An 80759-nucleotide genomic window follows, 5' to 3' on the forward strand; every position below is an offset into this window, starting at 1 on the left:
CGCTGCCGGCCAGCGACGACTTCAGCCGGTACGCCGAGCGACTCGGCGTGCCGTCGGTGATCTGGAACTTCGGCGTCCAGGACCCGGCACTCCACGCCGGGCCCGAGCCGGCGCCGCGCAACCACGACGCCCGGTTCGCGCCCCATCCCACCGACGCCGTGCGCGCCGGGACCGCGGGGGCGCTCGCCGTCCTGGGCGCGCGCCTGCGCCCGCCGGCGCACGCCGGCTGACCGGCCGGCGGCGACCGAGCAGTGACCCACCCGACGACCATGGAAGGCGGCCAGGCCCGCGTGACCTCCCAGCCCCAGACCACCCAGACCCTGAGCCGCGCCCCGGGCGCGGACACCGAGCACCTGGTCGACCTCCGCGACGTCTGCATCGTGCACGGTCGCGGCGACGAGGCCGTGGTCGCCGTCGAGGGCGTGGACCTCCACGTCCGCCCGCGGGAGATCGTCTCCGTGGTCGGCCACTCGGGGTGCGGCAAGTCGACACTGCTGCGCGCGATCGCCGGTCTGCAGCCCCACGCCTCGGTGCAGGGCTCTCTGGAGATCATCGGGCAGACGCCCGAGGAGGCGCGACGCTCGGGCCTGATCGGGATGGTCTTCCAGGAGTCCGTTCTCGCGCCGTGGCGGACGGTGGCCGGCAACATCCGGCTGCCGCAGCAGGTCGCCCGGGGTCGTGCCCGGAAGGAGACACGCTCCCCGTCGGAGATGCTCGAGCTGGTCGGGTTGGCCGGCTACGACAAGCGGTATCCCAAGCAGCTCTCCGGCGGACAGCGCCAGCGCGTCTCGCTGGCTCGCGCGCTGGCGATGGAGCCGCAGATCCTGCTGATGGACGAGCCGTTCGGTGCGCTGGACGAGATCACCCGCGACGAGATGCACACCGAGCTGCTGCGCATCTGGGACACCACGCACACCTCGATCGTGCTGGTGACGCACTCGATCCAGGAGGCGGTCTTCCTCTCCGACCGGATCGTCGTGATGGCCGCCAACCCCGGCCGCGTGGCCGACCTGATCACGGTCGACTTCCCGCGCCCGCGCCACAACGAGATCAAGGACTCCCCGGAGTTCGCCGCCATCGCCCACCGCATCCGCACCTCCCTGGAGGAGAACCGATGACCGCCGCTCCCGCTGCCGACCTGCGCCCCGACGCCCGGGTGCGCGCGGTGATCCCGCCGGCCCAGCACACCAGCGCGGTGTTCCGGGTGTTCCGGGTGACCCGGGCCTGGCTGCTGCTCGCGCTGGCGGTGCTGGCGTGGGAGGTCGCCGTGCGCGTGCTGGACACCCCGCGCTACATCCTCCCTGCACCGTCGGCGATGTGGGAGGAGTTCGTCGACCACGGCGAGCTGTTCCTCAACGGCGTGTGGGCCACCACCAAGATGTCGCTCTACGGGTTCTTCTTCGCCGTGGTGGTCGGCACCGCGCTCGGAGTGCTGATGGCGCGCAGCGCGCTCTTCGAGGAGCTGGCGTTCCCGTTCCTCAACATCATCCGGGTGATGCCGACGATCGCGATCGCACCGCTGCTGATCATCTGGTTCGGTCGGGGCGGCGTCCCGATCGTGATCTGCTCGTTCCTGATCGCGGTCTTCCCGATCATCGTCGACGTCACCCACGGCCTGACCTCGGTCAACGAGGATCTGGTGAACGTGCTCAAGCTGGCCAACGCCAGCGAGCTGTCCATCCTGACCAGGGTGCGCATCCCGAACGCGCTGCCGTACCTGTTCTCGTCCTTCCGGGTGGCCGCGCCGGGCGCGGTGATCGGCACCCTGCTGGGGGAGTTCATCGGCTCGCGGGAGGGGCTCGGCTACCTGATCACCGTCTACAGCGCACAGCTGAACACAGCTGCGGTCTTCGTCCTGGCGCTGCTCTCCTGCCTGGTCGGCATCCTCTTCTTCAACGCCTGCGTGCTCGCCGAGCGGCTCGTCGTTCCCTGGAAGACCGTCGTGCGCTGAGCGGAACCGCCGGGCGCACTCGGCACCCGCGACGCGCACGAGCGCGTCGCCAGCGACCCCGACCCGCCGCGCGGGTCGGTTCCCCCTACCCATCTCGGGACCACCTGTCCTCTCGGGACGCACCGCCACACCCACCACCACTGGAGGATCCATGCACCTGTCCACCCGCCGGTCCGGAGTCGCGCTCGCGGCGCTCGGCCTCGCCACGATGATGACCCTGAGCGCCTGCTCGTCGGACGACTCCGACGTCGCCGCCGACGAGGGTGGCCTGACGCCGGTCAGCCTCGCCTTCGAGTGGACGTGCGAGGGCAGCTGGGCCCCGATCTACTCCGGCATGGAGCAGGGCATCTTCGAGGACAACGGCGTCGACCTGACCTACGACCGCGGCCAGGGCGGCTCGGACACCGTGCCGCTGGTCGCCGCCGGCGAGTTCGACCTGGGCCAGCTCTCGGCCCCGCCGGTGACCATCGGTGCCGGTGAGCAGCTCCCGATCACGGTGATCGGTGCGGCCTCCACCGTCGGCCCGGTCACCGTGCTCGCCGACCCCTCGATCACCTCCCCGGAGGACCTCGAGGGCAAGTCGCTCGCGGTCCAGACGGACCAGTTCGAGGGTGCCGTATGGGAGGCCTTCGTCGACGCGACCGGCATCGACGGCGACTCCGTCGAGGTCATCCCGAGCGATGACGCCACGACGGCGGAGTTCCTCGCCGGCGACATCGACGCCTACGTGGTCTTCTACAACACTGCCTCGACCAAGGCGATCCTGGAGGAGCGTCCCGAGATCACGGTGATGCCGATGCAGGACTACGCGCCGACCTACGGTCACACCTTCGTCGCCAACAACGCCTGGCTGGCCGACAACGGTGACGCGGCCAAGGGCTTCATCACCGCGTGGGCCGAGTCGACCAAGTGGGTACTCGACAACTACGACGAGGCCTTCGCGACGCTGACCGAGAACTGCGCCGAGGTCGACGCGGACGCGCTGGAGTTCAGCCTCGACGCGTACCTGGACAACTACACGTCCGGCTACTCGGCCGAGAACGGCCTCGGCAGCTTCTCCGCCGAGGGCCTGGCGGCGACGCAGAAGATCCTGGTCGACGCGGGCCTGGCCGAGGAGGTCCCGGTCGAGGACTTCACCAGCCAGGACTACCAGCCGGACAGCCCGGTCCTTCCGTGATCCGGTCCGGGGCGGCCGTCACGAACCGCGACGGCCGCCCCGGTCCACCGCGTCGTACGACGCCGGGGCTGGTGCTGGCGATCTGCTGCACCAGCCTCTTCCTCGTCACCATGGACGGGAGCATCGTCCACGTCGCCCTGCCGAGCATCCAGCGCGACCTCGGCGGCGACCTGTCGGCCCTGCAGTGGGTCGTCGACGGCTACCTGATGGTGATGGCCTCGCTGCTCGTGCTCGCCGGCAGCCTCGCCGACCGGTTCGGCCGTCGGCGCTTCTTCGCCGTCGGCCTGAGCCTCTTCGCTGCCGCCTCCCTGCTCTGCGGGCTGGCGCCCTCGGTCGGTGTCCTCGTCGCGGCGCGGGTGCTTCAGGGCGTGGGCGCGGCGATGCTGAACCCGGTCGCGCTCGCGATCATCGTCAGCGTCTACCCCGATCGGTCCCGCCGGGCCCGCGCCCTCGGATGGTGGAGCGCGGTCTCGGGCCTCGGCGTCGCCGCGGGCCCGCCCCTCGGCGGGCTCGTGGTGACCCTCGGCGGCTGGCGCTGGGTCTTCCTGCTCACCGTGCCGGTCGCGGCGGTCGGGGTCCTGCTCACGCTGCGCCACGTGCCCGAAAGCCGCGCGCTGCTGCCGCGCCGCCCGGACCCGCGCGGGCAGCTGCTGCTCAGCGGCGCCGTCGCGGGGCTGATCGTCACGCTGATCGAGGCACCCCACCGGGGCTGGACGTGGCCGGTGCTGCTCGCACTGGCGGTCGGCGCCGGGTCGGCGCTGCTCTTCGTCCGGCACGGGCTGCGCCACCCGGTGCCGCTCGTCGACCCCCGCCTCTTCCGGTCACGCCGGCTGGTGGTGGCGGTCGGATCCGCCGTGGGCGGGTTCGCCTGCTTCGGCGGCACGCTCTTCACGGTCTCGCTGGCGCTGCAGACGGGCGCCGGCTGGGACGCCCTGGCGGCGGGGCTCATGGTGCTGCCGCTGGGCGTCGCCGCCCTCCTCACCTCGCCCTGGGTGGGCGCGCTGGTCGCCCGCCGCCGGTCCCGGCTCTGCCTGGGGCTCGCCGGAGCGCTGATGACGGCCGCGCTGCTGGGCCTGGGCGTGGTGCTCGGCGACGGCACTCCGGCGCCCGAGGCGCTGCTGCTGGCCGCCGTCCTCGCGCTGTTCGGGATCGGCCTGGGCATGCTGAACCCGCCGGTCACCGCGACAGCGCTGGCCGGGTTGCCGCCCGACCGGTCGGGCGTGGCCGGTGCGCTCGCCTCCACCGCCCGCCAGCTGGGCCTCGCGGTGGGCGTCGCGGTGGCGGGCAGCCTGATCGGGGCGGGCCCCGGCGCGCTGGTCTGGCTCGGCCTGGTGCCGGGGGCACTCCTGGTGCTGGTCCTGGCGGTCGCGGTGATGCCCGCCCGGCAGGACCAGCCCCAGGAGGCGCCGGCTACGCCCCGCGGCCGAGTGCGATCATCGACTCCCTGTCCACGACCTTGACCCGCGCGCGGCCCTCGGCCGCGCCGAGCGCCACCTCGGCGCCGTCGAGACGCTCCCACTCCTGCCACGTGGTCGGGTCGAGCCCGCGCTCGCGCAGCACCTCGACGACCTCCGACGGACCCGGCCGGGCGGCTCCCGGCTGCACCTCGGTGTCGGACAGCAGCATCGCCACCGTCTGCGCGGCGTCGGACTTGGTGTGCCCGATCAGGCCGATCGGTCCGCGCTTCACCCACCCGGTCACGTAGAGGCCGGGGATCGGGGCGGCGTCCAGTCCGAGGATCCGCCCGCCGTCGTTCGGGATCACGCCCGCCGCCTCGTCGAACGGCAGCCCCGGCAGAGCGTCCGACCGGTACCCGACGGCGCGGTAGACGGCCTGCACGGGCCAGTCGACCATCTCGCCCGTACGACGCGCGCCGCCGTCCCCGTCCAGCTCGGTGACCGCTGTGCGGAGCCCCACCACGCGGCCGTCCTCGCCGAGCACCTCCACCGGCTCGTGGCAGAAGTGCAGGTGGATGCGGTGGGGCGCGTCGTCCTCCTCCCGGGCGGCGTAGTTGGCCAGCACGTCGACGACGAGCTTGACGCTCTTCGAGGAGCGGATGAGCTCCATCGATGCCTCGTCGAAGTCGAAGCCCTCGGGGTGCACGACCACTTGGACCGAGGGGGAGTGCGCGAGCTCGCGCAGCTCCATCGGACTGAACTTCACCTGGGCCGGACCGCGGCGGGCGAAGACGTGCACGTCGGTCGTCGCGTTCGTCCGCAGCCCGGCCGCCACGTTCTCCGGGATCTCGGTCGTCGACAGGTCCGCGACCGTCTTGGCCAGGATCCGGGTCACGTCGAGCGCGACGTTGCCCGCACCCACGACGGCGACCGAGGTCGCCTCCGGCGCGAACGGCCACGAACGGTCGACGTCCGGGTGCCCGTTGAACCAGCGCACGAAGTCGGCGCCGCCGAAGGAGCCGGTCAGGTGGATCCCGGGGATGGGGAGGTCCCGGTCGCGGGTGGCGCCGGTCGCGACCACCACGGCGTCGTACAGCTCCGAGAGCTCCTCGACCTTGAGGTCGACGCCGACGTGGACGTTGCCGAGGAACGTGATCTCGGGCCGGGACATGATGCGTCCGAGCGCCTTGACGATCTCCTTGATCCGCGGGTGGTCCGGGGCGACGCCGTACCGGATCAGGCCGTAGGGCGTGGGGTCGCGCTCGAGGATGTCGACGGTGATCTCGCGACCGGCCTCGCGGCCGGCCGTGGTGAGCTGGTCGGCGGTGTAGATGCCGGCGGGACCGGCGCCGACGACGGCGACACGGAGCGGGCGGGGCATGGTGACTCACTCTCATTGCGTGGATATTGGATACAAGAGTGCCGTGCCCTGATCGGCCTGGCGAGCCCCCGAGGCCCACGACTTCGACTTGTCACACGGCGTCACGTCGCCGAAACATGCAAACCGTAAGTTGGATACAACATCCGCTACGCGGAGTCGTTCGACCGAAGGAGAGAGATGGCCAAGCGCCCACTGAGCCCGCGGGCCCTCGAGGCGGCGCGTCGCGTGCTTGCCGACGTGGACCAGTGCACCGACCCCGTGGCCACCGCCCGGCTGCTGCCCCCTGAGGTCTACACCGACGAGGACTTCTGGGAGTTCGAGAAGGAGGCGGTCTTCGGGCGCGAGTGGCTGTGCATCGGTCACGTGAACGAGATCCCGGAGCCCGGCGACCAGCTCCCGCTGACCATCCTCGACGAGCCTATCGTGATGCTCCGGGACCTCGCGGGCGACGTCCGGGTGATGTCGGCCGTGTGCCAGCACCGCGGTCAGCCGCTCTTCGGCGGCCTGGCCGGCGAGGGACGCGACCTGGCCTCGCCCTGCCTGAGTGGCCGCGTCATGAAGTGCCCGTACCACAACTGGACCTTCGACCTCGACGGCCGACTGGCGGCGGCGCCGTCGATGACCGAGACGGTTCCGGTCAAGCGCCTGCGCGAGACGATCCGGCTGCCCCAGATCCGGCACGAGATCTTCCACGGCATGGTGTTCATCAACTTCGACGACGACGCCGAGCCGCTGGCGCCGACGGTCCGCCGGATGGACGAGGAGCTCTCCACCTTCGGGATGGAGGAGTTGGTCCCGATGCCGGCCTTCGTCTTCGCCGACCAGCAGTGGAACTGGAAGATCCACCACGACAACGCGCTGGAGCCGTACCACACCAGCTACGTGCACCGTGGCGTGCACGAGGCGGCGCCCGCCAAGAACGCGCGCTTCTACCCGTTCGAGGAGGGCGACGGTCAGGTGATGCACCCGACCTACCTGCTCGACGAGAACGCGGGTCTGGCCAGTACCGACGGCAAGCGGACCACCGCGATCATCCCCGGCCTCACCGAGGAGCAGCGCAAGCGGGTGATGTTCGCCTCGATCCCGCCGATGCTCTTCTCGATCCTCCAGCCGACCTTCGTGCAGCTCGCCTTCATCTACCCCACGGGACCCGGCAGCTTCGACCTCCGCCGGGTCAACCTGTACCCGAAGTCCGCCGCCGAGGAGCCCGGGTTCGTCGAGGCGTACGAGAAGTTCATGGAGCGCAAGGCGCTCGCCATCCATCAGGACGCGGTCACCACCGCCGCGCTCCAGCAGGGCCTGCGGAGCCGGTACGCACCGCGCGGTCCGTTGTCGTGGATGGAGTCCAACATCCCGCAGCTCAACCAGTGGCTGATCGAGCGTTACCGAAAGGCTGTCACCGCCGATGTCTGAGACGACCCTGACCACCACCACCGCGGCCGGCGCGGTCGACCTGGCGCCGCTGCTGCGCCGCCTCGACGAGCTCGAGTCCCGCGAGGCGATCACCGGGCTGATGACCGCCTACATGGCGGCCACCGACGCCAAGTCCGACAAGGGCGCGAAGGTCGCCGCGCTGTTCACCGACGACGGTCAGTGGGAGAGCGTCGGCCCGCACGGCAACCCCGGTTGGGCCGCGCAGGGCCACGAGGCGCTGATCAAGAAGTTCGACCGCAACGTCGACCGGATGCCGTTCTCGGCGCACTTCGTCTCGAACGCCGCGATCCAGCTCGACGGTGACAGTGCCCGCGGCCAGTTCATGTACTTCCAGGCCTGCACGTACCGCGGCGACCAGCCGTTGTGGATCGCCGGCTCCTACGACAACGACTTCCGTCGCGTCGACGGGAAGTGGCTGCTCTCCTACATGCGGGTGCACAACTTCTTCACCACGCCCTTCGACCAGGGCTGGGTGAAGGTCCCCCACATGAAGACCCCCTGACCCACCTCGACCCATCCCGATCCACCCAGCAGAACCAGCGCCCGCGCGGTCACCGCGCGGGCCGGACAGACCCGAGTGAGGAACACCCCGATGGCGAGCAAGACCTACCGGCACCAGGTGCTGCGCAACCTCAAGTTCGGCACCCTGCCGACCTTCATGGCGGCCCAGCGGAAGAAGAACGAGCTGCTCGAGGCCAACGGCCTCACCCCCTACCAGGTGTGGGCCCCGGCGTTCGGCGGGCTGCACCACATGGTGCTCGAGGCGCACTTCGAGTCGATGGCGGCCTTCGAGGCCGAGCACCTCGCCACCAAGAAGATCCCCGGGATGGCCGATCTCAACGCCGAGCAGCTCGAGTGCACGATCCCGGGCACCGCGCTGGACCAGCTCCAGCGCCTGGGACTCGACGCGTGACGCAGGCCCCCGCGGAGCGGCTGCACCTCGCGGACCTGGTCGAGGAGGACCACGACCACGACCACGAGGAGTACGACCGGCACAGCGTTCCCGGCCGGCTGCCGGCCGGCGAGGCGTCCGGTCAGGGCTGGTACTCCTGGCACGCGCCCTACGACGACCTGGAGTCGGAGCAGAACGACCGCCTCGAGCTCGTCCAGGAGGAGCTGGTCGCGTTCTTCGACGCCGCCGCGGCGGGGCCGCTGCACGCGCTCAGCATCTGCGCCGGCCAGGCCCGGGACCTGCTGCCGATCCTGATCCACCACCCGCGGGGCGCCGACACCAGGGCCACGATGGTCGAGCTCGACCGGCTCAACGCCTCGTTCCTGCACGGCGCGCTCGGCAGCACGGCGCTGGTCGACGTGGAGGTGGTCGTCGCGGATGCCGGCCACACCGACGCCTACCGCGACCGGCCGCCGGCCGACCTGGTGCTGCTGTGCGGCGTGTTCGCCAACGTGGAGGTCGCGGACGCCGAGCGCACGGTGGGACTGCTACCCGCGCTGTGCGCGCCGGGCGCGACGGTGGTGTGGACCAGCTACGGCGACGGCCTGGCGGAGATCGACGCGGTCGTCGCCGCCTTCGAGGACGGCCCGTTCGAGCTGGTCGGGCTCACCCGCGGGCCGTCGTACGTCGTCGGCGGCCACCGGTTCACCGGCGAGCCCGCCGCCCTGCCGGCAAACACCCGGATCTTCTCGTTCCGGGCCCGCGGCGACGAGGCCGAGGGGAGCGCGTCCGATGACCAGTGAGTCGGTCGTCGACAGGCCGGAGCGGGCGGTCGGACCCGGCGCGGCCGCGCGGCGACGCCGGTTCGCGGACGTCCCGGCGGGACGGATGCACCTGTGGCTGATGGTCGCGCTGACCTTCACCACCGGGATCAACGACGCGGTCGGCTACCTCGGCCTGGACAAGGTCTTCACCGGCAACATGACCGGCAACGTCGTCATTCTCGGGATGGCTCTGGTCGGTGGCACCGACCTGCCCGTGCTCGGGCCGGCCCTGGCGCTGGTGGGCTTCATGGTCGGCGCGGTCCTCGCCGGCCGGTCACTGCGTGGCGTCACCGCCGCCTGGAGCCCGGTCACCACCGTCATCCTGGTGCTCGTCGGCACCACGATGGTCGGCCTCGGCGGTGCGCTGCTGCTCCTCGGCGACGCTCCCGGCACCGGGGCGATGGTGACGACCACGACGCTGGCGGCGACCGCCATGGGGGCGCAGGCCGCCGCGGCCCGTCACGTGGGGGTCAAGGACGTCAGCACGGTCGTGGTCACCAGCACCATCACCGGGCTCGCGGTCGACTCCCGCTGGGGGACCCGCAAGCCCGGCGGCGCGCGCCGGCTCTCCGCCGTCGTCGCCATCACGCTCGGCGCCACGGCGGGTGCGCTCGCCCTGCAGGTGCACCTCGGTGTGGGACTGCTCGCCGCCGGTGTGCTGGTCCTGGGCATCACGCTCGTCGGCGACCGGCACGCCCGCCTGACCCGCGGCTGAGGCGGCGGCCGGTCACGGGGCCTCCCGCTCGGGGCGCTGCCGGACTTCGGCCCGCCCGGGAGGCTCCACCGCGACCGCCGCCAGGGCCCCGCCCACCAGGAACAGCCCGGCGCAGATCGTCATCGCGACGCCGAATCCGTCGTCGAACCCCACCGGGTCGTCGAACACGTCGCCGGTCAGGCCGGCGGCGACCGGCACCGCCGCGATCGCGAGCAGCGCGGCGGTGCGCGCCACGGCGTTGTTGAGGCCGGATGCCAACCCGGAGTTCTCCGGGGGCGCGGCCGAGAGGGCGGTGGCGGTCAGGGGAGCGACCAGCGTGGCCAGCCCGAGGCCGAGCACGGTGACGGCGGGCAGCACGTCGGCGGCGTACGACGTCGAGCCGTCGATGCGCAGGGAGAGCAGCATCCCGCCGGCGCACAGCAGCGGGCCCACCGTCAGCTGCAGCCGCGGCCCGATCCGTTGCGCCAGCGCGCCGCAGCGCCCCGACAGCAGCAGGGTGATCGCGGTGACCGGGATCGTCGCCGTACCGGACGCCAGCGGCGACCACCCGGCAACGACCTGGAGCTGCACGACCAGCAGGAAGAAGTAGACGCCGATGGGTGCGTACACGACGAGCGTGACCGCGTTGACCGCGCTGAACTGCCGGATCCGGAAGAGCGACAGCGGGAGGAGCGGCTGGCGCGCCCGCCGCTCGACGGCGAGGAACGCGATCAGGGCGACCGCCGCGACGGCGGCGGCCGTCCAGGAGAGGTCGATCAGGGCGTAGGTGCCGGCGCCGAGAAGGACGACGGTCAGCGCCGCCCCGGCCCAGTCGAGGCGTCCGCGCGCGTCCCGGTCGAAGGACTCCGGGATGTTCCGCAGGCTGAGCGCGACCACGAGCGCCGCCAGGGGCAGGTTGACCAGGAAGACCCACCGCCAGCTCCCGAGCCCGAGCAGCCACCCGCCGATCAGTGGCGCGAGCGCGCCGGCCACCCCGCTGAAGCCGGCCCAGGTGCCGATCGCGGCCCCGCGGTCGGACTCGGTGAAGGTGCTCTCCAGGATCGACAGCGACGCCGGTGTGAGGAGCGCGCCGCCGACGCCCTGGAGGACGCGGGCCGCGACCAGCAGCCCGATGGTGGGTGCGGCCGCGCACAGGAGCGAGGCGAGCGTGAACCAGACGACGCCGATGAGGAAGACCCGTCGGCGCCCGAAGCGATCGCCCGCGGCGCCGCTGAGCAGGACCAACGACGCCAGGGTGAGGGTGTAGCCCGTGACGGTCCACTGCAGGCCGGCGAAGGAGGCGCCGAGGTCGTCGCCGATCGAGGGCAGCGCGATCGCCACCACCGTGGCGTCCACGGCCGCCAGGGCCGAGCCGAGGACGGTGGCCAGGAGCACCCAGCGGCCGGCGGCGGACCGGTACGTCAGCAGGCGCTCGGCCGCGGGCGCGGCCTCCTCGATCGTGACGTCGGTGCACGCGTAGGGGCCGACGGGCTGGTGCATCCGGCGCCGCCCGGGCTAGCCCTCGAGCAGGCTGCCGAACAGGCGGCCGTAGTCGATGAGGTGCCGGTCGCCGAGGAAGCGGTCCAGCACCCGGGCGTGCGCGCCCGCGCCGAGCAGCTCGCGGCGCTCGGGGTCGCCCAGCAGGTCGGCGGCGAGCGCGGCGAACCGGTCGAGGTCGGTCGGGTCGTCCAGCAGCACCCCGCTGACGCCGTCCTCGACCTGGTCGACGATGCCGCCGACGGCGGACGCGAGCACCGCGCGGGCCTTCCACATCGGCTCGGTGACGGTCAGCCCGAACCCCTCGACCAGGCTCTTCTGGACGACGACGCTCGCGCGCCGCTGCAGCGCGTTGACCAGGTGCGCGTTCTCGTCGACGTCGTCCATCGGGAGGCAGCAGAGGTGCACCCGCTCCCGGGCGGCGCGGGGGAGCGCTGCGCGCAGGTCGCGGCACTCGGCCAGCACCTCCGCGCCCTCCGGGTCGTCGCTCACCCCGCTCACGTCCGGGCCGACCAGCAGCAGGTGCGCCTCGGCCGGGAACCGGTCGAGGTGGTCGGCGACGCCGGACAGCACGCCGCCCATGTCCTTGAGGTGGTCCCACCGGCTGACCTGGAGGAGGACCTGCGCCCCGGCCGGCAGCGGCCGGTCCTCGTCCAGCAGCAGGCCGCTGTGCGGGCGGACCGCGCCCTGCGTCCCGTCGCGCCGCGGGTATCCGAGGTCGTCGCTGTCCCCGTTGGCGGCGATCCCGGCGAGGTCGAGCGCCGCGCGGACGCCGGCCGGCGGTATCGGTGCGTTCTTGGCGGTGAACGGGTCGAGGGAGGGGGCGATCAGGTGGACCCGCTCGCGCGGCAGCCAGGCGGGGACGTAGGCGGACCGCGAGAAGACCCAGGCGTCGGCCTGCTCGACGTACGGCCGCAGGAAGGCCCAGCCGCGGTCGGTGTGCTCGTCGGTGCGGTCGGCGCCGATGTGGCAGCGCCAGACCACGTGGGCGCCGTGGGCGCGCAGCGGGGCGGCCATCCCCGCCGTCTGGGGGTCGTGCAGCAGCACGATGTCGCCCGGCCGGACCCGGGACCGCCACCCGTCGAGGTTGCGCTCCAGCACGGCCTCGTAGTGGGTCCGGTCGTCGTCGGTGAGGTCCTTGCCGTCGCCGGCCATCCCGTGCAGGAGGTTGTGCAGCCGCTTCGTGGTGGCGAAGAAGCGCTGGTCGCCGGCGAGCACGCACCAGCGGGTGTCGACGCCGGCGCCGCGGCCGTAGGCGAGCAACGTCTGCAGGATCTCGGCGACGCCCCCTCCGTGCGCGGTCGAGTTGACGTTCCACACGATCCGGCCGGCCAGCAGGCGCCGCGCCACGGCCGCGGCCTCCTCCAGGGCGGCGACGCGGTCCGGAGGGATCACCTCGGCGAACCGACCCAGCGGCAGGGCACCGATCTCCACCTCGCGCATGCCTCATCCTGACCCGAGCGAAGCCCGCGGGCGCGAGTCGGCAGAAAGTTTCTGCCGACTCGCGCCCCAGAGTGGTCTGGACCGGGGCGCCGCCGCGTGCCCGGAAGGGGTCAGTCGCGGGGACCGCCGTGCATCAGGCCGGCCGTCCCGCCCGGCAGCGTCGCCACCAGGGCCGGGTCGAACTCGCCGTCGACGAGGACGAAGACCACCCGCGCGGTCACCTCGCCGCGGTTGGCCCAGGCGTGGTCGGTGCCCCGCTGGACCACCACGTCGCCCGGACCGAGGGTGACCTCGGAGTCGTCGAGGATCAGGGTGATCTCGCCCTCGAGCACGATCCCGTAGTCGATGGACGCGGTGCGGTGCACCGGCGACTGCAGGCCGCGCTCGTCGAGGTGGCCGGGGGCGAACTCGTTGATCCGGATCTTGGTCCCGCGCGGCGGCGGGGGCACCGCGAGCGTCCGCTCGGTGGGCTCAGTCTCCTCGACCGCGGTCACTCGCGCCGGCGCGCCCTCGGTGTTCCAGACCTCGTGGAAGGCCACGCCGTCCTCGGGCAGGTCGCGGCTGACCGGGACCGGGCCGTCGGTGAGCACCACGGATACGCCGTCGGGGGTGTGGCCGGTGACGACCCGGCGCGGCACGCGGGGCTGGAAGTCGCTCATGCGTGGCTCACGATCGGGCCGCCGTGCAGCTCCACCATCTCGGGCCACAGGTTCGGGATGCTGAGCCGGACCGGTGGCTCGTAGTCGGTCAGCTCGGCGTAGGCGCGGTGCAGGTTGCAGACGACCCGCTCGGCCTCGGGCCAGTCGCGGTACGGACCGTCCTTGTGCTTCTGGGCGGCCTCGAGCGGGGTCAGGTACACCGCGAGCAAGTGGGCGCTGCGCGGGCTGACCCGGTCGGCCTCGCTCGAGCTCGGCACGACCCGTGGGATCCGTGTCAACGCGGTGATGCCGGGCCTGGTCGACACCCCGCTGATGGAGTCGGCGCCCGCCGCCTTCTTCGACGCGGCGCTGGCCGAGATCCCGCTCGGGCGGGTCGGCACACCGGCCGACGTCGCGCCGACGGTCGTCTTCCTGCTCTCCGACGCCTCGGCGTACTACAACGGCGCCGAGCTGGTGATCGACGGCGGCATGGCGGCGCACGTCACCCACAAGCGGATCGCCGACGCCACGCGGCCCGTGCCGGAGGCGGTCGGGTGAGGCTCGCGACGCTGCGCAGCGGTCCGGCGGTGCTCTCCGAGGCCGGCGCGCACCCGCTCCCCGAGTCGGTCGGGGCGCTGGTCGCCGGCGGGCTGGACCGCGCCCTCGAGATCGGCGGCCGGGCGCTGCGCGGCCGTCCGGAGCCGTACGACGAAGCCGACCTGGTGCTGCCCTTCCGGCCCGCGGCGGTGCGCGACTTCGTCACCTTCGAGAGCCACGTCGAGGGCGTGCGCCGCAGCGTCGACGGGAGCTCCGGCGTACCGGAGGCGTGGTACGACGCCCCGACGTTCTACTTCACCAACCCGCACGCGCTCTACGGCCCGGGCGCGGCGGTCCCGCGGCCGGCCACCTGCCGGGCGCTCGACTTCGAGCTGGAGGTCGGCGTGGTGCTCGGCGCCGGCGGCTCCACGCTGACGGAGCGCGAGGCCGCCGACGCGGTCTTCGGCTACACGATCGTCAACGACTGGTCGGCCCGCGACCTGCAGTCGCGGGAGATGCAGGTCGGCCTGGGGCCGGCGAAGGGGAAGGACTTCGCCACCTCGATCGGCCCCTGGATCGTCACGGCCGACGAGCTGGCGGCCCATGCCGACGGCGACGGCTTCCTCGACCTGGACTGCCGGGTCTCGGTCAACGGCTCGCTCGTCGGCCGCGACCGGCTGGCGCACATGCGCTGGACGTTCCCGCAGATGATCGCCTACGCCTCGCGCGACTCCCGCGTGGTGGCCGGCGACCTGCTGGCGTCCGGAACGACCGGGGGCGGTGGCTGCCTCGCGGAGCTGTGGGGTCGCCGCGGCGAGCAGTCCCCGCCCCCGCTGGAGCCCGGTGACAGGGTGACCATGGAGGTCGAGGGGCTGGGCACCCTCACGGGGTCGGTGGCGTGAAGGGCACCTCGCCCCGGATGTCGCCGAGCCCCCGGGCCACCAGCAACCGGCCTCCGGTCAGCGGGTGCCAGGCGCCGTCCGCCCAGGTGCGCAGCGCGCGCGGGTCGAGCTCGACGTCGACGTCGCGGCGCTCGCCCGCATCGAGGTCCACGGTGCTCCAGCCGACCAGTCGGACGGGCTGGTCGTCGCGGTCCTCCGGCTCCGGCTGGAGGTAGACCTGGACCACCTCGCGCGAGGCACGCGAGGAGGTGTTGGTCAGGTCGACGGAGAGCACCCGGCCGTCGAGCGACACCTCGCCGTACTCCCAGGAGCCGTAGCCCAGCCCCTCGCCGAACCAGTACGCCGGCGCGGGGGCGCGGCGGGCGGCGTAGCCCCGGTAGCCCACGAAGACGCCCTCCTCGTAGGTGAGCCGGCCGTCGGTCGGCACGACGTCCCACGCCGGGGCGGCGCCGTCGGCTGCGGGGAAGGACGTCACGAGGCGTCCGGCGGGCTCGATCTCCCCGAGGAGCGCCGCGGCGACCGCGTGCCCGCCCTCCTGTCCGGGCAGTCCGGCCCAGAGCACGGCGTGCACCTCGTCGCGCCACGGCATCAGCACCGGGGTGGCAGCGTTGACGACCACCACCGTGCGAGCGGCCGCGGCGGCGACCGCGGAGACCAGCTCGTCCTGTCGGCCCGGGAGCGCCAGCGTCGACTTGTCGGCCGCCTCCGTCTCCTCCTCCTCGGTGAGTCCGACGACCACGACGGCGACGTCGGCCTCACCGGCGGCGGCCACCGCGGCCGCGATCGCCTCGTCGTCGCTGGGTGGTGTCGGCTCGGCGACGAGCCCCACGGCCACCATCGAGTCCCCGGTGAGCTCGGCGACCAGCTCGGCCGGCTCGGCCAGGACCACGTCGGTCTGCCAGGCGGGCGGCTGGAGCACGTCGGCCCCGATGTCGTTCGAGACCGACTCCAGGGTCACCTCGTGGGAGGCGTCGCCGGCCGTCACCCGCGCGTGCGCGACGCCGAGCACGCCGATCCGCGTCGCGCCGGCCGGCAGGGGGGTCGACAGCTCGACCCGCGCGACCGGTTCGCCGAGGTCCTCGCCGGGCAGGCCGACGATCGTCCTCGCCTCCTCCGAGTGACGGTCGGAGAGGAGCGCGCCGGACCCGCCGAAGAGGCGGACCCGCATGCCGGACGGGCTCGGTCGCGGGCGGCTCCGGACGGCGACGCCGTCGACGACGGTCACGCGGTCGCTCGCCTCCCGCAGGCCGTCGGCGATGCTGACCTGGTGGGGTGCGCGCACGGTGGCCGAGCCGCCGCCCATGCAGGTGGTCTCGAGTGCCGGGCGGCCGACGAGGGCGATCCGGTTCTCGCGGGCCAGCGGCAGCGCGCCGTCGTTGGCGAGCACTGTCATGCCCTGGGCGGCGAGCCGGAGGAGCTGCTCCCGGCGTACCGCGCCGGCGGGGTCGGGGACGACGCTGGGCCAGGCCCGTGGCGCGTCGAGGGCGCCGACCCGGTCGGCCAGGCGGAGGAGGCGGTGCAGGTGATCGTCGACGACCGACTCGGCGACCTCGCCGGCCTGGACGGCGGCGACCAGCGCCGGTCCCCACGGCCCGAGCGGGCCCGGCATGACCAGGTCCAGCCCGCCGTTGGCGGCCGGCCCGGCCGACTTCGTCGCGAACCAGTCCGACATGACCAGGCCGGACCAGCCCCACTCGCCCTTGAGGATCCCGTTGATCACGTGGTCCTGCTCGGTCGCCGGCACGCCGTTGACGTCGTTGTAGGCCGCCATCACCGACCACGGGTCGGCGTCCTGGACGGCGATCTCGAACGGGAGCAGGTAGACCTCGCGGAGCGTGCGCTCGTCGACCACGCTGTCCACGGTGCTGCGATCGGTCTCGGACTCGTTGGCGACCAAGTGCTTGACGCAGGCGCCGACGCCCCGGTCCTGCAGCCCGGCGACGTACGCCGCCGCGAGGTGCCCGGTGAGCAGCGGGTCCTCGGAGTACGCCTCGAAGAGCCGACCGCCGAGCGGGCTGCGGTGGAGATTCACCGTGGGCCCGAGCACCACGTGGATCCGCTGCCGCTCCGCCTCCTCGGCGAGCAACCGGCCGACCTCGGCCGCCGTCTCCCGCCGCCACGACGACGCCAGCAGCGTGGCGTTCGGGAAGAGGCAGGTCAGCGGGCCGCCGGTGAACTCCAGTCCGCGGACGCCGGTCGGGCCGTCGGAGAACGCCATCGGCGCCAGCCCGATCTCGTCCTCGCCGTGCAGCGTGAACATGCTCGCGCCGGTGAGCAGCCGGACCTTGCGGTCCAGCGGCAGCCGGGCCACGCGCTCGGCCAGACGTTCGTCGAGTACCTCGTCGTTGAGTCCACCCATGCCCCCACGCTGCCAGCCGGAGGTTGGTCGGCGGTAGTGCCGGCGTCGGGCTCAGGCGCGCGCGGCCTTCACCAGCGCGGCGTAGACGCCCGCGCTCGGCTTCGGGGTGCGCGCGAAGGTCTCCCGGTCGACCTCGTGCAGGCCGAGCCGGTGGGCGTAGCCGAAGACCCACTCGAAGTTGTCGAGCAGGGTCCAGTGGATGTAGCCGAGCACCGGTACGCCGTCGACCATCGCCGCGCGCAGCCCGGCCAGCGAGGGCTCGATGAAGCCGGCGCGCAGCGCGTCGTCGCCGGTGTCGATGCCGTGCTCGGTGACCAGGATCGGCACCCCGGCCACGGAGTGGGCGTAGCGGACCGCGCCGGCCAGCGACAGCGGCTCGACGGCGGTGCCCATGTCGTTGACGGGGACGCCGGCGGCGGGCGGCACGGGTCCGAAGGCGTCGTACGGCGTCCGCTCGTAGTTCTGCACGCCGAGGAAGTCGTCGCCGCGCGCGAGCTCGAGCCAGCGCTGGTAGACCTCGGCCCGCTTCCGGTCCCGCATGGTCGCATCGTCGCCGTCGACGACGTCGTCCATGACCGCCAGGGAGAAGCCGACCGGGAGGTCGGGACGCCGTGCCTTGATCGCGGCCCTCGCCGCTCGGTGCCCGGCCTCGAGCCCGTCCTCGATCGCGCCCAGCTCCTCCGGCAGCACGACGTTGGCGAGGCGGTAGGTCTCGACGCCCGCCTTCACGGCGCAGGCCTCGAGGGTGGCGCGCTCGACCCGGCGTACGGCGTCGGGGAGGTTCAGCCAGGAGAGCAGGTGCGGCAGGTTCGGCTCGTTCAACGTCACCGCGTAGGCGATCCGGTCGCCGAAGCGCGCCATCAGCAGGTCGCAGTAGCGAGCGAAGAGCGCCGGCGCCTCGGGGTCCAGCCACCCGCCGCGCGCGGCGAACCAGTGCGGCGCGGTGAAGTGGTTGAAGGTCACCACCGGCGCGATCCCGCGCGCCACGCACTCGTCCACGAGCTCCTCGTAGTGGGCGAGCGCCTCCTCGGAGAACCCGCCGCGGACCGGCTCGACGCGCGCCCACTCCACGGAGAAGCGGTAGGCGGTGAGCCCCATCCCGGCCACCAGGTCCACGTCCTCGCGCCAACGGTGCCAGCTGTCGCAGGCCGGGCCCGACGGCTCCTGGAAGACGCTGGGGGAGACCCGCTCGGCGAACCAGGTGTCGCTGTCGACGTTGTCGCCCTCGATCTGGTGCCCGGCGCCGGCGGCGCCCCAGAGGAAGCCGGCCGGGAATGTGAGGTCCGTCATACGGGCCACCCAACCCCGTTCGCGGGGGCGCCGGAACCTGGCTGCTGCCGATACCTCCCATCACGACGGCGCGGGTTCCCCACCGGTGTGACGCGCGGCACAGTGGCGAGCATGTTCGAGTACTTCACGGGCCCCAAGTACGTCTGGAACCTCGGCGTCAACGCCACGCTGAACAACGGCGGCGCGATCGACGAGGTGGACCGGGCCTGCCGGCCCGCCCGTGAGGCGCCGGACGTGGACTCGGGCAGCCGGATCTTCATGGAGGCGTGGAAGGCGGTCGCCGACCAGTTGGCCGACCAGGCCCGCGCCTCGGAGGCGGCCGGCCGCCTGCGCACCGCCGGCCAGCAGTGGTATCGCTCCGGCCTCTACGTCTGCCAGGCCGAGCGGATGCTCTCCAACACCGACCCCGGCCGCCGGGCGTTCTACCAGCAGGCGCTCGACGCCTTCGCCAAGGTCTTCGAGATCGCCGACCCGGCGACCTCGCGGGTCGAGGTGCCCTTCGAGGACACCACGCTGCCGGCGTACTTCTCCAACGCCAGCAAGGACGGCGAGCCGGTGCCGTGCGTGATCATGTGGAACGGCCTGGACTCCACCAAGGAGCACATGTACACCTCCGGCTGGGCGCAGGAGATGCGGGAGCGCGGCATCTCGGTGCTGATGATCGACAACCCCGGCTCGGGCGAGGCGCTCCGCTTTCAGGATCTGAAGTCGCGGATCGAGTCCGAGGACTGGGCGAAGGCACAGGTCGACTACCTCGAGGGCCGCTCCGACGTCGACAGCGACCGGATCGGCCTGGTCGGCTGGTCGCTCGGCGGCTACTACGTGCCGCGCGCCGCGGCGTTCGAGAAGCGGATCAAGTTCATCGCGGTCTGGGGCGCCAACCACAACTGGGGCGAGGTGCAGAAGAAGCGGCTGCAGCGCGAGGGCGAGAACCCGGTGCCGCACTACTGGGAGCACGTGCTCTGGGTGTGGGGCTTCGACGACGTCGAGAAGTTCATCCAGTACGCCGAGGGCGTCAACCTCAACGGCGTCGTCGACAGGATCGCGGTGCCCTTCCTGATCGCGCACGGCGAGAACGACCGGCAGATCTCGGTCGACTACGCCCACCGGTCCTACGACCAGGCCGTCAACAGCCCGAAGCGGGAGCTCCGGATCTTCACGGTCGAGGAGGGGGCCGCCGAGCACGTCGGACTCGACCACATGCCGCACATCAACGCGTTCATCGCCGACTGGGTCGAGGACACGCTCGCCGAGATCGACGCCGGCGCCTACTGAGCGTCCTTGGAGCGCGAGTCGGCAGAAACTTTCTGCCGACTCGCGGGTTCCGGGGCCGAGTCGGCAGAAAGTTTCTGCCGGCTCGCGATCAGGCGGGGCGGGCGGTCCGGCGCTCCAGCTCCCGCCGCACGCCCTGCGCGGCGACCTGGAGCGCCGCGACGAGGCGGGACCTGTCGCGGCGCAGGGACGGGACGACGAGCGCCAGGGCCGCCACCACGGTGTCGTCGGCCGCACGCACCGGCACCGCGACCGAGCAGGCACCCAGGGTCATCTCCTCGTTCGTGGTGGCGTACCCGTCCCGGACGACGCGCTCGAGCTGCTTCTCGAGCACGGCGGGCGCCACGACCGTGTACGGCGTCACCCGGGTGAGGCCGGACAGCACCCGCGCCCGCACCTCGGCCGGCGCATGCGCGAGCAGCACCTTGCCGACGCCGGTGGCGTGCATCGGGAGCCGGGAGCCGACCCGGCTGACCACCGGCACCGACGCCACGCCGGAGAGCCGGTCGAGGTAGAGCACCCGGTCGCCGTCGCGCTCGGCCAGGTGGACCGTGGCCCCGGTGGCGGCCTGCAGGTCCTGGAGGAACGGCGCGGCGACCTCCCGCAGCCCGGTCTGCACCGGCGCGAGCAGCCCGATCTCCCAGAGCCGCCGTCCGACGACGTAGGTCCCGTCCGGCAGCCGCTCGAGCGCCCCTCCGCCGACCAGGGTCCGCGCGATCCGCAGCGCCGTCGGCGGGGTCAGGCCGCTGCGCTCGGCGATGTCGGTCAGCCGCAGCCGCCGGTGTCGGTCGTCGAAGGCGCCGAGCACGGCGAGGGTGCGCTCGACCAGCGATGCGCCCGGGGTCGATCCACCTGCCATGGACGGCAGCCTATTCCACTGAGTGAAAGCATGGAGTCGACGCCGTGACCCAGGTCTCCTTACGGTTCGGCCCATGACCGCCGCCAGCAGCACCCGCACCCAGGTCGCCGTCGTCGGCGGCGGCCCCGCGGGGCTGATGCTCAGCCACCTCCTCCACCGGGCCGGGATCGAGACCGTCGTCATCGACCACCGCACGGTGCACGAGATCGAGAGCACCCACCGCGCCGGCATCCTCGAGGCCGACAGCGTCCGGCTGCTCACCGAGACCGGCGTCTACGCGACGGGCGCGGAGCGCGTGCTCACCGAGGGCGACCGCCACGGCGGGATCTACCTGCGCTTCGGCGGCGAGAGCCACCACGTCGACTTCGAGCGACTGGTCGGCGCCTCGGTGTGGCTCTACCCCCAGACCGAGGTCTTCGTCGACCTGCACGCCGCCCGGACCCGCGACGGGGGCGACCTGCGCTACGGGATCTCGGGGACGACGGTCTGCGAGGTCGAGCACACACCGCGGGTGACCTGCACCGACCCGGACGGCGCCGTCCACGAGGTCCGGGCCGACCTGGTCGTCGGCGCCGACGGCTCGCGCAGCATCTGCCGGGACATCGTCGCCCGGGGCGAGTCGGGCCACCGCCGCTACGGGCGGGAGTACCCGTTCGCCTGGTTCGGCTTCCTCTGCGAGGCTCCCAAGAGCGCGCCGGAGCTGATCTACAACCGCTCCGAGCGCGGCTTCGCGCTGGTCAGCCAGCGCACCGAGTCGATCCAGCGGATGTACTTCCAGGTCGACCCGGACACCGACCCGGCCGACTGGTCCGAGGACCGGATCTGGACCGAGATGCAGCTGCGGCTGGCCGGCCGCGACGGCTTCGAGCTCCGGACCGGGCCGATCATCGAGACCTCCGTGCTGCCGTTCCGCAGCTTCGTGCAGACCCCGATGCGCCACGGCAACCTGGTCCTGGCCGGCGACGCCGCGCACACCGTCCCGCCGACCGGCGCCAAGGGGCTCAACCTCGCGCTGGCCGACGTACGGGTCCTCGCCGAGGTGGCCGAGAACGTGCTGCTGAAGGGCGAGGAGGAGGGCGAGCAGGCGCTGGCCGGCTACACGGACCGTGCCCTGGCGCGGGTCTGGAAGGCCCAGCACTTCTCGTACTGGATGACCACGATGCTGCACCGCGCGCCCCCGGCCGCCGGCGGCGCGTACAGCGACTTCGACGAGCGCCGCCAGCTGGGCGAGCTCGCCACCCTGGTCTCGTCCGAGGCCGGGTCGACCTACCTCGCGGAGGGATACACCGGATGGCCGACGCCATGACCGACCCAGGACCGGCGCTGGAGCCCCAGCGCGTCATCGACGACGAGATCGCGACGATCGCCAAGGAGTACGAGCAGGCCGGCGGCCTGGCGGGAGAGCTGGAGACCCAGCCGCGGGTCGACTACCCGCCGTACCGCTCGAGCATCCTGCGCCACCCCACCAAGGACCTGCACCACGCCGACCCCGAGGGGATCGAGCTGTGGGCGCCCTGCTTCGGCGAGCGCGACATCGACCCGCTGGAGGCGGACCTGACGATCCAGGACGGCGGCGAGCCGATCGGGGAGCGGATGGTCGTCACCGGCCGGGTCGTCGACGGCGAGGGCCGGCCCATCCGCCGGCAGCTGGTCGAGGTCTGGCAGGCCAACGCGGGCGGACGCTACGTCCACAAGCGGGACCAGCACCCGGCACCGCTGGACCCCCACTTCACCGGCGTCGGCCGCTGCCTGACCGACGACGACGGCTGGTACCGGTTCACCACCATCAAGCCGGGCCCCTACCCGTGGCGCAACCACCACAACGCGTGGCGGCCGGCGCACATCCACTTCTCGCTGTTCGGCACCGACTTCACGCAGCGGATGGTCACCCAGATGTACTTCCCGGGCGACCCGCTCTTCGCGCTGGACCCGATCTACCAGGCGATCGTCGACCCGCGCGCCCGGCAGCGGCTGGTGGCGACGTACGACCACGACCTCACCCAGCACGAGTGGGCGACCGGCTACCGGTGGGACATCGTGCTCACGGGGTCCCACCGCACGCCGCTCGAGGGTGACACGGAGGCCGACCGATGAGCACCGCCACGGGGAGCACGAGGCTGACCGCGACGCCGGGCCAGACCGTCGGCCCGTTCTTCCACTACGCCCTGCCGTACGACGGCGACCGCGAGCTCGTCGCCCCCGGCACCCCCGGCGCGGTGCTGCTGCACGGCACCGTGCGCGACGGCGACGGCAACGGCATCCAGGACGCCCTGGTCGAGATCTGGCAGGCCGACCCGTCCGGACGGGTCCTCCAGCGGCCCGGCTCGCGACGCCGCGACGGCCACGTCTTCACCGGCTTCGGCCGGTCCTCGACCGACCGCACCGGGCGGTACGTCTTCACGACGCTCCGGCCGGGGCCCGTGGACGGCGGGCTGCCCTTCTTCGCCGTCACCGTCTTCGCCCGCGGGCTGCTCAACCGGCTCTTCACGCGGGCCTACCTGCCGCTGGAGGGTGCCGCCCCGGATGCGCTGCTGACCGCGGCCGGCGAGCGTGCGGGCACCCTGGAGTGCGTCCGCGACGAGGACGGGCTGCGGTTCGACATCACGCTGCAGGGCGCGGGGGAGACCGTCTTCCTCTCCTATCCGGGACACTCGGAGGCGTGAGCACCCTTCTCTGGCCCGGGGACCACCGCGCCGGATCGCTGATGTCGGACGCCGCGCTCGTCGAGGCGATGGTGGCGGTCGAGCAGGCGTGGCTCGACGCCCTGGTGGCCACCGGCGTCGCTCCGGAGTCCGCGAGTCGGCACAGACTCTCTGCCGACTCGCGCTCCGAGGCGTCGGTCTCTGCCGACTCGGCGCTGGACCCGGCCGAGGTCGAGGCCGGCGGCAACCCGGTGATCCCGCTGGTCCGCGCGCTGCGCGCGGCGCTGCCCGACCATGCCGCCCCCTGGGTGCACCGGGGGCTGACCAGCCAGGACGTCCTCGACACCGCGCTCGTGCTGTGCGCGCGCGACGCCGTCGAGGCGGTACGCCGCGAGCTCGGCGACCAGATCACGCTGCTCGTCGCCCTGGCCGAGGAGCACCGGGAGACCGCGATGCTCGCCCGCACGCTGACCCAGCCGGCGCTGCCCACCACGTTCGGCGCGAAGGCGGCCACCTGGCTGCACGCCGTGCTCGACGCCGACGACGCGTTGGCGGCGCTGCGCTGGCCCGTGCAGCTCGGCGGGGCGGCCGGCACGCTGGCGGCACCGGTCGAGCTGGCCGGCGTCGAGGGTGGCCGCCAACTGCGCGGCCTGATCGCCGCGGGCCTGGACCTCGACGGGGGCGCCCCGTGGCACACCCGCCGCACGACGGTCACCGCGCTCGGGGACGCCGCGGTGACCGCCACCGACGGGTGGGGCCGGATCGCCAACGACGTGCTCGCGCTGGGCCGCCCGGAGATCGGTGAGCTGCGCGACGGCTCGGCCGGCGGCTCCTCGGCGATGCCGCACAAGGCCAACCCGACGCTCGCGGTGCTGGTGCGGCGCGCAGCCCTGGCCGGGCCGCCGCTCGCCTCGACGCTGCACCTGGCCGCGGCCGCGCAGGTCGACGAGCGCGCCGACGGCGGCTGGCACGTCGAGTGGCAGACGCTGGCGCTGCTGCTGCGGCGTACCGTCGTCGCCGCCGCGCAGACCACCGGGCTGCTGCGGGGGCTGGGCGTCGACACCGACCGGATGGCGGCGCACCTGGCCGCGTTCGAGGACGACCTGCTCGCCGAGCAGCGGTCCGTCGCCGCCGTCACCGGGCGACCGCCCGCGGCGACCTACCGCGGCCTGGTGGATGACCTGATCGACGAGGCGCTCGTCCGCGCCCGCACCCGCCTGAAGGAGCATCCGTGACCGTCACCCTGACCCACCTCGGCGGCGACGAGGCCCGTCCGCTGCTGGTGCTGGGCCCGTCGCTCGGCACGTCGGTCGAGGCGCTCTGGTCGGCCGCCGCCGAGCACCTCGCGCACGACTTCCACGTCGTCGGCTGGGACCTGCCGGGCCACGGCCGCAACCGCACCGCGCCGGCCGACGGGCTGACCGTGGCGTCGGTCGCGGCGGACGTGGTGGCCGCCGTGGACGCGCTCGCCGGTCCGGGAACCACGTTCCACTACGCCGGCGACTCGGTCGGTGGCGCCGTCGGGCTGCAGCTGCTCCTCGACGCCCCGGAGCGGGTCGGCACGGCGACGCTGCTCTGCACCGGCGCCAGGATCGGTACGGCCGACGGGTGGCGCGAACGGGCCGCCGCGGTCCGGGCGTCCGGGACGTCGTCGATGGTCGCCGGGTCCGCCGCGCGCTGGTTCGCCCCCGGGTTCCTGGAGCGCGACCCGTCCCGGGGCTCGGCGCTGCTGCACGCCCTCGCCGACACCGACGACGCCGGCTACGCCGCGGTCTGCGGCGCGCTGACCACGTTCGACGTCCGCGACCGCCTGGGCGAGATCGGGGTCCCGGTGCTCGCCGTGGCCGGTGCCCTCGACGAGCCCACCCCTCCGTCCGGGCTCGCCGAGATCGCCGACCGGGTCCGCGACGGTCGCGTGGTCGTGCTGGACGACGTGGCACACCTGGCACCCGTCGAGGCGCCCGTGGAGGTGGCGGAGATGATCCGGCAGCACACGCTGCGCGCGGGCCCGGCGCCGACCGCGGAGCGGGACGGGCTGACCGTCGCCGAGGCCCGCGCCGCGGGGATGACCGTGCGCCGCGAGGTGCTCGGCGACGCCCACGTGGACCGCGCCACGGCGGCCGCCACGGACCTGACGGCCGAGTTCCAGCAGTTCATCACCGAGTACGCCTGGGGCGGGATCTGGACCCGGCCCGGCCTGGACCGACGCTCCCGCTCGCTGATCACACTCACCGCGCTGGTCGCCCGCGGCCACCACGAGGAGCTCGCGATGCACCTCCGCGCGGCGCGCACCAACGGCGTCACGGTCGAGGAGATCAAGGAGCTCCTGCTGCAGACCGCGATCTACTGCGGGGTGCCGGACGCCAACACGGCGTTCCGGATCGCGCAGCAGACGCTGGCGGAGCTGGGCGAGGCCTGAGCCCGGTCGCCGGGGCCTGTGCTACTCCGACCGGCGGGCCAGCGAGCCGGCGTACTGCACCATCGTGCGGTCGTAGTCGGCGATGAGGCGCTCGCACCGGTCCACGAGCCGGTCGAAGGCGCTGCTGTCGGCGTACACGCCGACCCGCGCGCTGTAGGCGCGCTGCTCGCGGGCGAGCGCGCGCCGCAGCGACTCCTGGGCCGCCGCCGCGGTCGTGGTCCGCGCGAAGACCCGCTCCACCCCCGCGGCTACCACGACCACGAAGCCGAGCGTCGGCGCGACCCACCCCGGCGCGCCCACCGCCTCGCTCAGGGGCACCCCGGCGCCGGCGACGATGACCACGATCCAGAGCGCCTGGATGCCGACGGTTCGCAGCAGCGCCTCCCGCTCGCCGTTGCGGATCCGGGCGCTGATGTCGTCGAGGTACATGCGTCGGTCCTCGGCGATGCGCTTGGGCGGGCGGTCGGGTGGGGGACCGAGCGTGCTCATGGGCGGTCACGCTAGTGCGCGGGCGGGACCTTCGTCCCGGTCGGGGTCGGATTGGCGTCGGCTCCCGTTGAGGTGCCGCGCCGGGAGGCCTAGTGTCGACAGCAGCGCGCGGCGCCGCGCGCGAGGCGGGCGGGCGATGCTGAGGCTGGCGGACTTCGAGAAGCCGTTCTACGGGCTCTCCCCGCGCGGCAGCGCGGGCAAGCCGCTGACCGTGACCGTGATCGTGGTGGCGATGAACCTCCGCAAGTGGCCCGAGCCCGTGCTCACGGCGACGGACCTCGAGACGGTGATCTTCGGCCCGGGCGGGTCCGTCGCCGAATGGATCGAGGAGATGTCCCAGGGGCGGCTCCTCCTCGTGCCGCACCCGACCGTCCCGGTCCTCGGGCCTCGGTGGAGCAGCTACGACTACCGGTTCTACTACCGGGAGGGGCCGTGGTCGCCCGGCGCGCTCGCCGAGGACAGTCCCCACCGCTGGGTGGACGCCGGCGGCGTCTACGGCGAGAAGGGGAGGGTCTGGTACCTCGACGACGACGGCTACGTCGGCGGCCACAGTCACAGCTGGGGCGAGATGCTGCGCGCGGTCGACGCCGACCCGCGGATCAGCCTGTCGTCGTACGACACCGACAAGGACGGCTCGCTCGCGCCGACCGAGTGCCTCTTCCTCCTGGTGAAGAACCAGGCGGCCACGCGCGGCTTCAGGCGCCCCGTCTTCGCCTCGGAGGTGCCGCTGCCGGCGAAGAAGCTCGGCTTGGACGGCGTCCACATCGCCAACATCGCGGAGCTCTACGCCGCGCCGCCGCACGGCTGGGTGGACGTCGCCGCGGCGGGCGAGGAGCTGCTGCACCTGGCCGCCGACCTGGACGACCAGTACCCGGACACGGGGCGGCCCCAGCCGCCGCCGCCGTACCGGACGGACGACGACCCCGGCCGACCCGGCCAGTACTCGATCTCGGACGCCGGCGGGCGGCCCGTCCACGTCGACCCGTACCACAAGCTCAAGTGGGGCTGGCTGAACCCGCAGCTGGCCGACGCGACCGGCACCTACACGCTCGGGCCGGCGGCGACGACGGGGGACGCGCTGATCCTCGCCAATCCCCACGTGGGGACGCGGGAGTTCTTCATCGTCGAGAACCGGTGGCGCGGCGCGAGCTACGACCAGCACCGCGACAAGGCCTGCGGTGACGGGCTGGCGGTCTGGCACTGCATCCAGGACCCGTCGCTGGCGGACAACTGGGCGCGCCGGGCCGTGCACCTGCGTCGCGCCGATCCGCGCCTCGGTGCCACCGGGCTGCCGCAGGACGAGCGCGTGCTCTTCGACGGGTCGGCGCCGGGGCGCGGCTACGACCTCCACGACGACTCGACGCCGACGAACCTGCGGTTCCGGGACGGGTCGCCGAGCCGGCTGGCGATCCGCGCCATCCCCCCGGCGGCCGAGACCATGACCATCCACGTCACCGTTCCGCCGGAGCCGGGGAGCGTCGCGGTGGCGGTCGGGCGGGTGAGCCGCCTGCGCGTCCACGAGCGCGGCACCGGCTACGGCGTCCCCGGGCGACGGCTGCCGCAGGACTGCGTCGTCTCGGTGGACTCCGAGCCGGGTGGCACCTTCGGCATCGACCTGGGTGGACCCGAGGGGCGCTGGATGTTCGACCTCGTCAGCGAGGCGTTCGCCCGGGGCGAGCCGGTCAGGCTCGAGTACCGCGCCCAGACCGCCGACGGCGGCGAGGTGCTGAGGGTGCTCCGTGCGTAGGTACCGACCCGGCCACAGCCACCACGAGAGAGCAGGAGGGACTCGACGATGAGCATCTCCACGGCGAGGGGCACGCTCAGCTATCTGCGGGTGCACGAGAGGGGCACCAAGTACGGTCCGCCCGGCGACGAGCTCGATGCCGAGGTCATCGTGAAGGTCACCGGCGGCGACGACGCCTACGGCTTCCAGTTGCGGGCCGATGCGAACCTGCCGGTCCGGGAGGCGATGCTCACCCTGCTGCGGGAGGCGTTCACCGCTCGGCGACCGGTGCTCATCGACTACGTCGACAACCCCGGGCACCACAACCTGCGGATCTATCGGGTGATCCTCCTGGCCTGACCGCGCCGGCGCGGCCCCGTGGCGTTCAGGCGGCGCCGACGGTGACGCGGCGGACCACGTCCGACACCCGGGTCACCGCTGGACCGGGGTCGGGCCGGTGCGCCAGCGCCAGCGGCGCGGAGACCGGGTCGCCGGCCAGGGGGACGTAGGCGACGCCCTCGAGGCGCAGCGCCCGCACCGAGGCGGGGACCAGTCCGACGCCGAGCCCGGCGGCGACGAACGCGACCAGCGTGCCGGTCTCGCCGACCTCGACGACGTCGGGCTCCAGGCCGACCTCGCGGAGCGCGTCGACGACCAGCGGCTGCATCGTCGACCGGTGGCCCGACGGGTGGGTGACCAGCGGCTCGCCGGCCAGGTCGGCGAGAGCGATGGCGTCGCGGCCGGCCAGGGCGTGGCCGGCGGGCAGCACGGCCACCAGTGGCTCCGTGCGCAGGTGCCGGATGACGAGGTCCTCCGCGCCGGTGCCGCCGGGCCGCAGCACCGCGAGGTCGAGCGTGCCGCCACGCACGGCGTCCAGGAGGGCGGGGCCCAGCAGCTCGCCGTGCAGCTCGAGCTCGAGGTCCGGCAGCTCCTCGCGCAGCCGTCGGGTGACGCGCGGCAGCACGTCGTAGGTCGCGGTACCGACGAAGCCGAGCCGGACCCGGCCCGCGCGACCGGCGGCCATCAGCGCGAGGTCGTCGGCGGTGCGGTCGGCGGTGCCGACGATCTCCGCGGCGCGGGAGCGGAGCAGCCGGCCCGCCTCGGTGAGGCGGACGGTCCGGGTCGAGCGCTCCACCAGGACCGCGCCGACCTCGTTCTCCAGGCGCCGCAGCTGCTGGGAGAGGGCCGGCTGGGCGATGTGCAGCCGCGCCGCCGCGCGACCGAAGTGCTGCTCGTCGGCGAGCACCAGGAAGGAGCGGAGCAGGCGGATCTCCATGCGGGCCAGTTTATGCACGCTGCTTATGAATCATGGTCGAAAGAGTATTGGACGTGATGAATCGTGCGTCCTAGCGTGGACGTGTGACCGCGAGCTTCCTCTACGCCAGCGTCCGTACCCCGTTCGGCCGGTTCGGCGGCGCCCTCGCCGGCGCCCGCCCCGACGACCTCGCCGCGACCGCCCTCGGCGGCGTGCTGGCGAAGGCGCCCGACCTCGATCCCGCCGCCATCGGCGACGTGGCCTGGGGCTGCGCGAACCAGGCCGGGGAGGACAACCGCAACGTGGGCCGGATGGCGGTGCTGCTCGCCGGCCTGCCGACCTCCGTGCCGGCCACCACCGTCAACCGGCTCTGCGGCTCGTCCCTCGACGCCGCGATCCTCGCCTCCCGGACCGTCGAGACCGGCGACGCCGACATCGTCGTCGCCGGTGGCGTGGAGTCGATGACCCGCGCCCCGTGGGTGCTCCCCAAGCCCGAGCGCGCGTTCCCCGCGGGCAACGCCACCGCCGTCTCGACCACCCTCGGCTGGCGGCTGGTCAACGAGCGGATGCCGACCGAGTGGACCGCCTCGCTGGGGGAGTGCAACGAGCAGCTCGCGGAGCGGTTCGCGATCTCCCGCGAGCGTCAGGACGCCTTCGCGGCCCGGTCCCACGCGCTGGCCGCGCGGGCCTGGGCCGAGGGCTTCTACGACGACCTGGTCGTGCCGGTCGAGGGCGTCGACCTCGCCCGCGACGAGAGCATCCGCGACGGCTCGACGCCGGAGAGGCTCGCCGGCCTCAAGCCGTCCTTCCGTACGCCGGAGGCCGGCGGCACCATCACCGCCGGCAACGCCAGCCCGCTCAACGACGGCGCCGCCGCCCTGCTGATCGGCTCGGAGTCCGCGGCCGATGCCATCGGCCGCGCGCCGCTGGCCCGGATCGCCGGCCGCGGGGTGCACGCCCTGGATCCGCAGGACTTCGGCTTCGCGCCGGTGGCGGCGGCCGAGGCGGCCCTGGCCCGCGCCGGCATCGGCTGGGACGACGTCGCGGCCGTCGAGCTCAACGAGGCGTTCGCCGTCCAGTCGCTGGCCTGCGTGGACGCCTGGAAGATCGACCCCGAGATCGTCAACACCAAGGGCGGGGCGATCGCGATCGGCCACCCGCTCGGCGCCTCCGGCGCCCGGATCCTCGGCACCCTGGCCGCGCGCCTGGCGGAGTCCGGCGGACGCTGGGGCGTGGCGGCGATCTGCATCGGCGTGGGGCAGGCCCTGGCCGTCGTACTGGAGAACGTCGGCGGCGCCACCACGACGGGTGCCGGCTCGTGACCGCCACGATCTGCGGCTCCTACGACGAGGCGCTCGCCGACACCCCCGACGGCGCCACGGTGCTGGTCGGCGGCTTCGGCATGGCGGGGATGCCCGTGGAGCTGATCGACGCGTTGATCCGGCAGGGCGCCACCGACCTGACGGTGGTCTCCAACAACGCCGGGAACGGCGACACCGGGCTCGCGGCGCTGCTCGTCGCGGGCCGGGTCCGCAAGGTCGTCTGCTCCTTCCCGCGGCAGTCGGACTCCTACGTCTTCGACGAGCTCTACCGGGCCGGCCGCATCGAGCTCGAGGTGGTGCCCCAGGGCAACCTCGCCGAGCGGATGCGCGCGGCCGGCGCCGGGATCGGCGCCTTCTTCTCGCCGACCGGCGTCGGCACCCCGCTCGCCGAGGGCAAGGAGACGCGGCGGATCGACGGGCGCGACTACGTCCTGGAGTACCCGATCAAGGGAGACCTGGCGCTCATCAAGGCCCACCTGGCCGACCGGATGGGCAACCTCGTCTACCGCAAGACGGCCCGCAACTTCGGCCCGGTGATGGCGACCGCGGCGGCCACCGTCGTCGCCCAGGTCGAGCGCGTGGTGCCGACCGGCGATCTCGACCCGGAGGCCGTGGTGACCCCCAGCATCTACGTCGACCGGGTGGTCCCGGCGGCGCACCCCGAGGAGGCGTCGGCATGACGAGCAGCACGGGAACGAGCACCGGCACGGAGCCCCGCACCAAGCACGAGATCGCCGCGGCGATCGCCCACGACATCGTCGAGGCGAACCCGGGCGGCGCCTACGTGAACCTCGGCATCGGGCAGCCGACCCTCGTCGCCGACCACCTGCCGGAGGGCTCCGGGGTGGTGCTGCACACCGAGAACGGGATGCTCAACATGGGCCCGGCCGCCCGTGGCGGCGACGTCGATCCGGACCTGACGAACGCCGGGAAGATCCCGGTGACCGAGCTCCCGGGGGCGTCGTACTTCCACCACGCCGACTCCTTCGCGATGATGCGCGGCGGCCACCTGGACGTCTGCGTGCTCGGTGCCTTCCAGGTCTCCGAGCGCGGCGACCTGGCCAACTGGCACACCGGCGCGCCGGACGCGATCCCGGCGGTCGGCGGCGCCATGGACCTGGCCATCGGCGCGAAGCGGGTCTGGGTGATGATGACGCTGCTCGACAAGGCCGGCCGCCCGAAGCTGGTGCCGGAGTGCACCTACCCGGTCACCGGGGTGGCCTGCATCGACCGCGTCTACACCGACCTGGGCACCTTCGCGATCACGCCCGACGGCGTCCGGGTGCTCGAGGCCCACGGCCGCACCGAGGAGGAGCTGGCCGAGCTGCTGGCGCCCGTGCGTCTCGTCTGAGCGCTGGACCGCGGATTCCCCGGGGGCAGCACCTTCGCCTAAGGTAAGTCTGCCCTAATAGGAATCCCACAGCGGGTTCACAGTGCACGCAGAGGAAGACACCGCAGTGAAGCGCATCTCCGCCGCCCTGTCCCTGGTCATCGCCGCCGCCCTCGGCACCGCCGCCTGCTCGGGCGACGACGGGCCGAAGGTCGTGGTCTACAACGCCCAGCACGTGCAGCTGCTGGAGGAGATCGCGCCGAAGTTCGAGGAGGCGACCGGGATCAAGGTCGAGCTGCGCAACGGCTCGGACTCCGAGATGGCCGCCCAGCTCATCCAGGAGGGCGACGCCTCGCCGGCCGACGTCTTCCTCACCGAGAACTCCCCGGCGATGGCCGCCGTCGAGCGCGCCGGCCTGCTGGCGCCGCTGGACGCCGCCGCGACCGACCCGATCCCGGCGCAGTACCGCCCCGAGAGCGGGCTGTGGACCGGCTTCGTCTCCCGGTCCACCGTCCTGGTCTACAACCCCGACCTGGTCGCCGAGGACGAGTTGCCCGCGTCGCTGATGGAGCTCGCCGAGCCGGAGTGGGCGGGCAAGGTCTCCTTCTCGCCGACGGGCGCCGACTTCCAGGCCATCGTGGCGGCGGTCCTCGACCTCGAGGGCGAGGACGCGGCCCGCGCCTGGCTGGAGGGCCTCAAGGCCAACGGCACCGTGTACGACGGCAACAACGTCGTGCTGGAGGCGGTCAACTCCGGCGAGATCGCGACCGGCATCGAGTACCACTACTACTGGTACCGCGACCAGGCCGAATCCGGCGAGAACAGCGACGACAGCACCCTGCACTTCTTCGGGAACCAGGACCCGGGCGCGTTCATCAGCGTCTCGGGCGCCGCGGTCCTCGACAGCGCCGAGAACGCCGACGGGGCCCAGGAGTTCGTCGCCTACCTGACGAGCGAGGAGGGCCAGCAGGCCCTCGCCGACAGCTACGCCCTGGAGTACCCGCTGAACCCCGCGGTCAGCCTGGCGCCGCCGGTGAAGCCCTTCGCGGACCTCGAGCCGCCGGCCGTGGCCATCAGCGACCTCGACGGCGACAAGGTGGTGGAGCTGCTCTCGGACGCGGGCTTCGTGCTGTGAGCGCCCCCGCCGGCCCCGGCCTGGACCCGGGCGACGTCGCCGCCTTCGGGCCGGCCGGCGCCGCGCCGCGCCGGGGCGGGCTGCCCCGGCCCCCGGTCGTGCTGCTGGCGCTCGGGGTCCTGGTGGTGGCCACCAGCCTGCTGCCGCTCGGCTTCGTGCTGTGGTCGACGGCGCAGATGGGCCCCGCGGAGGCCTGGGACCTGCTCACCCGCCCGCGCTTCGCGGACCTGCTCTGGAACACCACGCGGCTGCTGGTCGGTGGGGTCGCGCTGAGCGCCGTCCTCGGCGTCGGCTTCGCCTGGCTGGTCGCGCGCACGGACCTGCGGCTCTCGGGGCTGTGGCACGGCGTGCTCTGCGCTCCGCTCGCGGTGCCGGCGTTCGTGAACGGCTACGCCTGGGTCTCGACGACCCACGCTGTGCAGTCCTCCTACTGGGGCGCCGTGCTGATCGTCAGCCTCTCCTACTACCCGCTGGTCTACCTGCCCACGGTGGCGGCGCTCGGTCGGCTCGACGCCTCGGTCGAGGACGTCGCCGCCAGCCTGGGCGCCGGGCCCGGCACCTCCTTCGTCCGGGTGGTGCTGCCCGCGATCAGCCCGGCCGTGCTCGGCGGGGCGCTGCTGGTCGGCCTGCACCTGCTGGGGGAGTACGGCGCCCTGCAGCTGCTCAACTACCCGACCCTGACCACCGGGATCCTCGACCAGTACCGGGTCTCCTTCAACGGCCCCGCCGCGACCCTCCTCGCGCTGGTCCTCGTCGTCTTCTGCCTGGCCCTGCTCGGCCTGGAGGCGCTGGCGCGCGGCAATCGCCGGCGGGCACGCGTCGGCGCCGGTGTCGGACGCCCCGCCGCGCGGCACCGCCTGGGCCGCGCGGCACCCGTGTGGACGCTGGTGGTCGCCGGCTTCGCCGTCCTGACCCTCGGCATCCCGCTGAGCAGCCTGCTGCGCTGGCTGCTCCACGGCAGCTCGTCCTCGCTCTCGAGCGGGGGCCTCGGGTCCGCGGTCGGCACGACCCTCGGCCTCGCCGTCGTCGGCGGGCTGCTGACCACCCTCGCCGCGCTGCCCGTCGCGTGGCTCGCGGTCCGGTACCGGAGCACGCTCGCCACGCTGCTGGAGCGCGGCGTCTACCCGGCCAACGCGCTGCCCGGCATCGTCGTGGCGCTCGCGCTGGTGACGGTGTCGATCAACGTGGTGCCGGCGCTGTACCAGACGCTCCCGCTGCTGGTGCTCGGCTACGCCATCCTGTTCCTCCCGCGCGCCGCCGTCGGCGTCCGCTCGACGCTCGAGCTGGCCCCGCCGGTGCTCGACGACGTCGCGACGACCCTCGGCTGCACCCGCGCCGGTGCCGCGCGCCGGGTGACCCTGCCGCTGGTGCTGCCCGGCCTGGGCGCCAGCGTCGCGCTGGTCTCCCTCGCGGTCGCCACCGAGCTGACCGCGACGCTGCTCCTGGCGCCGACCGGCACCTCGACGCTGGCGACGCAGTTCTGGTCCCGCGCGTCCGCCGTCGAGTACGGCGCCGCCGCGCCGTACGCGCTGGCCCTGATCGTGCTCTCGGTGCCCGCGACCTGGTTGCTCGGTCGCGTCGCCGTCGTCCATCAGCAGAGCAACGAGCAGGGCAACGAGCAGGGCAACGAGCAGGGGAGGCCGGCATGACCGCGCTGACGGTGTCGGGACTCACCAAGTCGTTCGGGTCGGCCCGGGTGCTCGACGGGGTCGACCTCGAGGTCCCGGGCGGCCTGACCGCCGTGCTCGGCGCCTCCGGTTGCGGCAAGACCACGCTGCTGCGCATCCTCGCCGGGTTCATCGAGCCCGACGCCGGCACGGTGAGCCTGGGCGGCCGGGTCGTCGCGGGGGAGGGGCGCACCGTCCCGGCCCGCCACCGGCGGATCGGCTACGTGCCGCAGGAGGGTGCACTCTTCCCCCACCTCGACGTCGCGGCGAACGTCTCCTTCGGGCTGACCGGCCGGCGGCGTGCCTCCGGCGGACGGCGCGCCGCGCGGGAGCGCGTGGCCGAGATGCTCGACCTCGTCGAGCTGCCGCAGGCGCTCGCGGGTCGCCAGCCCCACGAGCTCTCCGGCGGTCAGCAGCAGCGGGTCGCGCTGGCCCGGGCGCTCGCGCCCCGGCCGGACGTGGTGCTGCTCGACGAGCCGTTCTCCTCCCTCGACGCCGGGCTGCGCGAGGAGACCGGCCGGGCCGTCGCCCGGGCGCTGCGCGCCAGCGCCGCGACGGCGGTGCTGGTCACCCACGACCAGGGCGAGGCGCTCTCCCTGGCCGACCAGGTCGCGGTCATGGCCGCCGGCCGGTTCGTCCAGGTCGCCCCGCCCGCGGAGGTCTACCTGGAGCCGGCGAGCCCCGCGGTCGCCGCGTTCGTCGGCGGCGCCGCCCTGATCCCGGGCGACGCCGTCGCGGGCTCGGTGGACTGCGCGCTGGGGCGGGTGACGGTCCGCGGGGCCGAGCAGGGGGCGGTGCTGATGGCCGTCCGTCCCGAGCAGGTCGCCGTGACCGCCGCGGGCGAGCCCGGCTCCCGTGCGGCGGCGGTGCGGGAGGTCTCCTTCTTCGGCCACGACGCCACGGTGCGCGTCCGGCTCGGTGGCGACGCGACCGCGGCCGGCGCGGTGGAGGTGACGGCGCGCGTCGGCGCCGACGACGTGCCCGAGCCGGGCAGCTCCGTCGGTGTCCGGCTCCTCGGCGAGGTGCTGGCCTTCCCCCGGGCGGAGTCGTGAGCACGCCGGCCCTCGCGCCCCTCGCCGAGCACTGGCTGCTCGGCGGCGCCGCCGACGACGCCGCGCTGGTGGTGGGGGACCGGACGATCACCTACGGCGGCCTCGCCGACCGGGTCGCGGCGGCGCGGGGGACCGGGCCACGCCGCCTCACGCTCCTGGAGGCCACGCCCACGCTGGAGTTCGTGGTCGCCTACCTCGCCGCGCTGGCGGACGGCGACCCCGTGCTGCTGATGGCACCGGGCGATCGCGAGCGGCACGGCCACCTGGCGGCGGCGTACCCGCCCGGTTCCACCGAGGGCCTGCACGAGGACCTCGCGCTGCTGCTGTCGACCTCGGGGTCGACCGGCTCGCCGAAGCTGGTGCGGCTCTCCCGCGACAACGTCGCGTCGAACGCCCGGAGCATCGCCGACTACCTGGCGCTGCGCCCGGGCGACGTCGGGATCACCGCGCTGCCGCTGCACTACTGCTACGGCCTCTCGGTCCTGCACAGCCACCTCGCGGCCGGCGCCACCGTCGTGCTCACCGACCTCTCGGTGGCGGACGCCTGCTTCTGGGACCTCGCCGAGCGCGCCGGTGTCACCGGGGTCGCGGGCGTGCCGCACACCTTCGCGCTCCTCGACGCCGTGGACTTCCGGGCCGGGGTGCTGCCGCGGCTGACGTCGCTGCGGTACCTCACCCAGGCCGGCGGCCGGATGGCACCCGACCGGGTCCGCTCCTACGTCGGCGACCTCGGCGCGCGCGGCGTCGACCTCTTCGTCATGTACGGGCAGACCGAGGCGACGGCGCGGATGGCGTACCTGCCGCCGCACCTGGCGCTGGAGCACCCGGACACCATCGGCGTGGCCATCCCGGGCGGGGCGCTGCGGGTCGACCCGGTCGACGGTGCACCGGACGGGTGCGGCGAGCTCGTCTACACGGGTCCCAACGTGATGATGGGGTACGCCGAGTGCCTCGCTGACCTGGCCCGCGGCAGCGAGCTGGCGGAGCTGCGCACCGGCGACCTCGCCCGCGTCACCGACGCCGGGCTGTTCCAGGTGCTCGGTCGCCGCGACCGGCACGCCAAGGTGCTCGGCCACCGGGTGGACCTGGACCGGGTCGAGTCGGCGGTCGCCGACGCCGGTCGCTCGGTCCGGCTGGTCGCGCGGCCCGAGGCGCTGTGGGTCTTCCTGGCCGGTGCGCGCGGCCGGGCGCGGGTCCGCGACCTGGTCGCCCGGTGCACCGGCCTGCGGGGGACCGCGCTGCGGGTGGTCGTCCTCGACGAGCTCCCCGTGACCACGTCCGGCAAGCCCGACGACGCGCCGCTGCGCGCCCACGTCGAGCGCGCGGAGGCGCTGGGGACGGCCGGGACGGCGTCGGCGGACGGACCGGTCACCGCCGAGGACGTCCGGGACCTCTACGCGGTCGCGCTGGGCCGCCCGGACGCGACGGTGGAGAGCACGTTCGTGGCGCTCGGTGGGGACTCGCTCTCCTACGTCGAGATCTCGACCCGGCTCGGCGAGCGGCTCGGCCCGCTGCCGTCCGGGTGGCCGTCGATGAGCGCCGCCGCGCTCGCCGCCGCCGGAGGACCGGCGGCCGGCGCCGCGACCGGCGTCGCCGGCGGTGGTCCCGAGCGGGCGCGGCGCCGCCCGCGGGGCGTGCCGGTGGACGTCTCGGTGCTGCTGCGCGCCCTCGCGATCGTGCTGGTGGTGGTCGCGCACGCCGACGTGCTGCAGGTCCAGGGCGGCGCCCACGTGCTGCTCGCCGTCGCCGGCTTCAACCTCGCTCGGTTCCAGCTCGCGGTCCCGGGTCGTGCGGAGCGGGTGCGTGCGGTGCTCGGCGGAGCCCGTGCGATCGCGCTGCCGACGGCCGTGTTCGTCGGCGTCCTCGCGCTCGTGGGCGACCAGTACCGCTGGTCGACCGCGCTGCTGCTCAACGGGTTGGTCGGCGCGGACACGTGGGACGACCAGTGGCAGCTCTGGTTCCTGGAGGCGCTGGTCTGGTCCTACGTCGCCCTCGCCCTGCTGCTCGCGGTGCCGGCGATCTCGCGGGCCCAGCGCGCCGCGCCGTTCGGCACGGCGCTGCTGGTGCTGGCGCTCGCCCTCGGGGTGCGGTTCTGGTGGACCGGTGTCGAGGCCGGGGCGACCGAGCGCTACACCCCGGGCGTCGTGGCCTGGTGCCTCGCGCTCGGCGCGTGCGCCGCGTTCGCCCGCCACGCGTGGCAGCGCTGGCTCGTGGCCCTCCTCGCGGTCGCGGCGACGATCGGGTTCTTCGGGGATCCGCGCCGGGAGGCGATCGTGGTCGCCGGTGTGCTGCTGCTGATCGCGGGCCGGCCGGTGCGGCTGCCGCGTCGCGTCGCGGCGGCGCTCGGCGCCCTCGCCGCGGCATCGCTGTGGATCTACCTGACGCACTGGCAGGTCTACCCGCCGCTGGAGGACGCGGGCCATCCCGTGTGGGCGGTCGTCGCCTCCCTCGCGGTGGGCCTCGCCGCGGCTGCGCTGGCGGCCCGCGGCGGGACGGTGCTCCGCGCGGCCCGTCGGCGTCTCCGGTTCGCGCCGCAGTAGCCTCGCGTCGGCGGCGCCGGCACGCAGGAGGCGGACCGGCCGCGGCGCGACCCGGAGGGACGGTACGACGTGGGGCCGAGGGGCAGGGATCCCGAGAGCGTGGAGCGCGGACCCGTGCGGGTCGAGGCGCCCGACGAGGCGACCCGGGCGGCGGCGACCGCCCTGGTGCAGCGCTGCGTCGGCGGCGTCAACGCGCTCGCCCGCGAGCTCACCGACCGGTGGTTCGTCGACATCCCCGCCTACGACCAGCTCCCGGCGGAGCTGAAGGAGACCGAGTTCGCCGACACGGCCCGGCACGCCACCCGTCAGCTGCTGCTCGCGGTGGGCGGCGAGCCGATCGAGATCCTGCCCCTGATGCGCGCCCGGGCGGCGCAGCGGGCCACCGAGGGGATCCCGCTGCGACTGATGGTCGACGCCTACCTGTTCGGCAGCCAGTACGTGTGGCGGGCGATCGCGCGGGAGGCCCGACCGGAGGAGCAGGCGGCGCTGCCCTGGATCGCCGAGGTGCAGATGCGCCTCGTCGGCGAGGCGGTCTCGGCCGTGGTCGACAGCTACCAGGCGCAGGTCACCGCCGGGCGCGCCGAGCAGGACGAGGGCCGCCAGGCGCTGGCCCGCGCGCTGGTCGACGGCGCCGGGGTGGCGGAGGCGGCCGCGAGCGCCGAGGCGGTCCTGGCACCGGCGTACCTGGTCGCGCAGGTGCGCCGGGTGGACGGCGACGAGGCGACCGTCGCGGCCCGGCGGGCCCGCGAGTTCCTGCGCGCGGACCTGTTCCGCCGCCTGGGCTCGGGCGTGCTGACGCTGCGGGAGTCCGAGGGGCTGGTCCTGCTGCTGCCCCAGGCCGAGGGAACCGATGTGGAGGGCGAGCTGCGGGGTGCGGTCCGCCAGGTCGGGGGACTGGCCGTCGGGACGGCCCCGGCACCCGAGCCGCACCGCGTCCCGGAGGCCGCGGAGCGGGCGCGCCTGATCTCCTCGATCGCGGTCAGCACCGACCGCGGGGCCGGGGTCTTCGGCCTGGGCGAGGTGCTGCTGGAGTACCACCTCGCCGGCGGGCCCGGCGCCGCGGACGCGCTGGTCGAGCTGGTCCGGCCGCTCGTCGAGCGGCCCGACCTGCTCGAGACCGCCTCGGCGTTCATCGATCAGCAGATGGAGCGCGGTCGGACGGCCCGCGCCCTGCACGTGCACGGCAACACCGTCGACAACCGGCTGGCCCGGATCCGGGAGCTCTCCGGGATCGACCTGCGCACGGCCGAGGGCGTGGTGCTGATGACGGCGGCGCTGCTCGCGCGCCGGCTCCGTCCGCAGGCGTAGCCGACGGCCGGGTTGTGAGATGTCACAACCCGCGACCGCGGAACGTGGGACGACGGCCGATTGTCCTGTGACAGCGGGCACAGCAGTGTGGTGCGGGACACAGTTGTCGTCGGAAGGACCCACTCGTGCTCGCATCGACGTCCGGCATCGACCGCCGGTGGGTCGTGACCTGGCTGCTCTTCGGCTTCATGGCCATCAACTTCATGGACAAGGCCGTCCTGGGCATCGCCGGCGAGCGCCTCCAGAGCGACCTCGGGCTGAGCGACACCCAGTTCGGTCTCGTGAGCAGCACGTTCTTCCTCGCGTTCACCGTCTCCGGCTTCGTCGTCGGCTGGTTCGCGGACCGCTTCGACCCGCGCCTGCTGCTGCTGAGCCTGGTGGTCGTCTGGAGCGTCGCCCAGCTGCTGGTGGCGATCCCCGGCACCGGCCTGACCACCCTGGTGCTCACCCGGATCATGCTCGGGGCTGCCGAGGGTCCCGCCTTCGCGCTGGCCAACCACACGGTGTTCACGTGGTTCCGCGACCGTGAGCGGACCCTGCCCAGCAGCATCCTGACGATGGGCGCCCCCGCGGGCATCGCGCTCGGTGCTCCGCTGCTGGCCGTGCTGGTCACCCACGCCGACTGGCGCGCCGCCTTCCTGCTCACGGGCCTGATCGGCCTGCTCTGGGTCGCGGCCTGGGCGCGCGGCGGCGGCAGCGGGCCGTTCGCCGTGCACACCGCCGCCGCCGGGACGCACGAGCGCGCCGACCGCTGGGCGGGCCTGTTCCTGCGGCCGACCGTCTGGGGCGCCGCGATCGCCGGCTTCGCGGCGTACTGGACGATGGCGGTGGCGATCACCTGGCTCCCGCTCTACCTGCAGCGGGCCCGCGACTGGGAGCTCACGCAGGCGGGTGGGATCGCCGCGCTCACCCAGCTGGTCGGCGTCGCCGTGATCTTCTCCGTCGGGCTCGCCTCGCAGCGTCTCCACGTCCGCGGCGTCTCCAGCCGGATCAGCCACGGCGCGGTCGTCGCGGGGGCCCTCGCGGTCGGCGGCGCCGCCGTGCTCGCGGTGCCCCGGGTGCCCGACGGGCCGGTGCTGCTGGTCACCCTGCTCGTCGCGTTCACCGCCAGCAGCTCCACGTTCAGCCTGATCGCCGCGACGATCGCCGAGGTCGCGCCGGGGCGCCAGCGCGCGGCGGTGCTGGGCACGGTGACCGCGCTCTCCGCCGCCGGCGGCGCGTTCGGCCCGGTGATCTTCGGCGCCCTCGTCGACGCCGCCGACTCCGACGTCGCCGGCTTCACGTCGGCGTACACCGTCGGTGGTGTGCTGCTCCTCGTGGGCGCCGTCGTCGCCTCCCTGTTCATCAACCCGGACGGTGACCGCCGCGTCCTCGACGCCGCCCAACCCGAGCACGTCGCGGCGCCCACGGCCGCACGCCCCGCATGACCGCACCGCCTGAGAGGACACCTGGATGAGTCAGACCGTGAACCTGCGTCAGCACGCCGAGGAGGCCTGGAACGCCGAGGGCGACGCCAGCATCGCGCACATCGCGCCCGCGTCGGACCGGGTGCTCGAGGTAGCCGACGGCGTGGGCCTGCTGCCCGGCTTCGGCAACGTGATCACGTTCCGCGACGACGACGAGCTGGTCCTCTTCGACACCGGCAACCCGGTGACCGCGGAGATCAGCCACGCGGCGATCCGCGCCTGGTCCGACCTGCCGCTGACGGCCGCGTTCTACTCGCACGGTCACTTCGACCACGTGATGGGGCTGGCGCCGTTCGACGCGGAGCCGGGCCCGCGGACCCAGGTGATCGCCCAGGAGCGGGTGCGCGACCGGTTCGAGCGCTACGCGCTGACCGCCGGCTACAACGCGGTCATCAACCAGCGGCAGTTCCAGATCCCGGACCTGCAGTGGGCGACCGAGTACCGCCAGCCCGACGTCACGTTCCGCGACGCGATGACGGTGACCCGTGCGGGCTTCACCTTCGACCTCTTCCACGCCGAGGGGGAGACGGACGACGCGGCCGTGGCCTACGTCCGCGAGCACAGGCTGCTGCTGCCCGGTGACATGTTCATCTGGCTGGCGCCGAACTGCGGCAACCCGCAGAAGGTGCAGCGGTTCCCGCGCGAGTGGGCGATCGCGCTGCGCCGGATGGCCTCCCTCGGCGCGGAGATCATGGCGCCGTCGCACGGCGTGCCGATCTTCGGGGCCGACCGGATCGAGCAGGTGCTGCTGGAGACCGCGGAGTGGCTGGAGAGCATCGTCGAGCAGACGCTGGAGATGATGAACGCCGGCGCCCGCCTCGACGACATCGTCGCCACCGTCCGCCCTCCTGCCCACCTGGCCTCGCGCAGCTACCTCGCGCCGAAGTACGACGAGCCCGAGTTCATCGTGCGCAACCTCTGGCGTCGCTACGGCGGCTGGTACGACGGCAACCCGGCCCGCCTCAAGCCCGCCACGGACGCCGAGCTGGCGCGGTCGGTCGCCGCGATGGCCGGCGGGGCCCGGGTGGTGGCCGACGAGGCGCTGCGCCTGCTGAAGGACGGCGACCTGCGCCTCGCCGCGCAGCTGGCCGAGATGGCGACCCAGGCCGACCCCGACGACGCCGACCTGCACGTGGCCCGGGCCGAGGTGTACGCGGCACGCGCCGAGGCGGAGGAGTCGCTGATGGCGAAGGGGGTCTACGCCTGGGCGGCGTCGGAGTCGCGCGCCCGCGCGCCGCAGGAGTCGCCCGACGCGGGCTGAGGCGCACGGGTTGACCGACCCGGTAGGAACGACGCATGAGGACTCGGACGATCGGCAACGACACCGTCGGGCGCGTCGAGGTGGGCGCGGTCGGCCTCGGCCTGATGACCTTCGACCAGACCGGCAGCCAGCCGCGCGGGCAGCTGCTCGACACGGTGGGCGCGGCACTGGACGCCGGGGTCACGCTCTTCGACACCGCGGACGCCTACGGCCCCGGCGAGGAGAAGGGGGAGGGGGCCCAGGGCGAGAACGAGCGGCTGATCGCGTCGCTCCTCGACGAGCTCGGGGTCCGCGACCGCGTCTTCCTGGCGACGAAGGGCGGCCACGTTCGGACGGAGGGCGGCGGCTGGGCCACCGACAGCTCGCGCGCCCACCTGCTCGCGGCCGTGGACGCTTCCTCGGAGCGGCTGGGGGTGGAGCGGATCGACCTGTGGCAGCACCACCGGCCCGACCCGGCGACGCCGTACGGGGAGGTGATCGCGACGCTGGCCGAGATCCGCGACAGCGGCAAGGTTCGCATGATCGGCCTGTCGAACGCGAACGAGCACCAGATCCGCGCCGCCCACGCGGTGCTCGGCGACGCGCTGGTCAGCGTCCAGAACCAGTTCTCGCCGAAGTTCCGGAGCAGCCGGCCGGAGATCGACGTGTGCGCCGAGCTGGGCCTGGCGTTCCTGCCCTGGAGCCCGCTGGGAGGTCTGGGCGACGCGAAGGAGCTGGCTGCCCACCACCCCGCGTTCGCGCAGGTGGCGGCGTCGCGGGGCGTCAGCCCGCAGCAGGTCGCCCTCGCCTGGGAGCTGGCCCAGTCGCCGGTGGTGATCCCGATCCCCGGCGCCAAGCGACCGGCCTCGGTGACCGACTCGGCGGCGGCCGCCGACCTGGACCTGACGGCCGAGGAGCTCGCGCTGCTCGATGCCTGACGCCCGGCCCACGTCGACGCGGCGCCGGCGTGGCCGCTGAGGCTCCGGTCGGTCGGGGTCGTGTGCCTGAGAACCCGGCAGTCCGATGCCTCAGGCACACGACCCGAGCCGACGCCGGCAGGGATGCCATGTAACACGCCGTCCACCGCACTGCGCGGTCGTCCACGTCGCCTTCCGCCCGCCGCAACGGGATCGAAGCGACGCCGACGGCCGAGCAGATCGGCGGACCCCGTGTTACATCGCCTCCGCCAGCGGAAGGCCAGTGCCGAGGCGGGATCGCTGGCCGTCGTCAGGCCCGCCCCAGAGTCCCCATCTCCTCACGCGAGGCGTCGCCGTGCCACGGTCACCGCTTGAGGAGGAAGACCGTGACCTTGGTCTTCTTGCGGTTGCCGGCCTTGTCGAAGCCCTTGGCAGTGAGGATCACCCGGTGACCGGAGCGCTTCTTCGTGGTCATCGAACAGGTGGCCGGTCCTGAGAGGGCGTCGCGGACGACGCAGGTCCGCTTCGGCAGCGAGCCGTGGTACGTCCGGCCTGCCTTCACGCCCTTGATCCGCACCGTCGGCTTGGTCAGGTCCAGGTTGACGGTGACCCTGGCGGTGCTGGCACCGCCGTCGTCGGCCGTCACGGTCCGGCTCACGATCTTGCCCTTGCCCTGGGTCCCCACGACGACCTGACCCGGGCAGGTGCCGATGAGGGCTCCGCTGGTCGGGGTGCAGCGGAAGCTGATGGTCACCGGCTTGCGCCACCAGCCGCGCCGCTTCGGGGCGGACGCCGAGGCGGAGACCTGCAGCGCCGGGTCCGAACGGGTGACGCTGCCCTGGGAGGGCGCGTAGTACTGGTCGCCGGCGTACGACGCGACGACCTGGTGCGAGCTGCCGGTCGGGACGGTGTAGTCGAGGGTGGCGACCGGGTCGGTGGCTCCCGCGGCCAGGTCCGCCTGGCCCACCGGGGACCCGTCGACGGTGAAGGTGACGGTGCCGGTGGGGTCGATCCCGTCGTTGGCGGGCTCCACGGTCGCGGTGATGGTGGTGGCACTCACCGCTGCGGTGGTGGCGGTGGGAATCCCGACCACCTCGACGGTCTGCTGGGCGTGACCGGCGCCGTAGGTGGTGGTGCCTGCCTGGTCGGCGTCGACCACGCACGAGCCCGGGTGGTCGAAGGACACCCCCGAGCCGTCGGGGAGGAGCGAGCAGGCGCTGCCGGTCGTCGCGCCGTTGATGGAGTAGACGATCGGGTTGCCGGAGTCGCCTCCGGTGGCGGAGAAGTCCTGCGTGGTGCCGACCGTCGCTGGACCGGTGAGCGCCTCGAAGTCGATCGGCTGGCCGATGAGATCCCAGGTCAGCACGATCAACCCGTTGCCCGCGCGGGTGCCGGTGTGGCTGGTCACGTTGGTGACCGATTCGGCCGCGTAGCCGGCCCCGCCACCGCCGCCGCTTCCCGACTGGTTGCCGGTGCTGCGGTGGCCGCCGCCGCCACCGCCGGCCCGGTAGCCCCCGCCGCCGCCACCGCCCGGGTGCCAGCCGGCGCCGCCGACGCCGCCGGTAGGCAGCGTCGTGGCGCTCACGAAGGATCCGCTCCCGGCGGTGCCGTTCTCGCTCCCAGCGGCGCCGTGCGCGCTGGTGGTGGCTCCTCCGCCGCCGGTCGTTCCGCCACCGCCGTCGACGCCGGCGGTCCCGCCGGTGGTCGCACCCCCACCGTCCCCGCCGTTGCTGTAGTTGGCGGCCCCGCCGCCACCTCCGGCCGCGAGGAGCAGTGTGCCCCCGTCGTCGACGAGGAAGCTGCCACCCCCGCCGCCCGCGGGGTAGTCGTAGTTGGCCTCGCTGGTCCCTCCGGCCCCGCCGCCGCCGTACCCAGCTGAGCCGGCGGGCCCGTCGAAGTCGTCCACGTCCGTGGCCTTGGCGCCGACGACGAGGGTGAGGGTGTCGCCGGGGGCCACGGTGATGTCGCCGGAGGTGTCCCCGCCCCAGCCGCCGTAGCCGTCGTAGAAGCCGAAGGAGTAGGTCGAACCGCCCGCTGCGCCGTGCACCACCGCGTGCAGGGACGTCACCTGGTCGGGGACGGTGAAGGTCTGGGGTCCTCCGGTGGCGGCATACGTCGCTGTGCAGGAGGTGGCGCCACACACGGGTGTCGGCTCAGCGGCCGCCGCGGGAGCGGAGAATCCCGCCACCACCGTCAACGACCCTCCTGCCACCGCAGCGGCCAAGCCCAGACACGTCGTACGCCCCATTGCACACTCCCCAAGCTCCCTCGACGGCCTTCGTCGTCGCGACAGGCTAGCGGCGAAACAACCCGGGGGTCTGCCCTAGGTCTCGTCGACAGCCCGACCCGCCCTGCGGCGCGCGGCCGGAGCGTCAGGTGACCCCTCGCCCCGCGCCCCCGGATCCTCCGCGGGCAGGCGGTGGATCGCCATGACGGCGTCGGCGAACGCGGCGTGCAGGGTGGGGCTGGGATGGAAGCCGTCGCCGGCGAACATCTCCCGACCGAGCGCCTCGGTGGTCTCGATGCGGAACATCCTCGGGCGGGCGCGGATCGCCTCGACGGCGATCGCGTCGAAGACCCGGCCGCGCCAGCCGAGGGCGTCGGCCAGCGGTCGGGGGAACGCCGGGAAGTGCTCGAGGGGCGGGATGCCGAGGAGGCAGACCCGGGCGTGCGGAGCGGCGGCGAGGACCTCGTCCAGGAGCGCCCCGAGGTCACGGCGGAAGCGGGTCGTGCTGTGGAGGTTCTTGAGGTCGTTCACGCCGATCGAGACGAACACCAGGTCGGCTCCGGCCAGGGCCTCGGGGGAGACCAGCTCCATCGCCTCCGCCGCGGTGGCGCCCGACCTGGCGCAGGCCCGCCAGTCGACCGTCGCGTCGTACCGCTCGGCGAGCCGCAGGGCCAGCTGGCCGGCGATGGAGGACCGGTGGTGATCGAGCGCGTACCCGGCAGTGACGCTGTCTCCGAGCGCGACGACGCTCATGCGGCGGCTGCCCGAGCCGACCCGGCCGATCGTGCCGTCGGCGTCGGCGAAGCGGGGGAGGTTCCGCTTGAGCCGGTATCCCTGGAGCGGCACCAGGGGCAGGCCGAGCCACCAGAGCCGCGCGAGTGGCCCGCCCTGGGACCTGCGGGCCCCGACGGGCCGGTCGCGTGGCAGGTCGAGGCTGGCCATAGACGCGATAGTAGGCCGCACCGGCGCCCGACCGCGCCGGAAGGCGCGCCAGGGAGTGATCCCGCCGCGCGACCGCAACCTGCCCCGTCCGGGAGCGACCGTCACGGCGACGCGTCGAGCCGGTGCCGCACCACCCTGCGGCGGAGGGTGGGGGATGCCTCGATCTCGTAACCGGCGTCGAGGAAGACCTGGAGCAGGCCGACCGACGCCTCGTCCCAGATCACGGTCTTGTCGGGCGGCGGCTCGGTGGGGTAGCCCTCGAGGACGCCAGCGCCGACGCTCCGGCCGTACTCCACGGTGGCGGCGGCGAGCTGGTACGTCAGCCCCTGTCGGCGGAAGCCCTTCCGCACGACGAAGCAGGTGACCGACCAGACGCCCTCGAGGTCGGGGTCCTTCCGCATCCACGACTTCTGCCGGGCCCAGATCCTCGGGTAGTTCTCCCGGGGCTCCACGGCGACCCAGCCGGCCGGCTCGCCGTCGAGGTACCCGATGAGGCCGGAGGTGGGTCCGTCGGTGCCGCAGCCCGTCTGCTCCTCGAGCGCGGCGTCGCGCTGCTCCTGGGTCGTGTCGCGCCAGATCCAGCCCGGCACCTTGAGCGCCTGGCAGCGGCACTTCCGGGCGCCGCCGGCCTCGAAGACGGCCTCGACGTCCGCGCTCGCAGCGTCGTTGGCCGGCCGCCAGGTGAACTCGGGCACACCGCGAGCCTAGAGGGGCTCGCCGTCACCGGCCGGCGAGCCGGTCGGTCGGCAGGCTGTCAGCCGGACCAGTTGGACCTGCCGTTCGCCCCCCTGACCTCGCAGTCGGAGTAGACGATGTCGCCGCCCGCTCCGCCGCCGCAGCGGTCGTGGCCGTCGCCGCCGTGCAGCACGTCTCGACCGTCCTCGCCGTACAGGCGGTCGTCCCCGCCGTCGCCGTACAGGTAGTCGTCCTCGTCACCGCCGTACATGGTGTCCGGTCCGTCCCCGCCGTACAGGTCGTCCCGACCGCCGTCGCCGCGGAGGACGTCGGGGCCTGCTTCCCCGTACAGGATGTCGCTGCCGCCGCCACCCTCGAGCACGTCGCGTCCGGCGCCGCCCTTGAGGAAGTCGAACTCCTTGCCGCCGAGCAGGCGGTCCTTCCCGCCGCCGCCGTAGAGGTAGTCGGTGTCGTTGCCGCCGAGCAGGTGGTCGTCCCCGCCGCCGCCGTAGAGGCGGTCGAACCCGCCGGAGTCGCGCAGCACGTCGTCGCCCGGGCCGCCGAACAGCTTGCCCTGCCCGGACCCGCCACGGACGACGTCGTCACCACGACCGCCGCTCGCCACGTCCTGATCGATGTACGAGCCGTCGCCGGACGTCGTTGGCGATGTGCCCGTCAGGATGTCGTCGGCGCCCGCTCCACCGCAGAGCACGTCGGCCTGGGAGCGGCCCGCGATCCGGTCGTCGCCACCCAGGCCCACGATGACGTCGCGGCCGACACCCCCGGTCAGCACGTCGTCACCGGGCGTCCCGACGATGGTCGCCAGGAGGCCGCGGCAGCGATAGACCCGATCGACCGGCCGCCAGGCGAGGTGTGTGCCCACCGAGGGTCCGCGGAGCCACCGCCGCTCTGCCGCGGCGTCGACGGTGGTGTAGACCGTGGGTCGCCCGGAGCTGCCGCGCGTCGGCTCCACGGTGGCGATCTTCGTCCCGCTCGGCGCCCAGGCGGCGTCCCGCACCGTCTCCTCCGTAAACTCCCGCACCTCGCCGGACGCGAGGTCTGCGATGTGGCCCCCCACCAGCAGCGACTCTCCGTCCGGCGACCACCGCGGCCTGTCCCCGACGTCGAAGGTGCGCACGACCGTGCCGTCCGGCTTCGCGACCACGGTGGCGTCGCCCGTCCCCGCCGTGGACCGCTGCCACGCGACCAGGTCGCCGGTGGGGGACCACGCGGGGTAGCGGTCGCCGGCGCCGCTGCCCGGCAGCCGGGCGACGTCCGATCCGTCCGCGTTCGCGAGGAAGACGCCGGGCTCGCTGTCGACGCAGTCGGGGAGGCACGCCTGCTCCGGGCGGTCCCACAGGATCCGCCTGCCGTCCGGTGACCAGGTCGCGTTCACGTTCCACTCGGCGTCGGCCACCACGGCCGCGGCGTCGCTACCGTCGGCGTCGACGACCCAGAGGTCGCCGTCCTTGCTCCACAGGACCCGCTCACCGTCGGGGGACCAGGCCGGCGTCTCGTGGCGGGCGCCGTCGCCCCCCGCGATCCACTCGACATTGCTGCCGTCGGCATCGGCGACGTAGACCCGCCGGTGGGTGGCGCCCACCCACAGCAACCTGTCGCCGTCGGGGCTCCAGTCGAGCGACCCGGCGCGGACGTGGGTGCCGACGATCCTGGTCCAGCCCCGACCGTCGTGCGCGCTGACGAAGATGCCGCCGCCAGCGCCCGCCCAGGCGATCACGCCGTCCTGCTTGGTCGCGGTCTCGGCCGCGCTCTCGGCCGCGGCGGGCGGTGACTGCCAGGCGACCGCACCCATCAGCGAGGAGGAGGCGAGGGCGAGGGCCAGGGCGGTGGCCTTGAGGTTCACGGCAAGCGACTTCCCGGGATCGACGTCAGGTGGGCTCACGGTGCGGGGGACCCCTGCGTGCTCCCGGAGCGAGTGAGCGAACCTAGCAACCGCATGCCCGTGGTTCCCCGCGCGGGGCCGCGGTCCCCGGCGCCACCGGACGTGGTAGGCGCGCGGCATCCGTGGGGCGCGACGGGCGGGAGAACTCCTGCGAGGATGACGAGCATGCTTCGCCTCGACGACGCCTGGGTCTGGGACTCCTGGTGCGTGGACGACGGCACCCGGTACCACCTCTACTACCTCCAGGCGCCTCGACTGCCGCGTGCCGACCTGCGCCACGACAAGGCGCGGATCGGGCACGCCGTCTCCGACGACCTCCGCACGTGGGAGGTGCTCGGCGAGACCTTCGGACCGGCCGCCGCGGGCGGTTTCGACGACCTCGCCATCTGGACGGGGTCCGTCGTCCGAGCCGACGACGGCTCGTACCGGTTCTTCTACACCGCGATCTCGACCGCCGGGCACGGGCTGCGCGACCAGCGCCTCGGGATGGCGACCTCGACCGACCTGCACACCTGGAGTGCGCGATCGGCCGCGCCGCTGGTCGCCCCCGACCGACGCTGGTACAAGACCCTGGCCGACTACCCCGACGTGCGAACCAGCGGCCCGGCCCTGGAGACGGTCAGCGAGACGTGGCGGGACCCCTTCGCCCTCCGGGACCCCGACGGGGACGGCTGGCACCTGCTCGTCACGGCCCGGGCCGTCGGGGCCGCCCGCAACGACGACGGCGTCGTCGGCCACCTGCACTCGCCCGACCTCGAGACGTGGACGGTCCTTCCGCCGCTCTCCTCACCGGGGACCGGCTTCGGGCAGCTCGAGGTGCTGCAACCCCGGCGGATCGACGGCCGGTGGGTGCTCGTCTTCTCGTGCCACCCCCAGGAGATGACGCCCGAGCGGATCGGGCGCACCGGCGAGTTCTGCACCTGGTCGCTGCCGTGCGACGGCCCCCTCGGGCCGTTCGACATCGACGCCGCCCGTCCCTTCACGGCCGACCCGACCCTGCACGCCGCGCCGCTCGTGCAGCGGCGGGACGGCTCGTGGGTCATCTTCGGCTTCCACAACCTCGAGGACAGCGGGGGAGAGAGCTTCGAGATCGGCGACCCCATCCCCGTCACGCTCGACGGCGACGGGTACCTCGTCGCGGCGGCGGGCTAGTGACCTGCACTTGAAATCCGCACCCTAAGTCGCACCCCGAGCACGCACCTCGCCGCGTTGGCAGAGCTTGAGATACGCCCGGTAGCCCAGCGCTCCGCCGCCTTGCGATGCACGCACTCGGAGCACGACTTGGGGCACGGATTTCGAGCGCAGGTCACTAGGTTAGGGGTGTGAGCGGCAGCGACGGCGGCTCGCCCTGGTGGCGCACCGCGGTGATGTACCAGGTCTACCCACGCAGCTTCGCCGACGGCAACGGCGACGGCGAGGGCGACCTGCCGGGGCTGCTGGCGCACCTGCCGTACCTCGCCGACCTCGGCGTCGACGGCCTCTGGATCTCGCCGTGGTTCCCCTCGCCCCTGGCGGACGGGGGGTACGACGTCAGCGACTTCTGCGACATCCACCCGATGTTCGGCACCCTGGCGGACGCGGACGCGGTGCTGCGCGAGGCGCACGCGCGCGGGCTGCGGGTGATCATCGACCTCGTCCCCAACCACACCTCCGACCAGCACCCGTGGTTCCGCGCGGCCCTCGCGGCCGGGCCGGGCTCGCCGGAGCGGCGGCGCTACTTCTTCCGGGACGGCCGCGGGCCGGACGGCGACGAGCCGCCGAACAACTGGATCAGTGCCTTCGGCGGGTCGGCGTGGGCGCGGGTCACCGAGCCCGACGGGCGCCCGGGGCAGTGGTACCTGCACCTGTTCGCCCCCGAGCAGCCCGACCTCGACTGGACCGAGCCGGCGGTGCTCTATGACTTCGATGACGTGCTGCGGTTCTGGTTCGACCGGGGCGTCGACGGCCTGCGGATCGACGCGGCGCCGGCGATGGCGAAGAAGCTCGGTCTCCCCGACGCCGACTACGGCGGGGTCGCGGAATTCCGCACCGTCGACTGGCACGACAACCCGCACTGGGACGTCGAGGAGGTGCACGACATCTTCCGGCGCTGGCGCGCGATCGCGGACACCTACGACGGGGACCGCGCCTTCGTCGCGGAGGCGGTCGTCAGCACCCCTGCGCGGCTCGTGAGGTACCTCCGGCCGGACGAGATGCACACGGCGTTCAACTTCCCCTACCTGAAGAGCCCGTGGGACGCGGCCGCTCTGCGCGAGGTCATCGACGCGACGCTGGCGTCCTTCGAGCCGATCGGCGTGCCGTCGACGTGGGTGCTGACCAGTCACGACGAGATCAGGCCGGTCACGCGGTACGGCCGGCCGACGACGAGCTCCTTCTTCATCACCGACGGCGAGGGCGAGGAGTCCGACCTGGCCCTGGGCACCCGGCGGGCGCGTGCGGCCGCGCTGCTGATGCTCGCGCTGCCGGGAGGCGCCTACATCTACCAGGGCGAGGAGCTCGGCCTGCCGCACGTCGACGACCTGCCCGACGAGGTGCTCCAGGACCCGATGTTCCTGCGCAGCGGCGGCGCGCTCCGCGGGCGCGACGGCTGCCGGGTGCCGCTGCCCTGGAGCGGGTCGTCACCCCCCTTCGGCTTCTCCCCGGACGGCGTCCTGCCGTGGCTCCCGCAACCCGCGTCCTGGGCGGACCTGACCGTCGAGGCCGAGTCGGGCGACGAGTCGTCGACGCTGTCGCTCTACCGGGCCGCGCTCCGGCTGCGCCGGGGGACGGACGGACTGCTCGGCGCACCGCTGGTGTGGCGGGAGTCCGCCGAGGAGGTCCTCGACTTCGAGCGTGCGGGCGCCCTGCGCTGCGTCGTCAACCTCGGGGACCGACCCGTCGACCTCGGCGGGAGCGACGTGCTCCTGAGCAGCCTCCCGCTGGTCGAGGGCCGGCTCCCGGTCGACGGCGCGGCGTGGGTCCGTCCGTCGGACCCCGTTCCTGCGTCCGGCGGATGACCGCCGGCGCCCGGATTCCGGGCCGGGCGCCGGCGGGGTCGGTGTGGGCGGGGCGAGCTCAGACGGTGATCAGCAGCCCGTCCTCGCCGAGCGTGATCTCGCCGTCGAACTCGTCGCCCATCCCGGAGACGAACATCCGGCGCTGCACGATGTTGTTCGGGTAGGGGATGAGGTGGGTGAGCACCAGGTGCTGCACGCCGGCCTCCTGGGCCTGCTTCGCGAGGGCGATCGTGTCGGCGTGGTACTCGCTGGTGCGCTCCGCGACCTCCGCGTCGAACTCCTCGCCCTCCTCGCGCATGATCGGGATGGCGCGGTCGACGAGGTGTGTCGCGTAGGCCTCGTGGATCACCAGGTCCGCGTCCTGCATGGCCGGCAGCGTGATCGGGTCGACCAGCGTGTCGCCGCTGACGAAGACCTTCTTGCCGGCGTAGGTCAGCACGTAGCCGTACGCCGGGTCGACCGGGTCGTGCGCGACGCGGACCGCGTCGATGGTGACCCCGCCCTCGTCGTACACGCGGGTCGAGCCGCCGTCGGGCACGCGGACCGGTACGCCGACGGCGGTGGCCGCCGCGTCCTCGGTCTCGGCCAGCCGCGGCATGTCCTCGGCTCGGTAGCCGTTGTCGACCCGGTACGCCGACGCCAGGCCGTCGACGAGGCCGCGCACGCCCGGCGGCCCGGTGACGGTCAGCTTCGTGGTCGCACCCCACGTCCATCGCTCGTTGACGAGCGTGCCGAGGCCGTTGAAGTGGTCGGAGTGGAAGTGGGTGAGGAAGACGTCGTCGATCCGCTCGATGTCGACCTCGGAGCGGAAGAGGGACTTCGTCGAGCCCTCGCCGGCGTCGAACAGGAAGGTCCGCCCGCCGGCGGCGACCAGCGTGCAGGCCTGCGTGGCCGCGCTCAGCTCCGGGCTGCCCGTGCCGCACAGCAACACCCGGATGTGGTCGTCGTCCTTCAGGAAGCTGGGGTCAGGCTGGGCGGTGACCTGCTTGCGGATGGCCGCCTCGACGATCCGGTCCTTGGCGAGGTACCCGGCCCCGCCGAGCACCAGGACGCCGGCCAGCAGGGCGAGCGCCAGGCGCCGCAGGAAGCGGCCGATCCGGCGGCGGCGCGAGCGCGGGGTGGTCGGGTCGGGAGCGGCGTCGTCGGCGCTGGAGTTCATCGCGATCCTCGGTCGGTTCGGGGTGTCGGGAAGTCGGGCACCAGGGCGGCCAGGGCGGCCGTGGACGCGCCCGCGGCCTGGACGGCCCCGTCGGGTCGGACCAGGGCGGCGCGGGCGCCGCCGGCCTCCAGCCACCCGTACAGGGCCGTGCCGGGGGCGGCGTCGAGGACGATGCCGCCCCGCGCGGCGACCAGGGTGCGGGTGTGCTGGCTGGCCGGCGCCGTGGTGACCACGGCGAACCGGCCGGCGATCGGGGAGTCGTCCCACCGGCAGTCGCTCGCCACCGCGACCGGCGCGTTGGGGCAGAGCCGCCCGGCGAGCCGGCCGCCACCGCGACCGACGGAGCCGGCGATCCGCAGCCGTGGCGAGGTGCCGTCGATGATCTGCTGCCGCAGGCCCGGCAGGTGCTGCACCCGCGGCACGATCAGCCGGCGGGCGAGGTCGCCCAGGCGCCCGCCCTGCGTCATCGAGCGTCCCATCCAGACGGCGGTCCGGATCAGGGTGCGGGCGTGCGGCTCCCGCTCGGACTCGTAGGTGGCGAGCCAGGACTCGGGCAGCGTCCCGGCGAGCACGCCGGCCACCTTCCACGTCAGGTTGAGGGCGTCGCGGAGGCCGGCGCCCATGCCCTGGCCGATGAACGGCGGCGTCAGGTGGGCGGCGTCGCCGAGCAGGAAGACCCGGCCGTCGCGCCACCGGTCGGCGACCTGCGCGCGGAAGGTGTACTCCGCGACCCGGCGCACCGTCAGTCCGCCGAGCGCGTCCGGGCCGGTGCCGGTCCACGGCGCCAGCAGGGGACCGAGCCGGTCGAGCGTTGCGTGGTCCTCGGCGCTCTCGCCGTCGAGGAGCTGGAACTCCCACCGGTAGCGGGTGGCGCCGACGCGCATGTACGTCGCCGCCCGCTCGGTGTCGCAGACCTGGTGGACGCCGTCCCAGGCGTCGAGGTCGCGCTCGGTGTCGATGTCGATCACCAGCCACCGCTGCTCGAAGCCGAGGTCGGTCATCCGGGCGCCGATGGCGTGCCGGACGGTGCTGTTGGCGCCGTCGCAGCCGAGCACGAACGGCGCCTCCACCGTGTGCTCCTCGTCGGTGTGCCGGTCGGTCCAGCGCACGCGGACCCGGTCCCAGGCGACCTGCTCCACGCCGGTGACCTCGACGTCGCCGGCGAAGGTGACCTCGGGGAGCGTGGCCAGGTGGCGGCGCAGCACGGCCTCGAGCTCGGGCTGGTCGAACATGTTCGCCTGCGGGTGCCCGTGGACGCCCACCAGCCGGTCGCGCTGGAACTCCGCGAGGACGCCGTGGTCGCGGTCCAGCAGCCGGAGGCCCCGGGCGGGCCGCGAGATCTTGGCGAACTCCGCGTCCAGCCCGAGCCGGCCGAGGATCCGGTGCACCTCGTCGTCCAGGTGGACCGCGCGCGGCTGTGGGTAGACGTCCGCCCAGCGGTCCAGCACCAGCGTGCGGACGCCGTACTGGGCCAGCAGCGAGGCGGCGGTGACGCCGGTCGGGCCGGCGCCGACGATGACGACCTGCGGAGCCTCGGGCATCCCGGTGCTCATCGGGCCTCCAGTCGCCAGGCCAGTGCGAAGCCGTCCAGGATCGTCTTCACGGCCGCCTCGTCCACGGCCTGTGCGTCGACCGCGACGGTGACCACGACGCTGCCGTCGGGGGCGGCCGCGGTGACCTCGCGGACGCCGGCCTGATCGGCGAGCGCGGCGGTGACGGCGCGGCGTGCGGCGTCGGCGCGCAGCGTCGGCTTGAACGGCTTGCCCACGGCGGTGACCGGCAGCGCGTCCACGACGTTCACGGCCTTCGGCGCGGCGGCAGCCTCGGCGACCCGCTCACGCGCCCAGGCGACCAGCTCCTCCTCCGGTACGGCGGACGCCACGGTGACGTACGCGACCGGGACCTCGCCCGAGTGGGGGTCCGGCATGCCGACCGCACTGGCGCCGGTGACCTGGGGGTGGTCGAGGAGCACGTCCTCGATCACCGCGGGGTCGATGTTGTGACCGCCACGGATGATCAGGTCCTTGGCGCGCCCGGTCAGGTGCAGGAAGCCCTCGGCGTCCACCCGGCCGAGGTCGCCGGTGTCGAGCCAGCCGTCGACGAGCTTGCCGAGGCCGTCCAGGCGCAGCGCGCCGTCGGCGTCGCGCCCCGTGACGTAGCCGGGGAAGACGGTGGGGCCTGAGATCACCAGGGTGCCGGACTCGCCCGTCGGCAGGTCGGTCCACGTGCCGTCCTCGCCGACGCGGACCGCCTTGATCCGCTGATAGGGGAAGCGCTGGCCGACCGAACCGGGGCGCGGGTGGTCGGCGAAGCTGCGGGCGCTGGCGCAGGTCGCCTCGGTGAGGCCGTAGCCCTCGACCAGCGGTACGCCGGTGTTCTGCTCGAACGAGGAGCGCACGCCCGGTGGCAGCATCGAGGCGCCCACGATGGCGAACCGCAGGCTGGAGATGTCGGCGTCGACGGGCACCCCGGCGAGGACCGCGTACACGGTCGGCACGGCGCTCATGGTGGAGATCCCGTAGCGCTCGACGAGCCGCCAGATGCATCCGTAGAGAGCGAGGTCGCGGTACCCCAGCGGACCCGCCCACACCGCGTGCTGGCCGCGGAACATCGGGGCGAGCAGGGTCACCAGGAGCGCGTTGACGTGGAACAGCGGCAGCGCCGCGAAGAGCGCCGCGTCGTCGCCGAGGGCGGTGTTGGCCGCGATCGCCCAGGCGTCGGCCACCTCGTTGCGGTGGGTGTGCGCCGCCAGCTTCGGGGCGCCCGTGGTCCCGCCGGTGTGGAACAGCGAGGCAACGTCGTCGGCGCGCGGTGCCTCGCCGACGAAGTGGTCCGCCGGGCAGCCCTCCGCGGCGGAGACCAGGTCCAGCACGCGGGCCGACCCCAGCGCCGGCAGGTCGCCGACCGGCTCGCCGGTCGGGCCGATCACCAGGACGGTCTCCAGCACGCCGTCGGCGGCCAGCACGGCGAGGTGCTCCCACAGCGTCGGGTCGAGCGCGGGGGACGCGGCCACGGCGACCCGCGCCCCGGAGAGCGTCAGGAGGTGGCGCAGGTGTGCGGCGGAGAGTGCGGTGTTGATCGGCGCCGCGATGCCGGCGACCTCGGCGGCCAGGGTCGCGGGCAGCAGCGCGTCGCAGTTGGGGGAGAGCAGCGCGACGGCGTCGTGGCGGCGCACCCCCTCGCGGTGGAGCAGGTTGGCCACCCGGTGCACGTCGTTGCGCAGGTCGACGTAGGTGCGGGTGAGCGGGGCCTCCCAACGTTCGGCGTCCGGCAGCACCACGGCAGCAGTGCGGCGGGGCCACAGGTCGGCGGCACGGAGCAGCAGGTCGTAGGTGGTCGCCGGTAGGCCGCGCTCGGCCAGCGGCACCTCCTCGACGCTGGCGAGGTCCGCCGGGGCGTCGTACGTCTCGGGGAACAACCCGGCGCTCATCGGGCGTACCGCACGGTCGTGCGCTGGGTACCGAGGTCGATCTTCCCGTCGGGGGTCTCGATCGAGACCTCCACGACGTCGCCGTCGGCCAGGTACTTCTCGTTCTTGGCCTGCGACTTGAAGAAGGCCTTCCACTTCACCGCGGGCGGCAGCAGGGCTCCGATGATCTCGATCGGGCGCGGCGGGGCCTTCAGCGCCGTGCCGCCCGGGGTGCCGGTGAGCACCAGGTCGCCGGGGTCGAGCCGCTGGAAGCCGGCGAGCGCGGCGAGCGCCTGCCACGGCGCGTAGATCATGTCGGCGCCGGTGCTGTCCTGCCGCGGCTGACCGTTGACCGAGAGCCGCAGGCGCAGCTCGCGGAAGCGCTCCAGCTCCTCGCGGTCGAGCAGCACGAGCGCGGGCCCGGTGGGGGTGAAGGTCGGGTAGGACTTGGCCTCGAAGAACTGCGTCTTGGGCAGCTGCAGGTCGCGGGCGGAGACGTCGTTGGTGACGACGAAGCCGGCGACGTGGTCGGTCCAGCTCTCCTCGGTGACCTCGTCGCCGACCGTGAGCGGGCTGCCGATGACCAGGCCCAGCTCGACCTCGTAGTCGAGGAACCGCGCGTGCGCGGGCTTGACGATGTCGTCGGCGGGGCCGCTGATCGAGCCTGACGCCTTGCGGAAGAACGTCAGCGGGATGGTGTCGGGGTCCATGCCGGACTCGGTGACGTGGCTGACGTAGTTGGTCATCTGGGCGACGACCCGGCACGGCGCGCTGACCGGGGAGACCAGCGCCAGGTCGGCGACGGGGGTGCCACCGGGCCCGGCGGCGGCCGCCTCGACGGCGGCGCGGTCGGCCAGCAGCTCGGCGGTGGTGGACGCGTCGGTGGCGACGCGGGCGGCGGTGCCGTCCGCGGTGAGGACCCACCAGGAGGCGCGCCCATCGTCGAGGGTGCGGAGGACGGAGAGGCTCACGAGGCAGCTACTTTCATCAGTCCGCGGAGGCGTTCGAGATCCCACTCGTTGTCCTCGCGCAGGGAACGGATCATGGATCGGAGCTCGGCGATCGACTCCTTGCCGGGAGCGATGCCGAGGAAGTCCTTGGTGGCGGGCGGGCCCCACTGGGCGAGGCCGGAGGCGGTCATGGGTGCCCAGCCCGGGTCGAGCGTGCAGTCGAACAGGTCGCCGTCGCTGAAGTGCTCGACCAGGAAGCCGTCGGGATCGCGCCAGTAGTCGAAGATCTGGCTGCCCTGGATGTGGCGGCCGATGCCCCACGACCGCTGGTAGCCCTCGTCCAGCAGGAACTCCCCGCCGGCGGCGAGCGCGTCGAGGTCGGCGACCTGGTAGGCCGAGTGCACGTAGCGGTTGGCCGGCCCCAGCGTCATCGCCAGCGTGTGGTGGTCGGCCGGCTCGCTGCCCCGGTCGCAGCGGATGAAGCTCATCGTGGGACCGCGGTGGCGCTGGCCCTCGAAGTAGAGGAAGTCGCTGACGATCAGGCCGAGGTGCTCCAGGTACCAGTTCAGTGCTTCCTGGTACCTCGTCGACTGCAGCACGACGTGGCCCAGGCGCTGCACCATCGCCGGTGCGCGCGGCGGTCGCTGGGTGGCGTTGGTGCGGCGCACCTCGTGGCCGGCGTTGAACGTGCGCGGCTCCTGGCCCGGCAGGGCGGGCAGCTCGTGGGTGCCGGCGACCACCCGCACCGGGAGCCCGCTGGGGTCGACCAGCTCCACGCCCGCGCCGCCGATCGACTCCGGCATCGGGCGGACCCGGGCGCCGGTGGCGTCGGCGAGGCGGACCAGGTCGGCGGCCTCCGCGGCCATGAACGTGGGCCCGAGGAACCTGGAGCGGGGACCCTGGCGCAGGATCACGCAGGGGGCACCGGGGTCGGTGCCACGCAGCTGGACCTCGCCGGGGGCCTTGGCGGCGGTGGTGAACCCGAAGGCGTGCGCGAAGCGCTCCGCGGCGCGCAGGTCGGGCTTGGCGAACTCCAGCCACGCGATGTCGCGGACCTTGATCACCGGGTTCCGGGCCCGTCCGGTGTGCTCGCCGGGCAGGCCGCCCTGCTCGCTGTGCAGGTCGCTGTGGGTGCCGTGGGCGTCCCCGCCCACCGGCGGCGTGGGTGCCTGCGCCGCGGTGGTCGCGGTGCCGGCGGTCGGCGTGGCCATGGGCGCCTCCTCTCAGAAAGTGACGCAATCGTCAGATATGGCGCGGGTCACAGTCAAGCATTTCTGACGCTTTCGTCACAACACGATGTGACGAAAGCATCAGAGGTGAACGTGTGGCATGATCGCGCCGTGTCCGTCGTCGAGCCGTCCCGCACCGACCGCCGCCGCGCCCGTACCCGCGGCGCGCTGGTCAGCGCCGCGCAGACGCTGCTGGCCGAGGGGCGCACCCACGTCGCGGTCCTGGAGATCACCCAGCTCGCCGACGTCGGGCTGGGCAGCTTCTACAACCACTTCGACAGCAAGGAGGAGCTGTTCGCCGCAGCCGTCGACGACGCGCTCGAGCTGCACGGCTCCCTGCTCGACGAGCTGACCGCGGACATCGAGGACCCCGCGGTCGTCTTCGCCCACAGCGTGCGCCTCACCGGACGGCTGCACCGGCGCCTCCCGGACCTGAGCAAGGTGCTGGTCAACCGGGGCGCCCAGGTGGCGTTCGCCGAGAACGGCCTGGCCCCGCGCGCCCTGCGCGACCTGCAGGCCGGCGTCGCCGCCGGCCGGTTCCGGGCCACGGACCTGCGCATCGCGCTGACGATGGTCGGCGGCGGCCTGCTCGCGCTCGGGGCGCTCCTGCACGCCGAGCCCGAGCGCGACGCCGAGCTGGCGGCCGACACCTTCTGCGAGGACGTGCTGCTGATGCTCGGCGTGCCCGAGGCCGAGGCCCGGGAGATCTGTGCCCTGCCGCTGCCGGACCTGGACGGACTGGCGGCCGGCTGACGCTCCTACGGAGCGGGCCGGTCGGCCTCGGACCGTTCCGGCCCCGCGCCTGACGCCGGTGCGGCACCATCGCGCCATGTCAGTGACGGGGCGGGCGCGGTCGTTCGTCGACCGACGCCCGCGAGCGAGCGCAGCGCTCCTGGGGGCGATGGCGCTGTTCGTCGTCGTGTACGACGCGGCGAGGATCGCGCGGTCGCCGGTCCTGGCCGGCGGGGAGGCGTGGTGGCCGGGAGTCGTCATCGGTACGGCCGCGGGCGCCACCGTGCTGCTCGCCGGTCTCGTCGTCCGCCAGCGACTGGGGCACTCGGCGCTCGACGTCGCGGCAGGCGCCGTCGTCGTGCTGGCCTTCGCGGTCTCTCACCCGCGCCACGGGCCGGAGGATGTCGCTGGCGTCGGCGCCGTCGCGGTCCTGGTCGCCGTCGATGTGGTGCTGGTGGGGCTCATCGGCTCGGCCGCTCGCTGGCGGTACGCCCAGCCGGCGCGCCGGTGAGGCGGGAGGCTCAGGCCTCCTTGACCACCGCGTACCAGACCCGGTCGGCGACCCGTGTCATCCGCTCGCCGACCTCCAGCGTGCGTCGGTAGAGCTCGCCGCGGGCGGCGTACTCGCGCAGGTCGGCGACGTCGAGGAGGCCGCGCATCGCGTCGCGGTAGACCTTCTCCATGCGCCGTTCGCAGGCGACCGCGGCGTCGGCCTCGCGGGTGGCGGCGTCGGCGGACCCGGCGAGGCTGGCGAGTGCCCGGCACAGGTGGATGGTGCCGGTCGCGACCTCCTCGGCCATCGCCACCAGGTGCCGGTCGGGGGAGACCGCGTACGCCTCGGCCTCGCGGACCACGTTCTTCAGGCCGTTGAGCACGGCGTCGAGGCGCTCGGAGAGCGTGTACAGGTCCTCCTGGTCCACCGGTGTGCTGAACGCGCGGCGCAGCTCGGTGGCGAGCCGGCGGCGCTGGTCGTCGGCGCGGTGCTCGCAGTCGCGGACGGTCGCCTCCTGCGCCGGGTCTCCGGCCGCCCAGTCCAGGAACGCGGCCGCTCCGGCCACGGTCGTGTCCGCCTGGGCGGACAGCGTGGCCAGCACGTCGGGGTTCTCCGGCAGGAACCAGTGCCGCTTCACAGGACCACCCTCTCCGTCATCGCGACGGCCGCGCCGATGCCGGCGCTCGCCGGCAGCGTGACGACCCAGGCCAGTGCGATCTCGCGCACCACCGGCCACCGTACGTGGCGCCACCTCCTCCCGGTGCCCACGCCGGCGACCGAGGAGGCCACGACGTGGGTGGTGCTGACCGGAGCGCCGAGCGCCGCCGCGCCCCCGATCACCACGGAGCTCGACGCCTGGCTGACCAGGCCGTCCAGCGGGCGGATCCGGTAGATCCCGCGGCCGACCGTGCGCACGATCCGCCACCCGCCGAGCGCCGTGCCGACGGTGAGCGCGCCGGCGCAGACGAGCTTCACCCACAGCGGTACGGCGAAGGCGTCCAGCGAGCCCGTGGCGACCAGCGCGAGCGTGATCACGCCCATCGTCTTCTGCGCGTCGTTGGTCCCGTGCGCGAACGCCAGCGCTGCCGAGGTCACCCACTCCCCGCCGCGGATCGCGCGCGTCACGCCGCGGTGGGCCCGCCGCAACGAGCGCGCCGCCAGCATCTCGCCCAGCCAGCCCGCGAGGAGGCCCAGCACGGGGGAGATGGCGAGCACGGCCAGGACCGCGGCCACGCCGCGCGGGCGCCAGCCGTCGAAGCCGCCCCAGTCGATCGCTCCGAGCCCGCCCAGCGCGACGCCGGCCCCGACCAGTCCGCCGACGAGCGCGTGCGAGGACGACGACGGCAGGCCCCGCCACCAGGTGATCAGGTTCCACGCGACGGCCGCGAGCAGCGCGGCGAAGAGGATGCGCAGGGTGTCGTCGGGCTCGTAGGTGACCAGGCCGCCGACCGTGTCGGCGACGGCGGTCCCGGCCAGGATCGGGCCGAGGATCGTGAAGACCGCCGCCACGGCCACCGCGGTGAAGGGGCGCATCGCCCGCGTGGCCACCGGGGCGGCCACCGAGTTCGAGGAGTCGTGGAAGCCGTTGGTGACGTCGAAGCCGACGGCGAGCAGCACGACGACCACGACGCCCGCCTCGCCACCGATCACCCGGGAAGTCTGTCGCAGCGGCACCTCGGGCGGTGCGGCTTTCGGCCGCCGTCGGCGCGCCGGTGCCCGGAATACCAGCGCGGCCGGATCGCTTGTGACAGGTGGGTCCGGCGGCCGCGACCGCGGCCGCCGAGGAGCCGACGCTGGAGGGCGGTCGCATGCCGGAGCACCCCGATCAGGAGGGCGTCCTGCTGGTGCGCGCCCACCGGGAGGCCGCGCTCGAGGCGCTCTCCCACTCGCTCGGCACGAGCTCGCTCTGCGCGCTGTCGCGCACGGGCCGCGCCATGCCGGCGGCGAAGTTCCACGAGGGGGCCTCGCGGGCCTTCGCGGACGTGCTCCGCGCCGCCGGCGCCGCTCCGGACGACGAGCTCGAGGCGATCGTCGTCGCGGTCGCGGCGCGGTGGGAGGCCGACGAGGCCGGCCGCGCCGGCCTCGGCCCCGACTGGGCGGCGTACGCGGCCGGCGGCGGCGAGGGGCTCGCCGACCTCGTCGACGAGCTCCGGGCCCGTGCCGTGGTCAGGCGCTGATCAGGCCGGACTCCCTCGCCCACTCCTCGACCCGCTCCATGCCGTCCTCGAACGTGACCAGCGGCTCGTAGCCCAGGCGCTTGCGGGCCTTCTCGATCGACGTGGTGCCCGTCCGGTTGAGCATGTGCATGGTGCCCGCCGCGAGGTCGGAGTGGGTGCCCGTGCGCCGGATGAGCGCGCCGACCAGGTTCGCCAGGGGTGCGGCGATCCTCATCGGGAGGTACACGACCTTGCCGCCGCTCATGTCGGCGAGGCGGCCGAAGAAGTCGCGGCAGGGCATGCCGATGCCGTCGGTGAGGTTGTAGATGTGGCCGCGGGTCTCCTCCGCGTGGGCGAGGACGAGCACCATGCCGTCGACGAAGTTGTCGATGTAGACGGGCGTGAAGACGCCCTTGCCGCCGTTGGGGAGCGGGAAGCCGGTGGGCTTGACCATCTCGGCGATCGGCGAGCGCACCCAGACCGAGCCCGGGCCCCACACGTCACCGGGGCGGATCACGGTCACGTCGATCTCGCCCGCGGTGTGGGCGGCGAGGACGACGGCCTCGGAGTTGACCTTGGTGTCGGTGTAGGGGTCGTACTCGATGTGCACCGGGTAGGTCTCGTCCGCGCCGTCGGGGAACGAGAAGCCGTAGGCCATGATCGAGGAGAAGTGGATGAACCGCCGGGCGCCGGCGTCGACGGCGGCGCGGAGCACGCGCTGGGTGCCGAGCACGTTGACGTGCCACGCCCGCTCGAGGCTGTAGGCCGCGCCGAGGAGGGCGGCGGTGTGGATGACGACGTCGACGCCGTCGAGGGCGTCGGCCCACTCCTCGGGCCTGGTGATGTCGCCGGCGATCACGCCGTGCTCGGGGTCGGCGACCAGGTCGACGCCGGTGACCGTGGCGCCCAGGGCGCGGAACCGCTCGGCCATCGCCCGGCCGATGAAGCCGTTGGCGCCGGTGATGAAGACGTGCTGGTCGAGGGCCGGGGCCGGGCGGTCGGCGTCCGTGGTGCGGTGGTCGGTCATGGCGGGGGTCCTTCCGAGACTGGTGGGGTGGTGGCGGTGGCCACGGTCACCAGGGTCCGTGAGGTCGGCCTCCTTCCCTTTGACATCTCTGGACTCCGTCTTTGATATTTGGGGACATGTCTGTGATCCGCGGCACATGCCTCCTCGGCTTCCGCGACCTCGTGCGCGAGCTCGGCGCCGACCCGGACGCGATCCTGCGCCGCGCCGGGATCCGGCCGGCGGACGCCGGCAACCAGGACGTCTTCCTCACCTACCGGAGCCTCTCCGCGGCGATGGAGGCGGCGGCGACGGGCACCGGCCGCCCCGACTTCGGCCGGCTGCTCGGCACCCGGCAGGGGCTGGGCGCGCTCGGCCCGGTGGGCGTCGCCACCCGCACGGCCGCCACGATGGGGGAGGCGATCGGGATCGCGCGGACCTACATGGCCGCCTACAGCCCGGCCGTGGCGGTGGCGCTCGAGCCCACCGACGATCCGGACCGGACGTTCTTCGAGTTCCGGATCGTGGCCGGCGGCATCGGCCCCGCCCGCCAGACGGTCGAGCTGTCGCTCGCGATCGCGCTGGAGGTCTTCCGCTACCTGGGGGGCAGCGGCTTCCGCGCCCTCCGCGTGCACCTGCCGCACGACCCGCTGACGGCGCCGGGGACGTACGAGGAGTACTTCGGCTGCCCGGCCGCCTTCGCCCGGCGGCGCGCCGGGTTCACCCTGCGCACCGGCGACCTGTCCCGCAGCGTGTCCGGCGACGCCGGCGCCCACCAGGTGATCCTCCGCTACCTCGAGGGCCTGGTCGCCTCCGACGAGCCCGGGCTCGCCCCACCGGTGCGGCGCGTGGTCGGGCAGCTGCTGCCGACGGGCGCCGTGAGCGCGGGCCTGGTGGCCCGGCAGTTCGCCCTCCACCCGAAGACGTTCCAGCGCCGGCTCGCCGAGGAGGGCACCACGTTCGCCGCGATCGTCGAGGAGTTGCGCCGGGAGCAGGCCGAGCACTACCTGCGCGACACGGACCTGACCATGGCGCAGGTCGCGCGCGAGCTCGGGTACGCCGAGCAGAGCGTGCTGACCCGCTCGATCAACCGCTGGTACGGCGTCGCCCCGAGCGAGCTCCGCCGGCGGCTGCGGCTCCCGGGCTGAGGCGCGGTTCGCCCAGCGCGAACGCCGGAATCCGGCGTACCCACGGACCGTTGACCCCGATGTGGACGAGGAACCTCTCGACGCCTACTCGGCCGTGGTGACCTCCGTGGCCGCGGCGCTGACGCCGCGGGTCGCCGCGCTGCGCCTGCGCGGCCCGCGCGGCGAGTCGGCCGGGTCCGCCGTGACCCTGACGGGCGAGGGCCATCTCGTGACCAACGCGCACGTCGTCGGCGACGCGACCGGCGGCGAGGCCGAGTGGGGCGACGGCACCTGGGCCCGCTTCGACGTCGTCGGTCGGGACCCGCTCTCCGACCTCGCCGTGGTCAGGGCCGACCGCGCGGTCCCCGAGCCGCCCGAGTTCGGTGACGCCGACGACCTCCGGGTCGGGTCGCTGGTCGTGGCCGTCGGCAACCCGATGGGCCTCTCCGGCTCGGTGACCGCGGGCGTGGTCAGCGCGCTCGGCCGCGCGATGCCGGCCCGCACCCGGCAGGGCACCCGGTTGATCGAGGACGTGATCCAGACCGACGCCGCGCTCAACCCGGGCAACTCCGGCGGCGCGCTGGCCGACGCCCGGGGACGCGTCGTCGGGATCAACACCGCGGTCGCCGGCATCGGCCTCGGGCTCGCGGTGCCGGTCAACGCGACCACCAACCGGATCATCGCGGCGCTGCTCCGCGACGGCCGCGTGCGGCGCGGCTACCTCGGCCTCGTCACGGCGCCGGCGCCGCTGCCCGCCGGCTGGGCCGAACGCGTCGGGCACCGCACGGCGCTGCGCGTCGCCGAGGTCGTGCCGTCCAGTCCGGCGGCCCGCAGCGGCCTGCACGCCGGCGACCTGCTGATCGCGGTCTCGGGGGTCCCGCTGCGCGATGCCCAGTCGCTGCAGAAGCGGCTCTTCGCGGAGGCGATCGGCACCCGGATGGAGATCACGGTGCTCCGCAACGGCGCACTCGTCGACGTCGTCGTGGAGCCCACCGAGCTGCGCGACTGAGCCCGCGAGCGCCCGGGCTTTCACTCGTTTCGGTGAGAGCCGGTCCGGGGAGCGCGCCGTACCGTCGGCTCATGTCGTACCCCGACCCGACCTACTTCGGATCCGGCGAGGTGCTGGCCCGGTTCCGCCCGGTGGAGCACCCGCCGGAGCTGCCCCGGCCGGGCGGCGCGGCGCACTACCTCGCCACGGGCGCGACGACCGGGGGCCGGTTCGGCCTCTACCGCTGGGACATGGGGCCGGAGGTCGCGGGCGCCGACGCGCACTACCACCGCACCATCACCGAGTCGTTCTTCGTGCTCTCCGGAGCCGTCCGGCTCTACGACGGCGCGGACTGGGTCGACGGGCGGCCGGGCGACTTCCTCCACGTCCCCGAGGGCGGCATCCACGGCTTCCGCAACGAGTCCGGCGAGCCGGCGTCGCTGCTCATCCTCTTCGTGCCCGGTGCGCCCCGCGAGGCGTACTTCGAACGGCTCGTCGACCTCGCGGAGGGCCGCTGGCAGCCGAGCCACGAGGAGCTGCTGGCGTTCTTCGAGGAGCACGACAACCTCTACGTCTGAGGCTCGCCGGCCACCCCTGTCGCGCGGGCCCGGCCGAGCGTAGATTCGAGGATTGCCCTCCCACCCCCCGATCCCGAGAGGTGGGTGTCGACACCGAGGAGGGGCACGTGTTCATACAAGTGATTCAAGGGAAGTGCGCGCGTCAGCAGGAGCTCCACGAGCACCTGGACAAGTGGCGCACCGAGCTCAGCGCCGGGGCAGACGGCTGGCTCGGAGGGACCTACGGGTTCACCGACGACGAGATGTTCGTGGGGGTCGTCCGATTCGAGTCCCGGGAGGCCGCGATGGCCAACTCCGGGAGGCCCGAGCAGGGCGCCTGGGCCGAGGGCATGATGGCGCTGTTCGACGGGCCGGTCGAGTTCCACGACTGCGACGACGTCACCCTGATGATGGACGGCGGGTCGGACAGCGCCGGCTTCGTCCAGATCATCCGCGGCAAGGTCGACGACGTCGACCGGCTCAAGTCCATGATGGCCGGCAACACCGACATGCTCCACGAGGCGCGGCCGGAGATCATCGGCGGCACCCTCGCGATCGAGCCGGACGGCACCTTCACCGAGACCGTCGCCTTCACCAGCGAGGCCGCCGCCCGGCAGGGCGAGGGTCAGGAGCCGCCGCCCGAGGTCCGCTCGGACCTCGAGTACGCGATGGCGGGTGCGGAGTTCTACGACCTGCACCAGCCCTGGTTCGAGTCCCGCTGAGCCGGTAGCAGCGGCCCACGGTGAGCCCTCGGCCGGCGACGGCCGGGGGCTCGTGCCCGCCCGGGACGCCGCGCTACGTCGATGCCTCCGGCGGTCGACCCCGCCGGGCGCCGCCGGCCGCCGGTGGGCGCGCGGTGGCGACGCGCCGGGCATCCCTGCGGGCACGGGCCCGCCCGCGGGACAGGTAGTCCGCGGTGCTGTTCTCGTGCGGGAACGTCCGGTCCGGGACCGGCAGGCCGAGCGCCCGGCAGATCGGCCCCCAGCCGTCTCCCGGCTGCCACTCGACGAGTCGTTCGGGAGCGATCTCCGCGCGGACCTCGGCCAGCCGCCGCTCGTAGCCCGCGATGGCCTGCTCGGCGTCGTCGAGGTCGGTGAGGAGGTCGCTGAGAACGACACGGAACAGGGGCACCGCCGGGTCGGCGTCGTCCTTCGCCAGCATCTCGCGCGTCCGGGGCAGCACCGTCGCCTCCATGCTGCGGAGCCACACCTGGGGGTCGGCGCGACGCGACAGCAGGACCGGCGCGTCCGGGTACGCCGCGGCCAGCTCGCGCCAGCAGCTCGAGAACGGTGCGTCGACCCCGGCGGCATAGCCCGCGAGGAGCTCCTCCCACTCCGGTGGTCGCCCCTCGAGGGCGGCCACCCAGGCGGGGACGTGCTCGGGGTGCGCCAAGGCCTCGCTCATGTGGTAGACCGGCGCACCCAGCAGGTGGCGCAGAGCCTCCCGCAGCGACGACGTGCCGGTGCGGGGCGGGCCGGCACCGATCAGTCGCAGGACCACGTCCGCAGTCTAGGAGCGGGCCGGCAGTCTTAGGAGCGCGCTCGGGCGGCCAGCGCGTCGAGCTGCACCGGGTCGTGGGCGGCGAGGACCGTCACCTCGGGGTGCCCCGACGCGAGCTCGGCCAGCCGATCGTGGTTCTCGCGGATCGTGCGGCGCGACGTGGCCAGCGCGTCCTCCGCCCATCGGACGGCGCGGGGCACGGGCGTGCCGTCGACGTACCCGCGGTGGTACATCGCGTCGCCGGCGTGGAGCAGCCAGCCGTCGCCGCCGTCGACGGCGACGCAGGCATGGCCGAGGGTGTGGCCGGGCAGGGGGACCAGCGCGATCCCGGCGGCGACGTCCGTGAGCTCGCGGGCCGCGGCGAAGCCGAGCCACGGCTCGCCGTCGGCGCCGTGCTCGACGACCCTCGGGCCGTGCGCCCACTGCGGCGACCGGTAGCGCAGGCGCTCGCGGCGCCCGGGCGAGCGGACGGCGGCGTCGTACTCCTCCGTGGTGACGTGCACCGCCGCGTCCGGGAAGTCGGCGAGACCGCCGATGTGGTCGATGTCGAAATGGGTGACGACGACGTGCCGGACGTCGCCGCGGTCGAAGCCCAGCGCCTCGACCTGGGCGGCCGCGGTCTCCGCCGGGTCGAGGACGGGGCGGAGCAGCGCCGGCATCACCGGCCCCAGCCGGGCCCGGGTGTGCGCGACGTCCTCCAGCCCGAAGCCGGTGTCGACCAGGACCAGCCCGGCGTCGTCGGTCTCGACCAGGAGCACGTGGCAGACCATCCGGCCGACCAGCGGCGCGTTCATGGTTCCGCAGTTGAGGTGGTGGACCCGCATGGCTGACCTCCCGTGACGTGACGTCACAGTCAACCAGTGGATCGGCCGCCGCCACAGCGCGAGTCGGCAGAAAGTTCCTGCCGGGTCGCGGTGCGGCGGCGGTCAGCGGTGGGTCACGTTGGCGTCGACGTCCTCGTCGGCCAGCTGCAGCAGCTCGTCGGCCAGCGCGCTGAGGGCGCGCCCCACGGCGAGCTCGTCGCCGATCTCGGGCACGCCCGGGTCGTGCGGGTTCTGCCGCGCCGTCCCGGTGGCGGAGAGCGTCCGCTCGCCCGTGTCCAGACGCGCGTCGGCGTGCGTGCCGCCGTCGCGCTCACCGATGAAGATCTCGACGTGCCACGTCTTGGTGTGCACGTGCCCGGTCGATGCAGTCATGTCCGTCGCCTCCCGACCGCGTCCCGGCCCGGCCACGGTGGCGGGGCGGTTCCCGCGGGTGGACGACCGACAGGTGGCGTACCGCGGCGCATGCGTGAAGGCCGTAGCACGCCGCCCGCCGGTCTGCCTCCATTGCGCCACGCCCACCGGTCGGCGGGCAGGGTCGAAGGTCCCGAAGCGTCGGTGGTGCCTACCAGGCCATCACCGCGGTCTGCCCGGACGCCCAGGCGTAGTACAGCCGGATGCGCACCACGTAGGAGCGCCCCGCCACGAGCTTGACCTTCACCAGCGCGTTGCGGTCCTCCCCGCTGTCGTCGTCGCCGGCCAGGAACCGCAGCTCGCCGTCGACATCCTCGAACACCACGAGGACCGCGTCGGCGGAGCCGAAGGTGCCGACGTTGAACTCCCGGCTCGCCTCGGGGCGGAACGCGAAGTCGGCCTGCTGGCCGGGCGTCAGCGAGAGCGGCACCGACTGGAAAGGCGTCAGGTCCGGCAGGTCGTCGCCGTCCAGCGGCGGGTACCAGTAGCGGATGTAGGCCTGGTCGTCCGCCGACAGCGTCCCCGGCGGGAAGATCCCGTCCTTGTACTCCTCCGGGGCCAGGATCAGCCCACCCGGGAACTGGTACTCCATGATGCTGTCCGGGTCCCAGTTCCCGCCCTCGACCTCGCGCGGGTCCAGCTTGCGCAGCACGTTGTGGAACGTCGTCTCGCGCGGCCAGTTGTTCGGCGGCCCGCCGAGGAACTCGTAGACCGCCTCCTCGTCCCAGGTGATCCCGGCGTTCGGGTTCTGGTGCTCGTGCGGCATCCCGAGCGTGTGCCCGATCTCGTGCCGGGCCGTGGTGTGGCCGTACGGCGTGGTCAGGTCCCACCCGAAGTTCATCGTCCGCTCGGTCGCCCCGATGCCGAGCACGTCGCGGCCCACGTAGGACCACGACCCGTCGCCGGCCTGGAAGCCGATCCGGACCTCGGACTCCGACGCCTCGGCGACCTCGGTGAACGAGAGCCCGATGCCGAGGTCCTTCCACTCCGCGAAGGCGCCGCGGACCACGTCCATCTGGTCGCCGTGCTCCGCCTCGTCGGCGAGGAAGTGGTAGTGCAGCACGGTCCCGTTGACCCACTTGCTGGCCGTGACGACGATCGCGCGCTGCCGGTCGAACGTCAGGTCCGGACGGAACTGGGGGAGGCTGCGGGGATAGGTGGAGCAGTAGCTCAGCGGCTGGCTCGGGGATGTGTCCTGCGGTTGCGACATCGGTGGTCACCAGGTCTCGGGTCGGGGCGGCGCAACGGTCCTTCGAGCATCCCGTCGGGGCCACCGGCCGTCAATGGCCCGAAGGGACCCCGCCCGGGCGCCGCAGCGTCGTCACCATCAGGTACGCCGCCAGCGCCTGCGCCGCGACGACGATCCCGCCCAGGGCGTCGGCGTGGTGGGTCACCAGCGCGCCGGCCACCGCGCCGCCGGCGAGCGCGCCGAGGCCCTGGACCGCGGCGAAGATGCCGAAGGCCGTCGCCCGCCGCGCGGCCGGCACCAGGTCGGCGACGAACGCCTTCACCGCCGAGTCCTGGACGCCCGTCGCGGCGCCCCAGACCACGACGCCCGCCAGCACCACCGCCGCGCGGTCGTCGAAGACCAGCCACGGCACGGCGGCGGCGAGCACCGGGACCACCAGCAGCACGCCGCCCGACCAGCGGTCGAAGAGCGCGCCGGTGGCCAGCGCCGCGACGGCTCCGACCGCCATCGCGACCGCGTAGACCAGCGGTGCGGCCGCGGTGGGGAAGACCCCCGCGCGCACGAACTGGAACGAGATCACGCCGAAGGTCATCAGGCCGAAGGTGGTCAGCGCGGCGGCCGCGGAGAACCGGTGGAACGAGCCGGGCAGGTCCGCCCCGAGCGCCGGGCGCAGCAGCCCGGCCGGCGGGGAGGACGCCGCTGCGTCCGGGTCGGGCTCGGCGACCGACGGCACCCGGCGCCGCAGCAGCGCCAGCAGCAGCAGCGACACCGCGCCCGGGACGGCCAGCAGCGCCAGGCCCGGCCAGATCAGGCCGGTCGCCGCCGTCGTACCGGCGAGGAGCAGGGGGCCCGCGAAGGCGCCGACCTGGTCCAGCGCCTTGTGCACGCCGAACGCCTTGCCGCGCCCGGTGCGCACCGCCACCCGGGCCAGGAGTGCCGACTTCGCGGGGCTGCGGACCGCCTTCCCGGTGCGCTCGGCCAGGATCAGGGCGGCGGCGAACGCCACGCCGGCGGCGCCGAGCGCGGGCGCGAGCGCGAGCAGCGGCACGCACACCGCGGTGAGCCCGTAGCCGACGACCGTGAGGCGCCAGTGGCGCTGCGCCCGGTCCGCCCACGGCCCGGTGACCAGGCGCAGCACGAGTGCCACCGCCTCGCCGGCGCCGGTGACGATGCCGACCGTCAGCGCGGACGCTCCCAACGACCCCAGGTAGGGCCCGGCGACCGAGCGCATGCCCTCGTAGACCATGTCGGCCGCGAGGCTGACGAACCCGAACGCGAGCACCGTCCGCCAGGGCGTCCAGGGGGTCCGTCCCCGCGGTGCGGCGGCGCGCCCGCCGGGTGCGTCGGGGCCGGCACGAGCCATCGGGCGCCCTCCGTCCGTCGGGGTTGGTCGGGTCACCCAGTCTGGCGCGCCCGGGCGACCGCCGGGCGGAGACGGCCCTGGACCGCCGTACCCGGCACGGGAATGATGCCCGAAGGAGGACCCTCATGAGCGCGAGCGAGGAGACGGCCACCCCCGCGCGGATGACGTGGCCGACCCTGACCGGGATGGTCGTCGGCAGCATGGTCGGGGCCGGCGTCTACTCGCTCCCGGCGCGCTTCGGCGTGGCCACCGGCATCCTCGGCTCCCTGATCGCGTGGGCGATCGCGGGCGCCGGCATCCTGATGCTGGCCCTCGTCTTCCAGAACCTGGCGATCCGTCGGCCCGACCTCGACTCCGGCGTCTTCATCTACGCCAAGGCGGGGTTCGGCGACTACGCCGGCTTCAACTCCGCGATCGGCTTCTGGGCCAGCACGATCGCCGGCAACGCCTTCTACTGGGTCTTCATCGGCGCGACGCTCGGCACGTTCTTCGACGGGTTCGGCGACGGCGACACCCTGCTCGCCACGGGGCTCTCCACGGCCGGGGTGTGGCTCTTCCACGCGCTCATCGCCCGCGGCGTGCGCGACGCGGCCGTGGTCAACCGGATCGTCACGGTCTTCAAGATCGTGCCGATCCTGGTCTTCGTCGTGGTGCTCCTGCTCGCGTTCGACGCCGGCGTCTTCGCCGACAACTGGACCGCGGAGGTCTACGGCGACCTCGGCTCGCTCAACGAGCAGGTGCGCAACACGATGATCATCACGACGTTCGTCTTCATCGGCGTCGAGGGCGCCAGCGTCTACTCCCGGTACGCCGAGCGCCGCGAGGACGTCGGGCGGGCCACCGTGCTCGGCTTCCTCAGCGTGCTGTCGCTCTTCTCACTGGTGACGCTGGCCAGCTACTCGGTGATGCCGCAGCCCGACATCGCCGCGACCCGGCAGCCGTCGATGATCGGGCTGTTCGAGCACGTCGTGGGCGGCTGGGGCAGCACGTTCATGAGCGTGGCCGTCATCGTCTCCGTGCTCGGCGCCTACCTCGCGTGGACGCTGATGGCGGCGGAGGTGATGTTCGTCCCCGCCCGCAACGAGGACATGCCGTCGTTCCTGGGCAGGGAGAACGCGCACGGCACACCGATCACGGCGCTGGTGGTGACCTCGCTCGCCGTGCAGGCGCTGCTCGCGGCGACGCTGTTCCTCACCGACGCTCTCAACTTCATGCTCGACCTGAGCACCAGCCTGGCGCTCATCCCGTACCTGCTCGCCGCCGCCTACGCGCTCAAGCTCGGCCTCACCGGCGAGGGGTACGACGGCGTGCCGGCCGCGGAGCGACGCCGGGAGACCGTGGTGGCGGGCGCCGCGACGGCGTACACGATCTTCCTCTTCGACGCCGCGGGCCTGAAGTACGTCCTGCTCTGCACGGTGATCCTCGCGCCGGCCGCGCTGCTCTACGTGAAGGCGCGCAGCGAGCGCGGCCGGCGGCTGTTCACCCCGACGGAGCTGGCGCTCTGCGCGGCGATCCTCGCGGGGGGCGTCACCGGGGCGCTGGGTCTCTGGACCGGCCGGATCGCCCTCTGAGGCCGATCGCGCGACGGCCCGCCGGCGCGCCGCTAGCGTCGGCACGGTGGTGACGGGCACGCGTCGAGGGACCGGTGACGGGATCGGCCTCGCCGCGCTGGTCTCGATCGGGATCGGCGGCATGGTCGGCGGCGGCATCTTCTCGGTCCTGGGGCTGACCGCCGAGATCGCGGGCGCCGGCAGCTACGTCGCCTTCGTGGTCGGCGGGGCCGTGGCGGCGCTGACCGGGACCTCCTACGCGCGCCTCTCCGTCCGGCTGCGCAGCCGGGGCGGCACCGCCACCTTCCTCGACACCGCGTTCGGCGTCGGAGTAGCCGGTCCGCTCAACGTGCTGCTCTGGCTCAGCTACTTCGTGATGCTGGGCCTGTACGCCGTCGCGTTCGGCTCCTACCTGGCGGTCCTCGTCGGGCTGCCGGCCGACGGGCCGTGGCGGCGCGTGCTCGGCTGCCTGGTGGTGCTGGCCTTCGCCGGGGTCAACCTCGGCGGGGCTCGCCTGGTCGCCCGGGGCGAGGCCGCCCTGGTCTACGTCAAGGTCGCGGTGCTGGTCGTCTTCTGCATCGGCGGGCTGACGGTGGTCGACACCAGCCGGGTGGCGCCGTCGGCCTTCCCGTCCCTGGCCACGATCGTGTACGCCGGCGCGCTGATCTTCCTCGCCTACGAGGGCTTCGAGCTGATCGCCAACGCCGCGGAGGACGCGCGGGACCCCGAGCGCACGCTGCCGCGGGCCTACCTGGTCGCGATCGGCTCGGTGATCGCCCTCTACGTGGTGGTCGCCTTCGTCGCGGTGGGCAACCTGACCCCGGCGCAGATCGTCGAGAAGCGCGACTACGCCCTCGCCGCGGCGGCGGAGCCGGTCTTCGGTGCGGCCGGCTTCACGCTGATCGCGGTGGCGGCGGTGATCTCCACCGCCAGCGCGATCAACGCCACGATGTACGGCGCCGCCAAGTTCACGTACCTGATGGCGCGGCACGGCGAGCTGCCGCACGTGCTCGCCGACCCGGTGTGGAACCGGCCCGTGGGCGGGCTGGTGGCGACGACGGTCGGCACGCTGGTCGTGGTCGTCGCGGTGCCGATCGAGGGGATCTCCCTGATGGGGTCGGCGGGCTTCCTGATCGTCTTCGCCGCGGTGAACCTGGCCGCGGCACGGATCGGCGCCCCGGCCCGCCGCGCCCGCGTCGTACCGCTGGCGGGAGCGGTCGCCTGCCTGGGCTGCCTGGGCGCGCTGCTCTGGTACGCCGCCACCGAGATCCCCGCACAGCTGCTGGTGCTCGCGGCGATGGTGCTGGTCGCGGTCGGCGGTGAGCTGGTGCTGCGCCGCCGGCGGACCGGGTCAGGGGGTCGGCGTGGGTGACTCCCCGAGGCCCCCGTCGTCCTCGACGCCGTCGGGCCCGACCACGGTGACGGTCGAGGGGGTGAACCCGAGGGTCAGCGTCACCTCGCGCCCGAGCTCGTCCTGGAGGGCGCGGTGCAGCTCCGTCGCGGAGGGCGGAGCGGACGGGCCGGTCAGGTCCACCTGGACCGCGTCGTCGCGGACCTCGACGCGCAGCACCTGGTAGTCGCCGTCGGTGCCGGCCCACTCGTCGACCACCCGGTGGGCCCGCGTCGTCTGGCTCGCCTCGCCGACCACGCCCTCGGAGGTGAAGACGAGGGGGATGAGGATGGCCATGGAGACCGCGACGAACGGCGCGAGGGTGATGGTGAGCCGCTGCCGGCCGGAGCGCAGCACGGCGGGGTCGGCGAACCCGCCGAGGACGAAGACCACCGCCGCGGACGCGATGATGGCCACCACGTTGGTCATGAAGAGCAGGAAGGCGCCGAGCGCCTCGGGCCAGAGTCCGCCGGCCAGGCAGATGCCGACGACGCTCAGAGGTGGCACGAGCGCGACCGCGATCGCGACGCCGGCGATCGAGGACGCCACCCGCACGGCCATCGTGGCGAAAGCGCCGGCGGCGCCGGCCGACACGGCGATCAGCAGGTCCAGCAGGTCGGGTCGGATGCGGGAGGTGACCTGGGTGTTGACCTCGACGTTGACCGGGGCGGGGGCCCATCCCGACATGACGTAGGCGACCACCACCGCGGCGACGGCGCCGAGCGCCACCAGGGCGAGCGAGGAGACGGCCCGCCGGGACCAGCCGTTGACGAGGGCGCCGGCCAGGCCGAGGATCGGCACCATCAGCGGTGCGACCAGCATCGCCCCGATCACGACCGCGGTGGAGTCCTGGAGGATCGCGAAGGTCGCGATGGCGGCGCTGAGCAGCAGCATCACCCACCACGCCGTGAGGTCGGTCGTGCGCCCGGGCGGCTCGAAGTAGAGCGTCGAGGCGAGCTCGGCGCGCCTGTCCGGCCCGACGTCGTCGCGCAGGAAGGCATCGACGACGATCTGCCGCGCGGTCGGCTGCTCGAGCTCCAGGTCGGACCGGCGGGAGGCGGCGCGCAGGCCGGAGACCAGCAGGATCACCCCGGCGACGACCGTCGTCACCGCGACGACCAGCGTGATGCCGCTGGGCAGCTCGGTCCAGGTGGCCACGCAGAGCACGCCGAGCGCGACCGCGATCGCGCCCGCGGCGAGGCGGACGGCGCGCCGCTCACGGGGGTGCCGCCAGGCGGTCAGCACGGCCCAGGACCCGCGCACGAGCAGCACCGTCCCCGCGCACCAGACCGCGACCTGGGCGCCGAGCACCGGGTCGCGGAGGACGGCCCAGCCGATCAGCAGCTCGAACGGCGCCCGCCGGCCCGCGGCCCAACGGGTCGGTGCCAGGCGGGGGCCGCGCCCGCTGACGGCCCGCACCAGGTTGGCCAGCCCGACGGCGGTCAGGACCAGCCCGAACACGAGGTCGACGGTGGCCAGGCCGACGCCGGGCAGGCCGAGGACGAGGAGCCCGAAGAGCGTCAGGAAGGCGCCGAGCACGGTCGCGGGGTTGGCGGCACGGCGCACCACGGTGCCGACGGGTCGGCGCGTCGCGGGCTCCGGTGTCGTCGGGGAGGTCGTCGGGGAGGTCGTCGCCACGTTCCGGGCTCCTCGGGTCGGGGCACGGTGCTGGGTCGGACCGATGCTAGAGCGGCCGGGAGCGGACCGTCGGACCCTTGCCGGGCGCTGAACAGACGTTTAGGATATTGAACATGCGATCAGCCACGCCGGCGCGGCCGCCGGACCTCACCGCGAAGGCCACGATCCGCGAGGTCGCGCTGGGGCTCTTCGCCGAGCGCGGCGCCGACGCGGTGACCGTCCGCGAGATCGCCGGCGCGGCCGGGGTCTCGCCGGCGCTGGTGCTGCACCACTTCGGCAGCAAGGACGGGTTGCGGGCCGCGGTCGACGAGGCGGTCGCGGCCACCTTCGAGGACATCGTCGACGCGCTGGGGGAGGCCGGCCTCGAAGGCGCACTCACCGACGAGGGGGCCGAGGCCGGCGCCCGCTCGCTGGGAGAGGCGTTCGCGGCCTCCTTCCCACCGGGATCGCCGATCCCGGGCTACCTCCGCCGGCTGCTGCTGAGCGGCGACCCCACCGGCGACCGGATCTTCGCCCGGTGGTTCGAGCTCAGCGAGCGCCTCCTGGCCGACCTGGAGGCGGCCGGCGTGGCGCGGCCGAGCGGCGACCGGCCGGCCCGCGCCGCGTTCCTGCTGGTCAACGACCTCGCCGCGGTCCTGCTCGCACCCCAGCTCGCGAGCACCTGCGGCATCGACCTCCTCACCCCGGACGGCATGAGCCGCTGGGCCGAGGAGGCCACCGACGTCTACGCCCGTGGCGCGTTCCGCGCGCCGGACCCCGAGGAAGGGAGTGCAGATGAGTGACCACACGCATGACCCCGTGAACGACACCGCCGACACCGCCGAGGCGGTGGTGAGGACCGAGGGGCTGGTCAAGGAGTTCGGCAGCTTCCGCGCCCTCGACGGGCTCGACCTCTCGGTGCGCCGCGGCGAGGTGCACGGCTTCCTCGGCCCCAACGGCGCCGGCAAGTCGACGACGATCCGGATCCTGCTCGGCCTGATGCGCCACGACGGAGGGCGGGTCAGGCTGTTCGGCGGCGACCCCTGGCGCGACGGGACCCGGCTCCGGGCCGGCCTGTCCTACGTGCCCGGCGACGTCGCGCTCTGGCCGGGCCTCACCGGCGGGCAGTGCATCGACATCCTGGCCTCGGTCCACGGCGGCCTCCGCGCCGACCGGCGCGCCGACCTGATCGAGCGGTTCGACCTCGACCCCACCAAGCGCGCGCGGGACTACTCCAAGGGCAACCGGCAGAAGGTGGCGCTGGTCGCGGCGCTGGCCGCGGAGGTCGACCTGATGGTGCTCGACGAGCCCACCTCCGGGCTCGACCCGCTGATGGAGCAGGTGTTCCAGGAGGTCATCCGCGAGCGCCGCGACCAGGGGACGACGGTCCTGCTGTCCAGCCACATCCTCTCCGAGGTCGAGGCGCTGGCCGACCGGGTCAGCATCATCCGGAAGGGCCGCAACGTCACCACGGGATCGTTGCGCGAGCTGCGCCGCCACACCCGGACCACCGTCCACGCCGTCACCCGTGCCGAGGTCACCGGTCTCGACGCGCTGGCCGCGGTCGCGGACCTCGCGTCCGGACGCGGCGAGGCGGGGGTCGACACGCGGTTCACGGTCGGCCCCGACGGCCTGGGCGACGCCGTGGGCCTGGTGCACGCCGCCGGCGTGGAGAGCCTCACCGTGGAGCCGCCGAGCCTCGACGCGCTGTTCCTCAGCCGCTACAGCGACGAGCCCGAGCAGACCGGGCAGTCCGGGCAGCCGGGCGAGCGGCCCGGCAAGCACGCCGTCCGGGAGCCGGCATGACCGGCGGGGGCGTCGGCATCCTGCTGCGGATCCAGGCCCGCGCCCAGTGGCGCCGGGCGACCGTCTGGGTCCTGGCGATGGTCGCGTCGATGGCGTTCACCGCGCTCGCGGTGGCGGGGCTCTACGACACCCCGGCGAAGGTGGCGTCCTACGGCGAGGCCGTGGTCAGCGACGCGTTGGTGGCGATCAACGGGCACGTCGAGGGGATCGACACGCTCGGCGGCATCGTCCAGGACGAGTTCGGCTTCATGGGCTCCTTCCTGCTGCCGCTGATGGGCCTGGCCCTGGTCGCGGCGATGACCCGCACCGAGGAGGAGTCCGGCCGCCTGGAGTCGCTGCTGGCCGGCCGCGTCGGGAGGACCGCGCCGGTCGTGACCTCGCTCGTGATCGCGACGGTGGCGATCGTCGCGATGGTGGTCGGCTTCGTGGTCTCGCTGCTGGCGTCCGGGATCGACCCGGCCGACGCGGTGCTCTACTCGCTGGCGTCCGGCATGGTCAGCCTGGTGTTCGCCACGGTCGCCGCCACCGCGGCGCAGGTGGTGCTGCACGGGCGGGGCGTCTACATGATCGGGTTCGCCGTGATCGGTCTCTCCTACGTGCTGCGCGGCGTCGGCGACGTCCGCGACTCCTTCTGGGTCTGGCTCTCCCCGCTGGGCTGGCTGGAGAAGACGGCGCCGTTCGCGGACCAGCAGCGGTGGTGGGTGCTGCTGATCCCGGCGGCGGTCTCCGCGGCGCTCGCCGCGGCCGCGCTGACGCTCGCCGCCCGCCGCGACCTCGGCGCCTCGCTGTACCGCCCGGGCCCCGGCCCCGCGGCGGCGTCGCGCCGCCTGCTGGGCCCGGTGGGGCTCGCGATCCACGGCCAGCGCGGCGCGTTCCTCGGCTGGCTGGTGGGCAGCGTCCTGCTCGCGGCGGTGATGGGCGCGCTCGCGCAGGAGATGGTGGACGCGGCGCTGGGCAACCCGGACCTGAGCCGCGCGCTCGGCATCACCGAGGGCGACGTCGTGGACGGGTTCCTCGCCGTCGTGCAGTTCTACCTGGCGATCGTCGCTGCCGGCTACCTGGTGCAGTCGCTGGGCACCCTGCGGCACGAGGAGGTCGGCGGCCGCCTGGAGCCGATGCTCGCGGGCGGGCTGTCCCGTCCGCGCTGGCTCGCCGCCCAGGTCGCGGTCATGCTCGGCGGCCTGGTGGTCGTCGTCGTGGTCTCGGCGGTGGTCTTCGGCGCCACCACCGCGCTCTCCACCGGTGAGTCCGGGTACGTCGGCACGCTGGTCGGCGCGGGCGTGGCCTACCTGCCCGCCGAGCTGCTGGTCGGGGCGGTCGGGGCCTTCCTGTTCGGCCTCGCCCCACGGATGTTCGGCCTCACCTGGTTGCTGTTCGGTCTGGTCGCCGCCATCGGCCTCCTCGGCCCCGGCCTGCAGCTGGCGCAGTGGATCCAGGACCTCTCGCCGCTGACCCACGTCGGGAACCCGCCGTCCGGCACGGTCGAGGCGGGACAGCTGATCGGACTGGCCGTCGCCGCGGCGCTGCTGGGGGTGGGCGCGTTCGTCGGCTTCCGCCGGCGTCGGATCCCGCAGGGGTAGGCCGGCGGGGGCGTCTCCACGAAGCCTCCACGGTCTCGCCACGTCGCCGCCAAGCCTGTACGGCGCGCGTGCCGGAGTCTCGATGTCGACGGCCCTCCGGGGCCACCCCGACAGGAGACCACCGATGACCACCCTCGCCACCGCGCCGCAGGCGCCCGCCACCACCGCGAACGTCCACGACCGACCCGCCGGGCCCGCCGACGGCTCCACGCCGGCGCGCCCGCCCGTCCGCGACGGGCTGCGCGCCATCGTGCCGATCTGCCTCGGCGTCGCGCCGATGGCCGTGGCACTCGGCGCGCTGGTGGGGGGCAGCGACCTCGACCCGGTCGCCGCGCTCTCCTCGTCGGTCCTGGTGATGGCCGGGTCGGCGCAGCTGACCCTGCTCGACATGAGCATCCGCGACCTCGACGCGCTGGTGATCGTCGCGACGGCCCTGCTGATCAACGCGCGCTTCCTCGCCTACAGCGCCGCGATGGCGTCCTGGTTCCCCACCTCGTCCCGCTGGCAGCGGGCGCTGCTCGCGCTCCCGCTGGTGGACCAGATGTTCCTGGTCACCGCCAACGACCGCGCCCGGGTGCGCCGGACCGAGGCGGAGCGGCGCCGGTTCTACGCCGCGGCCGCGGCCGCCCTGGTCACGGTCTGGGTGGTCGCCCAGGTGGCCGGCTACCTGTTCGGTGCCCTGCTGCCCGAGGCGTTCGCCCTCCAGGCGGCCACGCCGCTGTGCCTGAGCGGCCTGCTCGCGGTCTCCCTCAAGGACCGCCGGGCCTGGGGCGCGGCAGCGGCCGGAGGCGCGGCGACCGCGCTGCTCGCCCTCGCCCTCGGGCCCGCGGCGATCCTCCTCGGCATCGCCGTCGCCGTGGTGCTCGTCCCCGCCGGGAGCGCGTCGTGAAGCTCTGGGCCGTCATCCTCGCCGTCGCGGTCGGCACCTACCTGATCCGCGCCTCCCTGCTGCTCCTGCGGAGCCGCCGGACCCCGCCGGCGGCCGTGGTCGCCCGGGCCGCGCTGGTCGCCCCGGCCGCGCTCGCCGCGCTGCTGGTCAGCGCGGGGGCCCACGCGCCCGGCCTCCCCGTCGTACTGGGCTGCGCCGCCGGGTTCGCGGTCACGCTCCGGACCAGGAACGTGGTCCACGCGCTCCTCGTCGGGCTGCCGGCGGTGTGGGTCGCCCAGGCGCTGGGGCTGGGCTGATGGCGCGGCGACCGGCGCGCGGCCGCGGCACAATGCCCAGATGGGTCCGGAACCCGTCCCCGCCGACGACCTCGGGGAGCGCCCGTGGGCGTACCCCGGCGCCGCCACGACCGGGCCCGGGCTGCTGACCGGCGACTCCTACCTGCCGCTCGGCGACGTCGGACCCGGGGGTGCGGACGGGCTGCTGGACGGCCTGCTGGACCGGCTGCTGGACCGGCTGGGTGCGACGCCGCTCGCCGGACGCGTCGCGGTCCTGGCCGTCGGGTCCAACGCCTCGCCGGGCGTGCTCGGCCCCAAGCTGGTCGCCGCCGGGGTGGCGCCCGTCGTGCCGTTCGTCGTCGCCGGGGTCGACGGGCTCGCCGTGGGGCACAGCGCGCACGTCAGCCGTCCCGGCTTCGTCCCCGCGGCGCCGTTCCCGGCCCCGGGCGCGGTCGGCACGGCCGTCGCCGGGCTCCTCGACGCCGACCAGCTGCGCTGCCTGGACGCGACCGAGCCGAACTACGTGCGTCGACCGGTGGCGCGGGTGCCCCGGGCCCTGCCCGGCGCCGTGCGGCGGCACGGGTCGGACCACGCCTTCGTCTACTGCTCGCGGTGGGGGGTGATCGCGCCGCCGGGGGCCGCGCCGCTGCCGCTGATGGGTCAGGCGGCGCTGCTGCGGCTGCTGGACGGCGCGCTGCCCGGGCTCGGGCTCCTCGGCGCGGGCGCGGATGCGCCCTCCGCCCTGCGCCGCCTGGCCGCGGAGC

Annotated in this window: 76 protein-coding genes; 48 read left to right on the plus strand and 28 right to left on the minus strand. The window is 74.0% G+C overall.

Annotated features, from left to right (window positions below; all coding sequences use genetic code 11):
- From ABLM29_RS10055 to ABLM29_RS10075, 5 genes are all read left to right on the plus strand, one after another.
- A partial coding sequence (locus ABLM29_RS10055; RefSeq protein ID WP_502889207.1) for a hypothetical protein occupies window positions 1-230 on the plus strand: 230 nt, incomplete at its 5' end.
- Window positions 231-290: 60 nt separating this feature from the next.
- A complete protein-coding gene (locus ABLM29_RS10060) occupies window positions 291-1118 on the plus strand; it encodes an ABC transporter ATP-binding protein (RefSeq protein ID WP_349713964.1) in 828 nt (275 codons plus the stop codon).
- Window positions 1115-1951: an ABC transporter permease gene (locus ABLM29_RS10065; protein ID WP_349713965.1), complete on the plus strand. Its 837-nt coding sequence runs from the start codon at window positions 1115-1117 to the stop codon at window positions 1949-1951. Before ABLM29_RS10060 ends, ABLM29_RS10065 begins: the two co-directional genes overlap by 4 nt.
- A gap of 151 nt (window positions 1952-2102) precedes the next feature.
- Window positions 2103-3128 (plus strand): ABC transporter substrate-binding protein, encoded by a 1026-nt coding sequence (locus tag ABLM29_RS10070; RefSeq protein WP_349713966.1) that lies wholly within the window; start codon window positions 2103-2105, stop codon window positions 3126-3128.
- Complete coding sequence (locus ABLM29_RS10075) at window positions 3125-4588, plus strand: MFS transporter (protein ID WP_349713967.1); 1464 nt, start codon at window positions 3125-3127, stop codon at window positions 4586-4588. Before ABLM29_RS10070 ends, ABLM29_RS10075 begins: the two co-directional genes overlap by 4 nt.
- On the opposite strand, the gene ABLM29_RS10080 is transcribed toward ABLM29_RS10075, so the two are convergent.
- Window positions 4539-5906: an FAD-dependent oxidoreductase gene (locus ABLM29_RS10080; protein ID WP_349713968.1), complete on the minus strand. Its 1368-nt coding sequence runs from the start codon at window positions 5904-5906 to the stop codon at window positions 4539-4541. The genes ABLM29_RS10075 and ABLM29_RS10080 overlap by 50 nt on opposite strands.
- A gap of 177 nt (window positions 5907-6083) precedes the next feature.
- On the opposite strand from ABLM29_RS10080, the gene ABLM29_RS10085 reads away from it, so the two are divergent.
- The 5 genes from ABLM29_RS10085 to ABLM29_RS10105 all read left to right on the plus strand — a co-directional run bounded on the left by ABLM29_RS10085 (window position 6084) and on the right by ABLM29_RS10105 (window position 9771).
- A complete protein-coding gene (locus ABLM29_RS10085; protein ID WP_349713969.1) occupies window positions 6084-7319 on the plus strand; it encodes an aromatic ring-hydroxylating oxygenase subunit alpha in 1236 nt (411 codons plus the stop codon).
- Window positions 7312-7842, plus strand: coding sequence for a nuclear transport factor 2 family protein (locus ABLM29_RS10090; RefSeq protein WP_349713970.1), 531 nt, complete (start codon window positions 7312-7314; stop codon window positions 7840-7842). The genes ABLM29_RS10085 and ABLM29_RS10090 overlap by 8 nt, the downstream gene beginning before the upstream one ends.
- A 90-nt stretch (window positions 7843-7932) precedes the next feature.
- A complete protein-coding gene (locus ABLM29_RS10095; RefSeq protein WP_349713971.1) occupies window positions 7933-8253 on the plus strand; it encodes a hypothetical protein in 321 nt (106 codons plus the stop codon).
- On the plus strand, window positions 8250-9035 hold the full coding sequence (locus ABLM29_RS10100) for an SAM-dependent methyltransferase (RefSeq protein ID WP_349713972.1): 786 nt from the start codon (window positions 8250-8252) through the stop codon (window positions 9033-9035). The genes ABLM29_RS10095 and ABLM29_RS10100 overlap by 4 nt, the downstream gene beginning before the upstream one ends.
- Window positions 9025-9771 (plus strand): YoaK family protein, encoded by a 747-nt coding sequence (locus tag ABLM29_RS10105; protein ID WP_349713973.1) that lies wholly within the window; start codon window positions 9025-9027, stop codon window positions 9769-9771. The genes ABLM29_RS10100 and ABLM29_RS10105 overlap by 11 nt, the downstream gene beginning before the upstream one ends.
- A gap of 12 nt (window positions 9772-9783) precedes the next feature.
- Here the strand turns inward: ABLM29_RS10105 and ABLM29_RS10110 are convergent, their stop codons facing one another.
- The 4 genes from ABLM29_RS10110 to ABLM29_RS10125 form a co-directional block, all read right to left on the minus strand.
- Entirely contained in the window at window positions 9784-11250 is a 1467-nt protein-coding gene (locus ABLM29_RS10110) for an MFS transporter (RefSeq protein WP_349713974.1), read from the minus strand.
- A 15-nt stretch (window positions 11251-11265) separates the two neighbouring features.
- A complete protein-coding gene (locus ABLM29_RS10115; protein WP_349713975.1) occupies window positions 11266-12690 on the minus strand; it encodes a glycosyltransferase in 1425 nt (474 codons plus the stop codon).
- Between the two features lie 110 nt (window positions 12691-12800).
- Complete coding sequence (locus tag ABLM29_RS10120; RefSeq protein WP_349713976.1) at window positions 12801-13349, minus strand: cupin domain-containing protein; 549 nt, start codon at window positions 13347-13349, stop codon at window positions 12801-12803.
- On the minus strand, window positions 13346-13606 hold the full coding sequence (locus tag ABLM29_RS10125; protein ID WP_349714039.1) for a hypothetical protein: 261 nt from the start codon (window positions 13604-13606) through the stop codon (window positions 13346-13348). Before ABLM29_RS10125 ends, ABLM29_RS10120 begins: the two co-directional genes overlap by 4 nt.
- Between ABLM29_RS10125 and ABLM29_RS10130 the strand changes: the two genes are divergently transcribed.
- Together ABLM29_RS10130 and ABLM29_RS10135 are read left to right on the plus strand one after the other, a co-directional pair.
- Window positions 13512-13886: an SDR family NAD(P)-dependent oxidoreductase gene (locus ABLM29_RS10130; RefSeq protein WP_349713977.1), complete on the plus strand. Its 375-nt coding sequence runs from the start codon at window positions 13512-13514 to the stop codon at window positions 13884-13886. The genes ABLM29_RS10125 and ABLM29_RS10130 overlap by 95 nt on opposite strands.
- The gene (locus ABLM29_RS10135) at window positions 13883-14767 is read left to right on the plus strand and encodes a fumarylacetoacetate hydrolase family protein (protein WP_349713978.1); all 885 of its coding nucleotides are present in this window, start codon (window positions 13883-13885) and stop codon (window positions 14765-14767) included. The genes ABLM29_RS10130 and ABLM29_RS10135 overlap by 4 nt, the downstream gene beginning before the upstream one ends.
- Here the strand turns inward: ABLM29_RS10135 and ABLM29_RS10140 are convergent.
- Together ABLM29_RS10140 and ABLM29_RS10145 are read right to left on the minus strand one after the other, a co-directional pair.
- Complete coding sequence (locus ABLM29_RS10140; RefSeq protein ID WP_349713979.1) at window positions 14748-17126, minus strand: beta-glucosidase family protein; 2379 nt, start codon at window positions 17124-17126, stop codon at window positions 14748-14750. The genes ABLM29_RS10135 and ABLM29_RS10140 overlap by 20 nt on opposite strands.
- Window positions 17127-17177: 51 nt before the next feature.
- Window positions 17178-18416, minus strand: coding sequence for a glycoside hydrolase family 1 protein (locus ABLM29_RS10145; RefSeq protein ID WP_349713980.1), 1239 nt, complete (start codon window positions 18414-18416; stop codon window positions 17178-17180).
- 111 nt (window positions 18417-18527) lie between these two features.
- Between ABLM29_RS10145 and ABLM29_RS10150 the strand changes: the two genes are divergently transcribed.
- On the plus strand, window positions 18528-19691 hold the full coding sequence (locus ABLM29_RS10150) for an alpha/beta hydrolase family protein (RefSeq protein WP_349713981.1): 1164 nt from the start codon (window positions 18528-18530) through the stop codon (window positions 19689-19691).
- Window positions 19692-19779: 88 nt separating this feature from the next.
- On the opposite strand, the gene ABLM29_RS10155 is transcribed toward ABLM29_RS10150, so the two are convergent.
- Complete coding sequence (locus ABLM29_RS10155; RefSeq protein WP_349713982.1) at window positions 19780-20547, minus strand: IclR family transcriptional regulator; 768 nt, start codon at window positions 20545-20547, stop codon at window positions 19780-19782.
- Between the two features lie 73 nt (window positions 20548-20620).
- Between ABLM29_RS10155 and ABLM29_RS10160 the strand changes: the two genes are divergently transcribed.
- The 5 genes from ABLM29_RS10160 to pcaDC are packed head-to-tail and all read left to right on the plus strand — an operon-like array spanning window position 20621 to window position 25608.
- A complete protein-coding gene (locus tag ABLM29_RS10160; RefSeq protein WP_349713983.1) occupies window positions 20621-21853 on the plus strand; it encodes a 4-hydroxybenzoate 3-monooxygenase in 1233 nt (410 codons plus the stop codon).
- Complete coding sequence (gene pcaH, locus ABLM29_RS10165; RefSeq protein WP_349713984.1) at window positions 21838-22641, plus strand: protocatechuate 3,4-dioxygenase subunit beta; 804 nt, start codon at window positions 21838-21840, stop codon at window positions 22639-22641. The genes ABLM29_RS10160 and pcaH overlap by 16 nt, the downstream gene beginning before the upstream one ends.
- On the plus strand, window positions 22638-23210 hold the full coding sequence (pcaG, locus tag ABLM29_RS10170; protein ID WP_349713985.1) for a protocatechuate 3,4-dioxygenase subunit alpha: 573 nt from the start codon (window positions 22638-22640) through the stop codon (window positions 23208-23210). Before pcaH ends, pcaG begins: the two co-directional genes overlap by 4 nt.
- Window positions 23207-24424: a lyase family protein gene (locus tag ABLM29_RS10175; RefSeq protein ID WP_349713987.1), complete on the plus strand. Its 1218-nt coding sequence runs from the start codon at window positions 23207-23209 to the stop codon at window positions 24422-24424. The genes pcaG and ABLM29_RS10175 overlap by 4 nt, the downstream gene beginning before the upstream one ends.
- A complete protein-coding gene (gene pcaDC / locus ABLM29_RS10180) occupies window positions 24421-25608 on the plus strand; it encodes a bifunctional 3-oxoadipate enol-lactonase/4-carboxymuconolactone decarboxylase PcaDC (protein WP_349713988.1) in 1188 nt (395 codons plus the stop codon). Before ABLM29_RS10175 ends, pcaDC begins: the two co-directional genes overlap by 4 nt.
- 21 nt (window positions 25609-25629) lie before the next feature.
- Here pcaDC and ABLM29_RS10185 read toward each other — a convergent pair whose 3' ends face one another.
- A complete protein-coding gene (locus tag ABLM29_RS10185; protein WP_349713989.1) occupies window positions 25630-26097 on the minus strand; it encodes a hypothetical protein in 468 nt (155 codons plus the stop codon).
- Window positions 26098-26233: 136 nt separating this feature from the next.
- On the opposite strand from ABLM29_RS10185, the gene ABLM29_RS10190 reads away from it, so the two are divergent.
- Both ABLM29_RS10190 and ABLM29_RS10195 read left to right on the plus strand, forming a co-directional pair.
- On the plus strand, window positions 26234-27844 hold the full coding sequence (locus ABLM29_RS10190; RefSeq protein ID WP_349713990.1) for a hypothetical protein: 1611 nt from the start codon (window positions 26234-26236) through the stop codon (window positions 27842-27844).
- A 48-nt stretch (window positions 27845-27892) separates the two neighbouring features.
- On the plus strand, window positions 27893-28183 hold the full coding sequence (locus ABLM29_RS10195) for a hypothetical protein (protein ID WP_349713991.1): 291 nt from the start codon (window positions 27893-27895) through the stop codon (window positions 28181-28183).
- A 25-nt stretch (window positions 28184-28208) separates the two neighbouring features.
- On the opposite strand, the gene ABLM29_RS10200 is transcribed toward ABLM29_RS10195, so the two are convergent.
- Window positions 28209-29099 (minus strand): LysR substrate-binding domain-containing protein, encoded by an 891-nt coding sequence (locus ABLM29_RS10200; protein WP_349713992.1) that lies wholly within the window; start codon window positions 29097-29099, stop codon window positions 28209-28211.
- Window positions 29100-29182: 83 nt separating this feature from the next.
- On the opposite strand from ABLM29_RS10200, the gene ABLM29_RS10205 reads away from it, so the two are divergent.
- The 11 genes from ABLM29_RS10205 to ABLM29_RS10255 all read left to right on the plus strand — a co-directional run bounded on the left by ABLM29_RS10205 (window position 29183) and on the right by ABLM29_RS10255 (window position 43076).
- Complete coding sequence (locus ABLM29_RS10205) at window positions 29183-30400, plus strand: thiolase family protein (protein WP_349713993.1); 1218 nt, start codon at window positions 29183-29185, stop codon at window positions 30398-30400.
- A complete protein-coding gene (locus ABLM29_RS10210; RefSeq protein ID WP_349713994.1) occupies window positions 30397-31080 on the plus strand; it encodes a 3-oxoacid CoA-transferase subunit A in 684 nt (227 codons plus the stop codon). Before ABLM29_RS10205 ends, ABLM29_RS10210 begins: the two co-directional genes overlap by 4 nt.
- On the plus strand, window positions 31077-31751 hold the full coding sequence (locus ABLM29_RS10215) for a 3-oxoacid CoA-transferase subunit B (protein WP_349713995.1): 675 nt from the start codon (window positions 31077-31079) through the stop codon (window positions 31749-31751). The genes ABLM29_RS10210 and ABLM29_RS10215 overlap by 4 nt, the downstream gene beginning before the upstream one ends.
- Window positions 31752-31857: 106 nt before the next feature.
- Complete coding sequence (locus ABLM29_RS10220) at window positions 31858-32865, plus strand: iron ABC transporter substrate-binding protein (protein ID WP_349713996.1); 1008 nt, start codon at window positions 31858-31860, stop codon at window positions 32863-32865.
- Window positions 32862-34514 carry an ABC transporter permease gene (locus ABLM29_RS10225; RefSeq protein WP_349713997.1) on the plus strand — a complete coding sequence of 551 codons (1653 nt, stop codon included), beginning with the start codon at window positions 32862-32864 and terminating at the stop codon, window positions 34512-34514. The genes ABLM29_RS10220 and ABLM29_RS10225 overlap by 4 nt, the downstream gene beginning before the upstream one ends.
- Window positions 34511-35584, plus strand: coding sequence for an ABC transporter ATP-binding protein (locus ABLM29_RS10230; protein ID WP_349713998.1), 1074 nt, complete (start codon window positions 34511-34513; stop codon window positions 35582-35584). Before ABLM29_RS10225 ends, ABLM29_RS10230 begins: the two co-directional genes overlap by 4 nt.
- On the plus strand, window positions 35581-38124 hold the full coding sequence (locus ABLM29_RS10235) for an AMP-binding protein (protein WP_349713999.1): 2544 nt from the start codon (window positions 35581-35583) through the stop codon (window positions 38122-38124). The genes ABLM29_RS10230 and ABLM29_RS10235 overlap by 4 nt, the downstream gene beginning before the upstream one ends.
- A 99-nt stretch (window positions 38125-38223) precedes the next feature.
- Window positions 38224-39432 (plus strand): PucR family transcriptional regulator, encoded by a 1209-nt coding sequence (locus ABLM29_RS10240; RefSeq protein WP_349714000.1) that lies wholly within the window; start codon window positions 38224-38226, stop codon window positions 39430-39432.
- Between the two features lie 125 nt (window positions 39433-39557).
- Entirely contained in the window at window positions 39558-40859 is a 1302-nt protein-coding gene (locus tag ABLM29_RS10245) for an MFS transporter (protein WP_349714001.1), read from the plus strand.
- 25 nt (window positions 40860-40884) lie between these two features.
- On the plus strand, window positions 40885-42159 hold the full coding sequence (locus tag ABLM29_RS10250; RefSeq protein ID WP_349714002.1) for an alkyl sulfatase dimerization domain-containing protein: 1275 nt from the start codon (window positions 40885-40887) through the stop codon (window positions 42157-42159).
- Between the two features lie 35 nt (window positions 42160-42194).
- A complete protein-coding gene (locus ABLM29_RS10255) occupies window positions 42195-43076 on the plus strand; it encodes an aldo/keto reductase (protein ID WP_349714003.1) in 882 nt (293 codons plus the stop codon).
- Window positions 43077-43419: 343 nt separating this feature from the next.
- Here the strand turns inward: ABLM29_RS10255 and ABLM29_RS10260 are convergent, their stop codons facing one another.
- From ABLM29_RS10260 to ABLM29_RS10275, 4 genes are all read right to left on the minus strand, one after another.
- Window positions 43420-45123, minus strand: coding sequence for an Ig-like domain-containing protein (locus tag ABLM29_RS10260; RefSeq protein WP_349714004.1), 1704 nt, complete (start codon window positions 45121-45123; stop codon window positions 43420-43422).
- Between the two features lie 255 nt (window positions 45124-45378).
- Window positions 45379-46224: an SGNH/GDSL hydrolase family protein gene (locus ABLM29_RS10265; protein WP_349714005.1), complete on the minus strand. Its 846-nt coding sequence runs from the start codon at window positions 46222-46224 to the stop codon at window positions 45379-45381.
- Window positions 46225-46325: 101 nt separating this feature from the next.
- Window positions 46326-46919: a GNAT family N-acetyltransferase gene (locus tag ABLM29_RS10270; RefSeq protein WP_349714006.1), complete on the minus strand. Its 594-nt coding sequence runs from the start codon at window positions 46917-46919 to the stop codon at window positions 46326-46328.
- A gap of 59 nt (window positions 46920-46978) precedes the next feature.
- Complete coding sequence (locus tag ABLM29_RS10275; RefSeq protein WP_349714007.1) at window positions 46979-48802, minus strand: hypothetical protein; 1824 nt, start codon at window positions 48800-48802, stop codon at window positions 46979-46981.
- 165 nt (window positions 48803-48967) lie between these two features.
- On the opposite strand from ABLM29_RS10275, the gene ABLM29_RS10280 reads away from it, so the two are divergent.
- On the plus strand, window positions 48968-49954 hold the full coding sequence (locus ABLM29_RS10280) for a glycoside hydrolase family protein (protein ID WP_349714008.1): 987 nt from the start codon (window positions 48968-48970) through the stop codon (window positions 49952-49954).
- A 170-nt stretch (window positions 49955-50124) separates the two neighbouring features.
- On the plus strand, window positions 50125-51798 hold the full coding sequence (locus tag ABLM29_RS10285; protein ID WP_502889208.1) for a glycoside hydrolase family 13 protein: 1674 nt from the start codon (window positions 50125-50127) through the stop codon (window positions 51796-51798).
- Between the two features lie 58 nt (window positions 51799-51856).
- Here ABLM29_RS10285 and ABLM29_RS10290 read toward each other — a convergent pair whose 3' ends face one another.
- From ABLM29_RS10290 to ABLM29_RS10310, 5 genes are read right to left on the minus strand one after another with little or no spacing between them, the layout of a single operon-like run.
- The gene (locus tag ABLM29_RS10290; RefSeq protein WP_349714009.1) at window positions 51857-52957 is read right to left on the minus strand and encodes an MBL fold metallo-hydrolase; all 1101 of its coding nucleotides are present in this window, start codon (window positions 52955-52957) and stop codon (window positions 51857-51859) included.
- Complete coding sequence (gene mhpA / locus ABLM29_RS10295; protein ID WP_349714010.1) at window positions 52954-54510, minus strand: bifunctional 3-(3-hydroxy-phenyl)propionate/3-hydroxycinnamic acid hydroxylase MhpA; 1557 nt, start codon at window positions 54508-54510, stop codon at window positions 52954-52956. Before mhpA ends, ABLM29_RS10290 begins: the two co-directional genes overlap by 4 nt.
- On the minus strand, window positions 54507-56387 hold the full coding sequence (locus ABLM29_RS10300) for an acyl-CoA synthetase (protein WP_349714011.1): 1881 nt from the start codon (window positions 56385-56387) through the stop codon (window positions 54507-54509). Before ABLM29_RS10300 ends, mhpA begins: the two co-directional genes overlap by 4 nt.
- The gene (locus tag ABLM29_RS10305) at window positions 56384-57337 is read right to left on the minus strand and encodes a fumarylacetoacetate hydrolase family protein (protein ID WP_349714012.1); all 954 of its coding nucleotides are present in this window, start codon (window positions 57335-57337) and stop codon (window positions 56384-56386) included. The genes ABLM29_RS10300 and ABLM29_RS10305 overlap by 4 nt, the downstream gene beginning before the upstream one ends.
- Window positions 57334-58527, minus strand: coding sequence for a VOC family protein (locus ABLM29_RS10310; RefSeq protein ID WP_349714013.1), 1194 nt, complete (start codon window positions 58525-58527; stop codon window positions 57334-57336). Before ABLM29_RS10310 ends, ABLM29_RS10305 begins: the two co-directional genes overlap by 4 nt.
- 129 nt (window positions 58528-58656) lie before the next feature.
- Here ABLM29_RS10310 and ABLM29_RS10315 point away from each other — a divergent pair, with 129 nt between their 5' ends.
- Together ABLM29_RS10315 and ABLM29_RS10320 are read left to right on the plus strand one after the other, a co-directional pair.
- Window positions 58657-59298 (plus strand): TetR/AcrR family transcriptional regulator, encoded by a 642-nt coding sequence (locus tag ABLM29_RS10315; RefSeq protein ID WP_349714014.1) that lies wholly within the window; start codon window positions 58657-58659, stop codon window positions 59296-59298.
- Between the two features lie 76 nt (window positions 59299-59374).
- Entirely contained in the window at window positions 59375-59788 is a 414-nt protein-coding gene (locus tag ABLM29_RS10320) for a hypothetical protein (protein WP_349714015.1), read from the plus strand.
- A 10-nt stretch (window positions 59789-59798) separates the two neighbouring features.
- Here the strand turns inward: ABLM29_RS10320 and ABLM29_RS10325 are convergent, their stop codons facing one another.
- The gene (locus ABLM29_RS10325) at window positions 59799-60407 is read right to left on the minus strand and encodes a DUF47 domain-containing protein (protein WP_349714016.1); all 609 of its coding nucleotides are present in this window, start codon (window positions 60405-60407) and stop codon (window positions 59799-59801) included.
- On the minus strand, window positions 60404-61420 hold the full coding sequence (locus ABLM29_RS10330; protein WP_349714017.1) for an inorganic phosphate transporter: 1017 nt from the start codon (window positions 61418-61420) through the stop codon (window positions 60404-60406). The genes ABLM29_RS10325 and ABLM29_RS10330 overlap by 4 nt, the downstream gene beginning before the upstream one ends.
- A gap of 101 nt (window positions 61421-61521) precedes the next feature.
- On the opposite strand from ABLM29_RS10330, the gene ABLM29_RS10335 reads away from it, so the two are divergent.
- Window positions 61522-61947 (plus strand): hypothetical protein, encoded by a 426-nt coding sequence (locus tag ABLM29_RS10335; RefSeq protein ID WP_349714018.1) that lies wholly within the window; start codon window positions 61522-61524, stop codon window positions 61945-61947.
- On the opposite strand, the gene ABLM29_RS10340 is transcribed toward ABLM29_RS10335, so the two are convergent.
- Window positions 61937-62953, minus strand: coding sequence for an NAD-dependent epimerase/dehydratase family protein (locus ABLM29_RS10340; protein WP_349714019.1), 1017 nt, complete (start codon window positions 62951-62953; stop codon window positions 61937-61939). The two genes, ABLM29_RS10335 and ABLM29_RS10340, sit on opposite strands and share 11 nt — an antisense overlap.
- Before the next feature lie 116 nt (window positions 62954-63069).
- Here ABLM29_RS10340 and ABLM29_RS10345 point away from each other — a divergent pair, with 116 nt between their 5' ends.
- From ABLM29_RS10345 to ABLM29_RS10360, 4 genes are all read left to right on the plus strand, one after another.
- Window positions 63070-64077, plus strand: coding sequence for an AraC family transcriptional regulator (locus ABLM29_RS10345; protein ID WP_349714020.1), 1008 nt, complete (start codon window positions 63070-63072; stop codon window positions 64075-64077).
- Between the two features lie 61 nt (window positions 64078-64138).
- Window positions 64139-65065: a S1C family serine protease gene (locus ABLM29_RS10350; RefSeq protein ID WP_349714021.1), complete on the plus strand. Its 927-nt coding sequence runs from the start codon at window positions 64139-64141 to the stop codon at window positions 65063-65065.
- Window positions 65066-65136: 71 nt separating this feature from the next.
- On the plus strand, window positions 65137-65622 hold the full coding sequence (locus tag ABLM29_RS10355; protein WP_349714022.1) for a cupin domain-containing protein: 486 nt from the start codon (window positions 65137-65139) through the stop codon (window positions 65620-65622).
- A 107-nt stretch (window positions 65623-65729) separates the two neighbouring features.
- A complete protein-coding gene (locus ABLM29_RS10360) occupies window positions 65730-66323 on the plus strand; it encodes a hypothetical protein (RefSeq protein WP_349714023.1) in 594 nt (197 codons plus the stop codon).
- A 73-nt stretch (window positions 66324-66396) separates the two neighbouring features.
- On the opposite strand, the gene ABLM29_RS10365 is transcribed toward ABLM29_RS10360, so the two are convergent.
- The 5 genes from ABLM29_RS10365 to ABLM29_RS10385 all read right to left on the minus strand — a co-directional run bounded on the left by ABLM29_RS10365 (window position 66397) and on the right by ABLM29_RS10385 (window position 70888).
- Window positions 66397-67101 carry a sulfotransferase family protein gene (locus ABLM29_RS10365; RefSeq protein ID WP_349714024.1) on the minus strand — a complete coding sequence of 235 codons (705 nt, stop codon included), beginning with the start codon at window positions 67099-67101 and terminating at the stop codon, window positions 66397-66399.
- Between the two features lie 29 nt (window positions 67102-67130).
- Window positions 67131-67925 (minus strand): MBL fold metallo-hydrolase, encoded by a 795-nt coding sequence (locus tag ABLM29_RS10370; protein WP_349714025.1) that lies wholly within the window; start codon window positions 67923-67925, stop codon window positions 67131-67133.
- A 102-nt stretch (window positions 67926-68027) separates the two neighbouring features.
- On the minus strand, window positions 68028-68297 hold the full coding sequence (locus ABLM29_RS10375) for a DUF1876 domain-containing protein (protein ID WP_349714026.1): 270 nt from the start codon (window positions 68295-68297) through the stop codon (window positions 68028-68030).
- Window positions 68298-68487: 190 nt separating this feature from the next.
- The gene (locus tag ABLM29_RS10380; RefSeq protein WP_349714027.1) at window positions 68488-69546 is read right to left on the minus strand and encodes a M12 family metallopeptidase; all 1059 of its coding nucleotides are present in this window, start codon (window positions 69544-69546) and stop codon (window positions 68488-68490) included.
- A 70-nt stretch (window positions 69547-69616) separates the two neighbouring features.
- The gene (locus ABLM29_RS10385; RefSeq protein ID WP_349714028.1) at window positions 69617-70888 is read right to left on the minus strand and encodes an MFS transporter; all 1272 of its coding nucleotides are present in this window, start codon (window positions 70886-70888) and stop codon (window positions 69617-69619) included.
- Between the two features lie 125 nt (window positions 70889-71013).
- Between ABLM29_RS10385 and ABLM29_RS10390 the strand changes: the two genes are divergently transcribed.
- Together ABLM29_RS10390 and ABLM29_RS10395 are read left to right on the plus strand one after the other, a co-directional pair.
- A complete protein-coding gene (locus ABLM29_RS10390; RefSeq protein WP_349714029.1) occupies window positions 71014-72459 on the plus strand; it encodes a basic amino acid/polyamine antiporter in 1446 nt (481 codons plus the stop codon).
- 49 nt (window positions 72460-72508) lie between these two features.
- Window positions 72509-73810, plus strand: a complete 1302-nt coding sequence (locus ABLM29_RS10395) for an APC family permease (protein WP_349714030.1) — start codon at window positions 72509-72511, stop codon at window positions 73808-73810.
- Here the strand turns inward: ABLM29_RS10395 and ABLM29_RS10400 are convergent.
- Complete coding sequence (locus ABLM29_RS10400) at window positions 73790-75466, minus strand: DUF389 domain-containing protein (RefSeq protein ID WP_349714031.1); 1677 nt, start codon at window positions 75464-75466, stop codon at window positions 73790-73792. The two genes, ABLM29_RS10395 and ABLM29_RS10400, sit on opposite strands and share 21 nt — an antisense overlap.
- A gap of 113 nt (window positions 75467-75579) precedes the next feature.
- On the opposite strand from ABLM29_RS10400, the gene ABLM29_RS10405 reads away from it, so the two are divergent.
- The 6 genes from ABLM29_RS10405 to ABLM29_RS10430 form a co-directional block, all read left to right on the plus strand.
- Complete coding sequence (locus tag ABLM29_RS10405) at window positions 75580-76248, plus strand: TetR/AcrR family transcriptional regulator (protein ID WP_349714032.1); 669 nt, start codon at window positions 75580-75582, stop codon at window positions 76246-76248.
- A complete protein-coding gene (locus ABLM29_RS10410) occupies window positions 76241-77251 on the plus strand; it encodes an ABC transporter ATP-binding protein (RefSeq protein WP_349714033.1) in 1011 nt (336 codons plus the stop codon). Before ABLM29_RS10405 ends, ABLM29_RS10410 begins: the two co-directional genes overlap by 8 nt.
- The gene (locus ABLM29_RS10415) at window positions 77248-78831 is read left to right on the plus strand and encodes an ABC transporter permease (RefSeq protein WP_349714034.1); all 1584 of its coding nucleotides are present in this window, start codon (window positions 77248-77250) and stop codon (window positions 78829-78831) included. Before ABLM29_RS10410 ends, ABLM29_RS10415 begins: the two co-directional genes overlap by 4 nt.
- 124 nt (window positions 78832-78955) lie before the next feature.
- A complete protein-coding gene (locus tag ABLM29_RS10420; RefSeq protein WP_349714035.1) occupies window positions 78956-79720 on the plus strand; it encodes an AzlC family ABC transporter permease in 765 nt (254 codons plus the stop codon).
- On the plus strand, window positions 79717-80016 hold the full coding sequence (locus ABLM29_RS10425; RefSeq protein WP_349714036.1) for an AzlD domain-containing protein: 300 nt from the start codon (window positions 79717-79719) through the stop codon (window positions 80014-80016). Before ABLM29_RS10420 ends, ABLM29_RS10425 begins: the two co-directional genes overlap by 4 nt.
- A 40-nt stretch (window positions 80017-80056) precedes the next feature.
- On the plus strand, window positions 80057-80759 hold a 703-nt coding region (locus ABLM29_RS10430; RefSeq protein WP_349714037.1), incomplete at its 3' end, for a hypothetical protein.

Source organism: Nocardioides sp. YIM 152588 (genome assembly GCF_040191335.1).
In the GTDB taxonomy this organism is placed as follows: Bacteria; Actinomycetota; Actinomycetes; order Propionibacteriales; family Nocardioidaceae; genus Nocardioides.

Bases quoted from the DNA above. Each gene is read 5' to 3' on its own strand.
- ABLM29_RS10065 (WP_349713965.1), top strand. From the start codon at position 1,115: ATGACCGCCGCTCCCGCTGCCGACCTGCGCCCCGACGCCCGGGTGCGC.
- ABLM29_RS10070 (WP_349713966.1), top strand. From the start codon at position 2,103: ATGCACCTGTCCACCCGCCGGTCCGGAGTCGCGCTCGCGGCGCTCGGC.
- ABLM29_RS10080 (WP_349713968.1), bottom strand. From the start codon at position 5,906: ATGCCCCGCCCGCTCCGTGTCGCCGTCGTCGGCGCCGGTCCCGCCGGC.
- ABLM29_RS10085 (WP_349713969.1), top strand. From the start codon at position 6,084: ATGGCCAAGCGCCCACTGAGCCCGCGGGCCCTCGAGGCGGCGCGTCGC.
- ABLM29_RS10090 (WP_349713970.1), top strand. From the start codon at position 7,312: ATGTCTGAGACGACCCTGACCACCACCACCGCGGCCGGCGCGGTCGAC.
- ABLM29_RS10095 (WP_349713971.1), top strand. From the start codon at position 7,933: ATGGCGAGCAAGACCTACCGGCACCAGGTGCTGCGCAACCTCAAGTTC.
- ABLM29_RS10105 (WP_349713973.1), top strand. From the start codon at position 9,025: ATGACCAGTGAGTCGGTCGTCGACAGGCCGGAGCGGGCGGTCGGACCC.
- ABLM29_RS10110 (WP_349713974.1), bottom strand. From the start codon at position 11,250: ATGCACCAGCCCGTCGGCCCCTACGCGTGCACCGACGTCACGATCGAG.
- ABLM29_RS10115 (WP_349713975.1), bottom strand. From the start codon at position 12,690: ATGCGCGAGGTGGAGATCGGTGCCCTGCCGCTGGGTCGGTTCGCCGAG.
- ABLM29_RS10120 (WP_349713976.1), bottom strand. From the start codon at position 13,349: ATGAGCGACTTCCAGCCCCGCGTGCCGCGCCGGGTCGTCACCGGCCAC.
- ABLM29_RS10140 (WP_349713979.1), bottom strand. From the start codon at position 17,126: ATGGGTGGACTCAACGACGAGGTACTCGACGAACGTCTGGCCGAGCGC.
- ABLM29_RS10145 (WP_349713980.1), bottom strand. From the start codon at position 18,416: ATGACGGACCTCACATTCCCGGCCGGCTTCCTCTGGGGCGCCGCCGGC.
- ABLM29_RS10150 (WP_349713981.1), top strand. From the start codon at position 18,528: ATGTTCGAGTACTTCACGGGCCCCAAGTACGTCTGGAACCTCGGCGTC.
- ABLM29_RS10155 (WP_349713982.1), bottom strand. From the start codon at position 20,547: ATGGCAGGTGGATCGACCCCGGGCGCATCGCTGGTCGAGCGCACCCTC.
- ABLM29_RS10160 (WP_349713983.1), top strand. From the start codon at position 20,621: ATGACCGCCGCCAGCAGCACCCGCACCCAGGTCGCCGTCGTCGGCGGC.
- pcaH (WP_349713984.1), top strand. From the start codon at position 21,838: ATGGCCGACGCCATGACCGACCCAGGACCGGCGCTGGAGCCCCAGCGC.
- pcaG (WP_349713985.1), top strand. From the start codon at position 22,638: ATGAGCACCGCCACGGGGAGCACGAGGCTGACCGCGACGCCGGGCCAG.
- ABLM29_RS10185 (WP_349713989.1), bottom strand. From the start codon at position 26,097: ATGAGCACGCTCGGTCCCCCACCCGACCGCCCGCCCAAGCGCATCGCC.
- ABLM29_RS10190 (WP_349713990.1), top strand. From the start codon at position 26,234: ATGCTGAGGCTGGCGGACTTCGAGAAGCCGTTCTACGGGCTCTCCCCG.
- ABLM29_RS10195 (WP_349713991.1), top strand. From the start codon at position 27,893: ATGAGCATCTCCACGGCGAGGGGCACGCTCAGCTATCTGCGGGTGCAC.
- ABLM29_RS10200 (WP_349713992.1), bottom strand. From the start codon at position 29,099: ATGGAGATCCGCCTGCTCCGCTCCTTCCTGGTGCTCGCCGACGAGCAG.
- ABLM29_RS10215 (WP_349713995.1), top strand. From the start codon at position 31,077: ATGACGAGCAGCACGGGAACGAGCACCGGCACGGAGCCCCGCACCAAG.
- ABLM29_RS10230 (WP_349713998.1), top strand. From the start codon at position 34,511: ATGACCGCGCTGACGGTGTCGGGACTCACCAAGTCGTTCGGGTCGGCC.
- ABLM29_RS10250 (WP_349714002.1), top strand. From the start codon at position 40,885: ATGAGTCAGACCGTGAACCTGCGTCAGCACGCCGAGGAGGCCTGGAAC.
- ABLM29_RS10255 (WP_349714003.1), top strand. From the start codon at position 42,195: ATGAGGACTCGGACGATCGGCAACGACACCGTCGGGCGCGTCGAGGTG.
- ABLM29_RS10265 (WP_349714005.1), bottom strand. From the start codon at position 46,224: ATGGCCAGCCTCGACCTGCCACGCGACCGGCCCGTCGGGGCCCGCAGG.
- ABLM29_RS10280 (WP_349714008.1), top strand. From the start codon at position 48,968: ATGCTTCGCCTCGACGACGCCTGGGTCTGGGACTCCTGGTGCGTGGAC.
- ABLM29_RS10290 (WP_349714009.1), bottom strand. From the start codon at position 52,957: ATGAACTCCAGCGCCGACGACGCCGCTCCCGACCCGACCACCCCGCGC.
- mhpA (WP_349714010.1), bottom strand. From the start codon at position 54,510: ATGAGCACCGGGATGCCCGAGGCTCCGCAGGTCGTCATCGTCGGCGCC.
- ABLM29_RS10300 (WP_349714011.1), bottom strand. From the start codon at position 56,387: ATGAGCGCCGGGTTGTTCCCCGAGACGTACGACGCCCCGGCGGACCTC.
- ABLM29_RS10310 (WP_349714013.1), bottom strand. From the start codon at position 58,527: ATGGCCACGCCGACCGCCGGCACCGCGACCACCGCGGCGCAGGCACCC.
- ABLM29_RS10320 (WP_349714015.1), top strand. From the start codon at position 59,375: ATGTCAGTGACGGGGCGGGCGCGGTCGTTCGTCGACCGACGCCCGCGA.
- ABLM29_RS10340 (WP_349714019.1), bottom strand. From the start codon at position 62,953: ATGACCGACCACCGCACCACGGACGCCGACCGCCCGGCCCCGGCCCTC.
- ABLM29_RS10345 (WP_349714020.1), top strand. From the start codon at position 63,070: ATGTCTGTGATCCGCGGCACATGCCTCCTCGGCTTCCGCGACCTCGTG.
- ABLM29_RS10355 (WP_349714022.1), top strand. From the start codon at position 65,137: ATGTCGTACCCCGACCCGACCTACTTCGGATCCGGCGAGGTGCTGGCC.
- ABLM29_RS10370 (WP_349714025.1), bottom strand. From the start codon at position 67,925: ATGCGGGTCCACCACCTCAACTGCGGAACCATGAACGCGCCGCTGGTC.
- ABLM29_RS10375 (WP_349714026.1), bottom strand. From the start codon at position 68,297: ATGACTGCATCGACCGGGCACGTGCACACCAAGACGTGGCACGTCGAG.
- ABLM29_RS10380 (WP_349714027.1), bottom strand. From the start codon at position 69,546: ATGTCGCAACCGCAGGACACATCCCCGAGCCAGCCGCTGAGCTACTGC.
- ABLM29_RS10385 (WP_349714028.1), bottom strand. From the start codon at position 70,888: ATGGCTCGTGCCGGCCCCGACGCACCCGGCGGGCGCGCCGCCGCACCG.
- ABLM29_RS10390 (WP_349714029.1), top strand. From the start codon at position 71,014: ATGAGCGCGAGCGAGGAGACGGCCACCCCCGCGCGGATGACGTGGCCG.
- ABLM29_RS10405 (WP_349714032.1), top strand. From the start codon at position 75,580: ATGCGATCAGCCACGCCGGCGCGGCCGCCGGACCTCACCGCGAAGGCC.
- ABLM29_RS10410 (WP_349714033.1), top strand. From the start codon at position 76,241: ATGAGTGACCACACGCATGACCCCGTGAACGACACCGCCGACACCGCC.
- ABLM29_RS10415 (WP_349714034.1), top strand. From the start codon at position 77,248: ATGACCGGCGGGGGCGTCGGCATCCTGCTGCGGATCCAGGCCCGCGCC.
- ABLM29_RS10420 (WP_349714035.1), top strand. From the start codon at position 78,956: ATGACCACCCTCGCCACCGCGCCGCAGGCGCCCGCCACCACCGCGAAC.